76 protein-coding genes (1 of these 76 cut by a window edge) are annotated in these 115,343 nt (G+C 72.9%); 30 read left to right on the forward strand and 46 right to left on the reverse strand.

Annotation, left to right across the window (positions count from 1 at the left end):
• Nucleotides 1-237 precede the first annotated feature (237 nt).
• Nucleotides 238-2,367, forward strand: coding sequence for a PKD domain-containing protein (locus FRAAL_RS17765; RefSeq protein ID WP_041939440.1), 2,130 nt, complete (start codon nucleotides 238-240; stop codon nucleotides 2,365-2,367).
• A 1-nt stretch (nucleotide 2,368) separates the two neighbouring features.
• Nucleotides 2,369-3,148 (forward strand): SDR family NAD(P)-dependent oxidoreductase, encoded by a 780-nt coding sequence (locus FRAAL_RS17770; RefSeq protein ID WP_011605187.1) that lies wholly within the window; start codon nucleotides 2,369-2,371, stop codon nucleotides 3,146-3,148.
• 90 nt (nucleotides 3,149-3,238) lie between these two features.
• On the opposite strand, the gene FRAAL_RS17775 is transcribed toward FRAAL_RS17770, so the two are convergent.
• Nucleotides 3,239-4,102, reverse strand: coding sequence for a TauD/TfdA dioxygenase family protein (locus FRAAL_RS17775; protein WP_041939441.1), 864 nt, complete (start codon nucleotides 4,100-4,102; stop codon nucleotides 3,239-3,241).
• Nucleotides 4,103-4,224: 122 nt separating this feature from the next.
• Nucleotides 4,225-5,001: an SDR family NAD(P)-dependent oxidoreductase gene (locus FRAAL_RS17780; protein ID WP_011605189.1), complete on the reverse strand. Its 777-nt coding sequence runs from the start codon at nucleotides 4,999-5,001 to the stop codon at nucleotides 4,225-4,227.
• 946 nt (nucleotides 5,002-5,947) lie between these two features.
• Between FRAAL_RS17780 and FRAAL_RS17785 the strand changes: the two genes are divergently transcribed.
• Complete coding sequence (locus FRAAL_RS17785) at nucleotides 5,948-6,862, forward strand: class II aldolase/adducin family protein (protein ID WP_011605192.1); 915 nt, start codon at nucleotides 5,948-5,950, stop codon at nucleotides 6,860-6,862.
• A 75-nt stretch (nucleotides 6,863-6,937) separates the two neighbouring features.
• Here the strand turns inward: FRAAL_RS17785 and FRAAL_RS17790 are convergent, their stop codons facing one another.
• The 4 genes from FRAAL_RS17790 to FRAAL_RS17805 form a co-directional block, all read right to left on the reverse strand.
• On the reverse strand, nucleotides 6,938-7,708 hold the full coding sequence (locus tag FRAAL_RS17790; protein ID WP_157734459.1) for a class I SAM-dependent methyltransferase: 771 nt from the start codon (nucleotides 7,706-7,708) through the stop codon (nucleotides 6,938-6,940).
• Nucleotides 7,709-7,874: 166 nt separating this feature from the next.
• Nucleotides 7,875-8,882, reverse strand: a complete 1,008-nt coding sequence (locus tag FRAAL_RS17795) for a hypothetical protein (protein ID WP_011605194.1) — start codon at nucleotides 8,880-8,882, stop codon at nucleotides 7,875-7,877.
• Nucleotides 8,883-8,885: 3 nt separating this feature from the next.
• The gene (locus tag FRAAL_RS17800) at nucleotides 8,886-10,265 is read right to left on the reverse strand and encodes a phosphotransferase (protein ID WP_011605195.1); all 1,380 of its coding nucleotides are present in this window, start codon (nucleotides 10,263-10,265) and stop codon (nucleotides 8,886-8,888) included.
• A 172-nt stretch (nucleotides 10,266-10,437) separates the two neighbouring features.
• Nucleotides 10,438-11,424 carry an SCO6745 family protein gene (locus FRAAL_RS17805; protein ID WP_011605196.1) on the reverse strand — a complete coding sequence of 329 codons (987 nt, stop codon included), beginning with the start codon at nucleotides 11,422-11,424 and terminating at the stop codon, nucleotides 10,438-10,440.
• 468 nt (nucleotides 11,425-11,892) lie between these two features.
• Here FRAAL_RS17805 and FRAAL_RS17810 point away from each other — a divergent pair, with 468 nt between their 5' ends.
• Nucleotides 11,893-12,750 (forward strand): SAM-dependent methyltransferase, encoded by an 858-nt coding sequence (locus tag FRAAL_RS17810; RefSeq protein ID WP_011605197.1) that lies wholly within the window; start codon nucleotides 11,893-11,895, stop codon nucleotides 12,748-12,750.
• 363 nt (nucleotides 12,751-13,113) lie between these two features.
• A complete protein-coding gene (locus FRAAL_RS17815) occupies nucleotides 13,114-14,334 on the forward strand; it encodes an ABC transporter substrate-binding protein (protein ID WP_041939442.1) in 1,221 nt (406 codons plus the stop codon).
• A 41-nt stretch (nucleotides 14,335-14,375) separates the two neighbouring features.
• Here FRAAL_RS17815 and FRAAL_RS17820 read toward each other — a convergent pair whose 3' ends face one another.
• The 10 genes from FRAAL_RS17820 to FRAAL_RS17865 form a co-directional block, all read right to left on the reverse strand.
• On the reverse strand, nucleotides 14,376-16,262 hold the full coding sequence (locus FRAAL_RS17820) for an HAD-IIIC family phosphatase (RefSeq protein WP_011605199.1): 1,887 nt from the start codon (nucleotides 16,260-16,262) through the stop codon (nucleotides 14,376-14,378).
• Between the two features lie 75 nt (nucleotides 16,263-16,337).
• Nucleotides 16,338-19,463 carry a type I polyketide synthase gene (locus tag FRAAL_RS17825; protein WP_011605200.1) on the reverse strand — a complete coding sequence of 1,042 codons (3,126 nt, stop codon included), beginning with the start codon at nucleotides 19,461-19,463 and terminating at the stop codon, nucleotides 16,338-16,340.
• Nucleotides 19,464-19,509: 46 nt separating this feature from the next.
• A complete protein-coding gene (locus FRAAL_RS35070) occupies nucleotides 19,510-29,967 on the reverse strand; it encodes a type I polyketide synthase (RefSeq protein ID WP_011605201.1) in 10,458 nt (3,485 codons plus the stop codon).
• 18 nt (nucleotides 29,968-29,985) lie between these two features.
• A complete protein-coding gene (locus FRAAL_RS33135; protein WP_011605202.1) occupies nucleotides 29,986-49,284 on the reverse strand; it encodes a type I polyketide synthase in 19,299 nt (6,432 codons plus the stop codon).
• 55 nt (nucleotides 49,285-49,339) lie between these two features.
• Nucleotides 49,340-50,182, reverse strand: a complete 843-nt coding sequence (locus FRAAL_RS17840; RefSeq protein ID WP_011605203.1) for a thioesterase II family protein — start codon at nucleotides 50,180-50,182, stop codon at nucleotides 49,340-49,342.
• Nucleotides 50,182-51,261 (reverse strand): alpha/beta fold hydrolase, encoded by a 1,080-nt coding sequence (locus FRAAL_RS17845; RefSeq protein ID WP_011605204.1) that lies wholly within the window; start codon nucleotides 51,259-51,261, stop codon nucleotides 50,182-50,184. Before FRAAL_RS17845 ends, FRAAL_RS17840 begins: the two co-directional genes overlap by 1 nt.
• On the reverse strand, nucleotides 51,258-52,013 hold the full coding sequence (locus FRAAL_RS17850; RefSeq protein WP_011605205.1) for a 2-oxo acid dehydrogenase subunit E2: 756 nt from the start codon (nucleotides 52,011-52,013) through the stop codon (nucleotides 51,258-51,260). Before FRAAL_RS17850 ends, FRAAL_RS17845 begins: the two co-directional genes overlap by 4 nt.
• On the reverse strand, nucleotides 52,010-52,231 hold the full coding sequence (locus FRAAL_RS17855) for an acyl carrier protein (protein WP_050997401.1): 222 nt from the start codon (nucleotides 52,229-52,231) through the stop codon (nucleotides 52,010-52,012). Before FRAAL_RS17855 ends, FRAAL_RS17850 begins: the two co-directional genes overlap by 4 nt.
• A gap of 54 nt (nucleotides 52,232-52,285) precedes the next feature.
• Entirely contained in the window at nucleotides 52,286-53,317 is a 1,032-nt protein-coding gene (locus FRAAL_RS17860; protein ID WP_011605207.1) for a 3-oxoacyl-ACP synthase III family protein, read from the reverse strand.
• Nucleotides 53,318-53,432: 115 nt separating this feature from the next.
• The gene (locus FRAAL_RS17865; protein ID WP_041939444.1) at nucleotides 53,433-54,200 is read right to left on the reverse strand and encodes an AfsR/SARP family transcriptional regulator; all 768 of its coding nucleotides are present in this window, start codon (nucleotides 54,198-54,200) and stop codon (nucleotides 53,433-53,435) included.
• Nucleotides 54,201-55,295: 1,095 nt separating this feature from the next.
• Here FRAAL_RS17865 and FRAAL_RS17870 point away from each other — a divergent pair.
• From FRAAL_RS17870 to FRAAL_RS17880, 3 genes are all read left to right on the forward strand, one after another.
• Nucleotides 55,296-58,148 carry a helix-turn-helix transcriptional regulator gene (locus tag FRAAL_RS17870; RefSeq protein ID WP_011605211.1) on the forward strand — a complete coding sequence of 951 codons (2,853 nt, stop codon included), beginning with the start codon at nucleotides 55,296-55,298 and terminating at the stop codon, nucleotides 58,146-58,148.
• Between the two features lie 97 nt (nucleotides 58,149-58,245).
• Nucleotides 58,246-58,791, forward strand: a complete 546-nt coding sequence (locus FRAAL_RS17875) for an allene oxide cyclase barrel-like domain-containing protein (protein WP_197537207.1) — start codon at nucleotides 58,246-58,248, stop codon at nucleotides 58,789-58,791.
• Complete coding sequence (locus FRAAL_RS17880) at nucleotides 58,788-59,810, forward strand: aldo/keto reductase (protein ID WP_011605213.1); 1,023 nt, start codon at nucleotides 58,788-58,790, stop codon at nucleotides 59,808-59,810. Before FRAAL_RS17875 ends, FRAAL_RS17880 begins: the two co-directional genes overlap by 4 nt.
• Before the next feature lie 152 nt (nucleotides 59,811-59,962).
• Here the strand turns inward: FRAAL_RS17880 and FRAAL_RS17885 are convergent, their stop codons facing one another.
• The 6 genes from FRAAL_RS17885 to FRAAL_RS17910 form a co-directional block, all read right to left on the reverse strand.
• On the reverse strand, nucleotides 59,963-60,181 hold the full coding sequence (locus tag FRAAL_RS17885) for a ferredoxin (RefSeq protein ID WP_011605214.1): 219 nt from the start codon (nucleotides 60,179-60,181) through the stop codon (nucleotides 59,963-59,965).
• Nucleotides 60,175-61,362, reverse strand: coding sequence for a cytochrome P450 (locus tag FRAAL_RS17890; protein WP_011605215.1), 1,188 nt, complete (start codon nucleotides 61,360-61,362; stop codon nucleotides 60,175-60,177). The genes FRAAL_RS17885 and FRAAL_RS17890 overlap by 7 nt, the downstream gene beginning before the upstream one ends.
• 134 nt (nucleotides 61,363-61,496) lie before the next feature.
• A complete protein-coding gene (locus tag FRAAL_RS17895; RefSeq protein WP_050997164.1) occupies nucleotides 61,497-63,290 on the reverse strand; it encodes a dipeptide ABC transporter ATP-binding protein in 1,794 nt (597 codons plus the stop codon).
• Complete coding sequence (locus FRAAL_RS17900; RefSeq protein ID WP_157892131.1) at nucleotides 63,287-64,189, reverse strand: ABC transporter permease; 903 nt, start codon at nucleotides 64,187-64,189, stop codon at nucleotides 63,287-63,289. Before FRAAL_RS17900 ends, FRAAL_RS17895 begins: the two co-directional genes overlap by 4 nt.
• 16 nt (nucleotides 64,190-64,205) lie before the next feature.
• Entirely contained in the window at nucleotides 64,206-65,216 is a 1,011-nt protein-coding gene (locus FRAAL_RS17905; RefSeq protein WP_050997165.1) for an ABC transporter permease, read from the reverse strand.
• The gene (locus tag FRAAL_RS17910; RefSeq protein ID WP_157892132.1) at nucleotides 65,201-66,811 is read right to left on the reverse strand and encodes an ABC transporter substrate-binding protein; all 1,611 of its coding nucleotides are present in this window, start codon (nucleotides 66,809-66,811) and stop codon (nucleotides 65,201-65,203) included. Before FRAAL_RS17910 ends, FRAAL_RS17905 begins: the two co-directional genes overlap by 16 nt.
• A 565-nt stretch (nucleotides 66,812-67,376) precedes the next feature.
• On the opposite strand from FRAAL_RS17910, the gene FRAAL_RS33140 reads away from it, so the two are divergent.
• Together FRAAL_RS33140 and FRAAL_RS17915 are read left to right on the forward strand one after the other, a co-directional pair.
• The gene (locus tag FRAAL_RS33140; protein ID WP_011605222.1) at nucleotides 67,377-67,748 is read left to right on the forward strand and encodes an alpha/beta hydrolase; all 372 of its coding nucleotides are present in this window, start codon (nucleotides 67,377-67,379) and stop codon (nucleotides 67,746-67,748) included.
• A 47-nt stretch (nucleotides 67,749-67,795) separates the two neighbouring features.
• A complete protein-coding gene (locus tag FRAAL_RS17915) occupies nucleotides 67,796-69,286 on the forward strand; it encodes an MFS transporter (RefSeq protein WP_011605223.1) in 1,491 nt (496 codons plus the stop codon).
• A gap of 334 nt (nucleotides 69,287-69,620) precedes the next feature.
• Here FRAAL_RS17915 and FRAAL_RS17920 read toward each other — a convergent pair whose 3' ends face one another.
• Complete coding sequence (locus tag FRAAL_RS17920; RefSeq protein WP_011605224.1) at nucleotides 69,621-70,613, reverse strand: LLM class flavin-dependent oxidoreductase; 993 nt, start codon at nucleotides 70,611-70,613, stop codon at nucleotides 69,621-69,623.
• A gap of 269 nt (nucleotides 70,614-70,882) precedes the next feature.
• Between FRAAL_RS17920 and FRAAL_RS17925 the strand changes: the two genes are divergently transcribed.
• Both FRAAL_RS17925 and FRAAL_RS17930 read left to right on the forward strand, forming a co-directional pair.
• Nucleotides 70,883-72,109 (forward strand): cytochrome P450, encoded by a 1,227-nt coding sequence (locus tag FRAAL_RS17925; protein ID WP_041939445.1) that lies wholly within the window; start codon nucleotides 70,883-70,885, stop codon nucleotides 72,107-72,109.
• A 102-nt stretch (nucleotides 72,110-72,211) separates the two neighbouring features.
• Nucleotides 72,212-72,820: a TetR/AcrR family transcriptional regulator gene (locus tag FRAAL_RS17930; RefSeq protein ID WP_041939446.1), complete on the forward strand. Its 609-nt coding sequence runs from the start codon at nucleotides 72,212-72,214 to the stop codon at nucleotides 72,818-72,820.
• 274 nt (nucleotides 72,821-73,094) lie between these two features.
• Here the strand turns inward: FRAAL_RS17930 and FRAAL_RS17935 are convergent, their stop codons facing one another.
• The 8 genes from FRAAL_RS17935 to FRAAL_RS17970 all read right to left on the reverse strand — a co-directional run bounded on the left by FRAAL_RS17935 (nucleotide 73,095) and on the right by FRAAL_RS17970 (nucleotide 82,868).
• Nucleotides 73,095-73,562: a nuclear transport factor 2 family protein gene (locus FRAAL_RS17935; RefSeq protein WP_050997166.1), complete on the reverse strand. Its 468-nt coding sequence runs from the start codon at nucleotides 73,560-73,562 to the stop codon at nucleotides 73,095-73,097.
• Complete coding sequence (locus FRAAL_RS17940; RefSeq protein WP_063822644.1) at nucleotides 73,555-73,986, reverse strand: nuclear transport factor 2 family protein; 432 nt, start codon at nucleotides 73,984-73,986, stop codon at nucleotides 73,555-73,557. Before FRAAL_RS17940 ends, FRAAL_RS17935 begins: the two co-directional genes overlap by 8 nt.
• Entirely contained in the window at nucleotides 73,979-74,506 is a 528-nt protein-coding gene (locus tag FRAAL_RS17945) for a nuclear transport factor 2 family protein (protein ID WP_041939447.1), read from the reverse strand. Before FRAAL_RS17945 ends, FRAAL_RS17940 begins: the two co-directional genes overlap by 8 nt.
• A gap of 197 nt (nucleotides 74,507-74,703) precedes the next feature.
• A complete protein-coding gene (locus FRAAL_RS17950) occupies nucleotides 74,704-75,621 on the reverse strand; it encodes an ABC transporter permease (RefSeq protein ID WP_041939448.1) in 918 nt (305 codons plus the stop codon).
• Nucleotides 75,618-76,625 carry an ABC transporter permease gene (locus FRAAL_RS17955; RefSeq protein ID WP_011605231.1) on the reverse strand — a complete coding sequence of 336 codons (1,008 nt, stop codon included), beginning with the start codon at nucleotides 76,623-76,625 and terminating at the stop codon, nucleotides 75,618-75,620. Before FRAAL_RS17955 ends, FRAAL_RS17950 begins: the two co-directional genes overlap by 4 nt.
• Nucleotides 76,618-78,222, reverse strand: a complete 1,605-nt coding sequence (locus FRAAL_RS17960) for an ABC transporter substrate-binding protein (RefSeq protein WP_231861068.1) — start codon at nucleotides 78,220-78,222, stop codon at nucleotides 76,618-76,620. The genes FRAAL_RS17955 and FRAAL_RS17960 overlap by 8 nt, the downstream gene beginning before the upstream one ends.
• Nucleotides 78,223-78,575: 353 nt before the next feature.
• Nucleotides 78,576-79,913, reverse strand: coding sequence for an alpha-hydroxy acid oxidase (locus tag FRAAL_RS17965; protein ID WP_011605233.1), 1,338 nt, complete (start codon nucleotides 79,911-79,913; stop codon nucleotides 78,576-78,578).
• A 120-nt stretch (nucleotides 79,914-80,033) separates the two neighbouring features.
• A complete protein-coding gene (locus FRAAL_RS17970) occupies nucleotides 80,034-82,868 on the reverse strand; it encodes an AMP-binding protein (RefSeq protein WP_011605234.1) in 2,835 nt (944 codons plus the stop codon).
• A gap of 649 nt (nucleotides 82,869-83,517) precedes the next feature.
• Between FRAAL_RS17970 and FRAAL_RS17975 the strand changes: the two genes are divergently transcribed.
• From FRAAL_RS17975 to FRAAL_RS17985, 3 genes are all read left to right on the forward strand, one after another.
• On the forward strand, nucleotides 83,518-85,473 hold the full coding sequence (locus FRAAL_RS17975; RefSeq protein ID WP_041939451.1) for a M13 family metallopeptidase: 1,956 nt from the start codon (nucleotides 83,518-83,520) through the stop codon (nucleotides 85,471-85,473).
• 139 nt (nucleotides 85,474-85,612) lie between these two features.
• Nucleotides 85,613-85,876, forward strand: coding sequence for a hypothetical protein (locus FRAAL_RS17980; RefSeq protein ID WP_011605237.1), 264 nt, complete (start codon nucleotides 85,613-85,615; stop codon nucleotides 85,874-85,876).
• A gap of 164 nt (nucleotides 85,877-86,040) precedes the next feature.
• Nucleotides 86,041-86,910, forward strand: a complete 870-nt coding sequence (locus FRAAL_RS17985) for a glycosyltransferase (RefSeq protein ID WP_011605238.1) — start codon at nucleotides 86,041-86,043, stop codon at nucleotides 86,908-86,910.
• Nucleotides 86,911-86,956: 46 nt separating this feature from the next.
• Here the strand turns inward: FRAAL_RS17985 and FRAAL_RS17990 are convergent, their stop codons facing one another.
• Nucleotides 86,957-87,847: a LysR family transcriptional regulator gene (locus tag FRAAL_RS17990; protein ID WP_011605239.1), complete on the reverse strand. Its 891-nt coding sequence runs from the start codon at nucleotides 87,845-87,847 to the stop codon at nucleotides 86,957-86,959.
• A gap of 160 nt (nucleotides 87,848-88,007) precedes the next feature.
• Here FRAAL_RS17990 and FRAAL_RS17995 point away from each other — a divergent pair, with 160 nt between their 5' ends.
• The 6 genes from FRAAL_RS17995 (at nucleotide 88,008) to FRAAL_RS33145 (ending at nucleotide 94,424) form a co-directional block, all read left to right on the forward strand.
• Nucleotides 88,008-88,967 (forward strand): DUF7064 domain-containing protein, encoded by a 960-nt coding sequence (locus FRAAL_RS17995; protein ID WP_011605240.1) that lies wholly within the window; start codon nucleotides 88,008-88,010, stop codon nucleotides 88,965-88,967.
• The gene (locus tag FRAAL_RS18000) at nucleotides 88,955-90,421 is read left to right on the forward strand and encodes a phosphotransferase family protein (protein WP_011605241.1); all 1,467 of its coding nucleotides are present in this window, start codon (nucleotides 88,955-88,957) and stop codon (nucleotides 90,419-90,421) included. The genes FRAAL_RS17995 and FRAAL_RS18000 overlap by 13 nt, the downstream gene beginning before the upstream one ends.
• Before the next feature lie 29 nt (nucleotides 90,422-90,450).
• A complete protein-coding gene (locus FRAAL_RS18005) occupies nucleotides 90,451-91,719 on the forward strand; it encodes a cytochrome P450 (protein WP_083867018.1) in 1,269 nt (422 codons plus the stop codon).
• A 41-nt stretch (nucleotides 91,720-91,760) separates the two neighbouring features.
• On the forward strand, nucleotides 91,761-93,230 hold the full coding sequence (locus FRAAL_RS18010; RefSeq protein ID WP_041939452.1) for an aldehyde dehydrogenase family protein: 1,470 nt from the start codon (nucleotides 91,761-91,763) through the stop codon (nucleotides 93,228-93,230).
• A gap of 13 nt (nucleotides 93,231-93,243) precedes the next feature.
• Nucleotides 93,244-94,200, forward strand: a complete 957-nt coding sequence (locus tag FRAAL_RS18015; RefSeq protein WP_157892133.1) for a hypothetical protein — start codon at nucleotides 93,244-93,246, stop codon at nucleotides 94,198-94,200.
• 65 nt (nucleotides 94,201-94,265) lie between these two features.
• The gene (locus tag FRAAL_RS33145; protein ID WP_157892134.1) at nucleotides 94,266-94,424 is read left to right on the forward strand and encodes a hypothetical protein; all 159 of its coding nucleotides are present in this window, start codon (nucleotides 94,266-94,268) and stop codon (nucleotides 94,422-94,424) included.
• Here FRAAL_RS33145 and FRAAL_RS18020 read toward each other — a convergent pair.
• The 5 genes from FRAAL_RS18020 to FRAAL_RS18040 form a co-directional block, all read right to left on the reverse strand.
• Entirely contained in the window at nucleotides 94,409-94,930 is a 522-nt protein-coding gene (locus FRAAL_RS18020) for a hypothetical protein (protein ID WP_011605246.1), read from the reverse strand. The genes FRAAL_RS33145 and FRAAL_RS18020 overlap by 16 nt on opposite strands.
• Nucleotides 94,927-95,952, reverse strand: coding sequence for a metallophosphoesterase family protein (locus FRAAL_RS18025; RefSeq protein ID WP_231861713.1), 1,026 nt, complete (start codon nucleotides 95,950-95,952; stop codon nucleotides 94,927-94,929). Before FRAAL_RS18025 ends, FRAAL_RS18020 begins: the two co-directional genes overlap by 4 nt.
• The gene (locus tag FRAAL_RS35075; RefSeq protein WP_050997403.1) at nucleotides 95,949-96,266 is read right to left on the reverse strand and encodes a plastocyanin/azurin family copper-binding protein; all 318 of its coding nucleotides are present in this window, start codon (nucleotides 96,264-96,266) and stop codon (nucleotides 95,949-95,951) included. The genes FRAAL_RS18025 and FRAAL_RS35075 overlap by 4 nt, the downstream gene beginning before the upstream one ends.
• 415 nt (nucleotides 96,267-96,681) lie before the next feature.
• Nucleotides 96,682-97,254: a TIGR03086 family metal-binding protein gene (locus FRAAL_RS18035; protein ID WP_041939454.1), complete on the reverse strand. Its 573-nt coding sequence runs from the start codon at nucleotides 97,252-97,254 to the stop codon at nucleotides 96,682-96,684.
• A gap of 209 nt (nucleotides 97,255-97,463) precedes the next feature.
• Nucleotides 97,464-98,009, reverse strand: coding sequence for a DUF1360 domain-containing protein (locus FRAAL_RS18040; RefSeq protein ID WP_011605252.1), 546 nt, complete (start codon nucleotides 98,007-98,009; stop codon nucleotides 97,464-97,466).
• Between the two features lie 135 nt (nucleotides 98,010-98,144).
• Here FRAAL_RS18040 and FRAAL_RS18045 point away from each other — a divergent pair, with 135 nt between their 5' ends.
• Nucleotides 98,145-98,615 carry a pyridoxamine 5'-phosphate oxidase family protein gene (locus FRAAL_RS18045; RefSeq protein ID WP_011605253.1) on the forward strand — a complete coding sequence of 157 codons (471 nt, stop codon included), beginning with the start codon at nucleotides 98,145-98,147 and terminating at the stop codon, nucleotides 98,613-98,615.
• 295 nt (nucleotides 98,616-98,910) lie between these two features.
• Here FRAAL_RS18045 and FRAAL_RS18050 read toward each other — a convergent pair whose 3' ends face one another.
• Complete coding sequence (locus tag FRAAL_RS18050) at nucleotides 98,911-99,978, reverse strand: DUF2637 domain-containing protein (RefSeq protein WP_041939455.1); 1,068 nt, start codon at nucleotides 99,976-99,978, stop codon at nucleotides 98,911-98,913.
• A gap of 552 nt (nucleotides 99,979-100,530) precedes the next feature.
• Here FRAAL_RS18050 and FRAAL_RS18055 point away from each other — a divergent pair.
• The 3 genes from FRAAL_RS18055 to FRAAL_RS18065 all read left to right on the forward strand — a co-directional run bounded on the left by FRAAL_RS18055 (nucleotide 100,531) and on the right by FRAAL_RS18065 (nucleotide 102,354).
• The gene (locus FRAAL_RS18055; protein ID WP_011605255.1) at nucleotides 100,531-100,746 is read left to right on the forward strand and encodes a hypothetical protein; all 216 of its coding nucleotides are present in this window, start codon (nucleotides 100,531-100,533) and stop codon (nucleotides 100,744-100,746) included.
• Between the two features lie 69 nt (nucleotides 100,747-100,815).
• Nucleotides 100,816-101,544 (forward strand): DUF72 domain-containing protein, encoded by a 729-nt coding sequence (locus tag FRAAL_RS18060; protein ID WP_041939456.1) that lies wholly within the window; start codon nucleotides 100,816-100,818, stop codon nucleotides 101,542-101,544.
• Between the two features lie 57 nt (nucleotides 101,545-101,601).
• Nucleotides 101,602-102,354 carry an enoyl-CoA hydratase/isomerase family protein gene (locus FRAAL_RS18065; RefSeq protein WP_157892135.1) on the forward strand — a complete coding sequence of 251 codons (753 nt, stop codon included), beginning with the start codon at nucleotides 101,602-101,604 and terminating at the stop codon, nucleotides 102,352-102,354.
• Nucleotides 102,355-102,404: 50 nt separating this feature from the next.
• Here FRAAL_RS18065 and FRAAL_RS18070 read toward each other — a convergent pair whose 3' ends face one another.
• Complete coding sequence (locus FRAAL_RS18070) at nucleotides 102,405-103,223, reverse strand: helix-turn-helix domain-containing protein (RefSeq protein ID WP_157892136.1); 819 nt, start codon at nucleotides 103,221-103,223, stop codon at nucleotides 102,405-102,407.
• 468 nt (nucleotides 103,224-103,691) lie between these two features.
• Here FRAAL_RS18070 and FRAAL_RS31870 point away from each other — a divergent pair, with 468 nt between their 5' ends.
• From FRAAL_RS31870 to FRAAL_RS18080, 3 genes are all read left to right on the forward strand, one after another.
• On the forward strand, nucleotides 103,692-103,928 hold the full coding sequence (locus FRAAL_RS31870; protein WP_083866833.1) for a hypothetical protein: 237 nt from the start codon (nucleotides 103,692-103,694) through the stop codon (nucleotides 103,926-103,928).
• A 178-nt stretch (nucleotides 103,929-104,106) separates the two neighbouring features.
• Nucleotides 104,107-105,078 (forward strand): glutathione S-transferase C-terminal domain-containing protein, encoded by a 972-nt coding sequence (locus FRAAL_RS18075; protein ID WP_011605261.1) that lies wholly within the window; start codon nucleotides 104,107-104,109, stop codon nucleotides 105,076-105,078.
• Between the two features lie 199 nt (nucleotides 105,079-105,277).
• Nucleotides 105,278-106,054 carry an OmpA family protein gene (locus FRAAL_RS18080; protein WP_231861714.1) on the forward strand — a complete coding sequence of 259 codons (777 nt, stop codon included), beginning with the start codon at nucleotides 105,278-105,280 and terminating at the stop codon, nucleotides 106,052-106,054.
• A 255-nt stretch (nucleotides 106,055-106,309) separates the two neighbouring features.
• Here FRAAL_RS18080 and FRAAL_RS18085 read toward each other — a convergent pair whose 3' ends face one another.
• The 5 genes from FRAAL_RS18085 to FRAAL_RS18105 all read right to left on the reverse strand — a co-directional run bounded on the left by FRAAL_RS18085 (nucleotide 106,310) and on the right by FRAAL_RS18105 (nucleotide 111,025).
• A complete protein-coding gene (locus FRAAL_RS18085; protein WP_011605264.1) occupies nucleotides 106,310-107,200 on the reverse strand; it encodes a Rieske (2Fe-2S) protein in 891 nt (296 codons plus the stop codon).
• Nucleotides 107,197-107,946 carry an RNA polymerase sigma factor gene (locus FRAAL_RS35600; protein WP_257720597.1) on the reverse strand — a complete coding sequence of 250 codons (750 nt, stop codon included), beginning with the start codon at nucleotides 107,944-107,946 and terminating at the stop codon, nucleotides 107,197-107,199. The genes FRAAL_RS18085 and FRAAL_RS35600 overlap by 4 nt, the downstream gene beginning before the upstream one ends.
• A gap of 142 nt (nucleotides 107,947-108,088) precedes the next feature.
• Nucleotides 108,089-108,727 (reverse strand): LuxR C-terminal-related transcriptional regulator, encoded by a 639-nt coding sequence (locus FRAAL_RS18095; protein ID WP_041940701.1) that lies wholly within the window; start codon nucleotides 108,725-108,727, stop codon nucleotides 108,089-108,091.
• A gap of 5 nt (nucleotides 108,728-108,732) precedes the next feature.
• Nucleotides 108,733-109,806 carry a sensor histidine kinase gene (locus FRAAL_RS18100; RefSeq protein ID WP_011605267.1) on the reverse strand — a complete coding sequence of 358 codons (1,074 nt, stop codon included), beginning with the start codon at nucleotides 109,804-109,806 and terminating at the stop codon, nucleotides 108,733-108,735.
• A 1-nt stretch (nucleotide 109,807) separates the two neighbouring features.
• Nucleotides 109,808-111,025, reverse strand: coding sequence for a DUF418 domain-containing protein (locus FRAAL_RS18105; protein WP_011605268.1), 1,218 nt, complete (start codon nucleotides 111,023-111,025; stop codon nucleotides 109,808-109,810).
• 175 nt (nucleotides 111,026-111,200) lie between these two features.
• Here FRAAL_RS18105 and FRAAL_RS18110 point away from each other — a divergent pair, with 175 nt between their 5' ends.
• On the forward strand, nucleotides 111,201-112,547 hold the full coding sequence (locus tag FRAAL_RS18110; RefSeq protein WP_011605269.1) for a phosphotransferase family protein: 1,347 nt from the start codon (nucleotides 111,201-111,203) through the stop codon (nucleotides 112,545-112,547).
• A gap of 166 nt (nucleotides 112,548-112,713) precedes the next feature.
• Here FRAAL_RS18110 and FRAAL_RS18115 read toward each other — a convergent pair whose 3' ends face one another.
• Nucleotides 112,714-113,112: a DoxX family protein gene (locus FRAAL_RS18115; RefSeq protein ID WP_231861070.1), complete on the reverse strand. Its 399-nt coding sequence runs from the start codon at nucleotides 113,110-113,112 to the stop codon at nucleotides 112,714-112,716.
• 302 nt (nucleotides 113,113-113,414) lie between these two features.
• Here FRAAL_RS18115 and FRAAL_RS18120 point away from each other — a divergent pair, with 302 nt between their 5' ends.
• Nucleotides 113,415-113,909 (forward strand): hypothetical protein, encoded by a 495-nt coding sequence (locus FRAAL_RS18120; protein WP_011605271.1) that lies wholly within the window; start codon nucleotides 113,415-113,417, stop codon nucleotides 113,907-113,909.
• Nucleotides 113,910-113,946: 37 nt separating this feature from the next.
• Here FRAAL_RS18120 and FRAAL_RS18125 read toward each other — a convergent pair whose 3' ends face one another.
• A protein-coding gene (locus tag FRAAL_RS18125; protein ID WP_011605272.1) for a tetratricopeptide repeat protein crosses the window boundary here: on the reverse strand, nucleotides 113,947-115,343 show its 3' end. 1,810 nt of this gene lie beyond the right edge of the window; only the last 1,397 of its 3,207 coding nucleotides appear in the window; its start codon lies beyond the right edge, outside the window; its stop codon occupies nucleotides 113,947-113,949.

Below are 115,343 nucleotides of genomic sequence, written 5' to 3' on the forward strand. Positions count from 1 at the left end.
ACGGGACATGGTCGGGCAGGGAGTGGACTCGGACGGGGAGTGGACGTGGAGGGACGCCGTCGACCGAGCCGGCCTCCCGGAGTTCGACCCGGAGTTCGAACCGAAGTACGACCGGGAGTACGCCGGGAGTGCGGCCGCCCGGACTGGTGAACAGCGTTGACACGTGCGCGGATGTTCTGCGACGCTGCAGCTCCCACAGCCGGCGAGGCGCGAGGGCGACGAAGACGGAGCTGTCTCATGGGCGCTATCGATCTGTCCGGGTACGAGGTCACCGACGCCTTCTTCGGGGCGCCGTTCATCGAGGTGGACGAGCAGCGTGAACGCCCGTCGCCGCACCGTTTCGTGCAGGGCGGCTTCGCGGGTACCGACACGGAGTTCGCCTTCTATCTCCCGCCCGCCGAGTACTACACGGGCCGCATGTTCCAGCCGCTGGAAGGCGGCAACGGCGGTCACGCGGTCACCTTCGGCGGCGGCATTCTCGGCGAGATGTTCCAACGCATCGACATGAGCGCCCGCCTCGGCGGCTACATGGTCGAGTCGAACCAGGGCCACAAGGGCGACGACTACGACCCGAAGGCCGGGGAGGATCCGACGCTCTACGGCCACCGGGCCAGTGCCGAGGCCGCGCGGCTGTCCAAGTACGTCGCCGCCCAGGTGTACGGCAGCGCCCCTCATCACAGCTACGTCTGGGGCGGCAGCGGCGGCGGGCGGCGTTCCCCGCTCTGCCTGGAGAACGCGCCCGGCGTGTGGGACGGGTGCATGCCGTCGACCAGCGGCGGTGAGATCGCCGAGCCCGGCAACACCGAGCGGGTCAAGGCCGGCAGCATCATGTCCTTCGGCCAGATGTTCAACGTCCAACGGCTGCTCGGTCGCGACCGGATCATCGCACTGGCGGACCGGATGGCGCCGGGCGGCAGCGGCGACCCGTTCGCGGGGCTCGGCACGCACGAGCGCGAGGAGCTGGCGTCGCTGTACCGGCAGGGCTTCCCCCGCGGCAACGAGTTCATGATCAGCGAGCCGATGGGCCAGATGTGGCTGTGGACCTCGCTGGCCGACGAGCTGCACCGCGAGGACCCGGACTACTTCGCGAACTTCTGGACGAAGCCGGGCTACGTCGGTCACGACTCCCCCGAGCTGGTCGAGGCGGACCTGATCCACCAGACCGGACGGGTCGTGCGCACCCTGTCGGCCCGCGACCTGAACGAGTCGGCCGACTTCGCCGGACCCGAGTTTCAGACCATGCGGATCCTGGCGGCGATCGTCGGCGCCGGCGGCGAGGCGTACGAGTTCCCCTACGCCGTCGAGATCGAGGGGCTCAAGGGCGGTTACCGCGTCGGCGCCGGCGTGAAGGTCCTGACCGGGAAGGCCGCGGGACGGTCGCTGTACGCCACCGGCGCCGCCGGGGACGTCTTCGCCTGCGACGGCCAGGGCGACGCGAACGTCCTGCGGTTCACCGGGGTCGAGCCGGGCGACGAGGTGCTCGTCGACAACCGCAGGTTCCTCGCCTACTGCTACTTCGCCCGCCACCACGTCATGGCCGATCCCGCGTTCGCGCACCTGCTCGTCGACGGCCGGCCGATCTACCCGCAGCACCCCGTGCCGCGGATGTCCTCGCTGATGGGCGTCTGCTACTCGGGCCAGTACGAGGGCAAGGTGCTCTGGCTGCACCACACCCACGACTCGTCGGTCTGGCCCGCGTGGGGCACCCTGTACGACCGGGCCGTGCGCCAGGCCCAGGGCGAGGCGGGCGCGCGGGCGAACTTCCGCATCCGTTGGACCGAGTACGCCGAGCACGGCCCGTACGGCATGGTCCCGCCGGAACCGAACCGGGTGGCGGCGACTCGGCTGATCGACTTCCGCGGCATCACCGAGCAGTCGATGATCGACCTGATCGACTGGGTGGAGAACGGCGTCGAGCCGAACGGCAGCCACTACACGTTCGTCGACGGCCGCGTGCACCTGCCGTCGAGCGCGGCGCAGCGGGGCGGCATCCAGCCGGTCGCGTCGGTCACGGCGAACGGCGGGGCCCGGGCCGACGTCGGCGTGGGCGAGCCGGTGACCCTGACGGTCACCGCCGCCGTCCCGCCGGGCGCCGGGCGGATCATCGCGGTCGAGTGGGACTTCGACGGCACCGGCACCTACCCGTTGCGCCACGCCGGGATCGACGGCACCGCCGCCGAGCTGACGGTCTCGACCACGCACGCCTACGACCGGCCGGGCACGTACTTCGCCACCGCGCGCGTGACGTCCCACCGCACCGGCGACGTGGCCGCGCAGCGGTGCCGGATCGAGACGATCGCCCAGGCCCGCACCGTCGTCGCCGCGCCCGCCGCGCCCGCCCCGTCCGCCGCCGGGACGGAGGCCTAGGATGGCGGGTTCACTGAAGGGCAAGATCGTCCTGATTACGGGTACCGGCAGCGGCATGGGCCGGGCCGGGGCGCTGCGGTTCGCCGCCGCCGGCGCCACCGTCGTCGGCGCCGACCTGAACGCCGAGGGCAACGCCGAGACCGAGGCCCTGGTGACGGCGGCCGGCGGTCGGATGCTCGGCACGGCGCCGGTCGACCTCGGCGACTACGCCGCGTGCAAGCGCTGGGTCGACGCAGCCGTGCGGACCCACGGTCGCATCGACGTGCTGTGGAACAACGCCTCGGCGTGCGTGTTCGCCACCATCGAGGCGATGACGGTCGAGCAGTGGGACTTCTCGATCCGCAACGAGCTGAGCATCGTCTTTCTCGTCACCAAGGCGGCCTGGCCGCACCTGACCGCCAGCGCCGGTGCCGGCGCGGACGCACGACCCGTGGTGATCAACACGGCGTCGGTGGCCGGGCACGGCGGTGGCCCGGGCGGAATCGCACATTCGGCGACCAAGGCCGCCGTCCTCGCGATGACGCACGTCATCGCGGCCGAGGGTGCGCCCTACGGCATCCGCGCCGTCAGCATCAGCCCCGGCGCGATGGACACCCCGGGCTCGGCCGAGCAGCTCGCCCTGCCCGGCGCCCGGGAGGCGCTGCTGAGCCACGCGCTCGTCCCCCGCCTCGGGGATCCGGACGAGGTGGCCCGGGCCGCGGTCTTCCTCGCCTCCGCCGACGCCTCCTTCATCACCGGCGCCGACCTTCTCGTCGACGGCGGCCTGACCAACCACGGCTGAGGCCGGCGCCCCGCCCCGCCGACCGGGACGAGATCCGGCCGCCGGTCCGGACCTTGGGCCACAGGTCCGGCCGCCGGTCCGGACCTCGGGCTACAGGTCGGCGTGGAGCGGCTCGTCGGCGATGAGGATGCGCTCCAGCAGCCGCGGCGCCGACCCGTAGTTGCGGACCGCGTAGTGCACGGCCGCCCGGTTGTCCCAGAACGCCACCGAACCCGGCCGCCAGGTGAAGCGCACCTGGTTCTCCGGCTTGCGGTACTGGTCGATGACCGCGGTCAGCAGCTCCTTGCTCTCCGCACGGTCGAGCCCGATGATCGTCGGCCGCTGAGTGAAGTTCACCCAGGCGATCTTCTCGCCGGTCTCCCGGTGGATCCGGATGACCGGATGCGCCACCACCGGGTAGTCATGCCCGCTGGCGTGCAGCGCGGCCCGGAAGTCGTGGGTGACGTGGCGGCCGTCGAGCCGCTCCTTCACCTCGTCGGACAGACCCTGGTACGCCAGCGCCGCGTCCACCCAGATGGTGTCGCCGCCGACCTCGGGCAGCTGCACCGCCCGCAGCACCGCGCCCCAGGTCGGGACGAGCCGCCAGCTCGTGTCGGTGTGGTAGGGGTCCCAGATGTCGTCGTCGGCCTGCGGGGTGTGCACCTTCGCGACCTTGTCGAAGTCGGCGGAGGAGATGCGATGGATCGCGGTGGTGCGGGCGTCGGCCTTCGCCGCGCCCGGGTGCGTGTACAGGGGACCGAACTGCCCGGCGAAGTTCTCGTGCCCTTCCTGGGTCAGCTCCTGGTTTCGGAAGAACACGACCTTGTACTTCAGCACGGTCGCCCTGATCTCGTCGCGCACGGCCGGCGAGAGGGGCTGGCTGAGATCGACGCCAGCGATCTCCGCGCCGATGGTGGGCTGCAGCGGCCGGACGGCCAGCGGCGACTGGACGGATGCCTCCACAACAGTGGTCACGGTCTGTCCCTTCGATCGAGTGGTGCAGGTCGGGTGGGGTGGTGCAGGTCGGGCGGCGTGATGCAGGTCGGGCGGCGTGATGCAGGTCGGGCGGCGTGATGCAGGTCGGGCGGTGAGGGCGCTCAGTAGTGGATGGGGCCCAGGGTGCCGCCGCCGGCGGCGATCGCCTCGCCGGTCACGGCGACCGCGAGCGGGGATGCCAGGAAGGTGACGACCGCGGCGACCTCGTCCGCGGTGACGGCCCGCCCGATGGCGATGCGGGTCGCCGCGGCCTGGATCTGCTCCTCGGACAGCACGACGCTCCCGCCGTGGTCGGCGGTCAGGGTCAGCCCGGGATGGACGACGTTGACGGTCACGCCGTGCGGACCCAGCTCGTCGGCCAGGGTCTTGGTGAGAGCGGCGACGCCGACGTTGCGGATGGAACCGGAGGCGAGGCCGACCTGGCGGGCCGCCAACCCGCCGATGTTGATGATCCGCCCCCAGCCCTGCGCGACGAAGTGCGGCGCGACCGCCTGCGCGGTGCGCAGGTAGCCGAGCACCTTGACGTTGAAGTCGGCGGCGGCGTCCGCGGTGGACAGGGCGGTGACACCCCCGGGCCCGCCGGCGCCGCCGGGCCGGGCGGCGTTGTTGACCAGGATGTCGACGCCGCCGAGTTCGGCGACGGTGCTCTCGACCAGGGCCTGGACGGAGGCGTCGCTGGCGGTGTCGGTGACGATCGGCAGCACCGTCGCGCCGCCCGCGGCGGACAGCTCGGCGGCGGCCGACTTCAGCACGTCGACGTCCCGGGCCGCGATGACGACCTGGACTCCCTCGGCGAGCAGCGCGCGGGCAACCGCCCGCCCGATGCCGCGGCTGCCGCCGGTGACGATCGCGCGGCGGCCCGCGAGGTGCAGATCCATGCGTGCTCCCTGTCTGTTGGTTGGGCTCCCGCCTGTCTGGGCTCCCGACCGTCCGGCGGCCTGCGCCGCAGCCACGGCGCGGACCGGCAGGACGCCGGCCGCCAGGGGGCACGAGTCGGCCGGCCCGGAGCCGATCGGGCCCCGACCTCCGCGGTTGCGCAGGCAGGGTGACGGCCTGGTGCGGAAGGGAGGCCGGTGCGAAGCGGACCGACCGAGTACGGGAGGCCGGGTGCGCAAGGCCGGTGCAGAGGGCCGGGTACGGAGGCCCCGTACAGACGGCCGGGTACGGAAAGCTGGTGCGAACGGCCGGGTACGGAGGGCCGGCCAAGGGGACGGGTACGGAGGAGTGCCTGACGGTCGACGAGGCGAAGCGCGCGTCACCGGCTCGACGCGGCGAGGACGTCGCGCCGCGGGTGGCGCTGGCGAAACCTCGCGCGCGGCGAGCAGACCGGGCGGGGTGCGGGACTGACCGGGCGTCGGGTGTCGGCGTCAGCTGCGGCGAGCCGGACAGCTCGCGGAGGTGACCCGCAGCAGGTCGATGTGCTCGCGCCTGGTCAGAGAGGCGATCGTCAACACCTCCCCAACATGAACCCGATTTGTCGATCGGTCAAGTGGGAAAATAAGGTGACGCACACCACATGACGGGACTCCGTCGGAGGCACCGGACCGGGGCCCGGCTGGGGATTGACAGCTCGCCGAGGCGGGGCACCATCCCCCTCGGGAAGCTTGACAATGGCTTCGACCCTGCCGCACAGTTGCGGCGCGCACCTGCTCCGGCGGCGCACCGCCGACACCTGCGCCTCCCGCCACGCGGGTGCTCCCGGCTGGGAGGGCCTTCTCCGTACTCCGCCTTCACTCCGCCTTCGCTCCTGGCACCGGCGATGCCCTGGTGAGCCCGCGTCAGGCCGGTTCCCGCCCGTCATCGAGATGGAAGGACCAGACCCCCATGGCGCTCTCCACCCATGCCCCGGCCCCGACGACCCCGGTCACCGGGGCGTCCGGCGCCGCGGCACCCCACGAGGCGCCATCCCAGAAGGCGCCATCCCAGAAGGCACCATCCGAGGGCCGACAGGGGAGCCCCTGGGCCGGGGTCTCCCCCGCCGAGGGCGGGGAATGGCCCCGTCCGGTGCCGGTCCGCACGGTCGAGCAGGAGCGGCTGCACCGTAAGCAGAAGCTCGCGGCGGCGTACCGGATCTTCGCCAAGCTCGGTCTCGCCGAGGGCCTGGCCGGCCACATCACCGCCCGCGACCCCGAACTGACCGACCACTTCTGGGTCAACCGCGCCGGCCTCGACTTCAGCCGCATCAGGGTGTCGAATCTGCTGCTGGTCAACGCGGCGGGAGAGATCGTGGCGGGGCAGCCGCCGTTGAACAGGGCGGCGTTCGCGATCCACTCGCAGATCCACGCCGCCCGCCCGGACGTCGTCGGCGCCGCGCACACCCACTCGCCGTACGGCCGGGCGCTGTCCGCGCTCGCGGTGCCGCTGCATCCGATCTCTCAGGACGCCTGTGCCTTCTACCAGCAACATGTCATTTTCGAGGAGTACAACGGGGTCGTGTTGAGCGAGGAGGAGGGCCGGAAGATCGCCGCGGCGCTCGGCCCGCACAAGCTGGCGATCCTGCGCAATCACGGCCTGCTCACCGTCGGCACCAGCGTGGAGTCGGCGGCCGCCCGGTACATCGCCGCCGAGCGGGCCGCCAGGACCCAGCTCATCGCCGCGGCGGCCGGGCCGCTGCACATCCTGGACCACGAGACCGCCAGCTTCACCGCCGGTCAGGGACGCAGCGACGACTCGGACCGCTGGGCCTTCGACGCCCTCTACGAGATCATCGTCGAGGAGCAGCCCGACCTGCTCACCTGACCTCCCCGGCACCCTCCTCGGTGACGTCCCCGCCCCGGTGACATTCCCCGCAACACCGCCGAGCCGGGGCCGCGGTCAGGCCGCGACGGCGACGACCGCGTAGTCCTGGGGCCCGAACAGCGCCGAGGTCAGCGCGGCGCCGACCAGCCGGGCGGTCGCCTCGTCGACGCCGTCGAGCCGCAGGGTGGACAGGTCGACCTGCTCGCGGGGGTGCAGCCGGCGGATCTCCGTACCGGTGAAGCCGCTGGTGGTGACCAGGAACTCGGTGAGCGCCGGCGGCAGGGGTCGCCGGTGGGTCGGGTCCAGGTAGAAGTTGCAGGCCCCCATGGCCAGGTTCGTCGGGTCGGGCGTCTCCAGGATCAGCCCGCCGCCGGGGCGCAGCGCCCGACCGGCCTGCGCCAGCACGGCGAGCAGTTCGTCGGTCGCCAGATGCTCCACGACGTGGAAGGCGGTGACGAGGTCCAGCGTGGCGTCGCCGACCGTGCGGAGATGGTCGAGAATGTCCCCGACCTCGACGCGCAGTCCCCGCGCCCGCGCCGCCGCCGCGAACGTCGGATCGGCGTCGACCCCGACCGCGTCGACCCCCCGGGCGGCGAGCATCAGCAACCACTCACCGCGCCCGGGACCGAGATCGAGCACGCCCCCGCCGGCGACGAAACGGTCGACGTCGGGCAGGTAGACCTCCAGCCGCCGGCTGATCTCCTCCTCGCTGCCCCGGAAGCGGTCGGTGAACGCCGGATAGTGCTCGGCGAAACCGGCCTCGGCGGCAGGAACGGCGCTGGTGGGAGGCTCGGCCGGGTCGCGGCCGTCGAGGAGATCGCCGCTGTCGCCGGCATCGGTTCTCATGTCGTAGGTCTCCCCGCCGCGCCCCGCACGCATCCCGAGGTCGGACACCGCGGCCCACCGCCGATGACGGCTGGTCGCCATGCGCGGGAGGACTGCGGTACGAAGTGTGCGATGTGGCGCCGACCGCGCACAACGCACCGCAACCGGCTCCCGCCTGGTTCGGGCACTATCCCCCGACGACCCGGGGCAGGGTCGCGCCGGTGTCGAGCAGGCCGATCAGCCAGCCCGGCGTGGCACCCAGGTAGAGGGCGTTGCACAGGACCGCGGCCGTGGCCGCCGCGGGGTCCTGGTTGATCACCGCGACGAACGCGGCCAGGCCCGCCGCCTCCATGCCGAACGTCAGGATCGAGCTCCAGCGGATGGTCTCGTCGAAGTAGGCGTCGGTCCAGACATCCTGCGCGTCCCCGCCCCAGGTGGTGTTGCCGAAGGCCACCGCGCGGGCCCAGATGTCGCGCAGGTCGGCCTGGCCGCCCTCGCCGACGATCGCCCTCTCGTAGGCGTCCGGGTGGGCGGCGACGGCCCGCTCGAACGCCGAGCGCCAGACCCTCAGATAGTTCGGGGTCGGCAGGTCGTAGTCGACCCGCATGAAGTGACGTGCGTTGATGCGCACCGCGGCCGGCCGGGGCGTGCGGTGCGGGCGGCGCTGGCCGATCGGCGGGTCCTCGGTCTTCACCACCTGAACCCCGGCGTTGTAGGCGATGCCGTGGACGGGGCCCGACGGCGTGTCCTCCCGCAGGATCGAGGGCAGGATCTCCAGGCAGCGTTCGCCGCCGTCGCGCAACGCCGCCAGCCGCTGCGTCATCTGCGTGACGATGCCCTGCTCGACCTCGGCGAACGGCGGTGACAGGGCGATGCCGAGCCGCTCGAACACCGGTGGCATCCCCCAGTGCTCCCGCAGCTCCAGGCCACCCCAGTAGCTGGACGCGAGGATCGCCCAGGCCTGCTCGCCGACGTCGTCGACGGCGACGGCGCCCTGCATGATCGGTCCGGACAGCCGGTCGGTCAGCCAGCCGTTGAACCCGACCCAGTACGCCTGCGGGGTCGCCATCGTGGCCGCCGTGGGCGCGAACTCGGCCACGAGACGGTCCACGAGCGCCGGCGCGGCGGGCATCACCGCGGCCAGCTCCGCCAGCAGCGGCGGCCCGTCGCCGTCCACGTGCACGTGCACGGTCATGCGTTACCTCCGTAAGGGCTGGCCCCCGGCCTGCCAGGCGTCGCCGGAGAGTGGTTGCAGACTGAGGTGGATGAGCTTCTCGTGCCGGGCACCCGTGCCGGCGATGAGGAACTGCTGGCGCTGCGTCCAGCGGTGGAAGTACTGCACCAGCGGGACGTCGAGGTCCGGGGAGGCGCGCAGCACGAACTCCTCCAGCGCCGCCTCGGCGGTGGCGAGGTCCGGCTGGCGGGCGCCGAGCAGCGCGGAGATCTCCTCGACGTCGGCGCTCTCCAGGTCGGCGCCGAAGGCGTGGACGTGCTCGGCGAACCGGGTCACCGCCCGGGCGCTGTCCGCCCGGAAGCCCTCGAAGGCGCTGGCGGTGGGCCACTCGTCGAGTAGTGCCATCAGGTTGGTGTAGGCGGCGCTCGCGTAGGACGACCGGCGCTGCGCGGGGGGTTCGACGGGGGGCAGCGGCGCGCCCGCGACCGCGGCGATGGCCTCGAGCGCCCACCGGCCACAGCCGACGAGCCAGGTGAAGTACTCCAGCCAGCTGTCGCCGGGCGCTGGGTTGCGTACGGAGTCCTCCCACTGGAACGGGGTCATCAGCGACCAGCCGGCGGTGTGGAACTCCACGGCGTCGCGGTCGATCCGCTCGCCGGTGACGGCCTCGTAGCGCCGCGCGATCCGGCCGATGTCGCCGAGCGGCTCCTCGCAGTCGCGGCTGCGCATCGCGGCGAACTCGGCGATCGGGTCGCCGATGTAGGCGGCCTCGAAGTCGATCAGGCCGGTCAGCCGGCCCCGGTCGAACAGGAACTGCGCCGCATCGGCCTGGATGAGCCCCCGCTGCGTGCGCCCCGTCGGGACGTTGCGGCACAGCCACCGCCACATGAACTCGATCATCGGGCTGGGCGCGGTCTTGGCCCGACGGTAGTTGCGCTCGCCGGTGGCGTACATGGTCAGCGCCGCGGCCCGGTTGTCGGCCGGCACGGGCAGCCCGAGCGCGCCGAACTCGCGCACGTCGATCGCGTGCATGCGGCACATGGCGTCGACGTACTGGTCCAGCACGGCGTCGCGTTCGGCGTCGTCGGACGCGGTGGCGAGGTTGACCCGGCCGGGCAGGCGGTCCATGACGATCGCGGGCGGGTCGTCGATCATCCCGTGGACGCGCGGGACGGGTACGCCGTGCCGGTGGAGCACCCGGTTGATGTCGGCCTCCTGCCGGAGGGTGATCATCTCCCGGAAGTTGCCGCCGCGGTGGCCGCGCACGTAGTACCGGTGCAGCTCCCCGTCGCTCGCCAGATCGGCGAACCAGGCGGCGCGCCAGCGCTCCTGCCGCTCGAACGCCACGACGGTGCCGTCGAGCTCCCGCTCCAACCAGGCCCGAACCCGCTCATCCTGGCTCACGACTCTCCCTCCCACGAACGTTCCCGGCGAGGCTACGGATCTTTCCTGGTCGAAGACCCCGATGCGCGAGCATGGCACCTTCGGGCCGAGCCGGGGGCCCACTGCCGTCAAACCTCGACGTCGACGAAGGCCTGCGCGTCGGCCACCGGCTCGACGTCGGCAGCGTCGGCAGCTACCTGGCGACGGGGCGGCGCAGGCGCGTGGCGAGGCCGGCGGCGCCGAGGGCGGCCACGACCTTGGCGCCGAGTTCGATCATGCGATCCATGCCCGCGTCGCCGATCGGCGCGTAGGCCAGCGCCGCGAGTTGGTCGGTCCGATCCTCGATCCAGCGCCTGCGGCGGCGACCCTCCGCCGTCAGCTCCGGCGTCACCGCCGCCGTCAGCTCCGGCGTCACCGCCGCCGTCAGCTCCGGCGTCACCTCTGGCGTCACCTCTGGCGTCGCGGCCTCGGTCAGCCAGCCCCGGCGGCGCAGGCTCGCGACCGAGGCGTCCCAGGCCGGTGGGTCCCAGCGCCGGGAGTCGCGCAGCAGCTCGCCGGGCCACCCCTCGTAGGCGGCGTGGATGACGAGCGCGTCGATGCCGCGCAGCCCCTCGAGGACGAGCCCGGCGATGTGCCCGTCGCCGCGGTGCTCGCGCAGCACCTTGGCGGCGTGCCAGATCACGAGATGGTCCTCGCGCGGCCACGGCAGCGCCGCGAGCCCGGCGAGCAGCGGACGGCCCTCCCTGTTCGCCGCCGCGGCCTGCCCGGCCGCGCGCGCGAGCTCGGCCAGCTCACCGAGTTCCGCCGGGTCGATCGGTGCGAGCGCCGCGGCGAGCACCGGCGCGAACGCCGCCTGTTGCGCCGCGAGGACGGCCTCGGGTGACGCCTTGCGCCACACGGCCGGAATGACGCTCTCGACCAGCCGGGGGTTGACGTTGTAGAAGGTCGCCACCACCACGTCGGCCGATGCGGGCCCCAGCAGCGCGGCGCGCGTCACCAGATTCACGACGGCGACGTCGTCGAGCCCGAGGTCGAGCCGGTCCAGCGCCGCGTGGACGGCCGGGCACAGCACGCCGGCGCCGAACGTGGGCTCGATCGCCAGCAGCGCGGGACGGGTGCGGGCCACATCCACGCCGCCGTCCGCCTCGTGGCCGGTCAGGAGGTTCCCCTCCGTGGTCACAGTCCGTCTCCTCTCGTCGCGCGGGAGTCCCGCCACAACGGCGACCTGACCCGCCGGGCGCGAAGAACCGACCGAAAGAACGATATGGGTACGCGCACCGAGAATCCATCGAGCGGACGGCGAGGTTGTCGGGCTCGATATCGGCGTTCGACGGCCGTACCGGGTCCCGCACAGCCTGCGTATGACATCCGTCAGCATGCGGGAGAACAATGTCGGCAGACTATCCGGTCCGCGTGCGAGCCGGGCCGCAGCCAAGCCCGTCCGTGCTACTCGGCAACCCACATAAAGGTGGTCCGACGTCGGTCATGGTGTTCGCCGGGCGAGGGAAATGATGGTCACGGCGGCACCGTACCACTCCGCGGGCACGCGGTGAACAGCGTTGACCATGCCGCAACTCGTGGACCCACCGAAGCCGAGGCGACTAGGGTGATTAGGGCAGGATCGTCCGGCTTTGAGGGGCAGGCTGCGGTGACCGAAGCAGGAGCAGGGAACGCCCCCGGCGGGCAGTGGTGGACGTCCCTGGCCGACGAGCCCCAGCCGGCCGACCTCAGGACGGACGAGGCTCATTCCGCCCGCATGTACGACTACTACCTGGGCGGAAAGGACAACTTCCCGGCCGACCGACAGGCCGCGGAGCAGGTGCTGGCCACGTACCCGAACGCCCGTAACGTCGCCCGCCACAACCGCGCCTTCATGATCCGCGCCACCCGGTTTCTCGTCGGCGACCGTGGGATCCGCCAGTTTCTCGACATCGGGACAGGCATTCCCACCTCGCCGAATCTGCACGAGGTCGCCCAGGGGATCGCCCCGGACACCAGGGTCGTCTACGCCGACAACGATCCGATCGTGCTCGCCCACGCCCGCGCCCTGCTGACCAGCAGCCCCGCCGGCCGCACCGCCTACCTCGACGCCGACCTGCGCGACCCGGCCCTCATTCTCGACTCCCCCGAGCTGACCGAGACCCTCGACCTGACCAGGCCGGTCGCCCTGTCGCTCATCTCGATCTTCCCGTTCATCCCTGACTCCGACTCCCCGCTCGACATCCTCCGCACGCTGATCGACGCGCTACCGTCGGGCAGCTACCTGGCCCTCACCCACGCCACCGCCGACTTCGATCCCGCCTTCGAGGCGTCGGCGTCGGCGTACCGCAGTCGCCGCATCCCCAACCAGCTCCGCAGCCGCGCCGAGGTGGAGCGCCTGTTCCTCGACCTGGAACTGCTCTCCCCCGGCGTCGACCTCGTCCACCGCTGGCTCCCGGACCCCGCCCACGCCGGTCTCGCCGACGCCGACGTCAGCGTGTACGGCGGCATCGCTCTCAAGGCGTGACCCGCGGGCGGTGAGCGCGGTCCGCACCGGCGGGCCGGCTCACCGGACCGACGCATGGCGACATTGTGACGATTTGGACGGTATAGAGGCGCTTTCCGCCTGTTCGAGAACGGCTCCCCCTGCCGTTGTTTCTCGCGTCCCGCGAAGGCGCCGGCACCCGAATATGCCAGCCCGTCATTAGCCACGGAGGCGGGCCTCGGTAATGTTGCCGCACTGATCAGGACCACGGCATCGATCAGTACACAATCGAGTGCACGGACGCCGAATCCGCCTCGCCGGCGCCAGGCCCATGTCTCCGGCGGATGTGCCGTGCCGCCACCCGATTGGCGCGTCCGCGCGCCCACGTCCGTACCAGGGAGTCCCATGTTCACGTGCCGCCATTCCAGAGCTCTGGCGGTAAGCGCCATGTTACTTCTGGTGGTCGCGGGTGCCGGCGGATGTTCTACCTCCGGCGTGGCCTCGGCGTCCACCTGCGACACCCCGGGAGTGACGGCCGACCACATCAATCTCGGCGTCCTCTATCCCGACACGGGAGCGGTCGCGAGCGCCTTCGGCGCCGTCCGCTCCGGAATCGACGCCCGTCTGGGCGTGGCGAATGCCACCGGCGGCGTCCACGGCCGCACCATCGGTTACACCTGGCGGGACGACCAGGGCGCGGCGGCCACGAACGAGACCGCCGCCCGGGATCTCGTCGACGGCCAGCATGTCTTCGGCATCATCGAGGCGACCCTCGCCGCGAGCGGCAGTGCCCAGTACCTGGCGGACCGGGATGTTCCGGTCACCGGCCTGGCGGCCGAGCAGGTCTGGTCGAAGTACGCGAACATGTTCGCCTTCTCCTACGTCAGCGCCGCGCCCACGGACACCTACGGGCAGTTCGTGCGGTCCCAGGGGGGCACCCGAGCGGTCGTCGTGCAGACCGCACTGTCGACCGGCGTCTCGGACGCGGCGGCGCGCTACGGGCGCAGCGTGGACGCCGCCGGTGTGCCGGTGCTCGACACGCTGAACTACACCCCGGGCGCGGACAACCCGCAGTCGGTCGCCCAGCGGATCGCCGCCCTCGATCCGGACACCATCATCAGCGTGATCCAGCCGGACGCTCTCGTCGCGGTCCTCGACGCGCTGCGCGCCGCGGGCCGAAACCCGAAGGTCGTCCTGTCGGCGAGCGGCTACGACCGGCGGTTGCTACGCACCTTCGGCCCCCGCATCGCGGGACTCACCGTTCCCGTCTTCTACCGGCCCTTCGAATCCGGCGGCCCGGCGATCGCCGCCTACACGGCGGCGATGACGCGCTACTCACCCCAGATCAGCCAGCCGGAGCAGGACATCGCCGTGACCTCCTACATCGAGGCGGACATGTTCATCCGCGGCCTGGAGCTCGCCGGCGACTGCCCCACCCGAGAGGGCTTCATCACCGCGCTGCGAGCCGTGACGCGCTACGACGCGGGCGGCCTGATCAGTCCGATCAACATCAGGACCGGCCTCGGCAAACCGACCACCTGCTACTCCTTCGTCCAGGCCAACGCGAGGGGCACCGCGTTCGACGTGGTGGCACCGGATCTGTGCGGCAAGGAGCTCACCTCCTGAAGCCCCGACGCACCCGGTCCTCACAGGAACGCTCCGAAACACTACTGAGAGTCGGGAACGATGTCGCTGCCGACGGTCAACGACAGGTGCACCGGCACCGGCACGATGTCGACGAGGCTGTGGCGATAGCTCGTCAGCCCCTCGGAAGCGGTCTCGACGGCGAATCCGTAATGCGGGTAGAGGTCCGCGACCTTGCCGTTCTTGGCAGTCCGGCGATACTCGCCGTGGACGGCGCCGTGGCCGGCCTCCCGGGCCGCCCGCAGGACCGCGCCCAGGCAGGCCTGTTCGATGCCGCGGGCGAACACCCGGCAGCTGAGCAGGAAGTTCTCGATGTGCAGCCCATCGGGGCGAGCCCGCACGAACAGCGCCCCGACCGTCCCGTTGCTGCCGAAGCGGTCGGCGGCGACGATCGAGAGCACCCGCGCGGCCGGATCCGCCGCGAAGGCCCGCACGTCGGACTGCGACCGGCGCTCGGTGGTGAGGTTGAACTGGTTGGTCCGCAGGGTGAGCTGGGACAGCCGGGCCAGATCGGCCTCACCGGCCCGTTCCAGCACCACCGAGACCCCGAGACGGTTGAGGAACTCCTCCGCCGAGCCCGCGGCCGACAGGAACTCCGTGCGCGCCGACTCCTCGTGGTAGAGCCGGGTGCGGGCCCGATCCTCCACGGTCAGCTCGGTCGTGACGAACCAGCCGTCGGCGAGCAGCCGCTCGCCGTGCAGCGCGGGCTCCCCGTCCAGACCGATCACGGACACCTCCGGCAGCTCGGCGGCGACCGCGGCGCACTCGGCCTGGCTGTCGTCGACGAACACGACGCTGTCGAGCCCGACGTTGAGATCCCGGGCCAGGTCCCGCAGGTTGCCCGGCTTCGGCGCCCAGTTCGCGATCACGCGGACGAAGTCCTCCTCGCGCAGAACCATGCCGGGATGCTCGCGCAGCGCGGCCAGCACCGTGTCCTGGTCGTTCTTGCTCACCGCGGCCAGCAACACTCCCTGTGACTGGAGCTGGCGGACCAGCCGCTGGAACCGGGCGAACGCCTCCCCGCGGTAACCGGTGCCGACCTCGACGCCCTCGACCCCGTCATCACCGAGAACGCCGCCCCACAGCGTCTCGTCGAGGTCGACTGCGAGCACCTTCCTGGTCCGTCCCCCGCGCGCGCGGACCAGATCGCTCACCTCCCGGGCGTAGGCCGCGAGCAGGGCGTCGGAGAGGTGCGCTCGGGCGTAGGCCTCGAAGCGGGGTTCGACGACGGCCACCCCCGACGCCACGATCGGGTCGAGGTCGAGCACCGTCACCGGCCCGGCCGCCGCGCCCAGGCCCAGCAGCTGCGCGTTCGCCGAGCGCCAGGCCGCGCCGAGCCGCGCCCGGGCCGGATGGTCGAGCAGCTGCGCCGACCAGTACCTGGGCAGCGGCACGGTGTTGAGCACCAGCACCCCGGAGCCGCTCGCGCGGTAGCGCTCGACCAGCCCGGTCCACAACGCCAGTTTCTCGGTCAGCACCCGTTCGACGTCGTCCACCGTGAACGGCACGGCCACCTCGTCGAAGACGGCCGCCTGGTCCAGAACGCACAGGACGATGTCGGGCTGCTCGGCGTAGAGCGCGCTGGCCGGATCGCCCAGCTCGAAGACGTAGCTGTCGAAGTCGGCGACCCGTATCCGAGGCACCAGGCCGTGCCGGGCGAGCTGGCCGGCGAGCGCGGTCTGCAGGAGGTTCACCGTCCCATGGCCGGTGATCGTCACGGTGACGGCGGGAAGGTCGGGATGGATCCGGCGGACGGCGTCGGGGTCCACACCGGCCACCAGCCGCGCGGCGGCCAGCGCATCCGGCCCGGTGACGGCCCCGAGCAGCGGGCCGAGCGCCGGGTACCGGTCGGCCAGCAGGCCCGCTCGGTGCAGGGAGCGCACCTCGGCGAGCGCCTCGGCACTGTTCATCGTCCTCGTCCTCTCACGGATCGTCTGGAGATCGGCGGGGCCGCCGGGCCGGCGGGGCCGGCGGGCTGGTCTTGCTCAGGTCGCGAGCCCGCGCAGGCACGACACGAGCCCGACCGAGGTGTGGTGCTCGAAGACCGCGCTGGGCGCCAGGTCCAGCCCGGTGAGCCGGCGGATCCGGCCGGCGATCTCCAGCGCGGTGAACGAGGTGACCCCGATCTCGGTCAGGTCGTCGTCGGGATCGACCGACCCGGCGTCTCCCCCGAGCGCGTCGGCGACCGACTCGATGACCGTCCGGAGCAGGATCTCGTGGTGTTCGTGCTCGGGCACCCCGGCCAGCACGGAGACCACCGGCTCCGCATCCAGCGCCGACTCGGCAGGGGGTGGCGGCTCCTCGGGTACCGGCGACTCGGCGGATCCCGCCGCGGGCCGGGCGGCCACGAACCAGTAGTGCTCGTGCTGGAAGGGATACGTCGGCACCGCGGCCGGGTCGGCGAACGGCCCCGGGCCCAGCACCGCGGCCCAGTCGACCGCCACTCCGCGGCCGTGCAGCGCGGCCGCCGCGGCCAGCGCGGAGCGGGCCTGGGAGTCCGGGTGGCGGATGAGCGGGGTGAGCGCGACGGCGTCCGGCTCGTCCGCCAGGCAGTCGCCGAGCATCCCGGTCATCGTCGGGTCCGGGCCGATCTCCAGGAACGTGTCGACGCCGAGCTCGCGCAGCGCCCGGACGCCGTCGTGGAAACGGACCGTCCCGCGTACCTGCTCCGCCCAGTACCCGGGATCGGCGAGCTCACCGGCGGCGGCGACCCGTCCGTCACGGTTGGACACCACCGGGACGCTCGGCTGCCCGACCCGCAGCCCGCCGGCGAAGTCCATCAGCGCCGGCAGCGCCGCGTCCATGTGGGCGGAGTGGAAGGCATGACTGACCTTCAACGCCTTGGTCCGTAGCCCCTGCGAGCGCCACCGGGCCGCGAGCCGGCGCAGCGCGTCGGCGTCACCGGAGACCACGGTGGACCGCGGGCCGTTCACGGCGGCGACCGACACCGTCCCGGCCAGCTCGGCCAGGGCGGGACGCACCTCGTCCACCGGCGCACGCACCGCGAGCATGGCGCCACCGCCCGGGGCGGCCTGCATCGCGTTGGCCCTGGCCACCACGAGGCTCGCGACGTCGGTCAACGACAGCGCCCCGGCGACATGGGCCGCGCTGAGCTCACCGATCGAGTGCCCCAGCACGGCGGTCGGGGTGATGCCCCAGCTCCGCACGAGCCCGGCCATCGCGACGTGGGTGGCCAGCAGGGCCGGCTGGGTGAACTCGGTGCGGTGCAGCAGCCCCGCCGCCGACCCGGCCTCGGCGAAGACGACCTCCCGCAGGGACGGGCCCCCGCCGTGCTCCCGCCGGGCGTCGTCGACCGCGGCGCAGACGGCGTCGAACGCCGCCGCGTAGACCTCGGACCGCCGGTACAGCTCCCGGCCCATCCCCTCACGCTGCGTTCCCTGGCCGCTGAACACCAGCGCCACGCTCGGCGCGGGCAGGGCGCGGGTCACCGGCGCGGCGCCGGCGAGCGCGCCGAGCTCACGGTCCAGCGCGGCGGCGTCCGCACCCGTCGCACCGGCCCGGAAGCGGAACTGGGAACGCCGGATGGCCAGCGTCCGCGCGACCGCGGCCAGATCGGTGTCCGTGGGCGCGTCGCGCAGAAACGCCCGCAGCCGGCCGGCCTGGGCCCGCACCGCGCCCGGCGTCCTGCCGGAGACGACCCAGGTCACCGCCGTAGGCGGCGCGCCGCCCGGCCCCGGTTCACCCCGCGCCGGTCCGGCTGGGGCCGGTTCGGCTGGGGCCGGTTCGGCTGGGGCCGGTTCCGGGGGCGGGGCCTGCTCCAGGATGAGATGCGCGTTGGTGCCGCTGATCCCGAACGACGACACCCCTGCCCGGTACGGCCGGCCGAGCGCCGGCCAGGTCCGGGGTACGGCCAGGACCTCGACCGCACCGGTGGACCAGTCGACGAACTCGTTGAGCTCGGCGGCGTGCAGGGTCGGCGGCAGGACTCCGTGCCTGAAGGCCTCCAGGATCTTGATCACCCCGGCCACCCCGGCCGCGGCCTGGGTGTGCCCGATGTTCGACTTCACCGAGCCGAGGTACAGCGGGTGCTGCCGGTCCGGGTGCGCGCCGTAGGTGGCCAGCAGCGCGCCGGCCTCGATCGGATCGCCCAGCGCCGTGCCGGTCCCGTGCGCCTCGACGGCGTCGACGGCGTCCGCGCCCAGCCCGGCACCGCGCAGCGCGGCCTCGATGACCTTGCGCTGGGCGGTGCCGTTCGGTGCGGTCAGCCCGTTGCTGGCGCCGTCGGAGTTCACCGCGGAACCCCGCAGCACCGCCAGGACCGGATGGCCGTGTCGGCGCGCGTCGGAGAGTCGTTCCAGGACCACGATGCCCACGCCCTCGCCGAAGCCGGTGCCGTCGGCACCCTTGCCGAACGCCTTGCACCGCCCGTCGGCGGCGAGCCCGCGCTGGTGCGCGAACTCGACGAACACCCGCGGTGTCGCCATCACGGTCGCGCCGCCGGCCAGCGCCAGGTCGCACTCCCCGTGGCGCAGCGACTCCGCGGCGAGGTGCATCGCGACCAGCGACGAGGAGCATGCCGTGTCCAGCGTGAGGGCCGGGCCCTCGAAGCCGAAGGTGTAGGCGAGCCGCCCCGAGGCGATGCTCGCCGCGTTGCCGGTCATGAAGTAGCCGTCGAGCCCGGCCGGGCTCGCGCCCAGCGGCGGCGCGTACTCCTGGTAGATCAGGCCGGCGAACACACCGGTCCGGCTGCCCCGTAGCTCGCCGGGCACCAGCCCCGCGCGTTCGAGGGCCTGCCACGCGGTCTCCAGCAGCACTCGCTGCTGTGGGTCCATCGCGAGGGCCTCCTTGGCGCCGACGCCGAAGAAGGCGGCGTCGAACCCGGCGGCGTCCGCGAGGAAGCCGCCGACCTCGGGGTAGTCCCCGTCGGCGGCCCAGCCGCGGTCGCGCGGGAACTCGGCGATCGCGTCGGTTCCCTCGGAGACCACCCGCCAGAGGTCCTCGGGTGTCTGGATCCCGCCGGGGAAGCGGCAGGCCGCGGACACGATCGCCACCGGTTCCGGGGTGCGCAGCTCGGTGAGCTCGCCCTTCACCCGGACCAGCTCCGCGGTCGTCCACTGCAGGTAGTCGATCAGTTTCTGCTCGTCGGTCACGTCAGGTCACCTCCACGTCGGTCGTCCGGCGGCGGGCGGCACGGCGTCAGGGGCGCAGTTCCGCGTCGATGAACCGGAACAGCTCCTCGGCCTGGCTTGCGGGGGAACTGACGGTGATCTCCACCACCGGGGGAGGCACCGCCGGGCCGGCCTGCACCGGGGTGGTCGCCGGCGGGTTGGTCGCCGGCGGAGTGGTCGCCGCCGGGGTGGGCTGCGCCGGGACCAGCCGGTCGAGCAGGTACCCGGCCAGGGCGGCCGGGTTCGGGTGGTCGAACACGATCGTGGCGGGCAGGCGCAGGCCGCTCGCCCGGCCGAGCCGGTTGCGCAGTTCCACCGCGGTGAGCGAGTCGAAGCCGAGCTCCTTGAAGCTGCGATCGCCCGGGCCGTCGCCCTCGCCCGCGTCGCCGGCGGTGTGGCCGAGCACCGCCCGAACGTTGCTCACCACGAACTGTCCGACCAGCTCACGGCGACGATGTGGCTCGGCGTCCGCGAGTTGGGTGGCGAGATCCGCCACCACGGGCTGGGGGCGCGCGGCGGCCTGCGCCGGGCGGGCCAGCGACCGCAGCGGCGCCGGCAGGTCAGCCCCGGCCACCAGCCGCGCCGGGTCCAGCCGCACGGCGACCAACGCCGGCACGTCCGCGCCGAGGGCGGCGTCGAGCAGGGCGAGGCTGTGGGCCGCCGAGAGCGGCAGCACCCCGGCCCGGGCCATCCTCGCCTGGTCCGTCGCCGACAACGAGCCGGTCATCGCGCTGTCGGAACGCCACAGGCCCCACGCGACCGAGGTGGCCGCGAGCCCGTCGCGGGACCGGGCGACCGCGAGCGCGTCGAGGAACACGTTCGCCGCCGCGTAGGCGGCCTGGCCCGGGCTGCCCACCACGCCGGCCGCGGACGAGAAGAGCACGAACGCGGCGAGATCGACGTCCCGGGTGAGCTGGTGCAGGTGCCAGGCACCGTCCACCTTGGGCCGCAGCACGGCGTCGAGCCCCACCTCGGTCAGGGTGGCCAGGGTCGCGTCGCGCAGGACGCCGGCCGCATGCAGGACGGCGGTGAGGGGATGCTCGACGTCGATCCCGGCGAGGACCCGCCGCACGGCGTCGGCGTCGGCGACGTCGGCCGCCGCGAAGGTGACCCGCGCGCCCAGCTCGGTGAGCTGCGCGCCCAGCTCGTCGGCCCCCGGCGAGGCGGGCCCGCGCCGGCTGACCAGCAGCAGGTGCCGCGCGCCGTGCGCGGCGACGAGGTGGCGGGCGACGAGGGAGCCGACCCCGCCGGGCGCGCCCGTGATCAGCACTGTGCCCTCGGGGTCCAGCGGGCGCGACAGGCGCAGCACGATCTTGCCGACGTGCCGGGCCTGGCTGAGATGGCGCAGCGCCTCGGGCGCCCGCCCCGCCGCCCAGGCCGTCACCGGCGGTGGCGTGAGGACGCCGGCCCCCAGCAGGTCGGCCAGCTCGGCGAGCATCTGGCCGATCCGGTCCTCGCCGGCCTCCATCAGGTCGAAGGCGCGGTACTCGACGCCGTGCCGGGCCTGGATCTGCGCCGGGTCACGGACGTCGGTCTTGCCCATCTCGACGAACCGGCCGCCGGGTCCGAGCAGGCTCAGGGAGGCGTCGACGAACGCACCGGACAGCGAGTTCAGCACGACGTCGACACCGCGCCCGCCCGTCGCCAGGCGGATGTGCTCGGCGAAGGCCACCTCACGCGAGTTGGCCAGGTGATCCGCCGCGAGACCGAGGGTGGCCAGGAACGGCCACTTCGCGGGGCTCGCGGTGCCGTAGACGGTCACCCCCCAGTGTCGGGCGAGCTGGATCGCCGCGCCGCCGACCCCCCCGGCCGCGGAGTGCACCAGCAACGACTCCCCCGGCTGTACCCGGGCCAGGTCGCGCAGTGCGTAGTACGCGGTGAGGTAGACGGCGGGGATGGCCGCCGCCCGGGCGAAGCTCAGCCCGGCCGGGATCGGCACCAGCAGCCGGTGGTCGGTCACCGCGACCGGGCCGATCCCACCGGAGATCAGGCCCATCACGGCGTCGCCGGGTTCGATCCCGGTGACGTCCGCTCCGGTCTCGACCACGATGCCGGCACCCTCCGTGCCCAACTCGGCCTCGCCGGGGTAGAGCCCCAGCGCGAGCATGGCGTCGCGGAAGTTCAGCCCGCTGGCGCGGATCGCGACGCGGACCTGGCCCGGTTCGAGCACCGGCCGTGGCTGCCCCAGCAGGACCAGATCGTCGACGGTGCCGCCCTCGCCGCGGGCCAGCCGCCAGTCCCCCGCCGCCGGTGCGACCAGCGCCGGGCGCCAGCCGCCCAGCCGCGCGGCCAGCAGGACGCCGTCGCGCAACGCCACCTGGGGCTCGCCGCCGGCGACCGCGTCGCGGAGCAGGTCGGTCGACGGATCCGGCCGGTCGGTGTCAACCAGCACGATCCGGCCCGGCTCCTCCGCCTGCACGCTGCGCACCAGCCCCCAGATCGGGGCCTGCGCCAGCGCACCCACGCGGTCGCCGGGCACGGCGGCCACCGCGTCGCGAGTCAGGACCACGAACACCGCCTCCCGCAGCCGTTCGTCGGCCAGCAGGCGCCGCAGGTCGTCGAGCACACCGGCCAGCGCGGTGCGGGTGGCCTGCGGCACCGGGCCCGTCGCGGCGGGCAGGAGCAGGACCAGCGCGTCGGGCCGGTCCCGGCCCTCGTCGAGCGCGCCGAGGGCGGCGGCGAGATCCGGCTGGTCACCGCCGGAACCCACCGTCCACAGCCGGGCCGGACGGGCGCGGTGCGCGCCGTCCACCGGTTCCCAGCCGAGCCGGTACAGCAGGCCCGCCAGGCCAGCGACGTCCTGCGGTCGCACGGCGTCCAGCTCGCCCGCGTCCACGGTGCGCAGCGCCACCTCGTCGACCGCCGCCACCGGTGTTCCATCCGGCGCGAACAGGTGGACGCCGACGGCGTCCGCTCCGGTGCGGCGCAGCCGGATCCGAAGCCGGCCGGCCGGCGGCGCGGGCGCGAAACGACGCAGGCCGCGCCAGACGAAGGGGAGTCGCACCGCGCCGTCCACGGCGCCAAGCCCGGCCAGGCCGACGGCGTGCAGCGCGGCGTCCAGCACGGTCGGGGCGACGACGAAACCGGCCGGCCCGGTCACGGCGATCTCCGCCAGCACGGTGTCACCGAGCCGCCACGCGGCTGCCAGCCCCCGAAACGCCGGGCCGTAGTGGTAGCCGGCCGCGGCCAGCTCGTCGTACACGCGGTCCGTGGCAAGCGGCTGCGCCCCCGGCGGCGGCCAGGCACCGGGCAGGGCGCCGAGGTCGGCGGCGGCAGCGGGGGTCAGGGTGCCGCTGGCGTGCTCGGTCCAGGACGCGCCCAGCGATCCGGGCGCCGGCACGGCTCGGGAGTGGATCCCGACCTCCCGCGCGCCGTCGGCCGCCGGCGCCCCCAGGGTCACCTGGATCTCCACGTCCTGCCCGTCGGCCAGGACCAGCGGGGTGCGCAGCACCAGCTCGTCCACTCGCCCAGCCTCGACGACATCACCCGCCGACGCGGCCAGCTCGGCGAACAGCGCGCCGGGCACCAGGACGGTGCCGGCCACCGCGTGGTCGGACAGCCAGGGCTGGCTGGCGAGGCCGAGGCGGCCGAGCAGCAGCAGCTCGGGCCCGTGCGCCGGGCGTAGCGCCGAGGTGAGCAGCGGATGCGCCAGCGGCACGGAGCCGGCCGCGGGCGGTCCGACCGGGGCGGCGTCGAGCCAGTGCTGCCCACGGTCGAAGGCGTACGTCGGCAGGACCGGGAGGCCGGGGTGGCGGGGACCCACCTGGGCCCGCCAGTCGACGGCGACTCCCGCCACCCAGGCCTCGGCGGCGGACAGCAGGAAGCGGTCCAGGCCGCCGTCCCCCCGACGCAGGGTGCCGAGCGCCGTGGCGGCTGCGTCCGGCACCTCGTCGACGATGTCCTGGAGGCCGACGGTAAGCACGGGATGCGGGCTGATCTCGATGAACGTCCGGTACCCCGCGTCGATCGCCGCCCGCACGGCGTCCTGGAGCAGCACCGGCTGGCGCAGGTTGCGGTACCAGTACTCCGGCTGGCCGAAGTCGTCGGCGGACTGCGGGTCGAGCCGGGCACCCGTCACCGTCGAGAAGTAGTCCACCCCGGACCAGTCGTGCTCCTCGACGCGCGGCAGGACCCGCAGCAGCTCGTCGCGGAGCACCTCGACCTGCGCCGAGTGGGAGGCGTAGTCCACGTCGATCGGCCGGGCCCGGAACCCGTCCCGCTCGAACAGCTCCCGCGCGGCCTCGATCGCCTCGGCGGTGCCGGCCAGGACGGTCGAGTTCGGGCCGTTGAGGGCCGCCACCGACAGGGCGCCGACGGTGACGGCGGCGAGCGTCGCGTCGACCCGGTCTCGCGGCGCCGACACGGACAGCATCGCGCCGCGGCCCGCGATCGCGGCGAGTGCCCGGGAGCGCAGCGCCGCCACCGCGGCCGAGTCGGCGAGCGACAGCGCCCCGGCCGCACCGGCCGCGGCGATCTCACCCTGGGAATGCCCGATCACCGCGGCCGGGCTGACCCCGACGGACTCCCAGACCGCGGTCAGCCCGGTCATGACGGCCCACAGCAGTGGCTGGACCACGTCCACCGACTGGACGGGGCCGGCCGCGTCGACCTCCCCGCCGTCCCCGCGCAGCCGCTCGAGCAGGGACCAGCCGGTCACCGGGTCCAGCGCCGCCGCGCACTCGGCGATCCGCGCCGCGAAGGCGGGGGACGAGGCCAGCAGCTCCCGCGCCATCTCGGTCCACTGCGCGCCCTGCCCCGGGTAGAGGAACACCGCCTCCCGCTCGCCGTCGCTGTGCCCGCTCACGACGCCCGCGGCCGGTTCGGCCTGCGCCAGCGCGGTCAGGCCCGCGATCGCCTCGCCGTGGTCCCGGGCGACGACGACGGCGCGGTGGTCGAACTGCGGGCGGGTGTGCACCAGCTCGGCGGCCACCCCGGCCAGCGACTGACCGGGATGGCTGCGCAGGTAGGCGTGCAGCCGCCGCGCCTCGCCCCGCAGGGAGGCGGGCGACTTCGCCGACAGGACGAGGGGCACCGGTGGGCCGCCCGGCCCGCTACCGCCCGCCGCCGCGGCGTCGACCGTCGCGGCCGGGGCGCGCGACGGCTCCTCGATGATCACGTGCGCGTTGGTGCCGCTCATGCCGAACGCGGACACGCCGAACCGCCGCGTGCGCTCACCGTCCGGCCACGGGACGTCCTCGGTCAGCAGCGCCACCGCACCCCGGCCCCACTCGACGTGGCGGCTCGGTGCGTCGACGTGCAGGGTACGCGGCAGAACGCGGTTCTCCAGCGCCTGCACCATCTTGATGATCCCGCCGACGCCGGCCGCGGCCTGGGTGTGGCCGATGTTCGACTTGAGCGATCCCAGCCACAGCGGCGGGGCCGAACCACGGTCGGCGCCATAGGTCGCGAGCACGGCCCGAGCCTCGACGGGGTCGCCGAGGGTGGTCCCGGTGCCGTGCGCCTCCACGACGTCGACGTCCACGGCGGACAGCCCAGCGTCAGCGAGCGCCTGCGCGATCACGCTCTCCTGCGCGGGCCCGTTCGGGGCGGTCAGCCCGTTGCTCGCGCCGTCGGAGTTGATCGCCGAACCCCGCACCACCGCGAGCACGGGATGGCCGTTGCGCCGGGCGTCGGAGAGTCGTTCCACCACCAGCATGCCGACGCCCTCGCTGAACCCGGTGCCGTCGGCCGCGTCCGCGAACGCCCGGCACCGGCCGTCCGGCGAGAGTCCCCGCTGCCGGCTGAACTCGACGAAGATGGACGGGGTCGCCATCAGCGTCGCCCCGCCGACCAGGGCGAGGTCGCATTCGCCGTTGTGCAGCGCCTGCCGGGCGAAGTGCAGGGCCACCAACGACGACGAGCACGCCGTGTCGACGGTGACGGCGGGCCCGCGCAGCCCGAGGGCGTAGGAGATCCGACCCGAGGCCACGCTGCCCGCGCTGCCGGTCGACAGGTAGCCGCCGTGCTCGGCGGGGTTGCCGGCGGCGCGCGCGCCGTACTCGGTGTAGATCAGCCCGACGTAGACCCCGGTGCGCGAGCCGCGCAGCCGGGTCGGGTCGATCCCGGCGCGCTGCACCGCCTCCCACGACGTCTCCAGCAGCAGCCGCTGCTGGGGGTCGGTGGCACGCGCCTCGCGCGGATTCATCGCGAAGAACTCGGCGTCGAAGCCGGCGACGTCCCCGAGGAACCCGCCGCGGCGGGTGTAGGACGTGCCCGGCGTGTCCGGGTCGTCGTCGAACAGGCTGGCAAGGTCCCATCCTCGGTCGGCGGGGAACTCGCCGATGGCGTCCGTGCCCGAACTGACCAGCTGCCACAGGTCCTCGGGCGTCACGACGCCGCCGGGATAGCGGCAGGCCATGGAGACGATCGCGATCGGGTCGTCGGCGTCGCGCGCCCGGCGAGCGCCGGCTCCCGCCACGGCGCCCGGCTCGGCCGCCAGGTGGCGGGCCAGGTCGCGGGGAGTCGGAAAGTCGAACACCAGGGTCGCGGGCAGGCGCCGGCCCACGGCGCGGCTGAGATGATCCCGCATCTCCACCGCGGTCAGCGAGTCCAGGCCGAGGTCACGGAACGTGCGGTCGGGACGCACCACCTCCGCCGAGCGGTGGCCGAGCACACCGGCGACGGCGGCACGGACCGCGCCCAGCAGCGCCTCGACGCGCTCCTCCCCGGCCAGCCCGGCAAGCGCGTCCGGCGTGAGCTTCGCGGCGGCGGAGCGCCCGCCGACGCGTGCCCGCTGCCGACGGGCCCGCGTACGCGCGGGCGCCACCACGTCGACGCCCGTGCCGGTGGTCGTGCCGGTGGTCGTCGAGCCCGCGCCGCCGGCGCCGTCCACCGCACGCAGGGTCAGGCCGGCCACGGTCAGCACCGGCGAACCGTCGACGGCGAACGCCGCGAGCGCGAAGGCGTCGGCGCCGGTGGGCGTGAGCCGGACCCGCAGCTCCCGGGCGCCGGTGGCGTACAGGTGGACGTCGGTCCAGGTGAAGGGGACCACGGCCGGGTCGGTCGGCGCGCGCGGCCCGGTGGCCCGGTCGAGAAACGCGACCTGCACGGCGGCGTCCAGCAGAACCGGGTGCAGCAGGTAACCGTGCACGCCTTCCCCTTCGGGCAGCGCGAGGTCGGCGAACACCTCCCCGCCCGCCCGCCAGGCCGACCGGACGGCGCGCAGCGCAGGCCCGTAGTGGACGCCGAACCCCGACAGCGCGGCGTAGGCGGCCGGCAGGTCGATCGCCTCGGCGCCCGGCGGCGGCCACGATGCGGGGCCGGTCGCGACGGCCCCGCCGGACTCGTCGGAAGCTGCGAGCGAACCGGTCGCGTGGCGCCGCCAGGTCGCGCCGGGACTCTGCCCGCCGACGCGGGTGTGGATCGTGAACCGGCTGTCCTCCCCCACGCTCACCTGGGCCTCGACCGGCCCGTCCGGCATGTCCACCGGGGCGAGCAGGACCAGCTCCTCGAGGGCGGGCACACCGAGCCAGTCGCCGGCGGCCAGCGCGAGTTCGGCGAGGGCGGCGCCGCTGAGCAGCGTGCGCTCACCGAGGCGGTGCTGGCGCGCCCACCCCGGCCCACCCGGCAGCCGACCGGTCAGCAGCACACCCGACGCCTGGTCGACGACGATGCCCAGCACCGGATGGCCGGAGGCGGCGATCCCGGGACCGGCCGTGGGCACAGCGTTGGTGTCCAACCAGTGCCGGCTCTCCTGGAAGGCGTAGGTCGGCAGGTCGGTCAGCCGCCCGGCCGCCGCCGTGCCCCAGTCGACCGGCGTGCCCGCGGCGAACAGCGCGCCCGCAGCGGTCAGCAGCTGCTCGACGCCGCCGTGGTCGCGACGCAACGTGGCGAGCGCCCGCGCCGGCTCGGCCAGCCCGTCGAGCACCTCACGCACCGGGGCGACGAGCACCGGATGTGGGCTGACCTCCAGGAACACTCGGTGACCGGCCTCGGCGAGCGCCGCGACCGCCTCCGCCAGCCGCACCGGCTCACGCAGGTTGCGGTACCAGTAAGCGGCGTCGAGCTCCGCCGTGTCGATCCGGCTCGCCGTGACCGTGGACAGGAACTCGACACCCGCCGAACGCGGTCGCACCCCGGCGAAGGCGGCCAGCAGGCGGTCCCGCAGGGGCTCGACCGCGGCCGAGTGCGACGCGTAGTCGACCGGGATGAGCCGGGCGCGCACGCCCTGGGCCGTGCAGCCCTCGACCAGGGCGGCCACCGCTGCGGGCTGCCCCGCCACCACGGTGGCGTTCGGGCCGTTGAGCGCGGCGATGTCGATGCCGGGGAGGAGCCGGGCGCGCACGGCGGACTCCGGCAGGTCGATCGATGCCATGGCACCCGTGCCGGCGATCTCGACGAGCGCCCTGCTGCGCACCGCGACCAGTTCCGCCGCGTCGGCCAGCTCCAGCGCACCGGCGACGTAGGCCGCGGCGATCTCGCCCTGGGAGTGGCCGACCACGGCGGCGGGCTCGACGCCCAGCGCCCGCCAGGCCGCGGCCAGCGACACCATCACCGCGAACAGCGCCGGCTGCACGACGTCGACGCGCTCCAACGCCGCGCCGTCGCCGGTGAGCACCTCCCTGAGGTCCCAGTCGACGTGGGGCGCCAGCGCCCGCGCGCAGCGGTCCAGCTCCGTCCGGAACGGCTCGGACGTCTCCAGCAGCCCGGCCGCCATGCCCACCCACTGCGAACCCTGGCCGGGGAAGACGAACACCGGGCGGCCCGCGGTGATCGCCTCGCCGCGGGCCCCTCGGGTCGTCGGGAGGTCATGTTCGAGGGCGTCGAGCACCTCGTCGAGCTCGACGCGGCTCGTCCCCACCGCGACCGCACGGTGCTCCAGCGCGGCGCGGCCGTGCGCGAGGGTGTGCGCCACGTCCGCCGGGTCGGCCTCGGGATGGTCCGCCAGGAACCCGCGCAGCCGCCCGAGCTGGGCGTCGAGCGCCTCGGCGGTATGCCCGCTGACCACCCAGGCCACCGGCCCGGGTTGCTGTGGCCCGGGCGCGTCCGGGTCGATCCGCGGGCCGCTCGCCGCCGGCTCGCTCCCGGCTCCTGCCGGCTCACTCCCGGCTCCTGCCGGTTCGGCCACGGCCTGCCCGCCGTCCGGCGCGGGCGCCTGTTCCAGGATGACGTGCGCGTTCGTGCCGCTGATTCCGAAGGAGGAGACCGCGGCCCGTCGGGGCCGCTCGCGCGACGGCCATGCGATCGACCGCGTGAGCAGGCTGACCGCCGAGGAGTCCCAGTCGACGTGGGGGGTGGGGGCGTCCACGTGCAGGGTGGCCGGCAGCCGGCCGTGCCGCATCGCGAGCGCCATCTTGATCACGCCGCCGATGCCGGCGGCGGCCTGGGTGTGACCGATGTTGGACTTCAGCGAGCCGAGCCAGGCCGGGTCATCCCGGGTGTGCGCCCGCCCGTAGGTGGCCAGCAGCGCGTTCACCTCGATCGGGTCGCCCAGGCCCGTGCCGGTGCCGTGCCCCTCGATGGCGTCCACCTCGGACGCGGCCAGGGCGGCGTCGCTCAGGGCGGCCCGGATCACCCGCTGCTGCGCCGTCCCGTTCGGCGCGGAGAGCTGGGTGCTCGCGCCGTCGGAGTTGATCGCGCTACCCCGCAGCACCGCCACCACCGGATGGCCGTTGCGCCGGGCGTCGGAGAGCCGTTCGAGCAGCACCAGGCCGACGCCCTCGCCCCACCCGGTGCCGTCGGCGCCGGCCGCGTACGCCTTGCAGCGGCCGTCCGGGGACAGGCCGCGCTGGCGGCTGAACTCGATGAAGGTCGCCGGGGTCGCCATGACGGTCACACCGCCGACCAGCGCGAGCGAGCACTCGCCCCGGCGGATCGCCTGCGCGCCGTAGTGCAGCGCCACGAGCGAGGATGAGCAGGCCGTGTCGACGGTCACCGCGGGCCCCTCGAACCCGAACGTGTAGGCCAGCCGGCCGGAGGCGATGCTGCCGGCGCTGCCGGTGCCGATGAAGCCCTCGAAGCCCTCCGGCGCGCGGGAATGCCGGGAACCGTAGTCGGAGTACATCAGCCCGACGAAGACCCCGACCGGCGCACCGGAAAGCGACCGCGGGTCGAGCCCGCCCCGCTCCAGTGCCTCCCACGCGGTCTGCAGCAGCAGGCGCTGCTGCGGGTCGATGGTCAGGGCCTCCCGCGGGCTGATCCCGAAAAGGTCCGCGTCGAAGTCCGCGGCATCGTGCAGGAAGCCGCCCTCGCCGGCATAGCTGGTGCCGGGGGTGTCGCCGGCGGGGTCGATGAGCTCGTCCAGCGGCCAGCCGCGATCGGTGGGAAACGGCGTCACGGCGTCCGTCTGTGCGGAAACGAGATCCCACAACTGGTCGGGAGTGCGCACGCCCCCCGGATACCGGCAGGCCATGCTGACGATCGCCAGCGGTTCCCGCGCGGCAAGTTCGACGTTCTCCAGTTTCGCGCGGGTGGCGAGCAGCTCGTTTGTTGCGCGCTTGAGATAGCCCCGCAACCGTTCTTCGTTCGACATCTCTTCGTTCGACATCGCCCGCGCCTTTTCCCTTCAGTCCTTCAGCTCGCGGTCCAGCAACCCGAAAATCTCATCATCGGAGGCTGAATCCATTCCAAAGGCTCGTTCGTCGGCGTTGTTTTCCCCGGCGCCGAGCGTTCCGAGTGCGGCGCGCAGCGCCCGGACCAGATCACCGCGCCGCTCGTCGTCGGCGGGTAGCCCCGCGGTGGTGGCGACCAGCCCGTCCAGGGCGGCCAGATCCAACGCGGCCTGCGCCGGGGCGCACAGCTCCACCAGATGATCGGTCAACGCCCTGGCGGTCGGATGGTCGAACAGCAGCGTGGTGGGTAGGCGCAGTCCGACGTCCTCGCTGAGCCGGTTGCGCAGTTCCAGCGCGGTCAGGGAGTCGAGTCCGATGTCGAACAGCCCTCGGTCCGCCGGCACTGCGGCCCGCCCGCCGAGCCCGAGCACCTCGGCGATCCGGGCCAGCACGGCTTCCTCGACGATCCTGCGCGCCGCAGCCGCGTCGAGGCCCGCCACCGTCTGCGGCAGCCGCACCGGCCGGGCCGCGGCGGCACCACCAGCACCGCCGACCCCGTCGGCCCCGCCGTACTCTCCGGACGCGACCGGTCCGGCGGGTGCCGACGCGCCGGCGGTCGCCGGCACCAGATCGGTCAGGACCGCCGGCAGTTGACCGGCCCGGCGGGCCAGGGCGCGCGGGTCGAATCGGGCGGGCACGAGCAGCGCCGCCGTCCCGCCCGAGCCCCGGTCAGGCAGGGGCTGATCGAGCAGGGCCTGGTCGAGTGGCTGCTGGTCGAGTGGCTGCTGGTCGAGTGGCGGCTGGTCGAGGAGGGCCTGGTCGAGCAGGGCGAGGCCCTCGTCCACGGTGAGCGGGAGCAGGCCGAGCCGGCCGAGCCGGGATCGGTCGGCGGCGGCGAGCTCGCCGGCCATCCCGGTCTCCCAGGGCCCCCACGCCAGGGAGGTCGCCGGTAGCCCCACGGCCCGACGGTGCGAGGCGAGGGCGTCGAGGAAGGTGTTCGCCGCGGCGTAGGCACCCTGACCGGCGTTGCCGACGATCCCGGCGATCGAGGAGAACAGCACGAAGGCGTCCAGCCCCGACCCGGCGGTGAGGCGATGCAGGTTCCAGGCCGCGTCGATCTTCGGCCGTAGCACCCGGTCCACCTGCTCGGCGGTCATGCCCGCCAGGATCGCGTCGTCGAGGACGCCGGCCGCGTGCACCACGGCGGTGAGCGGATGCTCGGTGCCGACGCCGGCCAGCAGCGCCTGCGCGGCGTCGTGGTCGGCGAGGTCGCAGGCCGCGACGGTCACCTGCACGCTCGCCGAGCGCAGTTCGCCGGCGAGCGCGTGCAGCCCGGGGTCCGCGTCGCCGCGCCGGCTGACCAGCAGCAGGTGCCGCGCGCCGTGCGCGAGGGCGAGCTGGCGGGCGACCACCCCGCCGAGGGCCCCGCCCGCCCCGGTGACCAGCACCGTCCCGGCGCCGAACCGTCCGGTGCCCGGCCGCGGTCCCGGCCGGGGGCCGGGGCTGGGCACCGCCCGCAGCCGCGGCCGGTACGCTCGGCCGCGGCGCAGCGCGAGCTGGGCGGGCCGGGCCGCGATCGCGTCGGGAAGCAGCGCCAGCGAGTCCGGCCGCCCGTCGACGTCGATCAGGCTGATCCGCCCCGGGTACTCGGCCTGCGCGGTGCGCACCAGCCCCCAGACCGGCGCGTCCGACAGGCGCGGTACCGCGTCGCCGCCGCCGGCCGCGACCGCGCCGCGGGTGACCACGACCAGACTGGTCTGCTCCGCGGTTGCGACGATCAGCTCCCGGACCGCCTCGATCCCCGCTCGCGCCGCGGTCGCCGGGTCGCCGTGCGGGCCGGGGACGTCGCCGTCCGGCGCCCCACCGGGCGAGACGACGGCGACCAGCACCTGCGGGCCCGCGCCGGGGTCGCCGGCGGGCTCGGTGACCTCGCGGGCGTCGGTGACGATCGGGAAGGGCAGGCGGAGCTCGGCGGCGTCGGCGCCGAGGTCGAGCACGGTGACGCCGCGCGGTGCCGGCGCCGGTACGAGTGTCTCGGGCGCCCAGTCCACCTCGTACGCCGACGGTGGCGCGGCCCCGGCCCCCGCCCCCCGCAGCAGGGACTCCTCGACCGGCCGCAGGGCGATCTCGCCCACGGAGAACACCGGGCTGCCCGCGGTGTCCACCGCGGCAAGGGAGAACGACGTCGCGCCGGTCGGTGTGACCCGGACCCGCAGCGGGCCGGTCGGGACGCCGTGCGCCCCGTGCACGCGGATGTCGCGCCAGGTGTGGGGAACGTCGATGGTGCCGTCGTCGCGGTCCTCGCCCTCCCCCGCCGCGACGATCCACCCGTGCAGCGCCGCGTCGAGCAGCTCGGCGGGCCCGCCGCCGGCGACGTCCACCTCGGACACCAGGTGTTCGCCGTCGCGCCACAGGGCCCGCAGGCCCTGGAAGGACGGCCCGTAGTCGTAGCCCCGCTCGGCGAGGGCCGGGTAGACCCCGGCGACGTCCACCGGCCGCGCCGCCGGCGACGGCTCGCCCGACCAGGGCTCGCCGGCGGCCGGACCGCCCGCGTCGGCGGCGGCCACGAGGCTGGCCTGGGCGTGCAGGGTCCAGTCCTCGGCGCCGGGAACCCGACCGAAGATGCGGGCCGCGGCACCGTCGGGTGTGCGCTCCAGGGTGACCCGCAGCCGCACGTCGCCGCCGCCGAGCAGCACCGGGGCGAGCAGCGTCAGCTCCTCCACCGCGGTCGTGCCCACCCGGCCGGCCAGCCAGCCGAACAGGTCCACGACCGCGGCGGCGGGCAGCAGCGGTGCGCCGTGCAGCGCGTGGTCGGCCAGCCATGGCTGGCGCCGCGTCGAGAGCACCCCCGTGTACACGCTGTGCGCGCCGCCCGGCATCTCGACCGCCGCCGAGAGCAACGGGTGGTCCGGCTCGTCCATGCCGAGCGCGGCGGCGGTGGCGGGCTCGGCCGGCGGGTCGAGCCAGAGCCGCTCGCGGGCGAAGGCGTAGGTGGGCAGCGGGACGGTCACCGCGTCGTCGCCGAACAGCGCCCGCCAGTCCCACCGCACGCCGGCGATGAACGCCCGGGCGACGAACGACCCGATCGCCGCCAGCTCGCCGTGGCGTCGGTCCAGCGCGGCCAGGGCCACGACGCCGTCGCCGAGCTCGCAGTCGTCGGCCAACGGGGCCAGCACGGCGTCCGGCCCGACCTCCAGGAAGGTGGCGGCGCCCAGCTCTCGCAGCCGGGTCAGCGCGTCGGCGAACCGGACGGTCCCGCGGACCTGATCCACCCAGTGCCCGGCCGAACCCAGCGTCGGCGCATCGACCTCACGCGCGGTCAGGGTGGACACCAGGGTGCGGGTCATCGGGCCGGTGGCCGGCCGCCCGGCCGCGTCCCGGAACCGCTCGAGCATCGGGTCCATCCGGGCCGAGTGGAACGCATGGCTGACGGACAGCCGCCGGGTGCGGTGGCCCCGCTCGGCCAGGCGGGCGGCCAGCTCCACGACCTCGGTCTCGTCCCCGGAAATCACCACCGACCGCGGGCCGTTGACCGCCGCGAGGTCGACCCGCGACGCGGCCTGCTCGGCGAGGCTGCGTACCTCGTCGGCGGAGGCGCGCACCGAGACCATCGCGCCACCGCCGGGCAGCTCGTCCATCAGGCCACCCCGGGCGGCCACCAGCGTGACGGCGTCGGCCAGCCGCAACGCCCCGCTGACGTGCGCGGCGGCGAGCTCGCCGATGGAGTGCCCGGCGACGAGATCGGCCGGCAGGCCCCAGGACTCCAGCAGGCGGAACAGCGCCACCTCGACGGCGAACAGCGCGGCCTGGGTGTACCTGGTCTGGTCGAGCCGGCCCGGTTGCGCGCCGGTGACGACCGCACGCACGTTCAGGCCCGCGACCCGGGCGAACTCGTCGCACACCGCGTCATACGCCGCCGCGTACACCCCGAACGCCTGGTAGAGGCCGGTTCCCATGCCGACACGCTGGCTGCCCTGACCGCTGAACAACACGGCCCTCGCGCCCGTCACCGGCTGGCCGGCGAACACCAGCGGGAGCGCCCCGGACGGGCCGGGGGGTACGACCTCGACCGGCCCGGGACCGGCGATCGCATCGAGTGCGGCGATCCGTTCGAGGCCGGAGATCAGCTCCTCGCGGGTGCGGCCGAGCACGACCGCCCGGTGCTCGAACGCGCTGCGGGTGGTCGCCAGCGACAGGGCGACGTCGGCGGCCCGTTGACCGGGTTCGTCCAGCAGGTGCTGCCGCAGCCGAACCGCCTGCCGGCGCAGCCCGTCCGGGGTGCGCGCGCTGAGCACCCAGGGCAGCAGCGGCGTTTCGGGACCGGCCTCGCCGGGGGCTGTTCCCCCGGCCGCGCTGACGCCATGCTCCGGCCTCGGCTCGGGGATCTGCGGGTGGACCTCCTCGGAGCCCGGCCCGGTCATCTGCTCGGCGTCCTGCTCGAGCACGATGTGGGCGTTGGTGCCGCTGATACCGAACGACGACACCGCGCTGCGGCGTGGCCGGCCCGAGTCGGGCCAGGGGAGCAGCGTGGTCGGCACCGTGACGGTGCCCTGCGACCAGTCGATGTGCCCGCTCGGGCGGTCGAAGTGCAGGGTGGCGGGCACGGCGCCGTTGCGCATCGCCAGCACCAGCTTGATGACCCCGGCCACGCCCGCCGCGGCCTGGGTGTGGCCGAGGTTCGACTTGAGCGAGCCCATCAGCAGGGGGCGGCCCTCGTCGCGGTCCCGGCCGTAGGTCGCCAGTACCGCACCCGCCTCGATCGGGTCGCCGAGCCGAGTCCCCGTGCCATGTGCCTCCAGCACGTCGACGTCGGCGGCCCGCAGTCCCGCGTCGCGCAGCGCGGCCCGGATCACCCGCTCCTGTGACGGGCCGTTCGGCGCCGTCAGGCCGTTGCTCGCGCCGTCCTGGTTCACCGCGGAGCCACGCATCAGCGCGAGCACCCGGTGGCCGTGGCGGCGCGCGTCGGAGAGCCGTTCGAGTACCAGCACCCCGGCGCCCTCCGCCCAGGCGGTGCCGTCCGCGGCGGCCGAGAACGGCTTGCATCGGCCGTCCGGCGCGAGCCCCCGCTGCCGGCTGAACTCGACGAAGGTCGCCGGGCTTGCCATCACGGTCACGCCGCCCACCAGCGCGAGGCTGCTCTCACCCAGGCGCAGCGACCGGGCGGCGTCGTGCATCGCGACCAGCGAGGACGAGCACGCGGTGTCGATCGTCACCGCCGGGCCCTCCAACCCGAGGACGTACGACACCCGCCCGGAGGCGACACTGCCGGCGCTGCCGCTGACCAGGTATCCCTCCAGCTCGTGCGCGCCGCCGCGACGCTGGTGGACCCGCGCCCCGTAGTCGGAGTACATGACGCCGACGAACACCCCGCACGACGTGCCGCGCAGGGACGCCGGATCGATCCCGGCGTCCTCGACCGCCTCCCAGGCGGTCTGCAACAGCAACCGCTGCTGCGGATCGACGGCGAGCGCCTCCCGCCGGCTGATGCCGAAGAACTCCGCGTCGAACTCGGCCGCGTCGTGCAGGAAGCCACCATGGCGGACGTAGGAGGTGCCCGGCCGCTCGGGATCCGGATCAAACAGGTCGGGGTCCCAACCCCGGTCGTCGGGGAACTCGGTGATCGCGTCGGTGCCCGCGGTGACCAGCCGCCACAGCTCGTCCGGCGTGCGCACGCCGCCGGGGAGACGGCAGGCCATCCCGACGATCGCGATCGGGTCCTCGCCGGTCCGCCCCGGCCCGCCCGCCGGTGCCGCGCCGGCCGCCTCGGCGCCGGCAGCCTCCGGTTCCGTGCCACCCTGCTGACTGGCGATGAGCCGGATCAGCGCGGTGGGGTTGGGATGGTCGAACACCACCGTGCTCGCCAGCCGGACGCCGAACGCGGCGGTGAGGCGGTTACGCAGGTCGACGGCCATCAACGAGTCGAACCCGAGCTCGACGAACGCCCGGTCGGCGTCGATGTCCGCCCGACTGGGGTGGCCGAGAACCTCGGCCACCGTGTCCAGAACCAGACCGGCGACGTCGGCCTGCGTCGCCGCAACCGCCGCGAGTGGCGCCCGAGCGCGAGTCGCAGGCTCGCCGGAGCGCCCGAGCCGCCCGATCGCACGCGGATGGAGGTTCGCCGCGACGACCGACGGTACGCCGGCGCGCAGCGCCCGGTCGAACAGCGCAAGCCCCTCCGCCACGGTCATCGACCCGATGCCGGCGCGTTCAAGTCGAGCCAGGTCCCGCTCGGTGAGCCCGCCGGCCATCCCGGTGTCGACCTCCCACCGACCCCAGTGGATGGTCAGGGCGGACAGCCCAGCCCGGCGACGTTCGTGGCCGACCGCGTCGAGGGCGCTGTTCGCCGCGGCGTAGTTGCCCTGCCCGGCGGTGCCGAGGATCCCGGCGATCGAGCCGAACAGCACGAAGGCGTCCAGCTCGTCGCCACGGGTCAGCTCGTCGAGGTGCCGGGCCGCGAGGGCCTTCACGGCGACCACCGCGTCGACGGCGGCTTCCGAGAGCCGCTCGACGACGGCGTCCTCGGTCGTCCCGGCCGCATGGATCACCGCGCTCAGCGGGGCGTCGAGGCCGGCGATCAGCTCGGCCAGGTCCTCGCGGCGGGTCACGTCGCAGGCCAGGACGAGCACGCGGGCCCCGAGCCCGGCGAGCTCCGCCTCGACGCGGGCGGCGTCGGGATGCGCCGGACCGGACCGGCTGACCAGCACAAGGTTGCGTACACCATGACGTTGCACGAGGTGACGCGCGAGCTCGCGGCCCAGGGCACCGGTGCCGCCGGTGAGGAGCACGCTTCCGCCCGCGGCGCTGCGCGGCAGCAGCGGACCGGACGCCCCGCCGCCGTCGACCTGCCCCGCCGAACCCGCCGAACCCGCCGGCTCCACCGGTTCCGCCGCGTCGACCGATTCCGCCAGGTCTGCCGATTCCGCCAGGTCCGCCGCGTCCGCCAGGTCCGCCGCGTCCACCGGGTCTGCCGCGTCCACCGGGTCCAGCCTTGGGACCAACACCGTGGCGTCACGGATCGCGGCCCGGTCCACGGCGGCCCACTGGTCGGGCACCGTGACCGATCCGGCCTGGCCCACGTCGAGCAGCGCGAAGCGGCCCGGATGCTCCGCCTGCGCGGCCTGAACGAGGCCCCACACGGCGGCGACGACCGGGTCCGCAGCCTCACCTGCAGCCGTCGCGACGCCCCGGGTGACGAACACCAGCCGGGTGGACGCCGTCCGCTCGTCGGCCAGCCAGCGGGTGACGGCGAGCCTGGCCGCGTTCGCCGCGGCGCGGGGGTCGTCGCCAGGCGTCGGCGCGAACAGCACCGTGGCGGGCAGCGGCTCGCCGACGTCGCCCAGCAGCGCGTCGAGGTCGGCGAACGCCGCGTCCGCCGCCCCGCCGACGATGACGGTGCCGGCGCCGGGCGTGGTCGCCGGCCCCGCCTGCTCCCAGCCCAGGCGGTACAGCTCGGCCGCCGACGCCAGCGCGCGCAGCCGGACCCGCGCGACGGTGAGCAGCGGGGCGCCGGTCGGGTCGGTCAGCTCCAGTCGGTAGGTGCCGGGCGTGGCCGGCACGAGCCGCACGCGCGCCTGTCCCCCCCGCGCCTGCCGCTCCCGCACCGCATGCAGCCGGACCCCGTCAAGCGCGTACGGCACCCAGCGCGGGCCGCCGAGGTCGTTGAGCGCCAGGACATGCAGGGCGACGTCCACGACAACCGGATGCAGGTGGTAGTGCGCGCTGTCGGCCAGGACCGGCGTCGGGACCTCGATCTCGGCAGACAGCGTGCCGCCGTCGCGCCAGGCCGCGCGCAGCCCGCGGAAGGCCGGCCCGTACTGATAGCCGTGCTCGGCCAGCAGCTCGTACGTGGCCGTCGCGTCGCCGAGGTCGAGGCGCTCGCCCCTGCGCTCCCACGATTCTGCGGGTGCACGGGAGCCGGCGTCGGACGGGCCGGGGGCCTCGCCCGCCGGGCCCTGGTCGGTGAGCAGCGCGGTGGCACACGTGGTCCACGCGGCGCGCCCGTCCGGCCGGCCGGACCGAGCCCGCAGGACGCACTCACCGGAGGGCGCGACCGTCGCCTGGAACGCGGCCTGCCCCTCGCCGTCCAACACCAGCGGGCTGTGCACGACGAAGTCGTCGACGCCCGGCCGGCCGGTGGACGCGCCCGCGGCCCGGACGAGTTCGAGCAGCACCGCCGCGGGCACGAGGGTGCGCCCGTCGATCCGGTGGTCGGCCAGCCACGGCTGCGTGTGCGACGAGAGCAGGCCGGTGAACATCGAACCGGCCCCGTTCGGCAGCTCCACCGCCGCCGCCAGCAGCGGGTGAGGCGTGCCGTCCAGCCCCAGATCGGTGGGCCGCGCCGGCTCGGGCGCGGGATTGAGCCAGTACCGCCTGGTCTGGAACGGGTAGGTGGGCAGCTCGACGTACCGGCCGCCGGCGAAGAACGGCACGAGGTCCACCGCCGTCCCGGCGACGTGCACTCGGCTGAGCGCCTCGCGCACGGACGCCGGCTCGGGGCGCCGCGGGTGCAGCAGGGGCACGGCGAGGACCTCGTCCACGGTGTCCTGCACCATCGCGGACAGCGACCCGTCGGGGCCTAGTTCGACGAACCGGGTCGTCCCCGCGCCGTGTGCGGCGCGGACGGCGTCGGCGAACCTGACCGGGCGGCGAAGCTGCTCCAGCCAGTAGTCCGCCCCGGACATCTCCTCGGCGTCGGCGATCCGGCCGGTCAGGGTGGACACGATCGACGTCGCGGCGGGGGCGAACGTGACCTCGGCGAGGACCGCGCGCCAGCGTGCGAGCACGTCGTCCATGTGCGGCGAGTGGAAGGCGTGGCTGACCGCGAGCCGGGTGGCCCGGCGGCCGCCGTCCTTCCAGCGCGCGACGAGCTGGTCCACCGCGTCGGCGTCGCCGGACAGCACGACCGAGGCGGGCCCGTTGACGGCGGCGACGGCGACCCGGCCGCCGGTCTCGGCGACCAGGTCCCCGGCCTCGTCCTCGGTGGCGGCGAACGCGGCCATCGCGCCGCCCTCGCGGGCGGACTGCATCAGCTCACCGCGGGCGGCGACCAGGGCGCAGGCGTCGGACAGCCCCAGGATCCCGGCGACATGCGCGGCGGCCAGCTCGCCGACCGAATGGCCGAGCAGGAGGTCCGGTGTGAGCCCGTGGCTTTCGACCATCCGGTACAGCGCGACCTGCAGGGCGAACAGCGCCGGCTGGGCATACCGGGTCTGGCGCAGCCGGTCGGCGTCACCGTCGACGAGGTCGTGCAGGCGGACGCCGAGCAGCGGGTCGAGGTGCGCGGCGACCTCGTCGAAGGCCGCGGCGTAGGCCGTCGACGCCGCCAGCAGGCCCGCGCCCATGCCCCGCCGCTGGGAGCCCTGGCCGGTGAACAGCAACGCCAGCCGCTGATCGGGCTGGGCCCGCCCGCGCCTGAGCGCGGGGTGCGCGGTCCCGCCGGCCAGCGCCCGCAGCGCCGGCAGGACGGTGTCGGCGTCGACCAGCACCGCCGCGCGCTCGGTGAACTGGGTCCGGTGGCGCGCCAACGTGAACGCGACATCGACCAGCGCGGGCGCGCCCGCGGAGGCGAGCAGGTCACCGAGGGCGCTCGCCTGCGCCTGCAGCGCCGACTCCGTCCGCGCGGACAGCAGCAGCGGCACCGGGCCGGCGTCCACAGCCGACTCGGTCGTGTCGGGCCGGTCGCGCGTGTCGGTCGTGTCGGAGGTGTCGGAGGTGTCGGAGGTGTCGGTGGGTGCCTGTTCGAGGATGACGTGCGCGTTCGTCCCACTGATACCGAACGACGACACCCCCACCCGCCGCGGCCGACCCCCCTGCGGCCACCCCACCTCCTCCCGCAACAACGCCACCCCCGACCCCACCCACTCCACCCGCGGCGACGGCTCCTCCACAAACAACGTCCGCGGCAACACCCCCGCCCGCAACGCCATCACCATCTTGATAACCCCACCCACACCCGCCGCCGCCTGCGTATGCCCCACATTCGACTTCAACGACCCCAACCACAACGGCACCTCACGACCACCACCCCCATACACCGCCGCCAACGCCCCCACCTCAATCGGATCCCCCAACCGCGTCCCCGTCCCATGACCCTCCACCACATCCACCTCACCCGCCGACACCCCCGCATCCGCCAAAGCCCGCACAATCACCCGCTCCTGCGCCCGACCACTCGGCGCCGTCAACCCATTCGACGCACCATCCTGATTCACCGCCGAACCCGCCACCACCGCCAACACCGGATGCCCCAACCGCCGCGCCCGCGACAACCGCTCCACCACCACCACACCCACACCCTCCGACCACCCCGTCCCATCCGCCCCCGCCCCGAACGACCGGCACCGCCCATCCACCGACAACCCCCGCTGCCGCGCAAACTCCACAAACATCCCCGGCGACGCCATCACCGCCACCCCACCCGCCAACGCCACCCCACACTCACCCGACCGCACCGCCCCCACCGCCAGATCCAACGCCACCAACGACGACGAGCACGCCGTATCCACCGTCAACGCCGGACCCTCCAAACCCAACGTGTACGCAATACGACCCGACAGGACGCTGGACTGGTTCCCGACCAACAGCAGCCCTTCCAGTTCCTCGGGAACGGTGCGCAGCCGGGCGGCATAGTCGTCATACATCGCGCCGACGAAGACGCCGGTGTCGGTACCCCGCAACGACGTCGGATCAATCCCCGCCCGCTCCAACGCCTCCCACGACACCTGCAACATCAACCGCTGCTGCGGATCCGTCGCCAACGCCTCCCGCGGACTCATCCCAAAAAACCCCGCATCAAACTCCCCCGCCCCGTACAAAAAACCACCCCGACGCGTGTACGTCGTCCCCACCCGCTCCGGATCCGGATCAAACAAACCCTCCAGATCCCAACCCCGATCAGCCGGAAAATCACCCGTCACATCCAGACCATCCACCACCACCCGCCACAGATCATCCGGAGAAACCACCCCACCCGGATAACGGCACCCCATCCCCACAATCACCACCGGATCAGCCGAACCCGCCCGCACAGCAGCCGTCACCACCGCCTTCTCCGCCCCGAACAGCTCGTCGAGGACGTGCTGACCGAGAACGTCGATGGTGGGGAACTCGAACACCACCGTGGCCGGCAGGCCGAGCCCGCTCAGCGCGTTGATCCGGTTGCGCAGCTCGACCGCGGTCAGCGAGTCGAAACCCAGGTCCCGAAACGCCCGGTCGGCCGCGAGGCCGGCATCGCCGTCATGCCCGAGCACCGCGGCCACCTGGGCCCGCAGCAGCTCCACGACGGCTCGATGCCGGTCCCGGGGACGCTCGGCCCGCAGCCGGCCGGCCCAGCCCGCGCCAGCGTCCGCACCCGCCGCGCGACCGGCCACGGGCACCCGAACCAGGTCCGCGAACAGTGGCCGCAGCCGGCCGGCCACGGCTTCCGCCCGCAGCACCGCCTCGTCCAGAGTGGACACGACGAGGTGCGGCTCGGTGCGTCGGTCGAGGACGGCGAGCGCCCCTTCGTCGGCGACCTCTCCGACACCATGGCGGGCCAGTCGCGCGCGGTCGGCAGCGCCAAGGTGACCGGTCATCGCGCTGGCCTGCGTCCACAGCCCCCACGCGATCGCCGTGCCCGGCAGGCCCCGGGACCGCCGGTGGACCGCCAGCGCGTCGAGGAAGGTGTTGCCCGCGGCGTAGTTGGCCTGACCGGGAGCGCCGACCGTGGCGACCGCGGAGGAGAACAGCACGAAGTGGTCGAGCGCCAGATCGGCGGTCAGTTCGTGCAGGTGCCAGGCGGCGTCGACCTTGGGCCGCAGGGCATGCGCGAGCTGGGCCCCGGTCATCGCCTCGACGGTGGCGTCGTCGAGCACTCCGGCGGTGTGGACGACCCCGCGCAGCGGGCGATCGGCCGGAATGTCCGCGAGCAGGGCCGCGAGCTCGTCCCGGTCGGCGATGTCGCAGGCCGCGACCGTCACCTGGGCTCCCGCCGCGCGCAGCTCGGCGGCCAGCTCGGCCGCACCCGCTGCGGCCGGGCCGCTACGGCTGGCAAGCAGCAGGTGCGGCGGCTCGGGCTGCCCGGCCAGCCGCCGGGCGACCAGGCCGCCGAGGGCGCCGGTGCCACCGGTGATCAGGACCGTCCCGGTGAACGCCACGGCCTCGGCGTCCTCGAACGTGCCGCGGACCAGGCGGGGCACCAGCAGCTCGTCCGCGCGCACGGCCGCCTCCGGCTCGTCCACCGCGACCAGCACGGCCACCGGAGCCGGGGCGTCCACGTGGACCAGCGTGACGCGCCCTGGATGCTCGGCCGCGACGGTCCGCACCAGCCCGGTCACCGTGGCCGATGCCGGCTCGTCGGCGGCGAGCACGATCGTGAGCCGGGTGCCCGTGAGGGCCGGCTCGGCCAGCCAACGCTGAAGCAGCTCGAGCGCCGCCCGCGCACGGGCGTGCGCCTCGTCCACCACAGGCGGGTCGTCCACCACAGGCGGGTCGTCCACCACAGGCGCCTCTGCCACCACGGCCGCGGAGCCGCCGATCGCCGCCAGCGCCACTTCTGGCGCGGCCCGCCCACCCGCGATCGCCGCGACCAGTGCGGCCACACCGTCCAGGACCTCGGGGTCGCCGGTCAGGTCGATCAGGTGGCGTGGATCGCCGGAGCCGGCGACCACCACCGCGTCCAGCTCCGTCCCGCCGGCCGGTGCGGTGGCAACGGCCGATCCGGTCACGGCGCCCGGCCGCGTCCACTCGACGTGGTACGCCGGCTCCACCGCGTGCGCCGAGACTGCCCGGGCCAGATCCCGGTGGGAGACCGGCCGGAACGCGAGCGAGTCGATCGCGCCCACCGGCGCCCCGACACCGTCCGCGAGCAGGTAGCGCACCCGGCTGTCGCCGAGCGGCTCGACGCGTATCCGCAACGCCGTCGCCGGCCCGGTCAGGCGCAGCCCCTCGAACGCGAACGGCAACAGCGGCCGGCCCGGCTCCTGCGCGCCGATGCCCGCGAGCCCCGCCACGACCGGATGCAGCGCCGCGTCGAGCAACGCCGGGTGGACCGCGAAGTCGCCGGCCAACTCGCCCGCCGCGATCTGCGCGTACACGGTGTCGCCGACGCGCCAGGCCGCGGTGAGCCCCTGAAACGCCGGACCGTAGTCGTATCCCAGGGCGAACAACCGGCCGTACACGTCGGTCAGATCGACCGGGTCGGCTCCGGCCGGCGGCCACACCGCCAGGTCACCCGACCCGTGACCGGGCCGCTCACCCTCCGCAACAGGAGCTGCGTCGGCGACGACGGCGCTCGCGTGTCGGTTCCATGCGCCGTCTGCACTCGAGCGCGCGTAGACGCCGAGTTCGCGCCGCCCGTCCGGGCCGGCCCCGCCGACGCGGACCTGCACCTGGACCGGACGCTCGGGGGTGAGCGCCAGCGGCGCGGTCAGGGTGATCCCGACGACGTCGGGGCTGCCGACGGCGCCGCCGGCGTGGGCCGCCAGTTCGGCGAAGGCGGTGCCGGGCACCAGCACGGTGCCGAACACCCGGTGATCGGCCAACCACGACTGGGCGGTGAGATCGATGGTCCCGGTCAGGACGGCACCGCCGTCGGCGAGCTCGACCTGCACGCCGGCCAGCGGGTGCCGACCGACGGTGAGACCCAGCCGTGACGCCTGCGCGGCGGGTACCACGGGCGTGAGCCAGTAGCGGGTGCGGTCGAAGGCGTACGTCGGCAGCTCGGGGCGCACCGCGATGGGGCGTGCCCAGGACACGGCCGCACCCGCCAGATCCGCGGCGGCCAGCGCCCGGCGGAAGGCCGCGGAGCCGTCGGTATCCCGCCGCAGGGTGGCGACGACCGCGCCGCCGACCGTGCGGTCCGCGAGGATGTCGTCGACCCCGAGGGTCAGCACCGGATGCGGGCTCACCTCGATGAACCGGTGGCAGCCGTCGTCCAGCGCCGCCCGGATCGCCGGGTCGAACCGGACCGGCTGGCGCAGGTTGCGGTACCAGTACGCGGGGTCCAGGGTCGCGGTGTCGACCCGGCCGCCGGTGACCGACGAGTAGAAGGCCACAGGCGTGGACCGCGGGCTCAGCCCGGCGAAGGTCTCACGGAGGTGATCCCGCAGCGGCTCCACATGGCTCGTGTGCGAGGCGTAGTCCACCGGGATTCGGCGGGCCCGGATGCCGGCCTGCTCGCATCGGCCGAGCAGATCCTCGAGCGCACCGGCGGCACCGGCCACGACGGTTGCCCGCGGCCCGTTGAGCGCGGCGATCTCGACGTCCCCCGGGGACCGCGCCAACAGCTCGCGCACGTCGTCGGCGCCGAGCGCGATCGACATCATGCCGCCGCCACCCGCGATCCGGACGAGCGCCTTGCTACGCACAGTGATCAGGCGGGCCGCATCAGCCAGCGTCAGTGCGCCGGCGACGTACGCGGCCGCGATCTCCCCCTGCGAATGACCGACGACCGCGTCGGGCCGCACACCGCCCTCGCGCCACAGCGCCGCAAGGGAGACCATCACCGCGAACAGCACCGGCTGTACGACATCGACGCGGTCCAGTCCCGGTGCGCCCGCGTCGCCCTGCAGGACGCCGAGCAGCGACCAGTCGGTGTGCTCGGCGAACGCGCGCTCGCACGCCTCGATCTCCGCTCTGAACACCGGGGACGCCGCCAGCAGCGCCCGGCCCATCTCGGGCCACTGCGAGCCCTGCCCGGGAAACACGAACACCGTGCGCCCGGTGACCCGCTGCCCGGTGAGGACCGCGTCGGCGACGTCCCCGTCTGCCAGGCCGGCCAGCCGGTCCACGAGCGTCGTCTGGTCCTCGGCGAACACGGCGGCGCCGTGGTCGAACCGGGTCCGTGACAGCAGCGAACCGGCAACGTCCGTGCTCGTCAGCCCGGGATGCTCCCGAAGGTGGTCGGCCAGGGCCCGGGCCTGCCGGCGCAGGGCCTCGGGGTCGGGGCCGGACAGCAGCACCGGAGGGCCGGCGACGGGGCGCGACGGCGACGGCGACTGCGGCTGCGGCTGCGGCTCGGGTGCCTGTTCGAGGATGACGTGCGCGTTCGTCCCACTGATACCGAACGACGACACCCCCACCCGCCGCGGCCGACCCCCCTGCGGCCACCCCACCTCCTCCCGCAACAACGCCACCCCCGACCCCACCCACTCCACCCGCGGCGACGGCTCCTCCACAAACAACGTCCGCGGCAACACCCCCGCCCGCAACGCCATCACCATCTTGATAACCCCACCCACACCCGCCGCCGCCTGCGTATGCCCCACATTCGACTTCAACGACCCCAACCACAACGGCACCTCACGACCACCACCCCCATACACCGCCGCCAACGCCCCCACCTCAATCGGATCCCCCAACCGCGTCCCCGTCCCATGACCCTCCACCACATCCACCTCACCCGCCGACACCCCCGCATCCGCCAAAGCCCGCACAATCACCCGCTCCTGCGCCCGACCACTCGGCGCCGTCAACCCATTCGACGCACCATCCTGATTCACCGCCGAACCCGCCACCACCGCCAACACCGGATGCCCCAACCGCCGCGCCCGCGACAACCGCTCCACCACCACCACACCCACACCCTCCGACCACCCCGTCCCATCCGCCCCCGCCCCGAACGACCGGCACCGCCCATCCACCGACAACCCCCGCTGCCGCGCAAACTCCACAAACATCCCCGGCGACGCCATCACCGCCACCCCACCCGCCAACGCCACCCCACACTCACCCGACCGCACCGCCCCCACCGCCAGATCCAACGCCACCAACGACGACGAGCACGCCGTATCCACCGTCAACGCCGGACCCTCTAAACCCAACGTGTACGCAATACGACCCGACACCACGCTCGGCGTGGTACCGGTGAGCAGATAGCCGTCCGCGACGCCGCCGCCGCCCTCGGCAAGCCGGTATCCGTACTCGCTACCGGTCGCGCCGACGAAGACGCCGGTGTCGGTACCCCGCAACGACGTCGGATCAATCCCCGCCCGCTCCAACGCCTCCCACGACACCTGCAACATCAACCGCTGCTGCGGATCCGTCGCCAACGCCTCCCGCGGACTCATCCCAAAAAACCCCGCATCAAACTCCCCCGCCCCGTACAAAAAACCACCCCGACGCGTGTACGTCGTCCCCACCCGCTCCGGATCCGGATCAAACAAACCCTCCAGATCCCAACCCCGATCAGCCGGAAAATCACCCGTCACATCCAGACCATCCACCACCACCCGCCACAGATCATCCGGAGAAACCACCCCACCCGGATAACGGCACCCCATCCCCACAATCACCACCGGATCAGCCGAACCCGCCCGCACAGCAGCCGTCACCACCGCCGCGGCCGCGGGCTCGCCGGCGGCTCCGCGCGCGTGGTCGCCGCGCAGATGGCCGACGAGCGCCTCCGCCGAGGGGTAGCTGAACAGCGTGGCCGTGGTCAGCTCGGTGTTCAGCGCGCCGGTGAGCCGGTCGCTGAGCTCGGTCATGCCGAGCGAGTCGAGTCCCAGGTCCCGGAAGGGAGCCGCCCGGTCCAGGGCCGCGGCGTCGCGGTGCCCCAGCACCGCGGCGAGCTCCGCGAGGACCACCTGTTCGACGTCCGGCCCGGACGAGTTCGGCTCGCCCGCCACCGCCTCGACGACGGGCTCCGGCCCGAGGGCAGGCGGCGTCTCGACGGCCGGCTGCGCCTCGGCGGCGGGCTTCGGTCCGGGTGCGGGCGGGGTGCTCGCGGGGTCGGCCCCGGTCCCGAGTTCGAGCCAGTGGCGTTCGCGCTGGAACGGATAGGTCGCCAAGGCCACGCGCGGGCCACCGGGTCCGAACACCGCGTCCCAGTCCAGGCTCGCCCCGGCGACGAACAGCCGCCCGACCGCCAGGTCCAGATCGTCCTGATCACCCAGGACCGGCACGACGGCGGCGGCCCGTCCCAGGCTCGCCCGGCCCAGCCCGCTGAGCGTACGGCCGGGGCCGGCCTCCACCAGGATGGCGGCCCCGAGCTCGTGCAGCCGGTGCAGGCCCGCGTCGAACAGGACCGGGCGCCGGGCGTGCTCGACCCAGTAGTCCGCATCGCCGGCGTCCGCCAGCTCCCCGGTCACCGTGGACACGAACGGGATCACTGGCGCACGGAACGTGATGCCGGCCAGCTCCGCGCGGAACTCCTCGAGCATCGGTTCCATGAGCGGCGAGTGGAAGGCATGGCTGACCTCGAGCCACCGGGTGCGATAGCCCCGGTCTGCGGCCGCGGCGCGGACCGCGTCGAGCGCCGCACGGGCGCCGGCGACCACGACCGAGGACGGTCCGTTGACGGCGGCGAGTCCCGCCACCTCCTCGTGTCCCGCGAGCAGAACGGAGATCTCGTGTTGCGGCGCGGCGACGGCCAGCATTGCTCCGCCGCCGGGAAGCCGCTGCATCAGCCGGCCGCGGGCGGTGATCATCCTGGCCGCTGACGGCAGGTCGAGGATGCCCGCGCAGTGTGCCGCGGCCACCTCGCCGATCGAATGCCCGGCGACGAGGGCCGGTTCGACTCCCCACGACGCGAGCAGCCGGAAGGTGGCCACCTCGACCGCGAACAGGGCCGGTTGGGTGTACCGAGTCTGCCCGAGTAGCTCCGCGTCCGCGCCGGACGCCCAGATCACCTCGCCGATCGGCCGGGGAAGGTACCCGTCGAGCGCGGCGGCGGCCTCGTCGAAGGCGTCTCGCCAGACGGCGAAGTCCCGGTAGGCCCGCCGTCCCATCCCAAGCCGCTGGCTGCCCTGCCCGGGAAACAGCACCGCGACCGCGCCGGCGACCGCGCCGGCGACCGCCTGCCCGGTGACGATCCCCGCATCGGCGCGCCCTTCGGCGAGCGCAGTGAGGCCTGCCAGCGCGTCCCCGGTGACCGCGGCCCGGACCCCGAACGCCGTCCTGGTCGCGGCGAGCGTGCGGGCCAGGCCCGCGGGCACCCCGCCGCGCTCGGTGACGAGGTCGCGCACCTGTCGCGCCCGGGCCCACAGCGCGGCTTCGGTGCGCGCGCTCACCAGCAGGGTGGCGACCGTTCCCGCGGTCGCCTCGCCACCCGACGGCGACGGCGACGGCGGCTCGGCCAGCACGAGGTGGCAGTTGGTGCCGCCCATCCCGAACGAGCTCACCCCGGCGACCAGCCGCTCCTCGGGCCGTGGCCAGTCACCGCCGAAGTCGCGCACCTGCAGGTGCGCGGCGGCGAGGTCGATCTGCGGACTCGGCTCGGCGTAGTTCAGGCTGGCCGGCAGCGACCGCCTGGCGATGCTGAGCACCGTCTTGAGCAGGCCGGTGATCCCGGCCCCGCCCTCGAGATGGCCGACGTTTGTCTTGACCGACCCGACCTGCAGCGGGGCCCCGCCACCGGCCACGAGGCCGAGCGCGCGGGCCTCGATCGGGTCGCCCACCGGTGTGCCCGTGCCGTGCAGCTCGACGTACTGGACCTGCTCGGGTCGGACTCCGGCCTCGGCCCGGGCGCGGGCGATCACCTGCGCCTGCGCCTGCGCGCTCGGCACGGTGAGCCCGTCGGTGGTCCCGTCGTTGTTGATCGCCCCGCCGAGAACGACCGCGTGGACGTGGTCGCCGTCGGCGAGCGCCGCGGCGAGCGGCTTGAGCAGGACCAGCCCCGCGCCCTCCCCGCGGACGTAGCCGCTGGCCCGGCGGTCGAACGTGTAGCAGCGCCCGTCCGGGGACAGGGCACCGAAGCGGGTCACCGCGGCCGTGCCCCGGGGATCGACGATGAGGTTGACCCCGCCGGCGAGCGCCGTCGTCGACTCCCCGCGCCGCAGGCTCTCGCAGGCCAGGTGCACCGCCACCAGGGACGAGGACTGGGCGGTGTCCACCACGATGCTCGGCCCGCCCAGCCCGAGGGTGTAGGACACGCGATTGGCGATGATGCCCCGCGTCGTCCCGGTCAGGGTGTGCCGGGAGGTCGAATGCCGGGACAGCGCCGCGTACTCGTCCGCGAGGGAGCCGATGAACACCCCGGTCGCGGTGCCGCGCAGCGAGGCGGGCAGCACGCCGGCGTCCTCCAGGACCTCCCAGCTCAGCTCGAGGATCAGCCGCTGCTGAGGATCCATCGCCGCCGCCTCGCGCGGTGAGATCCCGAAGAACTCCGCGTCGAACTCGTCGATCGCGTCGAGATAGCCGCCGTAGCGCTGGCCAGGGGCCACGAGGTCGTCGAGCGCCGCCGCGTCCCAGCGCCCCGCCGGCACCTCGCGCACGCTGCTACGCCCCTCGACGAGCAGCCGCCAGAACGCCTCGGGATCCGGCGCGCCCGGCAGACGGCACGCCAGCCCGATGACGGCGACGGGCTCCTTGGCCGAGGCGTTCGCGCTGCTGTCCATGGTGTCCTCTCCAGTTGTGAGCCGCGCTTTGCTCGACGCGGCGGTCCGCTCGGGTTCAGCGGTCCCCGTGTGCCTGCCGGTGGAGGGCCGCCACCACCACGTCGGCCACCTCCCGCGCCCGCGGCACCAGGTAGAAATGGCCGCCGGTGAACACCCGGGACTCGAAGCCGCCGGCGGTGTGGTTGCGCCATCGCCGCGCCTCGCCGACGCTGACCCTCGGGTCGGCCGTGCCCGTCAGCACGGTGATCGGGCAGTCGACCCGCGCGCCGGGGATCGGTACGTATCCGCGCAGTGCCTCGTAGTCGGCCCGGATCGCCGGAAAGACCATCCTGCGGAGATCCGTGTTGTCGAGCACCGCGCGGGAGGTGCCGCCCAGGGCGAGCACCTCCTCCTCCAGCGACCGGTCGTCGACGAGGATCGCCGGGTCGATCCGGATCGCTGCCGGGGCGCGGGCCGCCGACGCGAACAGCCGGACGGGCGCTGTCGGGGCGAGCAGGGCCGCCTCGAAGGCGACCAGCGCCCCCATGCTGTGGCCGAGATAGGCCGTGGGCGTCGCGTCGTCCAGCGCGGCGAGCTGGGCCGCGACCTGCCTGGCCAGTTCCCGCAGGTCGCTGACGGCGGGTTCGTCGAAGCGGTCCAGCCGGCCGGGATACTGCACCGCCAGCAGCTCGGCACGCCCGCCCAGGCTTCTCGCCAGCGGCCGGAAAAACGCGGCCGAGCCGCCTGCGTGCGGGAAGCACACGACCCGCCCCCCGGCGCCGACACCGGTGGCGACGCCGGTGCCGGCGGCAGTGGCGATGCCGGCGGCAGTGGTGGTGCCGGCGGCAGTGGTGGTGCCAATGGTGGTGGTGAACTGTCGCAGCCACACGCCGCGGTCCGGGGCGCCGGTGATGGTCATCAGCCCGACCCGGACCGCGCCCCCGCGACAGCCGCGGCAAGCTGTGCCTTGACGCCGTCGTCGGCCCCCGGCCACATGTCGAGGATCGCGTGCAGGCTCCACAGACGGGTCTCGGCGAGGTGCGAGGGCGCACCGTGCACGTCGTCGTGTTCCACCAGCCGCAGATCGCGCACCGCGGCCTTGAGCCGGTCGACGTCCCCGGCCGGGATGATCTCGTCGCGGCGTGCGGCCACGACGGCCAGCGGGATGTCCAGCGCGCGCAGCCGCTCGTCGTCGAGCGCCCACGGCCCGATGCGCGCGAAGACCTCCTCGGCGCTGACACCGACGAGGTGCGCGAGGGTGTCCCTGGTCACCTTCGGGACGCGCCGCCACCAGGCGGCGTCGGTGAAGAAGTCGCTCACCGGCGTGCCGTTGCCGACGATGCCGCGCACCCGTGGGTCGTGCAGCGCCGCCGTGACCGCGAGGTGCCCGCTGAAGCTGAGCGCGAGCAGGTAGGTCTGCTCGACCCGAGCCTGCCCGCTCAGGGTGTCCAGGATCGCCGGGAACAGCCGCCAGCTGTCACCGCGGTAGGGCAGCGGGTTCTCGCCCACCCGCGGCAGCTCGGCGACCACCCCGGCAAAGCCGAACTGGACCAGCTGCGGCAGCACCGCACCCCACTGCTCCTTCGGGCTGACGATGCCACCTGTCATGATCACCAGCGGTCTGGGGTTCTCGGCCGACAGCCCCATCGTCAGGACCCGGACCGGCAGCCCGTCGATCTGGATCTCCGCCGTGTCGAGGCCGGGCTGCGTCACCCGCCACCGGTCGAACGCGTCGACGCAGCGACCCAGCGCACGCGCCCGGCCTGGACCGTCGACGAACGGGAACCGGCCCATGTTGTAGTACTGGCAGGCGGCCAGGGTCTGGCCGGCGGCATCGAGCTCCTCGCCGGCGCGGATCCACTCGTGGGCCCACGAGCCGGGCCCGTCGCCCGCGTCGGTCGTGATCGCGTCGAGCAGGCTCGCGTAGTGGTCGGCCGCGAGATTCTGCGAGATCGCGTGCGCCAGCACGAACCGCTTCAGCTCGGCGAGGTCGTTCATTGCTCGACCGCCTCCAGCGCCGCAGTGATCTCGGTCAGGATGTCGGCGGCCTCCGCGCCGTCGATCACCCGGTGGTCGAAGGTCAGCGACAGCCGCAGCACCGGCGCGACCGTGACCTGCCCGGACCGGACGACGGGTCTGTCGACGATCCGACCGACCCCGAGAGTGATCGTGGTGCCGCCGACCGAGTGGAACGAGTCGACGACACTGTGCCCCAACGAGGTGACGCTGAAGGTGCCCACGATGGCCGGGCGCAGTTCCAGCCGTGCCGCCGCGGCGCGAAATCTCTCGTGGGCCTGCGCCGGCGGCAACTCCCGCAGCGCCCGGATGGCGGCGAAGTCCTCGGCGGTGTCCGGGTCACCCGCGGCGACCTGGTCGAGCCGGGCCTGGATGTCGGCGAGGCTCGCGCTCTGCAGGTCGGGAAGCACGGTGGCCAGCACCACCCGCCGCCCGTCGAGGATCCGATCGAGCGTGACCTTCGCGCTCACCGTGTCGAAGGTTGCCAGGCGCGGCTCGATCCGTCCGTCGATCGCCGCATTGGCCTCGGGGTGCCGGCGCAGCACGCCGGCCGCGGCGTGCACGACATAGCTCACCACGGACCGACGCCCGCCCGTCGCCGCGGCCTTCGCGCGGCCGGCGACGATCGCGGTCGCGTCCACCTCGGTGTCCAGAAAGACGGGGGAGAAATCCCTGATCTGATCGAGGAAGAACAGGGTGTGCTGCCGTTGGCTGGGAAACTCATGCTCGCTCATGCATGCACCAGCTGGTAGATCGACTCCAGGCTCCCGGCCTCCAGCAGCGCCGGCAGGGAGATCTGGGCATCGGCATTTCTCTCCAGGATCACAAGCACGGCCAGCAGTTGCACCGAATCCCAGCCGGGCAGCTCGTCGAGACCGAGTCCCAGATCCTCCACGTTCACGTCGAGCCCTATCTCGTCCCGCAGGAGACCGACGAACGTGGTTCTCGTCATGGCGGCCATCCACACTCACCTCCAGCCGTTCACTTCAGTTTTCCGGTGGGCCGGTCACGCTCTTTCCAGCGCCAGACCCGACTTGATCCACTTGCTCGACTCGATCGCCACGGCAAGCACCTTCGCCGGCCCCGACACGATCTCCAGCAGCTGATCCAGCTGGAAGAAGAGCAACGCGTTGCCGTTGTTTCCGGTCGATTCGACGCAGGAGATCTCCCGCGCTGACGGCAGGTTCAGTCTGCTGGTGATCTTTGTGGTCATCGCCACGGACAGCTGAGGCGGAAGCAGGTAGTCGACCTCGGCGCGCTGCCAGTCGAGGTCGTCGAGGAGCTCGTCGACCACCTCTTCGCTCATCTGCGGCACCGACTCCTCGATCGCCTTGTAGTCCTCCTGGGCCGCGACGACAGGCCCGTCCCGGTCGACCAGGCCGAACCACCGCAGCACCTGACCCGGCTCACGATCGAGGCCGGTCAGGCGAGTCAGTACCGCGCGGACGACGGGGGCGTCGGGACGGTCCTCGGTGGACAGCACCGCCGCCCCGGCCCCGTCGCCGAACAGGACGAAGTTGACCAGTTCCCGCGGCGGCACCGCGGCGAGCTTGACGTTGACGTCGTAGTGCTTGGCAATCACGTCCCCGCCGATGACCAGGGCCGTGCGGTAGCGCCCGGTCGCCAGCAGGGAGGTCGCGACGTCGAAAGTCTGTACCGCGCCGGAGCAGCCGGACTGGAGCTGGAAGGTCGGCACCCCGTCGATCCGCAGTCGATCGGCGATCACATTGACCGTGGCCGGCATGAGGTCGTCCGGGGTCGCGGTGCCGAGGACGACGACGTCGACATCCTCCGCGCTGATCCGGGCCCGTTCGAGGGCCTTCGCCGCCGCGATGTACCCGAGGTCGGCGAGGGACTGGCCCGGCTCGCCGGTCGCCAGGTCCACCGCCAGGTGCCGGGTCTTCGTACCGATGAAGGTGTCGACCCACTGCTGCCACAGGTGGTCCATTCCGAACCGGCCGGCCAACGCGGCGGTGTCAATGGGCGGCCCCGGCAGAGCGGTTCCGGCGGAGAGCAACCGCACTGGACCTCGCGGCATATCTTCACCTCTACTGTAGATGTCGCCTTCCGTTGTGCCGAAAAACTACTACGCCACGCTAAAGAGACTCTTGTATCGCTGCTCGACGGCCGCGGACGACCACCGGTCCGGTCCGCTAACCCGCCACCACGAGGTCACGCCGGTCGTTCAGGATTGCGTTCTGCAACTGACGCATCGTCTCGCTCGGCTCGAGCCCGAGTTCCTCCCGCATGAGGCGCCGCGCGCACTGGAACTCGCGCAAAGCCTCGGCCCGCCGACCCGACAGATGCAGGGCCAGCATCAGCAGTTCCCGGAACGCCTCGTGGAACGGGTGCTCGTCGATCCAGTTCGTGAGATCACACACCAGCTCCCGGTGACGTCCGGTCCGCAAGGAGCAGCGGGCGATCGACTCCAGACACTCCAGCCGCATTTCCTCGGCCCACCGTATGAAGGTGCTCACGATGTCGCCGTCCCGGATCCCGGCAAGTACCGGCCCGCGGAAGAGCGCGGCCGCGGCGGTGAAGCTGACGAACGCCCGCTCCGGCTGGTCGGCCTGATCAGCCCGCCCGCGCGCATGCAGCTGCTGCAGGTCGTGGACGTCGGTCAGCGAGTCGTCCACCCGCAGGACGTAGCCGTGCGCGTGCGTGGTGATGACCGCTCCGTGACCTTCCGGGCCGATGCAGATCTTGCGCAGCTGGGAGATGTAGACATGCAGACCGGCCCGGACCCGGCTGGGGCGGTCGTCCCCCCATATCTCGCTGATGAGCTCTTCGGCAGAGACCGGACGATTCGCTCTGATCAGAAGCGCGGCGAGCAGGATCTCGACTTTCGGCGCGCTGATCCTGACAGGCTTTTCATTCCTGATCTGGAGAGGCCCGAGCAACTCGTATCGCGTGGCTTCCACAGTCTGTCCTCCACGGACGGGGAGACGGACCGGTGTCCGCTTCACCTGGCGTCGGCCATTCTCACCAGACGGACGAAGCAGGCACATCAGCGGAAGTGCGTATCTTCGGCCCAGCCCGTACGTACTCGCCGAGTGCGGCCGGGTCGTGGGCATAGGGGCGACTCGACGTTCGGGCGCCGCCGGATCCCGATCTCGGCGGCCTCAGCCCTGCACCGCGCCGGAACTTCGGCCCGCCCGCCCGGCTCGATGCCCGCGGCACGGACGGATCCGCTCGCCGCCCACGCCGATTCGGCGCGTGGGACCAACCGGCCGAACAGCCCGGCGAGCCGGCCCGGTGCGGTGCTCCACGCACCGGCGCATCACTTTCGATCGTTTCCCGCGGACGGGATCGGCCCCGACCGCGATCGTATCGAAGGCGCGCGTTTCCCCCGCCGACCCCCGACTCCGATTACACACCGCAACCATTGGCGGGTACCGGCGGCGGCCATTGGAAGCGGCAGCCGACCAGGCAGCGGGCCACATATCCGCGGCCGGGCGGGCGACGACCGGAACGGGCAGGACGGACCGTAACGGTGGACAGTACGAAGAGGCTCCTCGTAGGATGCGAAGGTGCTCCGCAGCCCATCTCGTCGCGCCCACATAGACTTCGCCCGGGTGTCCAGCGCTTTGTGTCCGTAGGCACGACTGTTCCGATCTCTGGCATCGGGGCACTGCTGTTTTCCGCCCTCGCGGGCGGCCTTTCCGGCGGCCGGGCCGTGCGCAGATCCGCATGGGGATGTCGCAGCCACATCGTACCGTGCCGCCGCTCTGACTCGTGCCGCCGCTCTGACTATGGTGCGAAGCACTCATCCGCGCACCTTCACCCACGGCCACGGCCGGTGGTGGACACAACGGTGTGATATACGCCGCGCGGGCGCGATCGCATCCAACCGCCCGCCATGGCCGGCACGGCCGGCCCACGCCACGCACGGCCGCCCAGGCGGCCGAACCTCGTGTCGAGGCTGCAAAAATACAACACAATGAACGCGTCACCGCGCGCGACGGTCGCGGATCCCGCGCCCGGCCCGACGCTTCCGGGGACAAGGGGAATGCCAGATGGAGTCGTCGCTCCACGCCATGACGCCCTACGCACCCGCGCACATCAACCCACCCGAGTCCACCGTCGTGCGGACGGCCGAGCTGGAAACGCTGCAGACCCTGGTATGCGAGCCCGCCCGCGCAGGCAGTTTGATCGCGGTCGTCGGCGACCCGGGGTCGGGCAAGACGCATCTGCTGGCCGCCCTGGTGCGCCACCGGTACTCCAGCGAGCGCCCGGCCATTGTCTACCGCCACTCCCCGGGCCAGGACGCGGACTCGTACAGCCCACTGCAGTCCGCGCTGTCGCACATCCCGCCGCCCCGCTCACCGGATCTGCCGGCCGAGAACGTCGCGCGGCTGCGGCGGTGGTCGGCCAGTCGGGGCCTGCTCGTCCTGGAGGACGCCCATCTGGCGAGCGCCGCCACGATAGGGGAGCTGACCGCGATCGCAGCGGGGAAGATCCGTCCCCGGTGGGACGTGGTCGTCTCGCTGCGGCCCCGCCAGACCCCCATGGAGCTGGCCGAGGCGATCTCGCTCGGCGTCACCTTCGGCCACGCCAGTCGGATCGAGCTGGCGCCGCTGACCAACGAGCAGGTCGTCGCCCTGCTGTCGCGACCACTGACGCGGGAGATCCGTCCTGACGACCGCAATCCCTTCAACCTGCGCGCGCTGCTGGCCCTCGAACAGAGCAGGCGGCAGTGCCAGAACTCGATCGTCGCGCCCTTCGAGTTCGCCGCGCTGGTCGAGACCCAGGGCCTGAGCGCGACGGAGCACCGCGTCCTGCAGGCAGCCGTGGTGCTGCGGGACCACTTCGACGTCGAGCTGCTCTCGGCGGTTGCCGAGCTGGACCATCCGCAGGTCTCCGCGGCGGTGCGGGTGCTGGTACAGCGCGACCTGTTGCGGCCGGACGGGATCGGGCAGGGCTTCTCCATCCGCCACGACGTCCTCGGCACGCTCCTGCACCGGTCGATGGATCCGATCTGGGCGAAGAACGCCCACCGGCGCGCCATCGGCAGCCTCGCCAGCCGGGGCCTGACCAGCCGAGAGCTCGGCTTCCATCTGGTTCACTCGCTCTTCCGCGCGCGGCCTGAGGAACTCGCGCAGATCGTCGCGGCGGCGTGGGACGTCATGGAGCTCGATGTCTCGGAGGCCATCTCGTGGCTCACCACGGTGACCGAATGGACCTCCCCCACCAGCGCGATCGGACGCAAGGCCCGACTCGCCCTGGTCGCCGCGCTCGGCAACTCCGGGCGCATGACGGAAAGCCGTGCCCTACTCTTCGACATCCGCCGCCACCAGGAGGATCTCCACGAGGCCGACTGGGCAGATCAGGTCGCCTTCGTCAGCGTGATCGAGGGCATCGCCAGCCACGACGTCCAGACCCTCGGCCTGCTCGGTGAGCAACTGGATCTGCCCGCGGCCCGTTCCTCGATCGCCTGGCCCCGGATGGTCTTCGCCCACGGCCTGCGGATGGCGATGATGATCGGAACACACGACCGCCAGCTCATCGACGCCGCGGTAGAGGTCGCCCGACGCAACGGGACGGACGCGGACATCTGCGGACTGCTTGCCATCCGAGCGCTCGCCTCGATGCAGGCGGGGGACTTCGACGCCGCCTGCACGGACGCGTCCGCCGCCGGGGATGCCCTTTCCCGGTGCCCGGAGCGGCTGGTCAGCCAACGACTGGAATACATCTTCGCGGTCGGTCTCGCCGACCTCTATCTCGGCCGGTGGTCGGATGCCCGCCATCACCTCGGCCGCGGGGTGGCAACGGCCTACCGGTCGCAGCGGACCTTCATCCTGCCGAGCCTGCTGGTGCTGCTCAGCGAGGCCGAGCGCAACCTCGGGCTGCTCCGCCAGGCGCGCAAGTCGGCGCAGGCGGCTCACCATGAGGCCGGCACCACCTCCACCCTGCGCTGGTCCCAGGCTCTCGCCCTGCAGTCGCTCAGCGAGGTATGGCTGCAGCCGCCGGGCAGCGGGCGGGCGCGCGCACTGGCGAAGCAGGCGCTGTCCGGGCACCCCCAGGAGCCGCAGATGCCACTGCGCGGCGACGTCAACGGCAGTGCGTCGATGGCGATCCTTTCTCTGGCCATCTCGGCCTGGCTTGACGGCGATCCGCAGCACTGCGTGACGTTGCTGCTCAACGAGGGCAGGGGAGCGCAGCTGACGGGGCTGCCACTGATGCAGCGCGGCCGAGGTTGGGAGCTGCTCTGCGCGGCCGGGCTCGACGCCGGACTGCCCATCGCCGAGTGGGCCGCGCGCAACGAGCACCACGCCCGCGCGGTATCGCTGCCCTCTCACCAGGCCTTCGCCCTCCTCTCGCGTGGCCACGTGCTGCGTGGGACCGGGCGGACCGCCGACGCCGCCGCGTGCTACCTGGAGGCGGCCACGCTGTTCGCCTCGGTAGGCATGACGATCGATCAGTGCTACTCCCTCGGTCTCGCCGCGGCGGCGCTGCGATCGCTGGGCCGCGCCTCGCAGGCCGCGGACCTCGCCGACCTGGCGGCGGAGATCGCCGGGCGCCGCGACGCCCGCACCCTGCTGGACTGGCTGGGCCGGCAGGCCGGCCAACCCAGCCGAACCAGCCGACCCGACCAGCCCCGACCGCCGGACCCCGTCGACTCCGAGATACTCGGCGCGCTCACCCGGCGCGAGCGCGAGATCGCCTTCCTCATCTCGTCGGGCATGAAACGGCGGGAGATCGCCGAGCGACTGACGATAAGCATCAGAACAGTCGACGTCCACCTGACCCGAATCTATCGGAAGACCGGATTGAACTCAATGGTGGAGCTGGCTCTCGCGGTGACCCGGAGCACCGGTACGGGCCAGGCCGAGGACCAGCGCCCGACGCTTCTCTTTAGAACCATTTGAGCCCCCCGACATAGCATTTGGACAATATTGACCGAGGGCTCGACCGGCCGGTGGACCGACGGCGCGACGGGCCGCGCAGCCAGGAGGGACCGACACCATGACAGGTACGTCGACGACCGGCCGCACCGCACCGGAGGATCTCGCTCGAACGGGCGCGGTCTTCACGTTCACCGCTCCCCCAGAGACCAGTTCGGCCGAGGTCGACGGCCTCCGCCAGCCGGCGAGGTCGCTGATTCTGCGCGACCTTACCGAGAAGGTGACCGCGTACCAGTCGACCAACGACGACCTGACCGGAGCGACACCGACCGAGAACGATGTCGCCACCGTGGAGCTTGACATATTCGCTCCGGACGGGACGCTGCTGGGGAGAACGGTGGGTGGCGGCCGAATGCTCTACCAGCAGGCCGACGACGGCCATTACATCGCGTACTTCGGCGAGGAGATATCGCTGTTGGACGGAAACGTCGTGCGGTCGGGCGGGCTCGTCGACGACGCCCGCCTGACCGCCGGGGAGCCGGCGACCTTTCCCGCCGTCGTCGTCGACGGCCCCCTGCGCGGGGCCATCGGTTACCGCCAGTTCCGGCCCCTGGTCAAGGAGACCCACGACACCTACATCTCCTCGATTGTGCTGTACGGACGGTGATCTCCCGGACCTCCTCCGAGGATTCCATCACCCGCCTGCCCACCCGGCGGATCGGCACTCTCACCGTCGGCGCCCAGGGGCTGGGGTGTCTGGGCATGACCGAGTTCTACGGTCCGACCGATGACGCGGAGGCGATCGCCACCATTCATCGTGGGCTCGAACGCGGGATCACCCTGCTCGACACCGCCGACGTCTACGGGCACGGCCGCAACGAGGAGCTGATCGGGCGCGCGCTGCGGGGCCGGCGCGACCAGGCCGTCATCGCCACCAAGTTCGGCGTGGTCCGCCCCGGACCGGGTGTGGGCTCGGGTATCCGCGCCGACGCCGACCACGTCCGCCGCAGCTGCGAGGACTCCCTGCGTCGGCTGGGTGTCGATCATCTCGACATCCTCTGTCTGACCAGGGTGGACCCCTCGGTACCGATCGAGGAGACGGCCGGGGCGCTGGCCGCGCTCGTCACCGCCGGCAAGGTCCGCGAGATCGGGCTGTCCGAAGCCGGGGCCGCGACGATCCGCCGCGCCCACGCGGTCCATCCCCTGGGAGTACTCCAGACGGAGTGGTCGCTGTGGTCCCGTGACATCGAGGCCGAGATCGCGCCGCTGTGCCGCGAGCTGGGCATCACGGTCGTCGCCTATGCGCCGCTCGGCCGCGGCTTCCTCAGCGGCACCATCCGCTCGGTCGACCAGCTCGGTACCGACGACTTCCGCCGGATCGCCCAGCCCCGCTTCGCCGCCGAGAACCTGCCCCGCAACCTCACCGTCGTGGACCGGCTGGTCCGGCTGGCGGACGAGCGGGGCGTGAGCGCGGCGCAGCTGGCCCTGGCCTGGCTGCACCATCGCGACCTCGACGTCGTGCCCATTCCGGGCACCCGACGGCGTTCGCACCTGGACGAGAACGCGGCGGCCGCCTTCCTGGACCTCGATGCCGAGGACCTGGCCGCGATCGAGGCGAGCGTCGCGCCCGGGCACATCGCGGGTGCGCGCTGGAACGAGCAGAGCATGCAGTTCATCGAGCGCTGACGGACGCCCCGCCGGTCGACCTGTCCCGGTCGGCCGGCGGGGCGCTCCACGACGGTCCTCAGCATCCTCGGCAGCATCCTCGACGTCCACGACGATGCATGACGGCCCACGATCTTCACGACGATTCGCGACGGGGGCGGCCGGGCACAAGATCACCCGGTCGCAGACCCACCGAGCAGCGTGATCGCGGCGGCCGGGCACAGATACTGGGCCTTGCGCAGCAGGGGCTCGTCGCCGGCCGGCCGATCCGGCTCGACGACGACCACCAGACCCTCCTCGTCCTGGTCGAAGACGTCCGGCGCCGTCGCCAGGCAGCGCCCGGCACTGATACACAGGTCGCGGTCGGCCTCGACCCGCAGCGCCGCTACCACTCGACGGGAAGCTCGAGGACACGCTGCACGGTGCCCGCACTGAGGATCGGCAGCTCCTCCATCGGCACGGCCAGGCGCAGTCCCGGCAGACGGGTGATCAGCTCGCGCAGCGCCAGCTCGATCTCCAGCCGGGCGAGGTTCTGCCCCAGGCACTGGTGGATGCCGAATCCGAACGTCAGGTGGAACGTGTCGTCGCGCTGGATGTCGAACTCGTCCGCCCGCTGGTGCACCTGCGGATCGCGGTTGGCCAGGGTGCCGGAGACCAGGACGGGCTCGCCCTCCCGGATGTGGTGCCCCGCTATCTCGATGTCGCCCTTGGCGATCCGGACGGCGACCAGGTCCGTGGTCGCGACGTAACGCAGCAGCTCTTCGATCGCCCCGGGCAGCAAGGAGATGTCGGCCCGCAGCTTGGCCAGTTCCTCGGGGTGCCCGAGCAGGTTGATGATGCCGATCGCGAGCGTCGACGCCGTCGTCTCGTGGGCCGCGATCAGCAGGACGAGCGCGATCGACACCAGTTCGTCGTGGCCGATGTCGCCATCGCTGACCCGCTCCCGCACCAGTTGGCCGATCAGGCCGTCGGTTGGGTTGCGCTGCTGCTCCGTCACCAGATTGTCGAGATACTCGACGAGGTCCTGGGCCGCCTTGCCGGCCTCCTCCTCGCCGGCCAGCATCACCTTGCCGCTGCAGTCCTGGAAGAAGTCGTGGTCGGCGTAGGGAACACCGAGATGGTGACAGATGATCAGCGAGGGCATCGGCACGGCGAGCATTTCGATGAGATCCGCCGGCGGACCATGATCGATGATCCGATCGACGTAACCGGCAATGATGCGCTCAAGCTCCGGTCTCATCGCCCGCACGGAACGGAGGCTGAAATGCGGGTTGAGATAGCGACGGTACACGTCATGGATGGGCGGATCCATCGCGAGGAGGGCCAGGCTGCGCGCCACCGGCGAACGGAACCGCGGCGCCACGATGGGAAAGTTTGGATGGGTACGCAACGACGAGAGGTTCGGATGCGTGAGTATCTCTCGGGACTCCCGGTATCCGGTGACCATCCAGGACTCGCGGCCGTCGAACAGGCTGACCTTGACGACCGGCCCTTCCTGGCCGATCTCTTTATATGCCGGCGGCGGCTCGTAGGGGCAGGTCCGCGTTTGCGGATACTGTGGGGCCTGCGTCATTCGCGGGATCCTTCCGCATGAAATCTTGCAAGTCGTCGACAGTACCGAATTTATGACCCGGGCCGACGAGTGAGGGCCACCATAGGAATGTAGTGGTAGAGGCGTACGACCGGCAAGAGCGGTTAAGAATGCCTTCAGCGTCGCGGCGGGCCGACAACGACATCGTCGGCCGACTCGGCGGTGGCCGCCTCGGCGGTGTCCTTCTGCGCGACGGCCAGGCGGGGGACCGCGGCGAGCAGCGCCTGGGTGTAGGGATGCCGGGGAGCGCCGAACACCTGCTCCGCCGGTCCCTGTTCGACGACCTGCCCCCGGTGCATGACCACCACCCGATGGCTGAGGTAGTGCACGACGCCCAGGTGGTGGGAGATGAAGACGTACGCGACGCCCAGGCGGGCCTGCACATCCCGGAACACCTCGAGCACCTGTGCCTGGATCGAGACGTCCAGGGCCGACACCGGCTCGTCGCAGACGATCACCTCCGGGTCGGACGCGAGCGCGCGAGCGATCGCCAGCCGCTGGCGCTGGCCCCCGGACAGTGCCCTGGCCCGGGTGGGCAGGACCTCCGGTCCGAGCCCGACATGCTCCAGCAGCTGCCCCACCCGCTTCGCCCGGTCGGCGGCCGACGTCGACGACACGCGCAGCGGCTCCTCGAGGATCTGGCGGGCCGTGTAACGGGGGTCGAACGAGCCCAGCGGGTCCTGGTAGATCATCTGGACTCGCCGGCGGGCCGCGCGCCGGGCGGCGCGGTCCAGCGCGGTCCACCCGACACCGTCCACCGTGACCTCGCCGGAGTCCGGTGCGACGAGCCCCATCAGCATCCGGCCGACCGTGGTCTTGCCCGACCCGGACTCCCCGACGAGCCCGACGGTCTCCCCCGCCCGCACGACGAAGGAGACGTCGTCGACCGCTGTCAGCCGCTGCCGGCCGGGGAGTTCGTAGGTCTTGACGAGCCCGCGGGCCGCCAGCACCACCGCAGCCGGATCGGCGGGCACCCTCGGCGCCGGCCCGGGCGGGGGGCTCACCCGCACCGGTGCGGCGGCGACGGGCGTCGAGGGTGCCGGCGCCCCGCCGCCGTGTGTACCCAGGGCCGAGGCCGCCGCGAGCAGCTGGCGGGTGTAGGCGTGGGCGGGCGCGTCGAGCACGGTCCGGGTGGGCCCCTGTTCGACGAAGACCCCATCCCGCATCACGTAGACGTGGTCGGCCAGTTCGGCCACGACCGCGAGATCGTGGCTGATCAGCAGCATCGCCGTGCCGTCCGCCGTGCGCTCCCGCAGCAGTGCGAGCACCTGCTTCTGCACCGTCACGTCCAGCGCCGTGGTGGGCTCGTCCGCGATGACCAGATCGGGCCGTGCGGCGAGGGCGGACGCGATCAGCGCACGCTGGCGCAGCCCACCGGACAACTGGTGGGGATGCTGGCGCAGCCGGGTCCGCGGGTTCGGGATGCCCACCTCCGCCAGCAGGCGGACGACCTCCTCCTCGACGCGGCCGCGTTCGACGGTGCGGTGCTCTCGCAACGGCTCGCCGACCTCGGCGGCGATGGAACGCAGGGGGTCCAGCGAGCCCATCGCGTCCTGCAGGACGAAGCCGATCCTGCCGCCGCGCACCGAGCGCCACTGCCGGGATCCCAGCGTGCGCAGATCGAGGCCGTCGAACGACAACGCCCGCGCGCGCACCGCCGCGTTGTCGCCGGCCAGGCCCACCAGGCTGCGGGCGGTCACGCTCTTACCGGATCCGGACTCGCCGACGATCGCCACGATCTGGCCTCGTCGGATCTCGAAGGAGACTCCCCGCACCGCCTCCGCGACCTGCTGCTCCGGGGACGACCGGCGCTCCCGGGACGACTGATGCTCCCGAGCGAAGGAGACGCGCAGATCGCGCACCGCGAGCAACGGCTCGTCCCGCGCCGGCGGCCTGTTCGGCGCGCTCATCGGGTCAGCCCCTGGATCCGCTCCCCCACCACGGTGACGGCGAGCACGGCGATGGTGAGCGCCAGGCCGGGGAAGACCGCCGGCCACCAGGCCACCTCGAGGTAGTTGCGGCTGCCAGCCAGCATCGCCCCCCACTCGGCGGTCGGCGGCCGGGGGCCCAGCCCGACGAAGCTCAACGACGAGCTCGCCACGATCATGCTGCCGAGACCGACGGTGGCGAGCGCGACGATCGGTCCGACGGTGTTCGGGACGATGTGGCGCACCACCACCTGCAGTTTGCTCCATCCCAGCCCATGCGCGGCCTCGACGTAGTGACCGGACCGGACGCGGATGACCTCTGCCCGGGTCACCCGGGCGAAGCCGGGAATGCCAACGACCGCCAGGCCCACCGCGGCGTTCCTGCTGCCGGTGCCCAGGACGGCAACGACGAGAAAGACCAGGAGCAGGCCGGGCACCGACATGACGACGTCGAGCAGTCGGCTGATCACCTGGTCGACCACGCGGTTCGACTGGGCGGCGAGCACCCCCACCACGACGCCGCCGACCAGCGACAGCAGGGACGCCCCGACCCCGATCAGCAGCGAGGGACGGGCGCCGTACACGATGCGCGCGTAGAGGTCACGGCCGTTCTGGTCGGTGCCGAACCAGTGGTCCCCGCTCGGCCCCCGCAGCGTGTGGCGCAGGTCGGCGGCGTTCGGGTCCACCCCGGTGAACAGCCCGGGAGCGGCCGCGACGCAGGCCAGCAGGAGCAGTACCGCGATCCCGAGCCCGAACCCGACCACGGATCGCCGACGGGGACGGCCCGCGCCGACGCGCCCGGGGATCAGCCCGATCCCCGTCTCGGCAAGCTCGGCGTCGAGCGGCTGCGACGCCCCGGTTGATCTCTGTGTGACTGCCATCGGTCTCCCCTCCTCGTCAGGTCCGCGTCCGCGGGTCGATGAACCAGGTGAGGATGTCGACCAGGACGTTGATGAGCACGAATGTCGTCGCCGCGACGAGGACGATCCCGATCACGACGGGCATGTCCCGGTTCTGGACGGCGGACAGCACCAGCCGGCCCATCCCGCGGCGCGAGAACACCGTCTCGATGATGATCGCCCCACCGATCAGGGAGCCGGAGATCCAGCCCAGCAGCGCCGTGGCCGGCAACAGGGCGTGCCGCAGCGTGTGCCGCAGGCGCACCGCGCCCTCGCTGATCCCCCGGGTGCGGGCCGTCACCACGAAGGGCTCGTCCAGCGCACGCAACATCCCCTCGCGCAGTACCCGGGTGGTCACCGCCACCGGCCCCGCGGCCAGCGCGACGGTGGGCAGCACGAGCCCGGCGGGAGACGACGACCCGATGGCGGGAAACCAGTGCAGGGAGAAGGAGAACACCGTCAGCAGGACAAGCCCCAGCCAGAACGGCGGAATGGCGACGACCAGCGATTCCACGGCGGCGACCACCGAGCGCAGCCACCGGCGGCGGGTGGCGCTGAGCGCCGCGAACAGCACCGAGGCGACCACCGTGGCCACGACCGTCGTCGCCACCAGGACGAGGGTGTCCGGGAGCTGCTCGATGATCGCTCGCCACACCGGCTTGCGCAGCATGTAGGACTCACCGAAGTCGCCCCGGACCACCCGGCCGAGGTAGGCGAAGTACCGCACCGGCAGCGGGTCGTCCAGCCGGTACCGCGAGATGAGCTCTGCCCGCACCTCCGGGCCGGCCTGGGACTGGGCGAGCATCACGTCGACCGTGTTGCCGTGCATCAGCTCGAGCAGGAGGAAGGTCGCCGTCACCGCTCCCCACAGCACCGCCACGGAGGCCAGCACCCGGGTCAGAACCAGCCGGGCCAACGGGGCGCCGAGGCGGCGGCGGCGCGCGCCGCCGTCCGGCGTCTCGTCGTGGGCCTCGGCCCCCGGTGCCGTCGAGGTCAGGAGCTCAGCCATGTGTCGTAGAAGATCGGGCTGCCGTCGATGGCGAAGGTGACATCCCGGACCGCGGAGCGGGCCGCGACCGTGGACAGGGGCGAGTAGATCGGGAACGATGCGGCGTCCGCGGTGAGCTGGCGCTGGGCCTGGCCGTAGACTCGCAGCCGTTCTGTCACGTTGTCGCTGGCCGCGGCCTGCAGGAAGAGCTTGTCCAGCTCGCTGTTGGCGGTTCGGGAGATGTTGTTGGCCAGCCCTCGGGTGGGCGAGGGAACGTTGGCCGAGCCGTAGAGGACCTTGAGAACCTCCGGGCCGGGGGAGGCGAAGTTCGTGTCGGCGAGCTCGTAGTCGGCGGACAGGATCCGGTCGACGTACGTGCCCTCGTCGATGTTCTCCTCGACGATCTCGATCCCGAGCTCCTTGGCGGCGGCCTGAATCTGCACGGCCAGATCCTCGATGGACGGGTCGGACCACAGGTGGCGCAGCGTCAGGCGCGCGCCGTTCTTCGTCCGGTACCCCTTGGCGTCACGCGCCGTCCAACCCGCCTGGTCGAGCAGCCGGGCGGCCTCGGTGGGGTTGTAGGCGTACGCCGACTCCTGGGACTTGTCGTAGCCGAACGTCGTCGACGTCAGGACCCCGCGAGCGACGGGGTAGGCGCCGAAGTAGACGTTCTTGACGATCTGGGCCCAGTCGATCCCCGCCCGAAAGGCCTTGCGGACGGCAACGTCGGCCAGCACTCCCTTCTCGGTGTTCGGGAAGTACGTGTAGGGGATGCCGGGGAACGGCACCGAGAACAGGTGGAAGCCGTCGGTGGTACGCAGCTCACGCAGGTTCACCGGGGACAGGTTGGTGATCGCGTCGACCTGCCCGCTGGTCAGCGCTCCGTAGCGGGCGGAGTTGTCGGGTGCGACCCGGATCCGGATCGCGTCCAGACGGGCGGGGCCGGTGTGTCCCGCGCCGGGCGGTGCCCAGGCGTAGTCGCGGTTGCGGACGTACTCGATCCCCTGCTGCTGACGGTAGCCGCCCGGGCTGGCGAACGGCCCGGTGCCGACGATGGTGGCACACAGCGCGTTGTTGCCCCGGGTGAGGGTCGCCGGCGACTCGATCCCGAGATTCGGGGTGGCCAGCGCGTCCAGCAGGGCCGAGGAGGGCTCCTTGAGCCGTATCTCCACGGTGTGCGCGTCGATCGCCCGCGAGGACTCGTAGCCGGTGAGGAGACTGGCCGCAAGCAACGACTTGGTCTTCGGGTTGACGATGTGTTCCAGGTTCGCCACCACCGCCGCGGCGTCGAAGCGTGCACCGTCGGTGAACCGCACGTCGTCCCGGAGGGTGAAGGTGTAGGCCTTGTGGTCCGCGGCGATGGTCCAACGACTGGCCAGCCAGGGTTTGATCGCCCCCTTGGGGTCCTGGTACACCAGCGAGTCCACGATCGGCCGGGAAACCACGCGGGCGGCGGCGCTCGGACTCTGATGCGGGTCCAGGCAGTCGGGCTCCCTGCCGATGGCGAGGTTCAGCGTTCCACCGTCTCGGGGGGCTTCCCCGTCCGCGGAACTACCCGATCCGCCGGCGCAGGACGATGCCAGCGCCAGGACGGCGCCGAGCGCGACCGCCGGCACCACCCGTCTTCTCGGGGCCGCACGAAACCGAACTCCGGAATTCATCCAACATCCATAATTGTCTCATCGAACTGACTGGTTAGCCTCGGCGATGCGCCTCGGCGCGGAGCTGGGCGCAGGGCGGCCGCGGGCGCCGGCGGCACACCGGATTCCCAATACACCGCAACGGCGCGTCACAGTGCCGGGCAATTCCTGAAAAGCCACCGGCGGCCTCGTGCAGGGCATTCCGAGTAAGCCGGTGGCCTGCGGAGGCTCCGCCGGCCATGACGTTACGGTCGCCGTCTAAAGCCGTTCTGAAGTCGAGCCGTACGCCGGCCAGGGCGCAGCGCGACCGCCGGCCCGCCCTGCAACAATGGCTCGGCCGACGGGACCGACACCGGGGGAGTACCGAGGGAGTACCGTGCTGGATCCCATGGGTCCGCGTGAGCCGTCCGTATTTGATCTGACTGCTCTGACCTAATATCTCGACCGGAACTCCGGCCGCCCACCAGTCTCCTCGGCCGGGGGTGCGGGACATCCTCGACGGGCCACCCCGGGTGACCCGTCGGGCCCAGCGCGATTCCCTGTGCGACTACCGTGCGCAGCAGATCGGCTGCGTGGTGGTGTCTCCCGTGCGCTGTCCCCGACCTACCTGTCCCACGGGCAGTGGGAGGTCGGCCGCGACGAGATCATCGAGTACGCCCGCCGGCTCGCCGCGCCCGGCGTGCCGACCGAGCTGCACCCGTATCCCGGGGCGTTCCACGTCTTCGAGGTGAAGGCGCCGGCGGCGCAGGTGGGCCAGGCCTCGCCCGAGGCGCAGGTGCCTGCGCTGCGGCGGGCCCTGACCAGCCGAGTCAGGCCTGGTCACGCCGTGCACGGCGCACCGCCCGCGGGCCGTCCACCCAAACCCTTGACTACCCGAGGCAGCCTCAGGTTAACTGATCGTCAATTAACCTGAGACTGGCTCAGGATATTGGGACGTGTGCAGCCGCGGAGGTTCCCGCCATGACCACAGCCACCAGTCCGCAGGGCGCCGCAACGGCGGCGCCACCGGGCGGATCGGGCCTGGCCCTGACCGCGATTGTGGGAGCGGAGTTCATGCTCCAGGTCGACGGGATGATCGTGAACGTCGCTCTGCCCGACACGCAGAGCGATCTCGGTCTCTCGACGACCTCGGCCTCCTGGGTGCTCAACGGCTTCTTCCTCGCCTTTGGCGGGCTCCTGCTCCTCAGCGGGCGGCTCGGCGACGTGTTCGGCCACCGCCGGCTGTTCCTTCTCGGCATCGGCCTGGTCGCCGGCGCCTCGCTGCTCGCAGGCCTCGCGCCCAACTTCGGCGTGCTGCTGACCGGGCGGGTACTGCAGGGCGCGGGCGCCGCCCTCGCCGGCCCCACCGGTCTGGCCCTGCTCTCCATGGTGTTCCAGGGCGAGCGCCAGCAACGCGCCTTCGGCCTCTACTCGACGATCACCGGTCTCGGCGCCGCCACCGGCCTCATCCTCGGCGGCATCCTCACCGGCGGGCTGGGCAGCTGGCGCTGGTGCCTGCTGGTCAACGTTCCCTTCGGGCTCATCATCCTGGTGATCGCCCTGCGATCACTCGGAACGGCCGCCGACGGCGCCCGCAGCCGGTCCCTGAGCCTGCCCAGCGCCGCGCTCGTCACCGCAGGCCTCACCGCGCTCGTCTACGGTCTCGTGCAGGCGGCCGACCGTGGCTGGGGCGACCTGTGGACGGTCGTGCCGCTCGCGATCACCGTCGTGGTCGCGGCCGCGCTGCTCGTCGTGGACCGCCGGGCCCCCGAGCCGCTGCTGCCCGGGCGGATCTTCACCAACCGGACCCGCGTCGGCGGGTTCATCAACCTGCTGCTGCTGTCGTCCGTGCTCGGCGGGTTCGTCTTCTACCTGTCCCAGTACCTGCAGACCACGCTGGACTACGGCGCCCTGCGCACCGGCCTGGCGATTCTCCCCTTCGGCCTCGCGCTGCTGGTCACCACGCAGCTCCTCACGAAGTGGCTCAGCGGTCTCGGCCTCACGACCCGGGGCACCATCGGGCTCGCCCTGCTCGCCCTCGGCGTGGCCTGGTTCATCCGCCTCGATGCGGACAGTGCCTACGCGGAGGGGGTGCTGCCCGGCCTCGTCGTCATGGGCCTCGGGGTCGGACTCGCGATCATCCCGCTCAACATGATCATTCTGTCGACCAGCCGTCCAGAGGACGTCGGCATCACCGCGGGCATCCTGCAGGCCGCGCTGACCGTCGGTGGCAGCATCGGCCTGGCGGTGCTGCTCATCCCGTTCAACGCCGGTGGCCGCCCGGTCGCGGAGAACATCAGCACCGTCTTCACCTGGGCCACCGTCGACTGCGTCGCCGGGTTCGTCGTAGCCGTGCTGTTCTGGTTCGGTCCCGGCCTGCGTCCATCCGCCACCCGCACGTCCTCCCCCGAGGCGACGGCCCCCGAGCCGCCCGCCCCCCGGGAGCCCGCGGCGGTCGAGTCCCGGTCCTGACCCCACCGGCGCGACGCGCCCCGCACCTGTCCAGGTGCGGGGCGCGTCTGACCCGCGGGCTGAAACAGCCGAGCGCGCAGAAATGGCTCGTGTAAACCAGAAACGCCGCTGAAAACCAGAAACGCCGCGACGAACCGTATCCCCGTCGGTGACGGCAACCTCGCCGCCCGCTTCTGCGATGCGGAGACCGCCGGACTTCCCACCATCGACTGGCTTCTTGGCCGTCACCCGCCGGCCACGGCCGACGATGGCGGTGAGCGCGGCAGGAGACCACCGCGCCGGACGCCGCCAGTGCCCGACAATGGTGCCAACGGAGTCCTTGGTAACAGCTGAATCAAAGGGCGGCAGCGGCCTTGGCGAGCAGCTCGTAGGAGCGAATCCGCTGCTCCAGCCCGGGGATCTGCGAAAGGGCGAAGAACTCGTCCGCACCGGATTCACGCACCAGCGCCTCGAACCTCGGCGCCACGGTGGCCAACGAACCCACGAGCTGCGGGTCGATCCGCTCCCGGCGGAAGCTTTCCTCCGCGCTGCTGAAGTGGTGCCGCCGCGTCTCCTCCTCGGTCGGCAGCAGGGTGTCGGGGTCGGTCGTGCGCAGAATGATCTGGCCGAGGACGAACGCGTCGGCCAGCGAGTGCGCACGGTCGTCCGAGTCGGCGAGCACCACGATGGCGGACACCGCGCCGCGTGGATGTTCCAGGTGCACCGACGGCCGGAAGGCCTTGCGGTAGGCGTCGAGCGCGACGGGCGCGAGCCCCGGCACGATCGTGTGCGCAAAGACGTACGGCAGACCGCGCGCCCCCGCGAACGCGGCGCTGCTCGGGCTGGAGCCGACCAGCCAGAACTCGGGCGGGACCGCCGGCTCGGGAACCGCGCGTGCCTGCACGGGCCCGCCTGCGCGGTGGAAATACCCGACGAGCTCGTCGAGTTGGGCCGGGAAGCCACGCGGACGCGGGTCCCCCAACCGAGCGCCCACGGCGGCCGAGCCCCCCACAGCCCGGCCGATCCCGAGGTCGACCCGCCCGGGGTGCAGGGACCCGAGCACGCCGAACTGTTCAGCCACGTCGTACGGCGCATGGTTGGGCAGCAGCACGGCGCCCGAGCCGACCCGGATCGTGCCGGTGGCCGCGAGGATCTGCCCGGCAAGCACGGCGGGAGCCGAGGTGGCGAGCGCGGGCGTGCTGTGATGTTCGGCGACCCAGTACCGGCGGTAGCCCAGCGCCTCGACCGCGCGGGCGAGATCCACGGTGTCCCGCAGCGCGTCGGCGGCTGTGCCGGACCGCCACACCGGCACCGTGTCGTGCACCGAGACGAAGGATGGTTCGACCATCGGGTTCCTCTCCTGGCTGCCTCCCCAACGTAATCTGAGGCAGGCTCGATTTCGACTCGATCAGTCAAGCTGAGCTGGCCTCACGTTGTCAACATGCCCTCGTCACCGGCCCGGTTGCGGATCCGCCGGCCGTCCCGCCGCGCGATAAAGCCGTTCTAAAGCCGGCCGAGACGTCCATTGTCATCGCCAGGTGCCACATCTAGCGTGACCGCGTCGAACCCGGCGATCCTGACCCCGCGCCGGCACGGACAGCGAGGAGGGCTGCCTTCATGACCAACCCCACGCCGACGCTCCCGGACGCTCCGCCGTATCCCCGGCCTCGTGCGTGTCCCTACCAGCCGAGCCGCGAGTACCAGGAACTCGGCGAGCGGGGGCCGATGAACCGCGTCACCCTGTTCGACGGCGCAACGGCGTGGTTGGTCACCGGCCACTCGCACTCCCGCCGCCTGCTCGCCGACCCGCGGGTCTCCGCGGACCGGTCCCGCCCCGACTTCCCCGTCGTGCTCCCCCGCTTTGAGGCCGACGTGTTCAAGCCCCTGGCCATCATCGGGTTCGACCCGCCGCAGCACGGTTTGCAGCGCGGCCTGCTGACGGCGGACTTCAGCATGCGCTCGGTGCGCGCCAAGCGGGAATCCATCGAGCGGCTGGTCGAGTCGCTCGCCGACCGGATGCTGGCCGCCGGGCCGCCCGCCGACCTCGTCCTGGACTACTCCCTGCCGATCCCGTCGATGGTGGTCGCGGACCTGCTGGGCGTCCCCTACGCCGACCACCAGTTCTTCGAGGACGCCACCGTCCGGCTGCTGCAGGCGACCACCCCTCAGGGCGCGGAGGCCGCCGGTGAGGAGCTGCTGAACTACCTGGACGAGCAGATCCGGCTCCGGGAGCGCGATCCCGACGACACCCTGTTGTCCCGGCTGGGCGAGCACGTCCACGACGAGGGGCTGGGGCGCGACATCATCAACAAGATCGCGCTGGCGTTGCTCGTCGGCGGGCACGACACGACCAGCCAGATGATCGCCCTCGGCGTGGTGACGCTGCTGGACCACCCCGACCAGCTCGCCATCCTGCGGTCGGACCCCTCGGCGCTACCCGGTGTCGTCGAGGAACTGCTGCGCATGGTGTCGGTCACCGATCTGGCGGGCGTCCGGGTCGCCACCGAGGACGTGGAGATCGACGGACAGGTGATCGCGCGGGGCGAGGGCCTCATCTTCTGCAACTCGATGGCGAACCGGGATCCTGCGGTCTACGACGCGCCCTACGAGTTCGACGTGCGCCGCTCGGCGGACGACCCGCCGGCCACCCGGCGGCACCTGACCTTCGGCCACGGCCCCCACCAGTGCATCGGGCGCAATCTCGCCCGGATGGAGCTGGAGATCGCCTACCGCGTCCTGTTCGAGAAGATCCCGAACCTGCGGCTCGCCGTGCCGCGCGACGAGCTGCCCATGCGCCACGGCAGCACCATGCAGGGAGTCCACCGGCTCCCCGTCACCTGGTAGGGCGCTCGGCGGCTGGTAGGGCGCTCGGCGGCGGAGCACGACCCCTCCACCGAGGTAGCATGAGACTGCCTCAGGTTACCGGTGCCGCCCAGGAGGGGTCACGTGGAGGACGCCGCGCCGTACATCGCCCACCGCCCCAGGCGGGCCGACGGCATCCGCAACTACGACGCGATGCTGGCCGCCGCGCGCAAGGCCTTCGAGACCGCGGGCGCCGACGCCTCCCTGGAGGACATCGCGGCGCAGGCGGGGGTCGCGATCGGCACCCTCTACCGGCACTTCCCGACCCGCGCGGCGCTCGTCGAGGCCACCACCCGTGACGGGCTCGCCTCGTTGATCTCCTATGCCGACGAGGTCCGCGCCTCGCTCCCCCCGTTCGAGGCACTGCGCTCCTGGATGGGCCAGGCCATCCAGCACTTCAGCACCTTCCGGGGCCTCGTGAGCATCCTCACCCGCAGCATGTACGACGACGGCACTCCCTCCCACGCCGCCTGCGCAGCCATGCACGGCAGCGGTGCACGGCTGCTGCGGGCCGCCCAGGACGCCGGCCAGGTCCGTGCGGACCTCACCCCCGACGAGCTGTTCGACCTGCTCACCGGCGCGGCCTGGGTCCGGGAGAACTCCCCCGCGGGGCCGGACGGCAGCGTGCGCTTCCTCGAACTCATCCTGGCCGGGGTCAGCACCCGCGGCGCGGGTACCGCGGAATCTGCATGACCGTGTCAAGCCGTCGTCCTGGAGGACTGTGGCGCGAGTGCCGCCGGGACGTCGGCGAGACGAGGACGCGGTCCTCCTGGGAACGGCACTCCCTGCCTTCTCTACTGGGATAAATCAGACACCGAACCCCGTGGAGGAGGCAGGGAACCGCTCTCCCACGCACCCACCCTGCTCGCAGCAGCCGAGACAAGGCGCCGCGCCGGAATCCGGACACCCGGCGCGGCCCCTGGGGAACACCACGATCACCGGGCCGGGCCGAGGTCCGGCCGGGTGGTCAGTCGGCGGCCGGCGCCGCGGCGCGGGCGATGGAACGATTGCGGACGGCGAGCCGCCACGTACCGTCGGCGGCGCGGACCAGCCGGTCGTCGTAGCGGCCGAAGCCGGTCACCGCGTAGGTCCCGGCCTCGGTGACCTTGATGTTGACGACGTCGGTCAGTGCGTGCGCGCTGGAACCGGTGACCGTGATGGCCGATTCCCCGATCAGGTGCACGCCGCTCCACCCGGTGTCGGGGACCTTGTTGATCTCTGCTCGGATCGCCTCCCGGCCGTAGAGGGTGCCGCCCGGCGAGGTCAGGACCGTGTCGTCGGCCAGGTACGCCGCAATCCACTCGTCGTGGCGATGGCGGTCGTAGAGCTGAACGAGCCGAGCAATCAGAAGACGGATCTGCTCGATGTCGTGCTCCACGTCCCGCCCGCCATCACCGTCCGGCCCGCCATCACCGTCGCGCCCGATGTCACTCATGGCCGTCGCCCTCGCTTCCTTCGGCCGCCGGCCGGCCAGCCGGGGGCAGCAGGGGGGTGGGAAGCCGCCGTGCAAACGTCCAGCGGCCGGCACCGTCCCGGACCAGCTCGTCCTCCAGCCGGACCACCGACGTGATCGAGAAGCCGCCCGCCGGGTCAAGATGGACGGTGAAGCTGTCGGTCGAGGCGTGGGCGACGGGCCCGTCGATCTCGATGACCGGGATGCTCAGGAAGTTCACCGTGTGGGACTCTGCGGGTGGCGCGAGCCCCAGCAGGGCGCGTACCGCCTGCGGCCCCTCGGCCAGGGCACCCCAGACGGTCGTCTCGCTCGTGTACTGGGCGATCCACTCCTCGTCGCGATGGTCGTCGTGCGCCTGGGCAACCCGGGCCAGCACGGTCGCGACGTCCTGGACGTCGTCACTCATGTCCGCCTCCGGCCACGAGCGAGTGCTCCGCGCCGGCCGGCTGGCGCGCGGCGAGCGGCATGTGGGTGACCAGCCGGGCGGTGAACCGCCACCGCCCGTCGGCGCCGCGGACGAAGTCGTCCTCGTACCGGCCGGCGGCGGCGACCTCGTACCGGTGCTCGACGGCATCGGCGGGCGCTGGCCCGGTTCCGGCACCCGCACCCGCGGCCGCAGGCAGCCGGTCGGCGAGCCGCACGAGGGCGAAGTCGGTGGCGGCGTGGGCCCGCCCGCCGGCGACATCGATCACCGGCTCACTCAGGAAGTGCGTGGCGCGCCAGCGCCCGGACGCCCCAGCGCGAAAGTGCGCCAGGACCTCGCCACGGCCCTGGTACAGCCCATCGCCCTCCGGCAGCGGATCGTCCTCCGTCCGATAGGTGAAGTCGTCGACGACGAGGTGTTCGGCCCACTGGTCGTGGCGCTCGCGGTCGCCCAGGTGCGCGAACCGCGCGATGAGCGTACGGATGTCCCCGATATCGGTCACGGGTCTCCTTGTAGGTCCGGTCGAGGGATTCCTGATGAAGCGAAGACCGGCCGAGTCATGGCCGGTCGGGCGCAGGCCGGTCGGGCGCAGGCCGGTCGAGTGCAGGGCCGTCCGTCCGGCGGCGACCGAGCGGCCGTGGGGGTCGCGGCACCGCGGGCGCGGGCCGTGGAGCACGGCGGACGGGGGTGTCCGGTCATCTAGCGCGGGCCGGCCGGGGTGTCGAAGGCCTGGGAGATCCGGTTGAGGGCCAGGACGGTGACCACGACGACGAGGCCGGGCGCGGCCGTCATCCACCAGCCGGTGTCGAGGTAGCCCCGACCGTCCGCGACGAGTGCCCCCCATTCCGGGGTCGGCGGCTGGGCGCCGAAGCCGAGGAACCCCAACGCGGCGACCGCCAGGATCGCCCCGCCGAACTCCAGCGCGGTCAGCGCGAGCACGGGCCCCCGGGTGTGGGGCAGGATGTGCCGGCGCAGCACCGACAGTGGCCGCGCGCCCGCGACGAAGGCGGCCTCGACGTACGCCTGATCCCGCACCCGCATCGCCTCCGCCCGCATGAGCCGGGCGAAGCTCGCGATCGAGCTCGTGCCGACCGCGAGGGCCGTCTGAACGGGGCCGAAACCGAACGCGGTGACCAGCATCGTCGCCAGCAGCAGCGACGGCACGGAAAGGACCACGTCGACGAGCCGCATGACCGCGGCATCGACCATCCCCCCGACGAAGCCCGCGGCCAGGCCCACGAGCGACCCCGCGACCAGTCCGACCAGCACGGCGATGGCCGCGCAGGACAGGGACAGGCCCGCCCCGTGCACGACCCGCGCGAACAGGTCGCGGCCGAGCTGGTCGGTGCCGAACAGGTGCGCGCCGCCGGGCGGGTGCAGCTTCGCGGCGGGCCGCACCCGCAGGGGATCCGTGCCGGTGAACGCGGCGGGGGCCAGCGCCGCCGCGACAGCCAGCACGACGACGACGACGGAGGCCGCGAGGATCGGCTGGCGCAGCACACCACGACCGATCTCCCGGCCCCGCCGGGACCGGCCGCCGCGATCCCGCTCGGCCGGCGGCCCACCGATGCCACCGTCGTGCGGGGCAGGGCCGCGGGCCGTCGCGAGCCCACTCATCGGCGCCTGGTTCCGGTCAGCGTGACCTGCGGGTCGAGGAGGGGATGCGCCAGATCGACCAGGAGGTTGACGGTGACGAACACGACCGCGAAGAACACGACCAGGGCCTGCACGACAGGGATGTCCTTCGAGGTCACGGCGGCCTCGACCACCCGACCCAGCCCGGGGCGGGAGAACACGGTCTCCACCACGACGGACCCTGCCAGCAGGTTGCCGACCAGGACGCCGGCGACGGCCAGCACCGGCGGCAGCGCGTTGCGCAGGGCATGGCGCTGGTGGATGCGCCACCGGCCGAGCCCCTTCGCCCGCGCGGTCGTCACGTGCGGGTCGGCCAGGACCCGCCACAGGCTCGCGGCCAGCATCCGCGCGAGGAAGGCCGCGGTCGGCACCGCCAACGTGACGGCGGGCAGGATCAGCCCCCGCGGCCCGGTGTCACCGAAGGCGGGCAGCAGGTGCCAGTGAAACGAGAGCACCTGGAGGAGGACCAGCCCGATCCAGAACGACGGGACGGCCACCCCGAGTGCCGGCAGGGCCAGCAGGAACCGCTGCGTCGAGCGGGCGCGGGTGGCCGTGGCCCCCAGTGCCAGCGCCCATCCGACGAGCGCGGCGACGACGAGCGCCGCGCCGGCGAGTTCGATGGTCGACGGCAACGCGCCGCCGATGATGTCCAGCGCCGACTGGCCACGCTGCAGCGACCGGCCGAAGTCCAGGTGCAGGGCATCCCAGAGGTTCGTCAGGTACTGGGCGGGGGGCGAGCGGTCGACGCCGTACTCGGCCCGCAGCTGGGCTATCTGCTGCGAGGTCACCGAGATGACGCCGCTGCTGCTCACCATCATCTCGACCGGATCCCCGGGCACGAGGTAGAGGATGACGAACGACAGCGTGTAGGCCGCCCACACGACGAATACCGAATGCGCCAGCCGGACGGCCAGGTAACGCCCGAGCGCCTGTCCCCGTCCCCGTCCCCGTGCGGCGGCGGGGGCGGGGGCGGCCAGCTCAGCCATTGCCGAGCCAGGTGTCGTAGAGGAACAGGTTCGCGGAGGCGGTGAAGGAGAATCCGCGCACGTTCTTCGCCAGTCCCACCACGGCCGGGATCTCGTACACCGGTACCGTGATGCCGTCGTCGACGGCGAGCTGCTGTGCCTCGCCGACCACCTTCCTGCGCTGCGCGTCGTCCACGGTGGCCGCCTGGCGGGCCAGGGCGGCGTTGAGGCGATCCGCGGGTGAGCCGGGGGCCGGCGGGATGACGGGCCCGGGCAGCACGATCTTGGCCCGCAGGATGTCCGGGTCCGTCCGGAAGGCCCCCGCTCCCCAGGCGTAGTCACCGATTCCGCGCTGCATGGCCGGAAATGCCTGCCCGGTCACGAACTGGCGCAGCGTCAGTTCGACGCCCACGTCGCGCAGTTGCTGCTGGATCAGTTCCAGCACCTGCTGGTCGGCGCCGCCGTTGGTCGTCCAGGCGACCGCGAGGGTCAGCCGCTGTCCCCCGCGCCGTCGGATCCCGTCCGGCCCCGCCGCCCAGCCCGCGGCGTCGAGCAGTTTCCTGGCACCGGCCGGGTCGTAGGCGAGGGAGTCACCGAGATTGACGTATCCCGGGGTCGAGGCCGCCAGGATGCTCGTCGCGACCTTGTAGTCGTCGCTGAGCACCGTGCTGACAACCTCCGCGCGGTTGACCGCCTTGACCACGGCACGGCGGACACTCGAGTCGTCGATGGCGGGCCGGGAGACGAACGGGTTCAGTGACAGGCACGCGACGACCCCGGGGATGACCTTCGTCGCGACGGTGAGGCCTGCCTGCCGGACCTGGCCGGTGTCCTGCACCGGCAGTGCGGTCACGCCGCCGACCTGCCCGGACCTGAGCGCGCCGGCCCGCACCCCGCCGTCGGTGATGATCGAATAGGTGATCTTGTCCAGGTAGGCGTCGCCGGTGTGCCGCGCGGTGGCCGGCGCCCAGCGGTACCCGACCCGCCGGTGCACGGTCACGGACTGCCGGGGCACGTAGGAGTCCAGCACGAACGGCCCGGAACCGACGATCCCGGCGAGGCAGCGGTCGGCCGGCGGCCGGGCGACGGTGGCCGAGGACAGCAGTCCCAGGCTCACCGTCGACGTGGCCTGCAGGAACTGCGCGTTGGGCTGGCCGAAGCGCACCCTGGCCGTCAGCGAGTCGACGACGTCGGTCCCCCGGTAGCCGGCGAGATAGCTCGACGCCAGCGGGGCCCGCCCGCCCGCCCGGACGACCGCGTCGAAGTTCTCCTGCACCGTGGTCGCACTCAGCGCCGAACCATCGCTGAAGGTGATTCCCGGCCGCAGGTGGAACGTGAACGCGGTGGCGTCCGGACTGACCTGCCACGACGAGGCGAGCCACGGCACGATGGCGTTCGTCTTCGGATCCTGCGCAGTCAGCGAGTCGACGATCGACCGCTCGATGTTGACGGCGTCGGCGATACCCGACTGCGCAGGATCGAGGCAGACCGGATCGACACCGAGGCCCAGGCGCAGGTTCCCACCCGTCCGCGGCGGCCCGTCGCCCCCCGCGCCCCCGGCGCCCGCCGGGCCACCGCTGCCGCCGCACCCGGCGAGACCAAATCCGAGAATGGCCACCAGCCCGATGGGCAGTATACGAACGAACCGGAAACCGCGCATTGCCACGAAAAAACTCCCCCAAATGATCCGACGAGTGCCGACCGCGACGAGAATGCGGGTTTCCAGCTGCTCTTCGGATTCGGCAGCCGCGGAATGGCAGTCGTCCGTACGACTCCAAGAATTCTCTCGAACGTCCCTGAAGCGCGGCTAAAGCGGAAACGGAGCACACACCCCGACTGCCGACAGCCCGACCGCCGACGACACCGCCCGGGAACGCCTGTACTCCGACGGCATCCAGGCCATGCTCGACGGCCTGGGAATCGAGGCCGCGGCGCCCTCCCCACCACGCACCACCGGTAGAGCGGGCCGGCCTACGGCGTCGACGGTGACAGGGTGGCGGGGATGCGCGCGCCCGAGACGAGGCTGCGGTCGAGGTCCGCCACGGTCGCGGCGCCGAGCAGGGCCATCGCGCGGTCGAACTCGGCGCGCAGCAGCTCGATCACCCGCAGGACGCCGGCCTCACCGCCCGCGGCCAGGCCGTACAGGTAGGGCCGCCCCACGAAGACACCCGCGGCGCCGAGGGCGAGCGCCTTGGCCACGTCGTTGCCACGCCGGACACCTCCGTCGAGGAACACCGCGAGCCGGCCCGCCGCCGCGTCGACCACCTCCGGCAGGATGTCGATGGTCGCGGGGACGCCGTCGAGCTGCCGTCCGCCGTGGTTCGAGACGACAACCCCGTCGACGCCCAGCTCGACGAGCCGGTCGCACTCGTCGGAGCGCATCAGGCCCTTGAGGAGCAACGGGCCCGCCCACAACGACCGGATCCGCTCGACATCCGCCCAGGTGACGCAGTCCGACGACGACGCGATCGTCGCGCGGGTCTGGTCGAGGCTCAGCGGCGACGGACGGCCGGGACCACCGGCACCACCGGCACCACCGGCATCGCCGGCACCACCGGGACCGCCGGCACCACCGGGACCGCCGGCACCACCGGGACCGCCGGCACCACCGGGACCGCCGGCACCACCGGGACCGCCGGCACCACCGGGACCGCCGGGACCGCCGGGACCGCCGACGCCGAGCTGGCCGCGCAGGTAGTCGACCTTGCCGCGGACGAAGTCGGCCGCCCACGCCGGCTTGCCGGCCCCCTGTAGCAGCGTTCTGGGATGCGGCGGTCGACTCATGAGTCGGTTGCGTGTGTCGCGCTCCCGGTTACCGAGGACCGGCGTGTCGATGGTGATGGCCAGCGCCCGGTAACCGGCCGCCGCGATCCGCCGGACGAGGTCGTCGACCTCGGCGCGGTCGGGGGGCAGGTAGAGCTGGTACCACAGGGGGCCGGTCGAGTGCGCGGCGACGTCCTCGAGCGGGAAGGCGGCCACGGTGCTCTGCATGTACACGACGTCCGCCCGCGCCGCGGCCCTCGCCACGGCGATCTCCGCGCTCGATCGGGCGAGGCGGCCCGCGCCCGTGGGCGCCAGCATGATCGGCATCGACAGACGTTCGCCGAACACGGTCGTCGAGAGGTCTCGCGTGGCGACGTCGGCGAGCGGCCGCGGCCGGAACTCGATGCGGTCGAACGCCGTGCGGTTGCGCCGCAGCGACACCTCGTCGCCGGCGCCGCCCGCCAGGGCGTCGAAGACCACCCGGGGAAGCCGTCGGCGCGCCAGCCTCCGGACGTCCTCGACGTTGACTGCGTCCTGCACCCTCACGAACGGACCTTTCGCTGTCGGCGGGTCACGGGAGCGTGATCCTCCCCGCCGCCGGGATTGTCAGTCGGTCCACCAGCCGCCCGGCCGGCCTCACGCCAGGAGCACCCACGCGCCGGCCGGTCAGGCCCTGCGGGGACTGGTGCGGCCGGCGAGGACCGCCCGGATGTCGGCCGTGATCTCGCTGACGACGGGTTCACGCAGCACGGTGTCGTGGTCGCCGCCCACGGTGCGGTAGGTCGCCTCGCCGGTCAGCAGCGCGCGCCAGACGTCCCGGCGGTGCGCCGGCGACGCGGTCGCCGTGTAGACCAGCGCCCGCCCGTTCCAGGGCCTGGGCCGGTACAGCCTGGTGAGCACCCGGGACTGGTCGTAGAAGACGTCGTACTGGTTCATGCCCCTGAACTGGACGACGCCGGCCAACGGAAGTTGGGCCGCGCGCCAGGCCCGGCTGAGCAGGCCCCGTGCGGCCGCCCGTGCGGCGACTCCCGCGGCGCGCGCCGGTCCCGTGGCCGGTCCCCCGGCCTGGTCCGATCGCCCGGCCTGGTCCGATCGCCCAGCCTGGTCCGCAGCCGCGGCCGGGTGCGAGGTCCTGGTCGGGTGCGACGTCGTGGTCGGGTGCGACGTCGTGGTCGGGCTCCCTGGCAGCGCGGAGGGCAGCACCCCGCCCGCGAAGACGCCGCCGGCCGGGTCGGGCGGGAAGCTGTCGATGAGGATCAGCAGCTCGACGTGCCCGCCGGCCTCGGTGAGCAGCCGGGCGGTCTCGAAGGCGACGAGGCCGCCGAAGGAGTGGCCGGCCAGATGGTAGGGGCCGGCGGGTTGGAGCAGGCGCAGGGTGCGGGCGTGGCGGCGGGCGGCGGCGTGGATGGACCAGTCGGGCAGGCCGCGGTATTCCAGGCCGTGGGCCTGGATGCCGTAGACGGGGCGCTCGCCGTCGAAGTGGCGGGCGAAGCCGAGCATGCCGATGGCCAGTCCGCCGGCGCCGCAGAAGCAGAACAGGGGCGGCCCGTCGCCGGTGGTGCGCAGCGGCACGACGGTCGGGTGGCGCAGCACGTCGGTACCGACGTTGCGCAGGCGGACGGTGAACTCGGCGACAGTGGGGGCGTCGGCGACGGTGGAGGTGGGCAGGTCGACGCCGAGCTCGTCGGCGATCCTGGTGAGCAGCTCCTCGGCGATGAGGGAGTCGCCGCCGAGTTCGACGAAGTCGTCGTGGATGCCGACGTCGTCGAGGTGCAGGGCGGCGGCCCACACGCCGGCGACGGCCTCCTCCCACTGGTCGCGGGGCGGGTCCTGCTCCGGTTTCGGGCCGGTGGGGGCGGGGGGCAGGTTCAGACGGTCGACCTTGCTGCGGTCGGTCCGCGGCAGCGCGGGGACCAGCATGACGACGGCCGGCACCATGTAGGACGGCAGCTTGGCCCGCAGCAGGCGCCTGATCGAGGCCGGGGAGACCCGGGCGCCGGTCGCGGGCACGACGTAGGCGACCAGCCGGGTGCGCTGCGTGCTCCGATCGGCCACGACGACGGCCTCGCGCACGTCCGCGCTCGCGAGCAGGGCGGACTCGATCTCGATCGGCTCGACCAGGTACCCGCGGATCTTCACGGCGGCGTCGTTGCGGCCGACGACGCGGAGCTGGCCGTCGGCGTCGAGGCGCCCGAGGTCGCCGGTGCGGTAGGTGGGCGTGCCGTCCGGATCGACGCCGAACCGCGCGGCGCTCACCGCCGGCGCCCGCCAGTAGCCGCCCGTGATGAAGTGGCCCGCCACGACGATCTCACCCGTCTGTCCGGGGGGCAGCTCGACGCCGTCCGGCGAGATCACCCGGACCGCGACGTCGACGACCGGCCGCCCGGCCGGCATCACGCCGTCGGGCAGGTCCTCGTCCGACCAGATCGGCGCGCAGGTCGCGGTGCCGAGTTCCGAGGCCCCGTAGGAGACCAGGAACGCCGCGGTTGCCGGCAGGTGACTGCGGGCCAGGGCGACGTCGCGGGCGTAGATCGCCTCGCCGACCGACAGGACGAACCGCAGGTCGCCGAGCACCTCGTCCGGCTCGAGGCAGCCGAACACGGTACGGATCAGCGCCGGCGTGGCCACGATGCCGGCCGGCCGGGTGGCGCGCAGCCAGTCGGCCAGGTCGCGCACGCCGCGGACCCGGGGGTCGTACATCTCGAGGGTGGTACCGAAGACCAGGCCGCCGATCATCCGGTTCATCCCCGAGATGAAGGAGTACGGCAGGAACAGCGGCAGTCGGTCGCCCGGCACCGGCCGCATCACGTCCCGGACCTGGATGGCGTAGTGGATGCCCAGCAGGGCGCGGTGGTGCCACACGACGCCCTTGGGCACTCCGGTCGAGCCGGAGGTGAAGATGAGCACCGCCGGATCGGTGTCGACCCGGCGCGGCGCGGTCGACGCCACCCTGGCGGCCAGCGCCGGGGACCAGCCGGCGGCGCGCTCGTCGCCGACGTCGACCGTCGTCGCGATCCCCGGCAGCGCGGCGGCGGTCCGCTGGTCGGCGGAGCCGACCGGCCCGGTGACGCACACCGGGGCCCCGGCCAGTCCGACGATCTGCGCGAGGCGGTCGGGGGGAGTCAGCCGGTCGAGGGGCACGCAGGGCCGGCCGCTCGCGATGACACCCAGGACGGCGGCGATCCCGCTCGCGTCGTGGGGCAGCAGCACCGCGACGGGCGTGTCCGGGTCGGCCGCGGCCGGCTCCCGCAGGATCCGCTCGGCGACGACGTCCACCCAGGCGACGAGCTCGGCGAAGGTGACGGCCCGGTGCTCGTCGCGGACCGCCACGACGTCGCGGCAGACCGCGGCGACGACCCTGATCCGGTCGACGACGTTGCCGAACCGGTCGTCGGGCCGCAGCGGCGGCGGCGCCGGCGGCGCGACCGACGCCGACGCCGGCACCGGCGTTGGCGCCGACCTCGACACCGACGTCGGCGGGGAGAGCGGGCCTTTCCTCATGTCAGCCGGGTCGGTCGCCCAGGGACGGACGGTATTGTCATGGCGCCTCCCGGGCGGGCATTGGTAGGGGAGCCGTGACCGCGCGCTCCGATCGGCTCAGATTCAACACGAACGACTTTGCGACCCGCCACCCACCTCCGTAGTAATCATTGACGTAAATGCGTGGTTGCCCGGAACCCCTGCCCTCCCGACCCGGGCCGCCACGAAGCGCCACCGCATCTCGGCACCACCAGCTCTTCGGTGCCCGGTGGCAGATTTCACACGAATCCGATGGCACTTACGACTGACCCCGCCCATCGAGAACTGGGCACCGCCACCGAGGGGGAACTCCCATCGAGCCCGGTATCGACAACGCTCACGTCACTGTCATCGGACCGTCCCCCGGTGCCTGGCGGACGCGATACCGGCAGGTCCGTCGACCGGCATTCCCGAGGTACGTTTTCCTCGGCGGGCCGGCGATCGTCCGGCCTGCGCCCGACGCCGGGACGAGCCGGCCGGGCGGGCACCTCGACCCGTTACCTGATCGTGCCTGGCCGCCGCGCGGAGCCCCTGCCCCCGCGCGCGGGCGAGCCGTCGCCCGGTGACCGTGGCGGCGGGTTCCCGGCGAGGTCCTTCCCTGAACACCCGATCGGTTGGAGACTTTCGTTCCGTGAGCATCCTCGACGACGCCCGCGAGGGCATGGACCTCGACGTCCGACCGCAGGACGACCTCTTCGGCCACGTGAACGGCCGGTGGCTCGCCGAGACGGAGATTCCGTCCGACCGTTCCAGCTGGGGCCCGTTCGTGCAGCTCGCCGATGCCGCCGAGCAGCAGGTCCGAGACATCATCACCGACCTCGCCGCGCAGGACCCGGCCACCCAGGGCGAGGACGCCCGGAAGATCTCCGACCTCTACAACTCCTTCCTGGACACCGACGCGATCACGGCGCTCGGCCTGGACCCGGTGCGGGCGCGGCTGGACGCCGCGCGTGCCCTGGGCAACGTCCGCGAGCTCGCCGCGTTCCTCGGCGAGCTCGAGCGTGAGGGTGGCCCCGGGCTGTTCGGCTCCTACGTCGACACCGACGACCGCAACTCCGACCGCTACCTGTTCCACCTCAGCCAGGGCGGCCTCGGCCTGCCGGACGAGTCGTACTACCGCGACGACCGGTTCGCCGAGACGCGCGAGAAGTACGTCGCCCACCTGACCCGCCTGCTCGGGCTGGGCGAACATCCCGACCCCGCCGGCGCCGCTCAGCAGATCCTCGACCTGGAGACCCTGCTCGCGAAGGGCCACTGGGAGCGGGCCGAGACCCGCGACGTCCAGAAGACCTACAACCTGACCACGGCCGAGGAGCTGGCGGCGCTCTGCCCGGCGTTCGCCTGGGACGCCTACGTCACCGGTCTCGGCGGCCAACTCACCGGCCCGCACGCGACGGTGGCGGAGGCGTGCGTACGCCAGCCGTCGTTCTTCGCGCACCTGTCGACCGTGCTGACCGAGACGCCGATCGAGGTGTGGCGCGACTGGGTGGTCAGCCGCGTGCTGCGGTCGGCCGCGGCCTACCTGCCCGACGAGTTCGTCGAGACGCATTTCGACTTCTACGGCCGCACGCTCAGCGGCACGCCCGAACTGCGGGCCCGGTGGAAGCGCGCGGTGGGGTTCGTCCAGGGCGCGATCGGTGAGGCCGTCGGCCGGGAGTACGTCGCCCGCCATTTCCCGCCGCGCGCCAAGGCGCAGATGGACGATCTCGTCGCGAACCTGCTCGCGGCCTACCGCGCGTCGATCTCCCGGCTGGACTGGATGACCGAGGAGACCAAGCTCCGGGCGTACGAGAAGCTCGAGACGTTCCGGCCGAAGATCGGCTACCCCGACCGGTTCCGGGACTACTCGCAGCTGCGGGTCCGCCGTGACGACCTGATGGGCAACGCCCGCGCCGCCGCCGCGTTCGAGACCGACCGGCAACTGGCCAAGATAGGTTCACCGGTCGACCGCGACGAGTGGTTCATGCTCCCGCAGACCGTCAACGCCTACTACAACCCCGGCACCAACGAGATCTGCTTCCCGGCCGGCATTCTGCAAAGGCCGTTCTTCAGCCCCGACGCCCACCCGGCCGAGAACTACGGGGGCATCGGCGCGGTCATCGGCCACGAGGTCGGGCACGGCTTCGACGACCAGGGCGCGCAGTACGACGGCGCCGGCAACCTCAACGACTGGTGGACGCCCGCCGACAAGGCCGCCTTCGAGGTGAAGTCGAAGACGCTGGTGGAGCAGTACAACGCGTTCGAGTCGCGCAACCTGCCGGGCGAGAAGGTCAACGGCGCGCTCACGGTCGGCGAGAACATCGGCGATCTCGGCGGCCTGACCATCGCGCACCAGGCCTACGTCATCTCCCAGGGGGGCGAGGCGTCGCGCGACGACCGGCGCCGGCTGTTCATGAACTGGGCCTACGTGTGGCGCACCAAGCGGCGGCTCGAGCTCGAGCGGCAGTTCCTCACCACCGACCCGCACAGCCCGCCGGAGCTGCGGGCCAACATCGTGCGCAACCTCGACGAGTTCCACGAGGTCTTCGACACCGCCCCCGGCGACGGTCTCTGGCTGGATCCGACCGACCGGGTCCGCATCTGGTAGAGAATGGCGCCTTCCACAGGTTCACAAGAGGCGCCTAACATTTCAATTCCGATTTCGGTTTGGCGCTGTCCGGACCGGCCGGGGTACCGTCCACCCGCACCTTCACCGCGTTCGGGGAATGACCAGAAGGGATCACACGGTGACCCAGCAGGAGCAGCAGGAGCAGCGCCAGCAGGTGGAGCAGCAGTTGCGCCGGAACTGGCAGCAGCTTCGCTACCGCATTCTCGACCAGTTCAATCAGGTCAGCTCGGCGGATCTCGATGCCGCGACCGGCATCGACGACCTCGTCGCGCGGATTGCGGACAGGACGCACCACAGTGAGCAGTACGTCGAGAACCGGCTGCGGCAGCTGACGGGCGTGGGCGGCGGCCAGCAGGGCCAGTCGTTCGGTGCCCGGCAGTAGCCCAGGCCCGGCAGTAACCAGGCGCCGGCCACCGTTCGCTACTCGGCGCGCGTTCCCGGAACGTCGCGTCGAGCAGCGAACGGATCGGTGGCCGGGCGGCCTCCGCCGTGCCCGGCCCGCGGGTGCACCGCGCGTGTCGGCGGCGCTGGTGTAGCACTGAGGTCGTGCAGCCTCTTCGGGTCGTCATCGTTCACCGCGACCAGCCGACGCGGCTCGTCGACACGATCGACGCGTTCCGCGCCCAGGACGTCCCCGTCACGATCACGATCGTCGACAACGGCTCGGTGGTCCCGCCGCCGGTCGAGGCCGCCGACGTCGCGGTCGTGCTGGCCGGCGGCAACCTGGGGTTCGGCCCGGCGGCCAACATCGGCTACCGGGCGTTCCTCGCCGACCAGGACGCCGGCGAGTGGGTGGTGCTCGCGCCCCACGACGCGCTGCCCGCGCCCACCTGCCTCAGTCGCATGCTGAGCGTCCTGGCGGAGCAGCCGCGGGCGGGGCTGGCTTGTGCCGACGTCGGCGACGGGGCGACGCCGGTTCTCGACCCGTACTTCGGCGGGATCCTCGCGCCCGCGCGCGTCGCCGAGGGCTGGGAGCCGGCCGGCCACCCGCACGGCACGTTGATGTTCGCCCGGCGCGCCTGCCTCGACGAGGTCGGGATCTTCGACGAGCGCTACTTCGCGTACTGCGAGGAGGCGGACCTCGCGCTGCGGGCGCGGTCCGCCGGTTGGGAGTCCGGACTCGTGCGCGGCGCGATGGTCACCAACCCGCACATCAGCTCGACCTCCGCGGCCATCGACTACCTGCAGCTTCGCAACACCCTGCTGCTCGTGCGGGAGCACTCCGGCCGCTACCACGCGTTCATCCGACTCTGCATCGCGCTGTGGCACCTCGCCTCGGGTGTCGTCGTACCGGCCCGGCGCGGCCCCTACTGGGACCTCGAAGGACGCCTGCGGGCGCTGCTCGACTTCCTCCACGGCCGGTTCGGCCCGCCGCCCGCGCACCTGCTCGTCAGGCGCCCCCCACGCCGGGGATGACGCACCTGCTCGCGCCCGGGCCCCCGCGCCGACCGTGGCCCGCTGCCTACCGATCGCCGGCCGGTGCACCCGCGAGGGCCAGCTTCTTCGCGGTCTCGACGACGTTGCGGACGGCGGGGCTGTCCTCGCCCGTCCGCCAGATCAGGAGCTGATCCAGGCGGCCCCACGCGGCGGGGTCCGCGAGCGGGACCGCGACGACGGCCCGGTGCCGGTAGCGCGGCACCGCCCGCGAGGCGGTCAGCGCGAGGCCCTCACCGGTCTCGATGCGGGTGGCGAGTTCGTCGCGGCCGTGGATCGGCGGGCAGCGGACGGTGATGGTGATGCCGGCGGCCTGCCAGAGGGCGGCGGGATCCGGGCCGGTCAGCAGGAAGGTCTCGCCGTCGAGGTCGTCGAGGTCGATCGCGGATCGGCGCGCGAGGCGATGGCCGGAGCAGACGAAGACCGTGTCGAGCAGGAGGACGTCGAAGCGGTAGGAGTCGAGCCCCACGGGCAGCTCCCCCCAGCACATGCCCAGGGCCGCCCGCCCGCCGAGAACGGACGCCGCGATCTTCTGGTTCGGCTTCTCCCGGTACTCGAGCCTGAGGTCGGGGTGGCGGGACCGCAGCGACCGTACGAGCGACGAGACGACGTCGAAGTGGTTGTTGGCGTGGAGAAGACCGACGGTGCCGGCGGTGCCGTTCGCCGTGTCGGCGGCGACGGCCCGGAAGTTCTCGATGCTGGCGAGGACGAGGCGCGCCTGGTCGAGCAGGGGCCCCGCCTCCGGGGTGAGGGCGACGCGGCGGCTGGTGCGCGCGAACAACCGGATGCCGACGCCGGCCTCGAAGTCCTGCAGGCGCTTGCTGACACCGGAGGTGCTCAGGCCCAGCCGGGCGGCGGTCCGGCCGAAGTGCAGCTCGTCGGCGAGGGTGGCAAACACCTCTAAGTGCTCGATGTCCACGCGGAGGATCGTCCTCGGACGGGAAACGGTGCGTCAACCGGACGGCTCTTGATCCGCGGCCGGGCCCGGCGGAAGCTCACGGGACGGCCGACGCACGTGATTCCGGCGACATCGGTCGATCAGCTGCCTAGAAGACGGCCCCGCAACGAGGGGAGCTGCTATGGACGATGACCCTGACCGCTTCACCCCCGCCGACGACGGCCTGCACACCGCGTCGGAGGACTACTACGAGACCGAGACGTTCTGGTTCTCGTTCTTCGTGCCGGACCGGGCGCTCGGAGCCTGGCTCTACGCGTCGGTCAAGCACAACGCCGGCGGAACGGCGGGCGGCTGCTGGATCTGGGACGCCACCGGCAGCGCGCCGTGGGACATTCCCTTCTACGAGCAGTTCGCGCACCTCAAGGCGCCAAGCCAGCCGTCGCCGGGCCGCCTGACGTTTCCGACCGGGATGACGGTCCAGGTGCGCGAGCCCGCCACGTCCTACCGCCTCGGCTACGACGACCGCCGCCGCTGCCGGGTCGACCTGCGCTTCGACGCGCTGGAACCGCCGGTGCCGCTGCGCCGGGGGGCGCCGCCGTATCCGAAGGCCTCGCACTACGACCAGACCGGGCACGTCACCGGCCATCTGCTGCTCGACGGTGAGCGGGTCGAGATCGACTGTCACGCCATGCGGGACCGCTCCTGGGGGCCCCGGGCCGAGCGCGGCTACCGGCGGGTCGGCTACACCTGGGCAGCCTCCCCCGGGCTGAGCCTGCTCACCTACACCTCGCCGCAGGCGCATCAGGGCGGCACGGTCCCGGAGCGCGTGCACTCCGGCTACGTCCGCCGCGACGGCACGCTCGCCCGGATCGTCGAGGGGCGGCGCGCCGTGCACCGCGATCCGGCGCACGGCTGGATCACCGGCGTCGACCTCGAGGTCGTCGACGAGCACGGCCGCGCCACCGTCGGCCGGGCCGAGGGCACGAGCCGGATGATCCTTCCCGGCGGGACCTCGGTCTGCATCAACACCGCGCTGCGGTGGACGGTCGACGGCCGCACCCTGCACGGCGAGGACCAGGACGTCTGGCCGATCGACGAGTGGCGGCTGCACCGCCGCGGGAGCGTCGCATGGGCGGCCTGACCCTGCCGGCCGCCATCCTGGAGTGGATCGAGAAGGCGGTCGGGCATCCCGTTCTGCGCGCGACGCGGATACCGGGCGGCGGCACCCGCCAGGGCTGGTTCATCGACCTCGACACCGGCAGGATCGGCGACACCGGCAGGATCGGTGACACCGGCAGGATCGGCGACACCGGCGACACCGGCGGGAAGCTGTTCCTGCGGTACAGCCCGCAGCCGCTGCCCGCCCGCAGCGCCTTCCACCGGCTGGCCACCGAGGCCGAGGTGCTGCGGGCCCTGGGCAGCGCCGGCATCGCGGTTCCCGCCGTGTACGCGGTCCATCCGGTGGACGAGGCGGTCCTGCTCGAACGGGTGCCGGGCGATACCTGGTTCGCCCGCATCCGTGATCCCGACGAGCAGGTCCGGGTGGCACAGGACTTCATCAGAAGCCTGGCCAGGATCCATCGCCTCGACCCCGCCCGCCTGGACGTGCCCGCGCTCGGGCCGGTGCGGTCGGCCCGGGAGCATGCCCTGGAGCGCATCGCGCAGATCCGCCGGCGCGCCACCGCTCCGGACGGGTCGATCGACCCCCTGGTCCGCCTGTCGGCGGACTGGCTGGAAGCCCACGTGCCCGCCTACGACGGCCCCGTCGTGCTGGTCCAGGGTGACACCGGGCCGGGGAACTTCCTGTACCGGGACGGCCGGGTCACGGCCGTCCTGGACTGGGAACTGTGCCATGTCGGGGATCCGATGGACGACATCGCCTGGCTGTCCCTGCGGACCGTGCAGGACACCTTCACCCACCTGCCCGACCGCCTCGCCGAATACGAGAAGCTCTCCGGCCACGCGATCGACGTCGACCGCATCCTGTATTACCGGGTTTTCGCGGAGACCACGATGGCGACACTCGCTCCCGACGACGGCCCCCATACCCCGGCGAGGGACGGCACCCCGGCAGCGGACGACGACCAGTCGGCTGCCGAGAAGGACGCCGGAAACCTCATGCTCTATCTCCAGCTCCACCGCCGGCTGTGGCTGGAGGCGTTGAACGCCGTCATGGGTCTCGGACTCACCAGTCCGGTCATGCCGGAGCCGACGGAACCACGCGACTGGCAGCCCCTGTACGCCGACGTGCTGGCGATGCTGCGGACGATCACACCACGGGTCGACGACCCGCTGGCCTCCCAGTGGCTGAAGGGAACAGCACGGATCGTCCGGCACCTGCGGGAGCTGGACGCCTGCGGCCGGGAACGCGACGAGCTGGAGCGCTCCGACCTCGCCCGGCTTCTCGGACATCCGCCGGCGTCGCTGCCGGCGGGGCGGGACGCGCTCGCCGCGGCGCACGCCGCCCGGCGGGTCAGCGACGAGGATGTCACGCGCTACCTGTGGAACCGGGTGATGCGGGACGACCACGTGATGCGCCACGCGTCCGGTGCCCTGCACCGTCGCACCTGGCCGCCGCTGACCGACGCGTCCTGAGCACGCCCCTCGACCACCACGGAGTGATCATGACCGACGCCGACGCCGACACCAGTACCGGTACCGAGACCAGTACCGAGACCAGTACCGCGACCGAGGGCGGACCCGACGCCCACGCCTGCCCGGTCGTGGACTACGTCACCGGACCGCCACCCGCCCCGGCGTTGTCCCTGTTCCAGCGCATGGACGACCACCAGGCCGCCGGCCGCCCGGCCGTCCGGACCGGCGAGGCGGGCGGGTACTGGATCTTCACGGACCATGACGTGATCCTCGAAGGGCTCCAGCAGCCCGACCTCTGGTCGAGCTCGGTGATCGTCCCCACGGAGTCGGATCCGCCCTACCGATGGATCCCGATCATGCTCGACCCGCCGGAACACACGAAATGGCGCCACCTGCTCGGCTCGTACTTCTCGCCCGGCCGGACAAAGGCGATGAAGGCCGGCCAGCACCGGCTCGCCGTCGAGCTCATCGAGGGCCTGCGCGACCAGGGCGAGTGCGACTTCGTGCGCGACTTCGCGCAGGTGTTCCCCAGCACGATCTTTCTGGAGATCATGGGAATGCCGAGGGAACAGCTCGGCGAGTTCCTGCGGTGGGAGCACATGATCCTGCACCAGAACAACGACAGCGATCCCGACGGCTCGGTGCGGCTCGCGGGCATGCAGGCCGTCCAGACCTATTTCGCCGGCCTCGTCGCGCAGCGGCGGGCGAACCCCGATCCCCACGCCCAGGACGTCGTCAGCGCCGCGATCTCCTGGGAGATCGACGGGGAGCCGGTCAGCGACGCGGACGTGCTCAACTGCCTGCTGCTGCTGTTCATGGCCGGCCTCGACACCGTCGCCGGCCAGTCGTCCTACGCCCTGCTGCACCTGGCCACGCACCCGGCCGACCGGGCTCGGATCGTCGCCGAGCCCGCGCTGATCCCCCACGCCGTGGAGGAGCTGCTGCGGGCCTATCCGATCGTGCAGACGGCCCGCAAGGCCACCCGGGACGCGCAGTTCCACGGCTGCCCGATCAGGAAGGGCGACATGGCGGCGTTCCCGCTCTCCGCGGCCGGCCGGGACGAGCAGGCCTATCCCGACGCCCGGCGGGTCGATCTCGATCGCCCGACGACCCGTCATCTCTCCTTCGGTGGCGGCCCCCACCGCTGCCTCGGTTCCCACCTTGCCCGCCAGGAACTCGCCGTGCTTTTACAGGAATGGCACCGGCTCATTCCCGACTACGAGCTGGCCGAGCTTCCCCTCGAACACGGCGGCGGGGTGTGGGGCCTGGAGTCCCTGCCCCTGCGGTGGGCCGTCTGACGCCGCCCGCAGGCGGCACCGATCTTTCGAAAGGGGCAGTGATGGCCACCGATCTCTCCTACCGGCTCTACATCGACGGGACGTGGTCCGACGGTGCGAGTGCGACGCAGCTGGAGGTGCTGAACCCGGCGACCGAGGAGGTCATCGGGCGGGTGCCACAGGCGACCCGCGCCGACGTGGCCCGGGCCGTCGAGGCGGCCCGGCGGGCCTTCGACGACGGGCCCTGGCCGCGGCTGACACCGGCGGAACGCGCCCGGGTCCTGCTGCGCATGGCGTCGGTCATGGAACGCCGGCTGGCCGAGATCGTCGAGCTGAACATCGTCGAGGCGGGGTCGGTCCGCTGGCTCGCCGAATCCGTCCAGGTGGGCATCCCGATCGCGCACCTGCGCGACATGGCCGAGCGGGTGATGCCGTCGTTCGCCTGGGAGAAGCCGCTGCTGCCGTTCGTCGGCGCCGGCATCGGCCAGGGCGTGCTGCGCCGCGAGCCCTTCGGCGTCGTCGGGCTCATCTCCGCCTACAACTTCCCCTTCTTCCTCAGCATGATGAAGCTCGCGCCCGCCCTCGCCGCCGGGTGCACCGTCGTGCTGAAGCCCGCGCCCACGACGCCGCTGGAGTCCTTCCTCATCGCCGAGATTGCCGAGGAGGCCGGGCTTCCTCCCGGCGTGCTCAACGTCGTCACCGGCGACGTCGAGGCTGGTCAGGAGCTGACCACCAACCCGATGGTCGACCTCGTCAGCTTCACCGGCTCGGACGGCGTCGGCCGGCTGGTCTACAGCCAGGCCGCGCCGACCCTGAAGAAGGTGGTGCTGGAGCTCGGCGGCAAGTCGGCGAACGTCATCTGCGACGACGCCGACCTCGACCTCGCGCTCGCCGACGTGCTGGCCGGCATCACCCTGCACGCCGGGCAGGGCTGCTCCCTGCTCACCCGCACCCTCGTGCACCGGTCCCGGCACGACGAACTCGTCGAGAAGGTCAGCGCCGCGCTGGCCCAGGTCAGGGTCGGCAACCCCGCCGACGCCGACACCGCCATGGGCCCGCTCATCAGCGAGGCGCAGCGGGCCAAGGTGGAGGAACTGATCCGCACCGGGGAGAAGGAGGGCGCCCGGATCGCCTTCGGCGGTGGTCGCCCGGCCGGGCTCGACCGGGGGTACTTCGTCGAGCCGACGCTGTTCACCGGGGTCGACAACGCCATGACCATCGCGCGCACGGAGTTCTTCGGCCCCGTCGGGGTGATCATCCCGTTCGACGACGACGCCCACGCCGTCCGGATCGCCAACGACAGCCCCTACGGGCTCGCCGCCGCCTGGGCGAAGGATCCGATCCGCGCCTACGACCTCGCCAAGCAGCTCCGCGCCGGGTACGTCACGATCAACGGTGGCGGCGGTGGCCTCAGCCCGCACGCCGCCTTCGGCGGCTACAAGCAGAGCGGACTGGGCCGCGAATGGGGCGAACACGGGCTCGACGAGTTCCTCCAGACGAAGTCGGTCGTCTGGGGCGTGGGGCGCGGCTGAGAGGAAGAGCATCATGGCTGCCGCCGGACCGCCGGTACCGCCGGCGTTGGTCGACCCCAGCGGAGCGTGGTTCTTCAACTGGGTCATTCCGCTCCTCGGCGGACTGATCATCGCCCTGGCCGTCGCCGACACCATCCGGCGGCGACGGCTGACGTGGGGTTTCCTGTTCCTGACGAACAGCATGCTGGTCTACTGGATGGAGACCGTCGGCGACTGGGGTCAGCAGCTCGTCTACAGCCCCGCCTTCGCCCAGCATCATCTGCTCGACTGGCTGCCGGTCAAGACGCCACACGATCCGTTGTTCATGCCCTTCGCCTACGCCTGCTACTGGACGGTGCATGCCTTCGTCGTGCTGCGCATCGGCCAGTTCCTCGTGCGGCGTTTCGGGTGGAGCCTGCTGCGGGCCATCGCCGTACTCGCGATACCGGTGAACTACACGTGGGACTTCCTCGTCGAAAGCCTCGCCGCCGCGATGGGATGGTGGGTCTACGACCCGGGGTTCGGTCCCCACATCGAGTTCGGCAACGGCGGAAGGTTCACCGTGCTGTGGACGATCGGGCTGATGTCGTTCTGGCCGAACCTGATCGCGTACTGGGCCGGCAAACCGCCCGTCCACACGCTCAACTACTTCGAACGCTTCTTCGGGCTGGAACGCTTCACCACCCCACGACGTGGCGAACCCGAAACGCCGCCCGCCGACCTCGGCACACCGTGGACGGCGGGCGGCCCGGGGGACGCTGCCGTGCTTGTCCGGCCACCCCGGCAGCTCGCCGATCGGCGGCGGCTCGACCGCCGGCAGGAACACGACGCCCGGCTCGACTTCGACGTCACCCTACCGAGGTGGAAGTTCGAACTCGCCCGCTTCGGCGCCTGGTTCGTGGTCTTCCAGGTCACCTTCTTCGTCATGCTCGTCCTGCCGCTGGTCGCGATGCGCGCGCTCACCGGCCACGACAGCGTCTACGTTCCCTAGCCGTCAACGTTCCCCAGCCGTCAACGTCCCCCAGCCTTCAACGTCCCCCAGCCGCGGAGGAATGCATGAACACGGGCACGCCCGACGACGATCCGCGCGGGCTCCGGGCGAGAATGCTGCCACCCGCGGACGGCGCGGCCCTGCGACGAGAGTCCGTGCTGGTCTTCGCCTGGTGCATGGGCCTGACGGCGGCGCTGTTCGTCCTGGTCTACCTGCTGACCTGAGCGGGGCCGGAACGTCGACTCACCGCGGCCACGGCGGCCGGGGCGGCCACGGCGGCGAGGACCACCAGCACCCCGATCTCGACGGCCACGCTGATCGCGGCGTCCGGGGAGGGCGTGAAGCCGCGTTCCTCGAACCCGGCGACGCCGGTCGTCCGGGACAGCACGAAGCCGACCAGCGCGCCCCCGGACAGGCCCGCGGCCAGGATCGACAGCAGGACCGACCCGGGCAGCGCCACGCTGACCACGAGCAGGAACGCGACGGCGAACGAACCCGCGGCCTGGACGAGGAACGCCGGGCCGATGGTGTGGATGTGGCGGTACCCGTGGTCGGCGTACAGGTCGTAGTGGATGTAGCCGCTCCAGGCCAGCAGCGTGGCCACGACGACCTTCGCCGCCGCCCGGGCGATCCGCGCCTGCCCGGCCGAGGCCCAGCCCGGCGCGCCGGGCCCGCGCGGCGCCGCGAGCGTCTCCGTCTCCGGCTGCGTCTGCGCCCCCGTCTCGCTCATGCGAGAACACTGTCCTTGATCGCCAGGGCGGTCCGGCCCTGGACGTGGCTGACCTCGCGGATGCCGAGCGCGGCCTGGAGCCGGCCGGCGGGCAGGGTCTGCGGCGTCGGTGCCGGACCGACCCCGGGCCGGGGCAGGGGGTAGGCGGTCGTCGTGGCGCTGTGGAAGGTCACCGTGCCCTCGGTCTTCGTGAACAGCTGGTGGACGTGGCCGTTGAGGCAGGTCACCGAGGAGAACCGCCGCAGGTGGCTCAGGGCCTGCGCGGCGTCGTCCGTGCCCCAGCCCCACGCCGGATACATGGCGAACAGCGGGATGTGGGAGAAGACGATGATCGGCGTGTCGCTGGACAGGCCGGCGACGTCGGTGCGCACGAAGTCGAGCTGGGCCGGGCCGAGGTGGCCGAGCCGCTCCAGGCTCAGGGTGTTGACCAGCGCGATGACGTGGACGCCCTTGAGGTCGAAGCTGTACCAGCCGTCCCCGGCGGAGCCGGCGCCGAAGGTCGCGAGGTAGCCCCGGCCGTGGTCGCCGACCGCGTCGTGCTCCCCGGGCACGGTGTGCACACTGCCGGCGCGCACGCCCCCGAGCATCTGCTTGACCTGGTCGAACTGGGCGGCGGTGGACAGGTGGGTGAGATCGCCGGTGTGCATGACGAAGTCCGGCCGGTACGGCAGCGCGTTGACCTGGTCGATCGCCCGGGAGAACGACCCGGTGACGTCGGGGTTCGCCGTTCCGGTGAAGCCCAGATGACTGTCGCTGAGCTGGACGAACCGCAGCGTGGCGGTGTCGTCGGCCGCCGCGGCGCTCGGCGTCGTCCCACCGACGACCGAGCTGATCACCTCGCCGCCGACGACGCTGAGCGCCACCGCCGCCCCGAACCACGCGCCGTGGCGGGCCAGCTGCCGTCGGCTCATGCCACCCGGTCGGTCCGCCTCGCCGGGCCGGGCATCGCCGGGCCGCGCATCGCCGGGCCGGGCATCGCCGGGCCGGGCATCGCCGGGGCCACGCTCGTCGCCGGCGCTCACGGGGTCACCACCACGGTGCCGACCATGAAGGGGTGGATGGTGCACAGGTAGGCGTACTGGCCCGCCTTGGTGAACGTGTACTGGTAGGTCGCCCCCTGGTCGAGGGTCGGTGAGTCCGGGCCCGGCCCGCTTTTCGCGGTCACCGTGTGCGGCTCGGAATCCTGGTTCGTCCAGGTGACCGTCGTGCCGACCTTCACCGTGACGGTCGCCGGCGAGAAGGCGAAGTTCTGAATGGCCACCCTGGCCGTCGACACCGGCTTTCCGTCCGCCGCCGCACCACCGCCACCCGCCGCGCCCGCCGAAGCCGACGCCATCCCCGGCATCCCCGCCATGCCCGGCATCGGGGTCGGCGTCGTGCCACCGTTCGCCCCGGCCCCGGAGGCCCCGGCCCCTGAGGTCGCCGTTGCGCTCGGAGCGTATGCAGGCGCCGCGGCCTGCGAGGTCCCGTCCGACCCGCCGCCGCAGGCCGCAAGACCGGGAATGGCCACCGCCAGAACGGCGACCGCGAACAGCCGCCGAGGTCGGCGTATCGCGAAAGAAGACCACATCGGATAACTGCCTTTCCGGCCCGTCATCCGGGCCAGTGCCAGGGGCCCACCCTGTTCGGCTCGTGGACCGCAACCGTCGTCGCGGTTGTCAATAGCCGGGGTGGTCACACGGCCCGGGCGATCACCCGGTGGCAGTCGGTCGTCGGGGGGCGTGGCGCGCGGCTGACCCCGCCGCAACGGTTCAGGAGGCGGTGCGCCAGCGCGGATCCCGGCCGAGCAGCGCGGCGAGATTGTCGACCGGGTCGAGAGCCGGATCCTCGGGCAGTGGCGGCCGATACACACCACCTGGACCGTTGAGTCCGCTGCCCGGCCCGGTGATCCTGCGGGCGATGGGCAGCGCGACACGAGTGAGCTCGTCCGGCGCGGCATACGGGCGGCCCAGCGCCCGGGCGAGGTCCCAGCGGTGTACCAGCATGTCGACGAAGTGCACCGCGGTGACCTCGTGCGTGGGAACCTCGCGGCCGACCTTCGGGACGGCGATCTGCGGGCCGGCCTGCTCGAGTGTCGCGACCCAGCGGGCCGCGATCAGCGCGAAATCGTCGCGCGGGTCCTGATCCCCGGCCGCGTCGGCCGACAGCGCGCCGCGCGCCAACGCTGAGACCCGTTCGTGCTCGGAGTTCATGTGCCGCACCAGGTCCAGCACCGTCCAGCCGGCGCACGGCGTCGGGTTGGCCAGCGCGGCGTCCGGAATCGTCACGACCTCCCGGCCGACGAGAACGAGGGCGGCGGCGTCGAGCCGCAGCAGGTCAGGCACCGTGTACCTCCGAGTCGAGAATCCCTGCGCCGACCAGCGCTGTGACTTTTCGTGATCGACCGGATTCCCACGGAAGCCTAACGGTGGATCCAATGCCCATAGTTGTGACGAAAGCGGCGTGGCCGCTCCCCCCGGTTCCCAGCCGAGGGCTCGGACGCCCGGCTGGGACGGGACGGGGAGCGCCGGGCCCCGTCCCGGCCGGCTGCCGACTATTCGGCCGCCTGCTCCAGGCGGGCATAGGCGAGCTGGAGGGCGTCGGAACCGGCCACGGCGGTGAACACCGAGGCGGCCAGCCGGGTGAACCGGGGGGCGACCACCAGCCCGAACACGAAGCCGGTGGCCACCCACTGCGCGGTGCAGAACGGGCAGGTGAGCAGCTCGCCAACGCTGTGCCGGACCTCGCTTGACGGGCGCGCGTCCTCGGCCAGCTCGGCCGGACCCGACTGGCCCCGGAACCGGGTGAACGGCGCCCGCAGGGGGCTCGTCACCGGATCCTTGGTCAGCACCCGGCTGAGCTTGTGCGTCGCGACGGTGACCAACGCGAGGTCGGCCGCGCTCACCCGCTGCGGCGGCGTCGCCCCGACGAGCCGGGCGACCCCGACCATCGAGGCACACAGGCCGCCGTAGGTTCCCAGTGTGGCCAGGTAGCCGCCCAGCGGGCGCGGCTCGCCGCCGGAGTACTCCGCTTCCTCCCGCCGCGCGACCCCGGCGACCCGATCGGCGACCTGGCGGGCGGTCGTTTCCCATGCTGTCATCACTATTCCGGCCGTACCCCGACCGAGGGCCCCAAACCGAGCGACGCCGTGAAGGGCGCGAGCCTGTGCCCCGGACGCGCTCCTGTGCCCCCGGGGTGGGATGGCCGATCGGCCTTGGCCGGTATGCTGCGCCGCGTGCCAGCATGGAAGGCGATCGAGCAGGCGGAACCGGAGTTCGCCGAGCGGGTGCGCCGGCTGTTCGACGCCGGTCGCCACAAGACCATCGCCACTCTGCGCGCCGATCGCTCGCCGCGCATCTCGGGCATCGAGTGCGCGTTCGCCGACGGCGAGCTCCGCTTCGGTTCGATGGCCGGCGCCCGCAAGGGCGCGGACCTGCGCCGGGATCCCCGCTTCGCGCTGCACGGCCCGACCTTCCATCCCGAGGAGGGCAGGGAGGGCGACTGGCCGGGTGAGGCGAAGATCGCCGGGCGGGCCGTTCCCGCCGGTCCGGTGACGACGGCCGAGACGAGTGAGCCTCCCGACGGGGAGATGTTCGTCGCCGACATCACCGAGGTCGTCCTCACCCACCTCAACGCCGAGGCGACCAGGCTCGTCATCGAGTCCTGGACGCCGGAGCAAGGACTGCGCAGGGTCGAGCGGGAGTAGCCGCGTCCCCGCTCGCCATCAGCGGACGGCGTGTGCGAGCACCTCGTTGGCCGGCGCCGCTCTCGGTTCCACGAAGATGCTTCAGCCCGCCTGGCCCTTATGCACCCTATGCAGCTCTAGATGATCTTGGTGTTCCGCGGAACCGCGGCGCGCGCCCGGTGGAACACGTTTCTCTCCGCCGCCCCGGACCGTGAGCGATCATCGACGAGCAGCGGTCCTGCTGTCGCGTCCACTTCGCCGTCGAGTCGCAGCCCTCGGGCCTTCGCCGGCGACGGCCGGGTGCGGGGCGGGTCGGCTACTGGCTGGAGGTCGGGACGAGGGTGCGCTCGGAAGCCATGCCGCGGCGCCGTCCACGGACGGAGGGCCGGCGCGCGGGCCGGGTGGGCGGGCCGGTGTTGACGTCGGCGTACGGGGTGTTCCTCCGGACCTGGTAGACCCAGCTCCTGCTGACCGTGATGCCCTGCGCAGCGAGTACCGCGACCGTCTCGGTGACAGACCCGCCGGTCTGGTCGAGGGTGCGCGCGATCGCCTCACGTTTCGCGGCCGGGTCCGCCGCACCGTCTCCCCCGGCGGCCGCGTCCACCCCCGCGTCCAGCACAGCGGGCGGGTCGACCACCGCGTCCACCACCACCGCCACGTCCAGCACAGCGGGCGGGTCGGCCCCGGCGTCCAGCCCCGCGGCCATGTGCGCCGTCCCCGCGGCAGGCTCCCCCGCACGGGCCATCCCGGTGACCCGGTCCGCCACGCCCTCCGGCCCGGCGGGCGGGGGCGCCCCAGCCGGACGGTCGGTGCCCGCCCCGTCGACGGCGGTGGCAACGGCGATCGTGGGCGCGGCGATGGTGGCGGTGGCGATGGTGGTGGCGGTGGTGACGGAGGCCGTCGGGCCTCGTTGCGGGGGGATGGAGAGGGTCGTCGTGACCGGATCGCCGGCGGCCCGGCGTCCGGCCGGATGGATCTGACGCATGAGCAGCTCGTAGGACCCGAGCAGGGCCAGCGGCGGCCACCCGGCGATGATCCGGGCGGTGAACGTCGGTTCGGCGTGCAGGACGTTCGCGACCAGCGAGGCGCAGGCCCCGAGCGCCAGCAGGAGGTACGCCAGCCAGGACCGGTCCCGCCCGGCGCGCCGGTCCGCCAGCATCGCCATCGACGCGGCCACGATCAGCCCGTCCACGCTGAACGGCAGCACCGCCGCCGTCATCGCGTCCTCCCCGTGCGCGATCGCGACCCCGCGCATGTGCCGGTAGGAGACGAAGGCCGCCACCACCGCCACCGTCGCCACCGCCACCACCGTGGTGATCCGAATCGCCCGCTCCGCCCGGACACCGGAGGATCGACCCTCGCTCACCGGCTGATCACCGTCCACACCGATCTCCTCGCCTGCTCCGGAATGCCCCGTCAGAGGACATTTTGCGCCGAAGCCGAGAGCGTGGTCCGAACACCCCGAACGATACGGAATGTCGGTATTCACCCCGGTGCCATCCGTGATAGCCGGGTCCGCCTGCGCATTTCCCAGGTCACCACGGGCGACCGTGTGCCCTGACCGTTCGAATCGGATCTGTTGCAGGCGGTCGATCCCTCAACCGGACCGACCTCGGGGGAGCTCCGCCGGTCCGGCCGCCTACCGCGCTTCCCGGGGGGCGTCGTCGCCCGTCTTCTTGTAGTACCTGCCCAGGTGGTTCCTGGCCCGGGTGATGTCGGCCGCGGCGCAGATATGCCTCGACGGCCGGGTTAGCGGCCCGATGCCGGGTATGGCGTCGCCGACCGGAGGCCCACGCAGCGACAGAACGGCCCACGAGACAGTACGACCCGCGGAAAGAGGCGGAAAGAGAACGACCCACCGAAAAGAGAACGACCCACGGAGCGGTTCCGACCTGCACATGTACGAGGGGCGCACGAACACCGCCACCCCGACCGGTTGCGGCTGGCCGAGAAGATCGGCGCGATCGCGGTCGACGACGCGTTGGGCGACCCGGTCGAGCAGGTCCTCGACCTGACCGGCGGTGAAGGCGCGGACAAGGGGTGCGAATGCGTCGGCTGGCAGGCCCATGACCCCCACGGCCACGCCTACCGCCACTTCGACGACCGCGAGGACGGCTGGACCAAGGTCGTTCTCCATCCGACGCATGGCTGACCCGCCGCGATCGCGGTCGCGGTCGCGCGCGGGGCACGGCGCACATCGACCTGAGGAGGCTGAGCGTCGATCGCGATCCACATCGGTACCTCGGGATGGAGTTACGGCCACTGGGACGGCGTGCTCTACCCGCCGGGGACGCCGCCCGGTCGCCGCCTTGCGCTCTACGTGGCCGAGTACGACACGGTCGAGTTGAACGCCAGTTTCTACCGCTGGCCGGCCGACGCGACGTTCGCCGGTTGGCGCCGCCGGCTGCCGCCGGGCTTCGTGATGTCGGTGAAGGCGTCCCGCGGCCTGACCCACGCCAAGCGGCTCTACGCACCGGAGGCGTGGACGAGTCGGATCGCGGGCGCCTGGCAGGAGCTGGCCGACCGGCGAGCGGCCGTGCTGGTGCAGCTCGACGGACGCCAGAGCCGCGACGACGCCCGGTTGGAGTACTTCCTGGCCGGGGTGCCGCCGTGGATGCGGGTGGCGGTCGAGTTCCGCCATCCGAGCTGGCACGACGAGGCGGTCTACCGGATCCTCGAACGGTACGGCGCGGCCTACTGCGTCATGAGCGGCGCCGGCCTGCCGTGTGTCCTGCGGGCCACCGCGCCGTTCGTGTACGTGCGCCTGCACGGCCCCGACCCCACGACCCTCTACGCCGGTTCCTACGACGACGACGCGCTGCGCTGGTGGGCCGCCCGCATCGACGAATGGGCGCGCGCCGGCCTGGACGTCTACGCCTACTTCAACAACGACGGCCACGGCTACGCCGTCGAGGACTCCCGCCGCCTGCGCCGCCTGTGCGGCGTGTGAGCGGTGCTCGACCAGGCACGGTCTGCGGGGAGATGCCCGGACGAGAAGACTGGGCGGATGATGACCACCGAGCCGTCGCGGCATCCGGCGCAGGGCCCCTGGACCACCCTGGACGTGCGCGTCGGTGCGCCGGTCGCCTGGGTCCGGTTCCACCGCCCGGACGCGCACAACACCGTCACCACGACCATGATGATCGAGATGCACGCCGTGCTCACGGAGCTCGCCCGGGACGACACGCTGTCCGTCGTCGTCCTCACCGGCGCCGGCCGGGTGTTCTGCCCGGGGGCGGATCTGACGGCGGTGCTCGCCGACCGCGACCGCGGCCCCGACCTCCCGCCGGTGGCGGCCTACCAGTCGGCGACCCTGCTGCACGAGATGCCGCAGCTCACCATCGCCGCGGTCAACGGCGGGTGCGCCGGTGCCGGGTTCGCCTGGGCGGCGGCGTGCGATCTGCGGGTCGCCGCCGCCCGCGCCCGTTTCTCCGTCGCGTTTCCCCAGCTCGGCCTCACCAGCGAGCTCGGCCTGCCGTGGACGTTGTCCCGCGCGCTCGGTGGGGCCGCGGCCCGTGACCTCTGCTTCCTACCGGCAAAACTGACCGCGGACGATGCCCGGCGGATCGGGCTGGTGGCCCGGGTGTTTCCCGACGACCGGTTCGAGGCGGAGGTGGCCGCGATGGTCACCGAGCTGGGATCGCGCCCGCTGAGTTCCGTGCGCGGAACGAAGGCCAATCTCCTGTTGGCCGAACGCAGCGGCCTGGCGGAGTTCGTCGACGCCGAAGCTCGGCGCCACCAGAGTTTCTTCACCGGGTGAGACCCCGACCGGCCGGCGGCACCGCCGACCAGGCGGGCAAAGGGCGGGACTCAGGCGACCCTCGGATACTGCTTCTTGAGCCGCTCGATGAGGGCGAGCGAGGTCTGCTCGTCCCGGGCCACGGCACCCCACCCCTCGATGAACATGCCGTCGTAGCTCAGCCCGACCCACCGCCCGGTGAGACGGTCGCCGTGCGGATTCAACGACAGGAACAGCGAGCCCTTCGAACGAACCGGACCCTCCGAACTGACGTACCAACCCATGATGATCTCTTCGTCGAAGATCTGTAGTTCACCCCACCAGAGGTAGCCACCCTCCTCGGTGGAAAGGCCGCGGGTGACCGCCTCGATGTGGATCTTCGTGCCGGCCTGCTCCAGAGCCGCCTCCTGCGAGGAATGAATCTCCTCGCCGTCCCGGAACGTCTGCCAGGCCGTCCACCAGCGCCCGGACAGGTTGACGCCGCCACCGGCCCGACGACCCACGCCGCCCGGGGACGGCACGGTTGCGGGCGGTTGCGGACTCGCGGCGGGACCGACGGCGGCGGCACTTCCCCCCACCATGAGCTGTCGACGATCCGTGGTGTCCACCTCCTCCAGTGCTCGTGGCCAGGTGATGCCCTCCTGGCTCCCCTTGTCCTCCAACCAGGCGTGCCGCCGCAGCTCGACCAGCCGACCGCCGGCGTTCAGCTCGGCGTCGATCGCGCTGACGAGCGACTGGGACGGCACCCCGAGCAGGCCGCGCTCGGCCTTGGACAGGTAGCTGGGCTGATAGCGGACCCGGCTGGCGAGCTGGGCCTGGCTCAGCCCGGCCGCCTTCCTCAGCCCGACGATGCTCGCCAGGAGGGTGGCAAGGCACGGTTGCATGTCCATCACATCGTCTACCCGGAGTCCTCGGTTCTGGTTCGTCGCCGGACTTTTCCACCTGGTCTGCTTGTTGTCACACCCCTCAGCGGGCGCGGGCTGCCAGGCCGGACCGGCTCGTCGACTGATTGTCGACCGATTGTCGGCTGATCGTCGCACGCAACCAGGTCTCCCCCGCACCACGGGTGGCCCACTGCCGTCAGGCCGCCGGAGCGGCCTTTCCTTACCCAGTATGACGGCTCTCACACCCTCGCCAAGCGGGCCGCCATCCGCGAGCGTCGTAGGTGCACCCAGGCGGGTGACAGCCGTAACCGGCACTCCCAAGGACGAGGAGGGGAGCATGGCGAGAACGTACCGGCTTGCCGAGGCCGGCAAGGTGGCATTTCATTTCTTCGGCGAGGGCAAATTAGTTCACCTTTTCGCGGAGGCGCCGGCGAGAGCCCGGTCCCTGCCGCTGCGACCCGGCGCAGGGTCGGTATGACAGCGCCCCGCCGTCCCGCTCGGCCCGACGCAGGCTGGACCCGCGCCGAGTCCCCCCTCTGCGGCAGATGCTCCGCGCCGGACTCCTACGCCGTCGTCTTCGTCGACGACGACGGTTCACCCACGTCGGTCGGGGCCACGTTTCCCGGGCCGATGTCGGCGGAGATGTACGGCAGAATCGTGGGCGGCAGGTTCCGCGTCGTCCCCGCCGACCCGGCCCGCCTCGCCCCGTAGGGCACCGCCACGGGTCGCGCCTCGATGCCGCCGGCAGCCGGGAAGGTCGCCCCCTCGAAGACCGCCGCGGCCGGTATCTCTGCTCACCCGATCGGAATAGCGCAGAGCTCGTCGGCCTTGAGCAGGGCGGGCCCGTGATCGGCGTGGCCCCGCCAGCCGCGCCCCGAGGAGGACCCGGATGTCCCAGGCCACCGCCGTCTCCCAGACCACCACCGTCTCCCAGACCACCACCAGCGCCACCGGGACCACCAGCGCCACCGGGACCACGACGCCGGTGTACGCCAGCCCGACCGACGTGGCGACCTACGGCGAGTACACGATCAACCGCGATCCCGCGGACACCCGGCCGCTCTACCGGTTCGCCGGGCGGATCACCGCGGACGGGTCGAGTGGATTCCTGGCGGAGCCGGGCCGCTACCACATCTACTCCGGCTGGTTCTGCCCCTGGGCCCACCGCGTCCTGCTCGAACGCGCGTTGCACGGGCTCGAGGACGTCATCAGCGTCTCCTACGTCGACGGCAGCCGCGACGCCCGCGGCTGGGGGTTCCGCGAGAGCTACGGCCCGGACCCGGTCAACGGCTTCACCCTGCTGCGCGACGCCTACGAGCGCACCGAGCCGGGCTTCGACGGCCACGTCTCCGTCCCGACGCTGTGGGACCGCCAGACCGGTCAGGTCGTGTCCAACGACTTCACCAGCCTCGGCATCGACCTCGCCACCCAGTTCGGCCGCTGGTCGAACGGCGCCGACACCTACCCCGAGCACCTGCGCGCCGAGATCGCCGAGCTCGACTCCTGGATCGGCCCGGCGGTGAACCACGGGGCGCACCGGGCGGCCCACGACGACGACGTCCGCGCGACGCTGCTCGACGCGTTCGCGAAGCTCGACACCCGGCTCGCCGACGCCCCCTACCTGGTCGGCGGCCAACTGACCGAGGCCGACGTGCGCCTGTGGGTCTCCCTCGTCCGCTACCGCGGCCGCCGCCACGACCTGGCGGCTCTGCCGCCGCTGTCGGACTACCCGCACCTGTGGGCCTACGCCCGCGCCCTCTACCAGCTCCCCGCCTTCCGTGCGACGACCGACTTCGCCACCTTCACGGAGCCGGACGCCGTCCTGGCGGGCTGGGACGTCGCGCCCGGCGACGACGCGTAGCCGCCTCGGCACGGCAGCCGTCGCCGCAGCGCCGCGGCTGCCGTCGCCATACCGGCAGCACGCACGGCTGCCGTCGCTGTACCGCGCTTCTGTCAGCTATCCGGCAGCAGTGACCTTCCGGGGTCGACCGCGCGTAACCTCCCGCCCATCGAGGCACGTGGGGGCGGGTGTGAAGCGCAGGACCGTGGTTGCGTTGCCGGTGGCCGTCGCGGCCGGGTTGCTGTTCGCCGGTGGGTGCGGAGGTTCCCCGGGCTCGCGCGGGGACGCGTCGACGGCCCCGCGCACGTCGCGCGCCGCCGCGACAGCCCAGCCGGCGGCGAGCACGCCGTCGGCGGACCCGTCCGCGTCGGCGCTGCCGCCCGGAGCTCAGCCCGGTCTGCATGACGTCACCGGCGACGGCACGCCCGACCCCACGTGCGGCACCCAGGACTTCGGCGCCGGGCTGGTGCTGCGGCTGCCCTGCGGGGACTTCAGCCAGTACGCGCACACCCCGGAGGACGGGACGAGGCTGGTGGCGAACTCGCTCTACCGGCTGCCCGGGCCCGACGACGTCGACCTCACCGGCATCTCCGGCGAGAACCTCGCCGCCACCGACGCCGCGGGCCGCGAGACCTTCATCCTGATCTTCAACAGTGACGCCCTGTTCGACACCGGCAGCTTCGCCATCGGCAGCACCGACACGCTGGACGCGACCATCAGGCTGATCAACTCCCACTACGCCGGCGGCGACATCCAGGTGCGCGGCCACACCGACGCGACCGGATCGGCCGCTTCCAACCAGACCCTGTCGGAGCGACGGGCCGACACCGTCCGGCGCTACCTCGTCGATCACGGGATACGGGCGTCCTCGGTCACCTCGGTCGGCCTCGGCAGCACCCACCCCCTGGCCGAGGAGGCCAACCCCGACGGCTCCCCCGACCCCGAGGGCCAACGCTTCAACCGTCGCGTCGAACTCGTCGTCCGCAGCCACCAGTAACCGAACCCGGCCGAAGGGCCAGGAGTCCGCAGGATGAGAGCGGTCTTGCGCGGGACGGCGTCCTGAACACGGCTACGTCGCGGTGCGGCGGGCCGCCTCGTCGGCGAGCGCGACCGCGAGGAGGCGGGTCAGCGCGGGCGTGTCCTGGGTGTCGAGCATCGTGATGTAGGCGGGTCGCCGAGTTCCCGATCGTGACGCCGGGCCGGCAGACGGCGCTGCGGTGCAGGCGCCGGGAAGGGTGCACGCCCGGGGTGCTCAGGTGGGGGTGGGGGGCACGTAGACCTGCACGACGCCGTCGACCTCGCGGACGATGAGGCTGGGCAGCGGGCGCGGCGGGGTGCGGATCTTGTAGTTCACGACCTCACCGGCCAGGGAGAAGGCCATGCGGTGGCAGGGGCAGTTCAGCCGCTGCTGCGCCGGGTCCAGGGCCAGCCGGCAGCCCTGATGCGTGCAGATGCCCGACGTCGCGCGGACGCGCCCGCCGGTCCGCCGCACGAACCCGACCACGGTGCCGGTGTCGAAGGCCCGCACGCCGCCCTCGGGCAGGTCCGGCGTGGTGGCGACGGTCCGCCAGATGCCGGCCGCGGGAACCAGGGTGCCGCCGGGCCCGGCCGCCGGCTCCGGTCCGGCCACCGCCGGGTCCGCCCGGTCACCGCCGCCGGGGCCACGCTCGCCGACAGCCCGATCCACCCCGGCCCCGATCGCCGCCGAGCCGGCCGCGAGCGAGGTGACCTGGACGAACCGGCGCCGCGTACCACGTCGCCGCCCCGCGCCCGCCCCACCGCCGGCCGCGATGCCCGACGCGGCCCGGTCCGACGCGGCCCGGTCCGACGCGGCCCGGTCCGAGGCCGCGCTGTCTGAGGCCGCGCTGTCTGAGGCGGCCCGGTCCGAGGCGGCCCAGGCAGGGCCGGCCTGGTCACGGGCGGCCTCGTGGGAGCTGGTCTGGTCGGAAAGGGCCTGGTCGGCGAGACGCCGGTGCAGCCGGGCGACGAACTCCTCGCTCGGCACGTCGCTGCCGGGTCGGGCTGCCCGCAGCGTGATCGCCGCGCGCAGGGCGGCGGCGTCCTGCGGGCCCGCGTCGAACCGCCTGGGCCGCCGGTGGCCGAGGAGGTCCTCGACGAACCGGCGCAGTCCCCGCCCGATCACGGGGTCATCTCGTCGCCGAGCCGGGCCGCCTGGCGCAGCGCGCGGTGCTGAAGAACCTTCGCGTTCCCGACCGTGATCCCGAGCTCGTCGGCGGCCTCCCGCAGCGTGCACGCCTCCAGGAACCGCAGCCGCAGGATGCGGGCGTACCGGTCGGGCAGCGCGGCCAGGATCGCCTCCGCGCGGGCGGGGTTGTCCCGCGCCGGGCCGACCGGGGCGCCCACGGTGGCGAACATCGTCTGAGCGAAATCCTCGTCGAGCGTCGTGACGGCGACTCCCAGGGTGCGCCGCCAGTGCGCGGCGAGCACCGTCCGGGCCGTCGCGACCAGGTACGCCCGCACCTCACCGACGCTAGCCGACACCCGCAGGGGACGCAGCGCCGCCATGAACACCTCGGCCGTCAGGTCCTCGGCGTCCGGACGGTTCCCCACCTTCGCGAACATGATCTTATACACCCGCTCCACGTTGTCGCGATAGATCTCCTCCCAGCCGGGATAGACGTCATCGGACACCACCCGCAACCGCGGCGGGTCAGGACGCGACAACACGCCGACGCCAGCGCCGCCGCCCCGGCCGGTTCCGACGCCGGTTCCGGCTCGGCCACCCTCGCCACCCAGGTCACCGCCGTCACAGCCGCCACAGCCGTCGCCCGACGCGCCGCCGCCGGTGCCGCCGACCGCCTCCTCCTCCGCCAGGGTGCGTCGTCGGATCCACGCCCGACCACCCGCCACCGGTCGCCACCGCCTCACAGCTCGCCATCGTCGCCGATCTCTCGCCTCACCCGTACAGATAGACGGCAGGGTTACACCTCGGCACGACCACGTCGGATGGGCGGGTCGGCGGCGCGCACGGGCCCGAACCTCGGCCCGTGCATCCCGGCGCGGGCAGGCGCTACCCCTCCAGGTAGGCGAGGACGGCGAGCACCCGCCGGTTGTCGTCCTCGGACGGCTGCAGTCCGAGCTTGGTGAAGATGCTGGCCGTGTGCTTGCCGACCGCCTTCTCGGTGATCACCAGGCTGGCCGCGATCGCCGCGTTCGAGCGGCCCTGGGCCATGTGGGCGAGCACCTCGCGCTCCCGCGGGCTGAGCCGGTCCAGCGGCCGGCGGCGGCTGTCGAGCAGCTTCGCCACGACGCTCGGGTCGAGCGCCGTGCCGCCGGCCGCGACGCGCCGCACCGCCGCGATGAACTGCCCGACATCCGAGACCCGGTCCTTGAGCAGGTAGCCGATGCCGCCGAGCCCGTCGGCCAGCAGCTCCCGGGCGTAGAGCTGCTCGACGTACTGGGACAGCACGAGCACCGGCAGGCCGGGAACCTGCTGGCGGGCGGCGAGCGCCGCCCGCAGGCCCTCGTCGGTGTGACCGGGTGGCAGGCGGACGTCGACCACCGCGACGTCCGGGCGCAGCGCGACGAGATCCCGCACGAGCTGCGGACCGTTGTCGACCGCCGCGACGACCTCGAAGTCGTGCGCCTGGAACAGCCGGATGAGCCCGTCGCGCAGCAGGGTCAGATCCTCGGCGAGCACGATGCGCAGCCGGCTCACGGCAGGCGGCCCGGACCGTGGGGCACGGTGATCGTGATGACGGTGGGCCCGCCCGGCGGGCTGTCGAGGTCGAGCCGGCCGTCGAACGTCTCGAGCCGGCGCCTGACGCCGCGTAGCCCCAGCCCCGCCGCGGGGTCGGCGCCGCCGATCCCGTCGTCGGTGACGACGATCCGCAGAACGGCCCCGTCGTGCCGCAGGCTGATCCCGCCGGCCGTGGCCTGGCTGTGCTTGACGGCGTTGGCGAGACACTCGGCGGTGGCAAAGTAGGCGGCCGACTGCACCGCCGCGGGCAACTGCGCCGGGGCGTCGCCGTCGACGGTCACCGGCAGCGCGAGGTCCAGGGCGAGGGCCCGAAGCGCGCCGGCGAGGCCGCGGTCGGCAAGCACCGCGGGGTGGATGCTGTGCATGACGGTACGCAGGTCGTCCAGGGCGCTGACCGCGGTGGACCGGGCCTCTCGCAGCAGCCGCGCGGTCGCCTCGGGGTCCGCGCGGACCAGGTCCTCCGCCATGCCGAGGCTGAGCGCGAGGGAGACCATGCGCGCCTGGGCACCGTCATGCAGATCCCGTTCGACCCTCGCGAGTTCGGCGGCCTGCCCGTCCAGCGCCGCGCGCCTGGTGTGCGCCAGGACGGCGACCCTGGTGGTGAGCTCCTGCTCCCGCCTGTCCGGCAGGCGGCTGACCACCCAGACATACCCGCCGAAGAGGATCGACCACGCGGTGATGCTCCACAGCGGCCAGAAGTACCCACCCCCGGACAGCGCCCACACCGTCACGTCGACCGGCACGATGAGCACCAACACCGCTCGCCCGGCCGCGAGTCGGCGCCGCCGGCCCGGCGGTTGGCGCCGTGTCCAACCCAGGAGGAACGCGGCGGCAGCGGTGGTGGCGACCCCGAACCAGACCCATCGAGGCCAGAAGTAGCCGCCGCCGGCCACCGCCCACGCGATCGCGACCGCCGCGCACACCACCGCGGCGACCACGGCGACCACGGCGACCACGGCGACCGCGGCCACCGCCGGGGCGGTCGGGACCCGCGGGTCGGCCGTCGACCGCCCCGCCGTCCCGCTCACCTCACACCGCCCGGTGCGCGGGTCGCGCGGGGACGCCGTAGGCGATGCGGCGCAGCACCGTCTCGGCCGGCCCCCGGCGGCCGCGCCGATCCATCGCGTAGGCCCACCCCACCGACCCGGTCCAGACGAGCAGGCCGGCGACGGTGGCGACGTAGGTGGAACCGCCGAGGTCGAGCGCCCACCGGGAGAACAGTGCCAGCCACGCCACCGACTGGGCCAGGTAGGCCGTCAGCGACCGCCGTCCCAGCGCCGCCACGGCGTCCACGCAGCGCACGGCCCGATCCGAGTGTGGGTGCCGCGGCCGGGCCAGTCGTGCCGCCGCGAGGCCGAACAGGGCCACGTAACCGGGGCCGGCATACTCGCCCGTGACCGCGTGGAGCCACGACATGCGGTGCACTGTACCCGCGTCGACATGCGCGATACCGGCCGAAACGAAGGCGTACGGCAGCGCGCCGACGATGGCGACACCCAGGCCGGCGCAGGCGACCCGACGCAGGAGCGGCCGGTGCGCGGCCGGGTCCTCGAGGATGCGCCGCCGCGCTGCCCAGATGCCCAGCCAGACGATGACGATGAAGGGAATCACGGTCGCGGTGTGGACGGGCCACTCGGCGAGCCGGTCGAGGACCGAGCGCCCGTAGGACGACGCCGCCAGCGACGGGTCGGCCGCGTTGGTCAGCGTCGCAGGTCCCCGTCGCCACCGCAGGACGACCGCCACCGCGACGGCCGCCGCCTCCAGCGTCTGGATCCCCCAGAGCCAGAGCACGAGCCGGTGGAAGCGGTCGCCCCGAGGGAGCAGGACACAGGTCGCGACGATGCCGACGATGCCGTAGGCACCGAGGAAGTCGCCGAAGTAGAGCAGCGTCGCGTGCACGAAGCCGAATCCGACGAGGCAGGCGTTGCGGCGCAGCAGAATGCGCCGTCCGCCGTCGGGATCGGTCGCCCGGCGGCGGGCAAGTTGGACGAGGCTGTAGCCGAACATGACCGCGAAGACCGGGTACGCCCGGCTGTTCACCAGCGTGATCATCAGGAAGTCCACGACCCGCTCCGCGCCATGCGGCGTGCTGTCGATGCCGGGCTGGCCGGCGAAGGCGCAGTTCCCGGCGTTGGCGAGCGCGATAAACAGTAGCATCGCGCCGCGGGCCAGGTCGGGGGCCAGCGCGCGCTGCGGGGAGTGCCGGGGTCCGGGCGGGGCGGCCGTCGCGGGAGGCGTCTGCGTCATGACCCTCAGACTCGTGGCGCCCGGCCACCGCCACGAGGGGCCTGGACACCCTCTTCGGCGGGGGCCTGAACCCCCTGCGCACTCGGACAGGTCCATCCGTGATGCGCGCATCCGGCGTGACATCCGGTGCCAGGACGCTCATGATGACCTTTCGCGATGAAGCGGGGAGGTCGGGTTGTCTGCATCCGGCGACGGACACGGCGAGTGGATAACCGGCTGGTTGGAACGTGAGGTGGGCGGGAAGGTCGTCCGCATCGAGCGGCAGGCGCGGTGGCGCCCGGCCTGGTGGGTCGACGTCGAACGCGACGGCGAGATCCTGCCCCTGTATGTGCGGGGCGAGCGGGTCGACTCGCCGTCGGCGTTCCCGCTCCGGCACGAGATGCGTTTCCAGTCGGTCCTCCAGGAGCACGGCATTCCGGTGCCGGCCGTGTACGGCTGGTCGGAGGAGCCCCGGGCGTATGTGATGGCGCGCGTCGAGGGACGGGACTCCTTCGAGGGGGTGCCGGACGACGAACGCCGCCGGGCGATGGAGGACTACATCGACATTCTCGTCCGGCTGCACGCGCTCGACGTGGCGCCGTTCGTCGACGCGGGCATCGTGCGCGCCGGTCCCGGCGAGGATCCCGGCGCGGTGGGCCTGCGGCACTTCGAGGACAGTGCCTACCGGAAGCTGAAGAAGCGGCCCGACCCCTTCCAGGAGTTCGTGCTGGGTTGGCTGTCACGGCATCGTCCCGACTCCCGCGGCCGCGAGTCGGCCATCGTCTGGGACGCCGGCCAGCTGCTACATTCCGACGGTCGCATCACCGCGCTGCTCGATCTGGAGTTCGGGCACGTCGGCGACCCCATGCAGGATCTCGGGGGCATGTGGGTGCGCAGCCCGTTCGTCGCCCTCGGCGACCTCGCCCCCCTCATGCGCCGCTACGAGGAGCGCAGCGGCACCGCGGTGGACCTCCAGGCCGTCCACTACCACTACATTCTGTGGGCCCTGTCGAACCAGCTCGAGTTCCACTCCGTGCTCGCCGACCCGGTGCCCGGCACGGACTACATGCTCAACCTGCACTGGTGCATCGAGACCAACCTGATGGCGCTCGAGGGAATCGCCACCGTCGTCGGGGTGGACCTCGTGGAGGTGGACGAACCCGAGCCGGTCGGGTCGGCCTACGGCCCGGCGCACCGGCATCTGACCCGCTCCCTCGAGCGGCAGGACCTCGGCGCCGGCGCGCAGCGGTACCACAACCGCATGTCCGTGCGGCTCGCCCGACACCTGCAGCGGATCGACGAGATCGGGGCCGCGGTCGTCGCCGCGGACCTCGACGACACGGCCGCCCTGATCGGTCGGCGCCCGCGGTCCTGGGCGGACGGCGGGCGGGAGCTGGAGGACTTCGTCCTCGCCGACGACGGCCGCCACGACGCCGAGCTCGTCGCGCTGTTCCACCGCCGCCTCCACCGGGCCCGCATGCTCAACGGCCCGGCGGGATCGTGGATCACCCAGCACCGAAACGTCGCGCAGCCCAGCCTGTAGGGACCGCCACGATCGTCAAGGCCGGGTCTCCCGGAGCCGGACTCGGAGCACGTGATCAATCCCCCGGGCCGGGGCTGTGATCGGGGCCGGGGCTGTGATCAGGGCCGGGGCCGGGGCCGGGGCCGGGGCTGTGGTGGGGTCGGGGTCGGAGGGTAGCGACGGTTCGTCAGGCGGCGCGGCGGGAGCTGGACAGAACTGCGCGGATCATCGGGATCTGCAGCGGCAGGCGAGCCCACATGGCGGCGGCCCGAGCGACGTCGCGGGGCCGGCTGTCGCTGCGGCGGGCCTTGGCCGTCGCGTCGAGCGCCGAGTGCAGGTTCCCCGGCCACACCCCGACGAGCAGGGCGGCGCTGGCCGGTCCCGCCCACCGGGCCTTCGTCAGCAACCCGGCCGCGCAGACCAGTTCGGCGACGCCGCTGGCGTAGACGACCGCCCGGGGACCGGGCAGCGCCCGGGGGATCAGCGGCTCGAAGACGGCGGGACGCACCAGGTGCGTCACCCCGCTGACCAGGAAGGCCCCGCTCATCAGCAACGGGCCGGGCGGGGTGAATCGTGAAGACGTCACGAGTCCCATCGAACCATCGCGGGGTCCCGCAGGTCGCCGGCCACGACGAGGACCCAGCCAGCAGCCGCGCCGCCGCCACGTGCCGATCCCGACCCTCACTCCCCCGACCCCTCACTTCCCCGGCCCGCAGCACTCCTCCCGCACCCGAAGCACTCGCCCCGCCCGCAGCACTCCCCGCCCGCGGCCGATCCTGTCCGTCCAAGCCGCCGCCGACCGTCCCTCGGCCGTCTGACCCTCGGCCGCCCGACGGACCGGCCGCAGTGGGATCATTACCGGCGGTGCCAGCCACAGGGAGGATCTCCGTGTCCAGTTCCCCGACCGACCCCGGCCCCGACGAGGCTCCCGAGGCCGACCGGGACGCCGTCCCGTCCCCGCCGGCCGACCATGGTGGCGCCGGCCCCGAGCCGGCCGAGCCACCGCGGGGCGGTTCCGCGGAACCGCCGGATGCGTCGTCCGCGGCCCGCCCGCCGCTACGCCCGGTTGACTGGGACGGCTCGTTCACCCGCACCTGGCAGTCCCGCGACGACAACGACCTGGCAAACCGTCTCGCTTCGGAACAGGAGCGGAAATGGAGCCAGAACGAGCTCGATCAGATGATGCGGGAGTTTCGGGATAAGGCGAACGCGGCGGCGGACGCGCGGGCGCGTGAGGAGCGCGAGCGTGCCGCCGAGCCGTCGCATCCTGCTGATGATGCGCGGTCACGGTTGTTCGACAAGTTGGCGGGGCTTGGCCGTCCCTCCGACGACACGGACACCTCCCCGAACGCTGACGGCGATGGGCCCCCGGACACGCGTTGACGGAACGACGTGATTGGCCGGTGACAGGCCCGGCCGGTTAAGGGCCGACGCGGGATTCCCCGATGTCGGCTGCCGGCGACCGTTCGGGCCTAGGCGGCTTCTCCGCGCTCTGGTGGTGGATGGTGTCGGTGAGAGCGCGGCGGGCGTGGATGGTGTCCGGGTGGTAGGGGCCATGGTCGCGCATCGCGTCGGTCAAGGCGTCACGGTTGAGAGGAGCGGCGTCGGCGTGCCGGCCGGCCTGGCGGTAGGTGTCGGCGAGTGTGGTCCGGCTGGCGCGGGTTTCGGGATGGTCCGGGCCAAGGGTGTGGGCCCGGAGGGCGTGAACACGCTCGCTGAGGTCCACGGCCTGGGTTAGCCGACCGGTGTCGCGGCACACCTCGGCGAGGCCGGTGGCCGTGCACAGGGTGCGTTCGTCGGCGACGCCGTCGGTCCGGGCGCGCGCGACGAGCTGGCGTTCAAGATGGTGGCGGGCGGCTTCAGGTTGACCCGCGTCGCGATAGTGCGCTGCAAGATCATCACGGACTTCCATGGCGTATAGGTGCGCCTGACCGAGAACGCGTTCGTGGCGGTCGAGGACGCGTTCGAGGTGGATGACAGCCTCGCCTGGCCGGCCTTCCGCCAGATGGGCCGCAGCGAGACTTTCCCGCGTTTCCGTGGTCTCGGGATGATCTGATCCGAGGGTCCGTTCGCGACCGGTCAAGGCCCGGTCCAACAGGGGCACGGCGGATTCAGGCCGTCCAGCCCTGAGATGGGTACGGGCGAGGGCGTGGGCGCTTTCGAAGGTACCGGGATGATCAGGACCGAGGATACGTTCGCGGCCGGTGAGCGCTTGGCCGAGTTCCCGGGTGGCGTCGTCGACGCGGCCGGCCTGGTGGTAGGTGACGCCGAGTTGGTGGCGGCTGTCGAGCGTGTGGGGGTGGTCCGGGCCGAGAACGCGTTCGCGGGCGGTGAGGGTGGGTTCGGCGTGAGCGACGGCGTCGCCGGTGGCGCCGATGCGGCGGTAGGTGGCGGCGAGTTGGTGGCGGGTCGTGAGGGTGTCGGGGTGGTCGGCGCCGAGGAGGCGTTCGCGGTCGGTGAGGGTGGGTCGCAGGATGCGAGTTGCGTCGTCGCCGCGGCCGGCGTCGTCGAGGGCGGCGCCGAGGCGGTGGCGGCTTTCCAGGGTGGCGGGATGGTCGGGGCCGAGGACGCGGTGGCGGTCGGCGAGGTTCTGCTGGAACAGGTCGGTGGCGTGGTCGAGGTGGCCGGCCTGCTGGTAGGCGCGGGCGAGGGTTTCGCGGCTGGTGAGGGTGTCGGGGTGGTCGGGGCCGAGGAGGCGTTCGCGGTCGGTGGCGTTGCGTTCGGCCAGCGGGCCGGCGACGGCAAGGTGGTCGGCGTTGAGGGCGGCGCGGATGTGGGTTTCGCGGGCGGTGAGGGTGTCGGGATGGTCGGCGCCGT

The sequence above is a fragment of the Frankia alni ACN14a genome (assembly GCF_000058485.1).
Classification (GTDB): Bacteria; Actinomycetota; Actinomycetes; order Frankiales; family Frankiaceae; genus Frankia; species Frankia alni.

What these genes read in the sequence shown, in the direction of transcription:
- FRAAL_RS17765 (WP_041939440.1), top strand. Translation starts at nt 238, where the DNA reads ATGGGCGCTATCGATCTGTCCGGGTACGAGGTCACCGACGCCTTCTTC.
- FRAAL_RS17770 (WP_011605187.1), top strand. Translation starts at nt 2,369, where the DNA reads ATGGCGGGTTCACTGAAGGGCAAGATCGTCCTGATTACGGGTACCGGC.
- FRAAL_RS17780 (WP_011605189.1), bottom strand. Translation starts at nt 5,001, where the DNA reads ATGGATCTGCACCTCGCGGGCCGCCGCGCGATCGTCACCGGCGGCAGC.
- FRAAL_RS17785 (WP_011605192.1), top strand. Translation starts at nt 5,948, where the DNA reads ATGGCGCTCTCCACCCATGCCCCGGCCCCGACGACCCCGGTCACCGGG.
- FRAAL_RS17790 (WP_157734459.1), bottom strand. Translation starts at nt 7,708, where the DNA reads ATGAGAACCGATGCCGGCGACAGCGGCGATCTCCTCGACGGCCGCGAC.
- FRAAL_RS17795 (WP_011605194.1), bottom strand. Translation starts at nt 8,882, where the DNA reads ATGACCGTGCACGTGCACGTGGACGGCGACGGGCCGCCGCTGCTGGCG.
- FRAAL_RS17815 (WP_041939442.1), top strand. Translation starts at nt 13,114, where the DNA reads ATGTTCACGTGCCGCCATTCCAGAGCTCTGGCGGTAAGCGCCATGTTA.
- FRAAL_RS17820 (WP_011605199.1), bottom strand. Translation starts at nt 16,262, where the DNA reads ATGAACAGTGCCGAGGCGCTCGCCGAGGTGCGCTCCCTGCACCGAGCG.
- FRAAL_RS35070 (WP_011605201.1), bottom strand. Translation starts at nt 29,967, where the DNA reads ATGTCGAACGAAGAGATGTCGAACGAAGAACGGTTGCGGGGCTATCTC.
- FRAAL_RS33135 (WP_011605202.1), bottom strand. Translation starts at nt 49,284, where the DNA reads ATGGACAGCAGCGCGAACGCCTCGGCCAAGGAGCCCGTCGCCGTCATC.
- FRAAL_RS17840 (WP_011605203.1), bottom strand. Translation starts at nt 50,182, where the DNA reads ATGACCATCACCGGCGCCCCGGACCGCGGCGTGTGGCTGCGACAGTTC.
- FRAAL_RS17845 (WP_011605204.1), bottom strand. Translation starts at nt 51,261, where the DNA reads ATGAACGACCTCGCCGAGCTGAAGCGGTTCGTGCTGGCGCACGCGATC.
- FRAAL_RS17850 (WP_011605205.1), bottom strand. Translation starts at nt 52,013, where the DNA reads ATGAGCGAGCATGAGTTTCCCAGCCAACGGCAGCACACCCTGTTCTTC.
- FRAAL_RS17855 (WP_050997401.1), bottom strand. Translation starts at nt 52,231, where the DNA reads ATGACGAGAACCACGTTCGTCGGTCTCCTGCGGGACGAGATAGGGCTC.
- FRAAL_RS17860 (WP_011605207.1), bottom strand. Translation starts at nt 53,317, where the DNA reads ATGCCGCGAGGTCCAGTGCGGTTGCTCTCCGCCGGAACCGCTCTGCCG.
- FRAAL_RS17870 (WP_011605211.1), top strand. Translation starts at nt 55,296, where the DNA reads ATGGAGTCGTCGCTCCACGCCATGACGCCCTACGCACCCGCGCACATC.
- FRAAL_RS17875 (WP_197537207.1), top strand. Translation starts at nt 58,246, where the DNA reads ATGACAGGTACGTCGACGACCGGCCGCACCGCACCGGAGGATCTCGCT.
- FRAAL_RS17890 (WP_011605215.1), bottom strand. Translation starts at nt 61,362, where the DNA reads ATGACGCAGGCCCCACAGTATCCGCAAACGCGGACCTGCCCCTACGAG.
- FRAAL_RS17895 (WP_050997164.1), bottom strand. Translation starts at nt 63,290, where the DNA reads ATGAGCGCGCCGAACAGGCCGCCGGCGCGGGACGAGCCGTTGCTCGCG.
- FRAAL_RS17900 (WP_157892131.1), bottom strand. Translation starts at nt 64,189, where the DNA reads ATGGCAGTCACACAGAGATCAACCGGGGCGTCGCAGCCGCTCGACGCC.
- FRAAL_RS17905 (WP_050997165.1), bottom strand. Translation starts at nt 65,216, where the DNA reads ATGGCTGAGCTCCTGACCTCGACGGCACCGGGGGCCGAGGCCCACGAC.
- FRAAL_RS17915 (WP_011605223.1), top strand. Translation starts at nt 67,796, where the DNA reads ATGACCACAGCCACCAGTCCGCAGGGCGCCGCAACGGCGGCGCCACCG.
- FRAAL_RS17920 (WP_011605224.1), bottom strand. Translation starts at nt 70,613, where the DNA reads ATGGTCGAACCATCCTTCGTCTCGGTGCACGACACGGTGCCGGTGTGG.
- FRAAL_RS17925 (WP_041939445.1), top strand. Translation starts at nt 70,883, where the DNA reads ATGACCAACCCCACGCCGACGCTCCCGGACGCTCCGCCGTATCCCCGG.
- FRAAL_RS17935 (WP_050997166.1), bottom strand. Translation starts at nt 73,562, where the DNA reads ATGAGTGACATCGGGCGCGACGGTGATGGCGGGCCGGACGGTGATGGC.
- FRAAL_RS17940 (WP_063822644.1), bottom strand. Translation starts at nt 73,986, where the DNA reads ATGAGTGACGACGTCCAGGACGTCGCGACCGTGCTGGCCCGGGTTGCC.
- FRAAL_RS17950 (WP_041939448.1), bottom strand. Translation starts at nt 75,621, where the DNA reads ATGAGTGGGCTCGCGACGGCCCGCGGCCCTGCCCCGCACGACGGTGGC.
- FRAAL_RS17955 (WP_011605231.1), bottom strand. Translation starts at nt 76,625, where the DNA reads ATGGCTGAGCTGGCCGCCCCCGCCCCCGCCGCCGCACGGGGACGGGGA.
- FRAAL_RS17970 (WP_011605234.1), bottom strand. Translation starts at nt 82,868, where the DNA reads ATGAGGAAAGGCCCGCTCTCCCCGCCGACGTCGGTGTCGAGGTCGGCG.
- FRAAL_RS17995 (WP_011605240.1), top strand. Translation starts at nt 88,008, where the DNA reads ATGGACGATGACCCTGACCGCTTCACCCCCGCCGACGACGGCCTGCAC.
- FRAAL_RS18000 (WP_011605241.1), top strand. Translation starts at nt 88,955, where the DNA reads ATGGGCGGCCTGACCCTGCCGGCCGCCATCCTGGAGTGGATCGAGAAG.
- FRAAL_RS18005 (WP_083867018.1), top strand. Translation starts at nt 90,451, where the DNA reads ATGACCGACGCCGACGCCGACACCAGTACCGGTACCGAGACCAGTACC.
- FRAAL_RS18010 (WP_041939452.1), top strand. Translation starts at nt 91,761, where the DNA reads ATGGCCACCGATCTCTCCTACCGGCTCTACATCGACGGGACGTGGTCC.
- FRAAL_RS18015 (WP_157892133.1), top strand. Translation starts at nt 93,244, where the DNA reads ATGGCTGCCGCCGGACCGCCGGTACCGCCGGCGTTGGTCGACCCCAGC.
- FRAAL_RS33145 (WP_157892134.1), top strand. Translation starts at nt 94,266, where the DNA reads ATGAACACGGGCACGCCCGACGACGATCCGCGCGGGCTCCGGGCGAGA.
- FRAAL_RS18020 (WP_011605246.1), bottom strand. Translation starts at nt 94,930, where the DNA reads ATGAGCGAGACGGGGGCGCAGACGCAGCCGGAGACGGAGACGCTCGCG.
- FRAAL_RS35075 (WP_050997403.1), bottom strand. Translation starts at nt 96,266, where the DNA reads ATGGCGTCGGCTTCGGCGGGCGCGGCGGGTGGCGGTGGTGCGGCGGCG.
- FRAAL_RS18040 (WP_011605252.1), bottom strand. Translation starts at nt 98,009, where the DNA reads ATGACAGCATGGGAAACGACCGCCCGCCAGGTCGCCGATCGGGTCGCC.
- FRAAL_RS18065 (WP_157892135.1), top strand. Translation starts at nt 101,602, where the DNA reads ATGATGACCACCGAGCCGTCGCGGCATCCGGCGCAGGGCCCCTGGACC.
- FRAAL_RS18070 (WP_157892136.1), bottom strand. Translation starts at nt 103,223, where the DNA reads ATGGACATGCAACCGTGCCTTGCCACCCTCCTGGCGAGCATCGTCGGG.
- FRAAL_RS31870 (WP_083866833.1), top strand. Translation starts at nt 103,692, where the DNA reads ATGACAGCGCCCCGCCGTCCCGCTCGGCCCGACGCAGGCTGGACCCGC.
- FRAAL_RS18075 (WP_011605261.1), top strand. Translation starts at nt 104,107, where the DNA reads ATGTCCCAGGCCACCGCCGTCTCCCAGACCACCACCGTCTCCCAGACC.
- FRAAL_RS18105 (WP_011605268.1), bottom strand. Translation starts at nt 111,025, where the DNA reads ATGACGCAGACGCCTCCCGCGACGGCCGCCCCGCCCGGACCCCGGCAC.